The organism is Tenacibaculum dicentrarchi (assembly GCF_964036635.1).
Taxonomy (GTDB): Bacteria; Bacteroidota; Bacteroidia; order Flavobacteriales; family Flavobacteriaceae; genus Polaribacter; species Polaribacter dicentrarchi.
The window spans coordinates 823,529-938,871 of record NZ_OZ038524.1 but is presented as its reverse complement, the minus strand read 5'-3'; the positions used below and the strand labels follow the sequence as shown (position 1 = coordinate 938,871).

The 115,343-nt window shown below is 31.2% G+C and carries 114 protein-coding genes and 1 other RNA gene (2 of these 115 running past the window's edge); 71 read left to right on the top strand and 44 right to left on the bottom strand.

Annotated features, from left to right (window positions below; translation table 11 throughout):
- From ABNT14_RS04275 to ABNT14_RS04265, 3 genes are all read left to right on the top strand, one after another.
- On the top strand, nucleotides 1-548 hold the 3' portion of the coding sequence (locus ABNT14_RS04275; RefSeq protein WP_101903494.1) for a hypothetical protein. Its footprint begins 220 nt before the window's first position; only the last 548 of its 768 coding nucleotides appear in the window; the start codon falls outside the window, past its left edge; it ends in the stop codon at nucleotides 546-548.
- A gap of 64 nt (nucleotides 549-612) precedes the next feature.
- Complete coding sequence (locus tag ABNT14_RS04270) at nucleotides 613-1,419, top strand: TrmH family RNA methyltransferase (protein ID WP_101903495.1); 807 nt, start codon at nucleotides 613-615, stop codon at nucleotides 1,417-1,419.
- 59 nt (nucleotides 1,420-1,478) lie between these two features.
- Nucleotides 1,479-3,776 (top strand): DNA topoisomerase 3, encoded by a 2,298-nt coding sequence (locus ABNT14_RS04265; RefSeq protein ID WP_101903496.1) that lies wholly within the window; start codon nucleotides 1,479-1,481, stop codon nucleotides 3,774-3,776.
- Here ABNT14_RS04265 and ABNT14_RS04260 read toward each other — a convergent pair.
- The 3 genes from ABNT14_RS04260 to ABNT14_RS04250 all read right to left on the bottom strand — a co-directional run bounded on the left by ABNT14_RS04260 (nucleotide 3,773) and on the right by ABNT14_RS04250 (nucleotide 6,562).
- Nucleotides 3,773-4,450, bottom strand: coding sequence for a TrmH family RNA methyltransferase (locus ABNT14_RS04260; RefSeq protein ID WP_101903497.1), 678 nt, complete (start codon nucleotides 4,448-4,450; stop codon nucleotides 3,773-3,775). The genes ABNT14_RS04265 and ABNT14_RS04260 overlap by 4 nt on opposite strands.
- Before the next feature lie 97 nt (nucleotides 4,451-4,547).
- Nucleotides 4,548-5,015 (bottom strand): DUF6495 family protein, encoded by a 468-nt coding sequence (locus ABNT14_RS04255; protein ID WP_101903498.1) that lies wholly within the window; start codon nucleotides 5,013-5,015, stop codon nucleotides 4,548-4,550.
- Nucleotides 5,016-5,386: 371 nt separating this feature from the next.
- Complete coding sequence (locus ABNT14_RS04250; protein ID WP_101903499.1) at nucleotides 5,387-6,562, bottom strand: GlmU family protein; 1,176 nt, start codon at nucleotides 6,560-6,562, stop codon at nucleotides 5,387-5,389.
- A gap of 100 nt (nucleotides 6,563-6,662) precedes the next feature.
- On the opposite strand from ABNT14_RS04250, the gene ABNT14_RS04245 reads away from it, so the two are divergent.
- Nucleotides 6,663-7,049, top strand: a complete 387-nt coding sequence (locus ABNT14_RS04245; protein WP_101903500.1) for a 6-phosphogluconate dehydrogenase — start codon at nucleotides 6,663-6,665, stop codon at nucleotides 7,047-7,049.
- 27 nt (nucleotides 7,050-7,076) lie between these two features.
- Nucleotides 7,077-7,622 (top strand): acyl-CoA thioesterase, encoded by a 546-nt coding sequence (locus ABNT14_RS04240; RefSeq protein WP_101903501.1) that lies wholly within the window; start codon nucleotides 7,077-7,079, stop codon nucleotides 7,620-7,622.
- Between the two features lie 326 nt (nucleotides 7,623-7,948).
- On the opposite strand, the gene carB is transcribed toward ABNT14_RS04240, so the two are convergent.
- Both carB and rpmH read right to left on the bottom strand, forming a co-directional pair.
- Nucleotides 7,949-10,801 (bottom strand): carbamoyl-phosphate synthase large subunit, encoded by a 2,853-nt coding sequence (gene carB / locus ABNT14_RS04235; protein WP_101903503.1) that lies wholly within the window; start codon nucleotides 10,799-10,801, stop codon nucleotides 7,949-7,951.
- A gap of 115 nt (nucleotides 10,802-10,916) precedes the next feature.
- Nucleotides 10,917-11,078, bottom strand: coding sequence for a 50S ribosomal protein L34 (gene rpmH / locus ABNT14_RS04230; protein WP_058884776.1), 162 nt, complete (start codon nucleotides 11,076-11,078; stop codon nucleotides 10,917-10,919).
- Between the two features lie 225 nt (nucleotides 11,079-11,303).
- On the opposite strand from rpmH, the gene ABNT14_RS04225 reads away from it, so the two are divergent.
- From ABNT14_RS04225 to ABNT14_RS04215, 3 genes are all read left to right on the top strand, one after another.
- Nucleotides 11,304-12,917, top strand: a complete 1,614-nt coding sequence (locus tag ABNT14_RS04225) for a CTP synthase (protein ID WP_101903504.1) — start codon at nucleotides 11,304-11,306, stop codon at nucleotides 12,915-12,917.
- A 210-nt stretch (nucleotides 12,918-13,127) separates the two neighbouring features.
- Nucleotides 13,128-14,999: a membrane protein insertase YidC gene (gene yidC / locus ABNT14_RS04220; RefSeq protein WP_101903505.1), complete on the top strand. Its 1,872-nt coding sequence runs from the start codon at nucleotides 13,128-13,130 to the stop codon at nucleotides 14,997-14,999.
- Nucleotides 15,000-15,131: 132 nt separating this feature from the next.
- Nucleotides 15,132-17,585, top strand: coding sequence for an outer membrane beta-barrel family protein (locus tag ABNT14_RS04215; protein ID WP_101903506.1), 2,454 nt, complete (start codon nucleotides 15,132-15,134; stop codon nucleotides 17,583-17,585).
- 677 nt (nucleotides 17,586-18,262) lie between these two features.
- Here ABNT14_RS04215 and ABNT14_RS04210 read toward each other — a convergent pair.
- Nucleotides 18,263-18,436: a hypothetical protein gene (locus ABNT14_RS04210; RefSeq protein WP_180947644.1), complete on the bottom strand. Its 174-nt coding sequence runs from the start codon at nucleotides 18,434-18,436 to the stop codon at nucleotides 18,263-18,265.
- A gap of 146 nt (nucleotides 18,437-18,582) precedes the next feature.
- Between ABNT14_RS04210 and fumC the strand changes: the two genes are divergently transcribed.
- From fumC to pip, 4 genes are all read left to right on the top strand, one after another.
- A complete protein-coding gene (gene fumC, locus ABNT14_RS04205) occupies nucleotides 18,583-19,983 on the top strand; it encodes a class II fumarate hydratase (protein ID WP_101903507.1) in 1,401 nt (466 codons plus the stop codon).
- A gap of 280 nt (nucleotides 19,984-20,263) precedes the next feature.
- A complete protein-coding gene (locus ABNT14_RS04200) occupies nucleotides 20,264-21,130 on the top strand; it encodes a YkgJ family cysteine cluster protein (protein ID WP_101903508.1) in 867 nt (288 codons plus the stop codon).
- Nucleotides 21,131-21,218: 88 nt separating this feature from the next.
- Nucleotides 21,219-21,692, top strand: coding sequence for a nucleoside deaminase (locus ABNT14_RS04195; protein ID WP_058884769.1), 474 nt, complete (start codon nucleotides 21,219-21,221; stop codon nucleotides 21,690-21,692).
- A gap of 330 nt (nucleotides 21,693-22,022) precedes the next feature.
- A complete protein-coding gene (pip, locus tag ABNT14_RS04190) occupies nucleotides 22,023-22,949 on the top strand; it encodes a prolyl aminopeptidase (RefSeq protein WP_101903509.1) in 927 nt (308 codons plus the stop codon).
- A 195-nt stretch (nucleotides 22,950-23,144) separates the two neighbouring features.
- Here pip and lgt read toward each other — a convergent pair whose 3' ends face one another.
- The 3 genes from lgt to cysS are packed head-to-tail and all read right to left on the bottom strand — an operon-like array spanning nucleotide 23,145 to nucleotide 25,779.
- Complete coding sequence (gene lgt, locus ABNT14_RS04185; protein WP_101903510.1) at nucleotides 23,145-23,996, bottom strand: prolipoprotein diacylglyceryl transferase; 852 nt, start codon at nucleotides 23,994-23,996, stop codon at nucleotides 23,145-23,147.
- A 38-nt stretch (nucleotides 23,997-24,034) separates the two neighbouring features.
- On the bottom strand, nucleotides 24,035-24,286 hold the full coding sequence (yidD, locus tag ABNT14_RS04180; protein ID WP_101903511.1) for a membrane protein insertion efficiency factor YidD: 252 nt from the start codon (nucleotides 24,284-24,286) through the stop codon (nucleotides 24,035-24,037).
- An 11-nt stretch (nucleotides 24,287-24,297) separates the two neighbouring features.
- Nucleotides 24,298-25,779, bottom strand: a complete 1,482-nt coding sequence (gene cysS, locus ABNT14_RS04175) for a cysteine--tRNA ligase (RefSeq protein ID WP_101903512.1) — start codon at nucleotides 25,777-25,779, stop codon at nucleotides 24,298-24,300.
- A gap of 284 nt (nucleotides 25,780-26,063) precedes the next feature.
- Between cysS and ABNT14_RS04170 the strand changes: the two genes are divergently transcribed.
- The 5 genes from ABNT14_RS04170 to ABNT14_RS04150 all read left to right on the top strand — a co-directional run bounded on the left by ABNT14_RS04170 (nucleotide 26,064) and on the right by ABNT14_RS04150 (nucleotide 31,033).
- The gene (locus ABNT14_RS04170; protein WP_101903513.1) at nucleotides 26,064-26,711 is read left to right on the top strand and encodes a DUF2459 domain-containing protein; all 648 of its coding nucleotides are present in this window, start codon (nucleotides 26,064-26,066) and stop codon (nucleotides 26,709-26,711) included.
- Nucleotides 26,712-26,872: 161 nt separating this feature from the next.
- A complete protein-coding gene (locus ABNT14_RS04165; RefSeq protein WP_101903514.1) occupies nucleotides 26,873-27,217 on the top strand; it encodes a tRNA-binding protein in 345 nt (114 codons plus the stop codon).
- Nucleotides 27,218-27,302: 85 nt separating this feature from the next.
- Nucleotides 27,303-28,073: a phospholipase D family protein gene (locus tag ABNT14_RS04160; protein ID WP_145993587.1), complete on the top strand. Its 771-nt coding sequence runs from the start codon at nucleotides 27,303-27,305 to the stop codon at nucleotides 28,071-28,073.
- A gap of 13 nt (nucleotides 28,074-28,086) precedes the next feature.
- Complete coding sequence (locus ABNT14_RS04155) at nucleotides 28,087-29,895, top strand: DUF885 domain-containing protein (protein ID WP_101903515.1); 1,809 nt, start codon at nucleotides 28,087-28,089, stop codon at nucleotides 29,893-29,895.
- Nucleotides 29,896-30,139: 244 nt separating this feature from the next.
- Entirely contained in the window at nucleotides 30,140-31,033 is an 894-nt protein-coding gene (locus ABNT14_RS04150; protein WP_101903516.1) for a TIGR01777 family oxidoreductase, read from the top strand.
- A 252-nt stretch (nucleotides 31,034-31,285) separates the two neighbouring features.
- Here the strand turns inward: ABNT14_RS04150 and ABNT14_RS04145 are convergent, their stop codons facing one another.
- The 9 genes from ABNT14_RS04145 to hemA all read right to left on the bottom strand — a co-directional run bounded on the left by ABNT14_RS04145 (nucleotide 31,286) and on the right by hemA (nucleotide 41,668).
- Nucleotides 31,286-32,602 carry a dihydrolipoamide acetyltransferase family protein gene (locus tag ABNT14_RS04145; protein WP_101903517.1) on the bottom strand — a complete coding sequence of 439 codons (1,317 nt, stop codon included), beginning with the start codon at nucleotides 32,600-32,602 and terminating at the stop codon, nucleotides 31,286-31,288.
- A 213-nt stretch (nucleotides 32,603-32,815) separates the two neighbouring features.
- Nucleotides 32,816-33,718 (bottom strand): oxygen-dependent coproporphyrinogen oxidase, encoded by a 903-nt coding sequence (hemF, locus tag ABNT14_RS04140; protein ID WP_101903518.1) that lies wholly within the window; start codon nucleotides 33,716-33,718, stop codon nucleotides 32,816-32,818.
- Between the two features lie 59 nt (nucleotides 33,719-33,777).
- Nucleotides 33,778-34,524: an EI24 domain-containing protein gene (locus ABNT14_RS04135; protein WP_101903519.1), complete on the bottom strand. Its 747-nt coding sequence runs from the start codon at nucleotides 34,522-34,524 to the stop codon at nucleotides 33,778-33,780.
- Between the two features lie 103 nt (nucleotides 34,525-34,627).
- A complete protein-coding gene (locus ABNT14_RS04130; RefSeq protein ID WP_101903520.1) occupies nucleotides 34,628-35,245 on the bottom strand; it encodes a TlpA family protein disulfide reductase in 618 nt (205 codons plus the stop codon).
- A 29-nt stretch (nucleotides 35,246-35,274) separates the two neighbouring features.
- Nucleotides 35,275-36,300, bottom strand: a complete 1,026-nt coding sequence (hemE, locus tag ABNT14_RS04125; protein WP_101903521.1) for a uroporphyrinogen decarboxylase — start codon at nucleotides 36,298-36,300, stop codon at nucleotides 35,275-35,277.
- Nucleotides 36,301-36,372: 72 nt separating this feature from the next.
- The gene (gene hemL / locus ABNT14_RS04120) at nucleotides 36,373-37,662 is read right to left on the bottom strand and encodes a glutamate-1-semialdehyde 2,1-aminomutase (RefSeq protein ID WP_101903522.1); all 1,290 of its coding nucleotides are present in this window, start codon (nucleotides 37,660-37,662) and stop codon (nucleotides 36,373-36,375) included.
- A 140-nt stretch (nucleotides 37,663-37,802) separates the two neighbouring features.
- The gene (gene hemB, locus ABNT14_RS04115; RefSeq protein WP_101903523.1) at nucleotides 37,803-38,768 is read right to left on the bottom strand and encodes a porphobilinogen synthase; all 966 of its coding nucleotides are present in this window, start codon (nucleotides 38,766-38,768) and stop codon (nucleotides 37,803-37,805) included.
- A 61-nt stretch (nucleotides 38,769-38,829) separates the two neighbouring features.
- Entirely contained in the window at nucleotides 38,830-40,416 is a 1,587-nt protein-coding gene (gene hemC / locus ABNT14_RS04110; protein WP_101903524.1) for a hydroxymethylbilane synthase, read from the bottom strand.
- Nucleotides 40,400-41,668, bottom strand: a complete 1,269-nt coding sequence (gene hemA, locus ABNT14_RS04105) for a glutamyl-tRNA reductase (RefSeq protein WP_101903525.1) — start codon at nucleotides 41,666-41,668, stop codon at nucleotides 40,400-40,402. The genes hemC and hemA overlap by 17 nt, the downstream gene beginning before the upstream one ends.
- Before the next feature lie 209 nt (nucleotides 41,669-41,877).
- Between hemA and ABNT14_RS04100 the strand changes: the two genes are divergently transcribed.
- From ABNT14_RS04100 to ABNT14_RS04075, 6 genes are all read left to right on the top strand, one after another.
- On the top strand, nucleotides 41,878-42,771 hold the full coding sequence (locus ABNT14_RS04100; RefSeq protein WP_058884750.1) for a helix-turn-helix domain-containing protein: 894 nt from the start codon (nucleotides 41,878-41,880) through the stop codon (nucleotides 42,769-42,771).
- A gap of 5 nt (nucleotides 42,772-42,776) precedes the next feature.
- On the top strand, nucleotides 42,777-43,286 hold the full coding sequence (locus ABNT14_RS04095) for a TrmH family RNA methyltransferase (RefSeq protein WP_058884749.1): 510 nt from the start codon (nucleotides 42,777-42,779) through the stop codon (nucleotides 43,284-43,286).
- 72 nt (nucleotides 43,287-43,358) lie between these two features.
- Entirely contained in the window at nucleotides 43,359-44,372 is a 1,014-nt protein-coding gene (gene hemH / locus ABNT14_RS04090; RefSeq protein WP_101903526.1) for a ferrochelatase, read from the top strand.
- 64 nt (nucleotides 44,373-44,436) lie between these two features.
- Complete coding sequence (locus tag ABNT14_RS04085) at nucleotides 44,437-45,126, top strand: Lipl32 family lipoprotein (RefSeq protein ID WP_101903527.1); 690 nt, start codon at nucleotides 44,437-44,439, stop codon at nucleotides 45,124-45,126.
- 71 nt (nucleotides 45,127-45,197) lie between these two features.
- Nucleotides 45,198-45,779, top strand: coding sequence for a CopD family protein (locus ABNT14_RS04080; RefSeq protein WP_101903528.1), 582 nt, complete (start codon nucleotides 45,198-45,200; stop codon nucleotides 45,777-45,779).
- A 37-nt stretch (nucleotides 45,780-45,816) separates the two neighbouring features.
- A complete protein-coding gene (locus ABNT14_RS04075; protein ID WP_101903529.1) occupies nucleotides 45,817-46,233 on the top strand; it encodes a hypothetical protein in 417 nt (138 codons plus the stop codon).
- Nucleotides 46,234-46,272: 39 nt separating this feature from the next.
- On the opposite strand, the gene recR is transcribed toward ABNT14_RS04075, so the two are convergent.
- On the bottom strand, nucleotides 46,273-46,893 hold the full coding sequence (gene recR / locus ABNT14_RS04070; RefSeq protein WP_101903530.1) for a recombination mediator RecR: 621 nt from the start codon (nucleotides 46,891-46,893) through the stop codon (nucleotides 46,273-46,275).
- 92 nt (nucleotides 46,894-46,985) lie between these two features.
- On the opposite strand from recR, the gene ABNT14_RS04065 reads away from it, so the two are divergent.
- From ABNT14_RS04065 to ABNT14_RS04040, 6 genes are all read left to right on the top strand, one after another.
- Nucleotides 46,986-48,449, top strand: coding sequence for an aminoacyl-histidine dipeptidase (locus ABNT14_RS04065; protein ID WP_101903531.1), 1,464 nt, complete (start codon nucleotides 46,986-46,988; stop codon nucleotides 48,447-48,449).
- 64 nt (nucleotides 48,450-48,513) lie between these two features.
- A complete protein-coding gene (locus tag ABNT14_RS04060; RefSeq protein WP_101903532.1) occupies nucleotides 48,514-49,098 on the top strand; it encodes an ACP phosphodiesterase in 585 nt (194 codons plus the stop codon).
- Complete coding sequence (locus ABNT14_RS04055; protein ID WP_101903533.1) at nucleotides 49,095-49,955, top strand: RluA family pseudouridine synthase; 861 nt, start codon at nucleotides 49,095-49,097, stop codon at nucleotides 49,953-49,955. Before ABNT14_RS04060 ends, ABNT14_RS04055 begins: the two co-directional genes overlap by 4 nt.
- Nucleotides 49,956-49,985: 30 nt before the next feature.
- Complete coding sequence (gene trmD / locus ABNT14_RS04050; RefSeq protein WP_101903534.1) at nucleotides 49,986-50,663, top strand: tRNA (guanosine(37)-N1)-methyltransferase TrmD; 678 nt, start codon at nucleotides 49,986-49,988, stop codon at nucleotides 50,661-50,663.
- Nucleotides 50,664-50,845: 182 nt separating this feature from the next.
- Entirely contained in the window at nucleotides 50,846-51,193 is a 348-nt protein-coding gene (gene rplS / locus ABNT14_RS04045) for a 50S ribosomal protein L19 (protein WP_058886240.1), read from the top strand.
- 212 nt (nucleotides 51,194-51,405) lie between these two features.
- Complete coding sequence (locus tag ABNT14_RS04040; RefSeq protein ID WP_101903535.1) at nucleotides 51,406-53,631, top strand: NADP-dependent isocitrate dehydrogenase; 2,226 nt, start codon at nucleotides 51,406-51,408, stop codon at nucleotides 53,629-53,631.
- A gap of 85 nt (nucleotides 53,632-53,716) precedes the next feature.
- Here the strand turns inward: ABNT14_RS04040 and ABNT14_RS04035 are convergent, their stop codons facing one another.
- The 12 genes from ABNT14_RS04035 to ABNT14_RS03980 all read right to left on the bottom strand — a co-directional run bounded on the left by ABNT14_RS04035 (nucleotide 53,717) and on the right by ABNT14_RS03980 (nucleotide 66,346).
- Entirely contained in the window at nucleotides 53,717-54,865 is a 1,149-nt protein-coding gene (locus ABNT14_RS04035; RefSeq protein WP_101903536.1) for a gliding motility-associated C-terminal domain-containing protein, read from the bottom strand.
- 20 nt (nucleotides 54,866-54,885) lie between these two features.
- Nucleotides 54,886-57,291 carry a hypothetical protein gene (locus ABNT14_RS04030; protein ID WP_101903537.1) on the bottom strand — a complete coding sequence of 802 codons (2,406 nt, stop codon included), beginning with the start codon at nucleotides 57,289-57,291 and terminating at the stop codon, nucleotides 54,886-54,888.
- Nucleotides 57,292-57,509: 218 nt separating this feature from the next.
- The gene (locus ABNT14_RS04025) at nucleotides 57,510-58,694 is read right to left on the bottom strand and encodes a hypothetical protein (RefSeq protein ID WP_101903538.1); all 1,185 of its coding nucleotides are present in this window, start codon (nucleotides 58,692-58,694) and stop codon (nucleotides 57,510-57,512) included.
- A 268-nt stretch (nucleotides 58,695-58,962) separates the two neighbouring features.
- Nucleotides 58,963-59,664: a hypothetical protein gene (locus ABNT14_RS04020; RefSeq protein ID WP_145993588.1), complete on the bottom strand. Its 702-nt coding sequence runs from the start codon at nucleotides 59,662-59,664 to the stop codon at nucleotides 58,963-58,965.
- Between the two features lie 29 nt (nucleotides 59,665-59,693).
- Nucleotides 59,694-60,671, bottom strand: a complete 978-nt coding sequence (locus ABNT14_RS04015; protein WP_101903540.1) for a hypothetical protein — start codon at nucleotides 60,669-60,671, stop codon at nucleotides 59,694-59,696.
- A gap of 673 nt (nucleotides 60,672-61,344) precedes the next feature.
- Nucleotides 61,345-61,590: a DUF6095 family protein gene (locus ABNT14_RS04010; RefSeq protein WP_101903541.1), complete on the bottom strand. Its 246-nt coding sequence runs from the start codon at nucleotides 61,588-61,590 to the stop codon at nucleotides 61,345-61,347.
- Nucleotides 61,583-62,410 (bottom strand): N-acetylmuramic acid 6-phosphate etherase, encoded by an 828-nt coding sequence (gene murQ, locus ABNT14_RS04005; RefSeq protein WP_101903542.1) that lies wholly within the window; start codon nucleotides 62,408-62,410, stop codon nucleotides 61,583-61,585. Before murQ ends, ABNT14_RS04010 begins: the two co-directional genes overlap by 8 nt.
- A 278-nt stretch (nucleotides 62,411-62,688) precedes the next feature.
- A complete protein-coding gene (gene rny / locus ABNT14_RS04000; protein WP_101903543.1) occupies nucleotides 62,689-64,296 on the bottom strand; it encodes a ribonuclease Y in 1,608 nt (535 codons plus the stop codon).
- A 47-nt stretch (nucleotides 64,297-64,343) separates the two neighbouring features.
- A non-coding RNA gene (gene ssrS / locus ABNT14_RS03995) (6S RNA) lies at nucleotides 64,344-64,452 on the bottom strand.
- A gap of 56 nt (nucleotides 64,453-64,508) precedes the next feature.
- Nucleotides 64,509-64,796 carry a cell division protein ZapA gene (locus ABNT14_RS03990; protein WP_101903544.1) on the bottom strand — a complete coding sequence of 96 codons (288 nt, stop codon included), beginning with the start codon at nucleotides 64,794-64,796 and terminating at the stop codon, nucleotides 64,509-64,511.
- 12 nt (nucleotides 64,797-64,808) lie between these two features.
- On the bottom strand, nucleotides 64,809-65,099 hold the full coding sequence (locus tag ABNT14_RS03985) for a hypothetical protein (RefSeq protein WP_101903545.1): 291 nt from the start codon (nucleotides 65,097-65,099) through the stop codon (nucleotides 64,809-64,811).
- A gap of 869 nt (nucleotides 65,100-65,968) precedes the next feature.
- Nucleotides 65,969-66,346, bottom strand: coding sequence for a hypothetical protein (locus tag ABNT14_RS03980; protein WP_101903546.1), 378 nt, complete (start codon nucleotides 66,344-66,346; stop codon nucleotides 65,969-65,971).
- An 87-nt stretch (nucleotides 66,347-66,433) separates the two neighbouring features.
- Between ABNT14_RS03980 and ABNT14_RS03975 the strand changes: the two genes are divergently transcribed.
- The 16 genes from ABNT14_RS03975 to ABNT14_RS03900 all read left to right on the top strand — a co-directional run bounded on the left by ABNT14_RS03975 (nucleotide 66,434) and on the right by ABNT14_RS03900 (nucleotide 76,462).
- On the top strand, nucleotides 66,434-66,643 hold the full coding sequence (locus tag ABNT14_RS03975; protein ID WP_101903547.1) for a hypothetical protein: 210 nt from the start codon (nucleotides 66,434-66,436) through the stop codon (nucleotides 66,641-66,643).
- Between the two features lie 62 nt (nucleotides 66,644-66,705).
- Nucleotides 66,706-68,802 carry a hypothetical protein gene (locus tag ABNT14_RS03970; protein ID WP_101903548.1) on the top strand — a complete coding sequence of 699 codons (2,097 nt, stop codon included), beginning with the start codon at nucleotides 66,706-66,708 and terminating at the stop codon, nucleotides 68,800-68,802.
- A gap of 5 nt (nucleotides 68,803-68,807) precedes the next feature.
- On the top strand, nucleotides 68,808-69,749 hold the full coding sequence (locus ABNT14_RS03965; protein ID WP_101903549.1) for an ATP-binding protein: 942 nt from the start codon (nucleotides 68,808-68,810) through the stop codon (nucleotides 69,747-69,749).
- A 2-nt stretch (nucleotides 69,750-69,751) separates the two neighbouring features.
- Entirely contained in the window at nucleotides 69,752-70,387 is a 636-nt protein-coding gene (locus tag ABNT14_RS03960; protein WP_101903550.1) for an ATP-binding protein, read from the top strand.
- 12 nt (nucleotides 70,388-70,399) lie between these two features.
- Nucleotides 70,400-70,711: a hypothetical protein gene (locus ABNT14_RS03955; protein ID WP_145993589.1), complete on the top strand. Its 312-nt coding sequence runs from the start codon at nucleotides 70,400-70,402 to the stop codon at nucleotides 70,709-70,711.
- A complete protein-coding gene (locus ABNT14_RS03950) occupies nucleotides 70,708-70,878 on the top strand; it encodes a hypothetical protein (protein WP_159459558.1) in 171 nt (56 codons plus the stop codon). The genes ABNT14_RS03955 and ABNT14_RS03950 overlap by 4 nt, the downstream gene beginning before the upstream one ends.
- 5 nt (nucleotides 70,879-70,883) lie before the next feature.
- Nucleotides 70,884-71,522 carry a hypothetical protein gene (locus ABNT14_RS03945; protein WP_101903552.1) on the top strand — a complete coding sequence of 213 codons (639 nt, stop codon included), beginning with the start codon at nucleotides 70,884-70,886 and terminating at the stop codon, nucleotides 71,520-71,522.
- A gap of 100 nt (nucleotides 71,523-71,622) precedes the next feature.
- The gene (locus tag ABNT14_RS03940) at nucleotides 71,623-72,090 is read left to right on the top strand and encodes a hypothetical protein (protein WP_101903553.1); all 468 of its coding nucleotides are present in this window, start codon (nucleotides 71,623-71,625) and stop codon (nucleotides 72,088-72,090) included.
- A 75-nt stretch (nucleotides 72,091-72,165) separates the two neighbouring features.
- Nucleotides 72,166-72,423 (top strand): hypothetical protein, encoded by a 258-nt coding sequence (locus ABNT14_RS03935; protein ID WP_101903554.1) that lies wholly within the window; start codon nucleotides 72,166-72,168, stop codon nucleotides 72,421-72,423.
- Nucleotides 72,423-73,016, top strand: a complete 594-nt coding sequence (locus ABNT14_RS03930; RefSeq protein ID WP_101903555.1) for an N-acetylmuramidase family protein — start codon at nucleotides 72,423-72,425, stop codon at nucleotides 73,014-73,016. The genes ABNT14_RS03935 and ABNT14_RS03930 overlap by 1 nt, the downstream gene beginning before the upstream one ends.
- Nucleotides 73,017-73,023: 7 nt before the next feature.
- Complete coding sequence (locus ABNT14_RS03925) at nucleotides 73,024-73,524, top strand: hypothetical protein (RefSeq protein ID WP_145993590.1); 501 nt, start codon at nucleotides 73,024-73,026, stop codon at nucleotides 73,522-73,524.
- A complete protein-coding gene (locus ABNT14_RS03920) occupies nucleotides 73,451-74,017 on the top strand; it encodes a hypothetical protein (RefSeq protein WP_145993591.1) in 567 nt (188 codons plus the stop codon). The genes ABNT14_RS03925 and ABNT14_RS03920 overlap by 74 nt, the downstream gene beginning before the upstream one ends.
- 243 nt (nucleotides 74,018-74,260) lie before the next feature.
- Nucleotides 74,261-75,310, top strand: a complete 1,050-nt coding sequence (locus ABNT14_RS03915; RefSeq protein WP_101903558.1) for a nucleoid-associated protein — start codon at nucleotides 74,261-74,263, stop codon at nucleotides 75,308-75,310.
- A gap of 40 nt (nucleotides 75,311-75,350) precedes the next feature.
- Nucleotides 75,351-75,584, top strand: coding sequence for a hypothetical protein (locus tag ABNT14_RS03910; protein ID WP_058884432.1), 234 nt, complete (start codon nucleotides 75,351-75,353; stop codon nucleotides 75,582-75,584).
- Nucleotides 75,585-75,645: 61 nt separating this feature from the next.
- Nucleotides 75,646-76,155, top strand: coding sequence for a hypothetical protein (locus ABNT14_RS03905; RefSeq protein ID WP_058884433.1), 510 nt, complete (start codon nucleotides 75,646-75,648; stop codon nucleotides 76,153-76,155).
- A 1-nt stretch (nucleotide 76,156) separates the two neighbouring features.
- Nucleotides 76,157-76,462, top strand: coding sequence for a hypothetical protein (locus ABNT14_RS03900; protein ID WP_058884434.1), 306 nt, complete (start codon nucleotides 76,157-76,159; stop codon nucleotides 76,460-76,462).
- Here ABNT14_RS03900 and ABNT14_RS03895 read toward each other — a convergent pair.
- The 7 genes from ABNT14_RS03895 to ABNT14_RS03865 form a co-directional block, all read right to left on the bottom strand.
- Nucleotides 76,459-76,983: a hypothetical protein gene (locus tag ABNT14_RS03895; protein ID WP_101903559.1), complete on the bottom strand. Its 525-nt coding sequence runs from the start codon at nucleotides 76,981-76,983 to the stop codon at nucleotides 76,459-76,461. The genes ABNT14_RS03900 and ABNT14_RS03895 overlap by 4 nt on opposite strands.
- The gene (locus ABNT14_RS03890) at nucleotides 76,980-77,486 is read right to left on the bottom strand and encodes a phage virion morphogenesis protein (RefSeq protein ID WP_101903560.1); all 507 of its coding nucleotides are present in this window, start codon (nucleotides 77,484-77,486) and stop codon (nucleotides 76,980-76,982) included. The genes ABNT14_RS03895 and ABNT14_RS03890 overlap by 4 nt, the downstream gene beginning before the upstream one ends.
- A 2-nt stretch (nucleotides 77,487-77,488) precedes the next feature.
- Nucleotides 77,489-79,432, bottom strand: coding sequence for a phage tail tape measure protein (locus ABNT14_RS03885; protein ID WP_101903561.1), 1,944 nt, complete (start codon nucleotides 79,430-79,432; stop codon nucleotides 77,489-77,491).
- Between the two features lie 98 nt (nucleotides 79,433-79,530).
- Nucleotides 79,531-82,068 carry a phage portal protein family protein gene (locus tag ABNT14_RS03880; protein ID WP_101903562.1) on the bottom strand — a complete coding sequence of 846 codons (2,538 nt, stop codon included), beginning with the start codon at nucleotides 82,066-82,068 and terminating at the stop codon, nucleotides 79,531-79,533.
- Nucleotides 82,069-82,114: 46 nt separating this feature from the next.
- The gene (locus ABNT14_RS03875) at nucleotides 82,115-82,540 is read right to left on the bottom strand and encodes a phage protein Gp36 family protein (protein WP_058884439.1); all 426 of its coding nucleotides are present in this window, start codon (nucleotides 82,538-82,540) and stop codon (nucleotides 82,115-82,117) included.
- Nucleotides 82,540-84,123, bottom strand: a complete 1,584-nt coding sequence (locus ABNT14_RS03870; RefSeq protein ID WP_234985006.1) for a hypothetical protein — start codon at nucleotides 84,121-84,123, stop codon at nucleotides 82,540-82,542. Before ABNT14_RS03870 ends, ABNT14_RS03875 begins: the two co-directional genes overlap by 1 nt.
- Nucleotides 84,123-84,569 (bottom strand): helix-turn-helix domain-containing protein, encoded by a 447-nt coding sequence (locus ABNT14_RS03865; protein ID WP_101903563.1) that lies wholly within the window; start codon nucleotides 84,567-84,569, stop codon nucleotides 84,123-84,125. The genes ABNT14_RS03870 and ABNT14_RS03865 overlap by 1 nt, the downstream gene beginning before the upstream one ends.
- Before the next feature lie 139 nt (nucleotides 84,570-84,708).
- Here ABNT14_RS03865 and ABNT14_RS03860 point away from each other — a divergent pair, with 139 nt between their 5' ends.
- The 25 genes from ABNT14_RS03860 (at nucleotide 84,709) to ABNT14_RS03740 (ending at nucleotide 103,942) form a co-directional block, all read left to right on the top strand.
- Entirely contained in the window at nucleotides 84,709-85,797 is a 1,089-nt protein-coding gene (locus tag ABNT14_RS03860) for a Clp protease ClpP (RefSeq protein ID WP_101903564.1), read from the top strand.
- Complete coding sequence (locus ABNT14_RS03855) at nucleotides 85,797-86,714, top strand: hypothetical protein (protein WP_101903565.1); 918 nt, start codon at nucleotides 85,797-85,799, stop codon at nucleotides 86,712-86,714. The genes ABNT14_RS03860 and ABNT14_RS03855 overlap by 1 nt, the downstream gene beginning before the upstream one ends.
- A gap of 14 nt (nucleotides 86,715-86,728) precedes the next feature.
- On the top strand, nucleotides 86,729-87,100 hold the full coding sequence (locus ABNT14_RS03850; protein WP_101903566.1) for a hypothetical protein: 372 nt from the start codon (nucleotides 86,729-86,731) through the stop codon (nucleotides 87,098-87,100).
- A gap of 3 nt (nucleotides 87,101-87,103) precedes the next feature.
- Nucleotides 87,104-88,339, top strand: coding sequence for a DUF2586 family protein (locus ABNT14_RS03845; protein WP_101903567.1), 1,236 nt, complete (start codon nucleotides 87,104-87,106; stop codon nucleotides 88,337-88,339).
- Between the two features lies 1 nt (nucleotide 88,340).
- A complete protein-coding gene (locus tag ABNT14_RS03840; protein ID WP_058884445.1) occupies nucleotides 88,341-88,757 on the top strand; it encodes a hypothetical protein in 417 nt (138 codons plus the stop codon).
- 57 nt (nucleotides 88,758-88,814) lie between these two features.
- Nucleotides 88,815-89,138 carry a hypothetical protein gene (locus ABNT14_RS03835; RefSeq protein WP_101903568.1) on the top strand — a complete coding sequence of 108 codons (324 nt, stop codon included), beginning with the start codon at nucleotides 88,815-88,817 and terminating at the stop codon, nucleotides 89,136-89,138.
- A gap of 59 nt (nucleotides 89,139-89,197) precedes the next feature.
- The gene (locus ABNT14_RS03830; protein ID WP_262509577.1) at nucleotides 89,198-89,323 is read left to right on the top strand and encodes a hypothetical protein; all 126 of its coding nucleotides are present in this window, start codon (nucleotides 89,198-89,200) and stop codon (nucleotides 89,321-89,323) included.
- Nucleotides 89,316-89,915 carry a DUF6046 domain-containing protein gene (locus ABNT14_RS03825; RefSeq protein WP_101903569.1) on the top strand — a complete coding sequence of 200 codons (600 nt, stop codon included), beginning with the start codon at nucleotides 89,316-89,318 and terminating at the stop codon, nucleotides 89,913-89,915. The genes ABNT14_RS03830 and ABNT14_RS03825 overlap by 8 nt, the downstream gene beginning before the upstream one ends.
- 1 nt (nucleotide 89,916) lies before the next feature.
- Nucleotides 89,917-90,918 (top strand): hypothetical protein, encoded by a 1,002-nt coding sequence (locus ABNT14_RS03820; protein WP_058884448.1) that lies wholly within the window; start codon nucleotides 89,917-89,919, stop codon nucleotides 90,916-90,918.
- Nucleotide 90,919: 1 nt separating this feature from the next.
- The gene (locus ABNT14_RS03815; protein ID WP_101903570.1) at nucleotides 90,920-91,486 is read left to right on the top strand and encodes a hypothetical protein; all 567 of its coding nucleotides are present in this window, start codon (nucleotides 90,920-90,922) and stop codon (nucleotides 91,484-91,486) included.
- Nucleotides 91,438-91,902: a hypothetical protein gene (locus ABNT14_RS03810; protein ID WP_101903571.1), complete on the top strand. Its 465-nt coding sequence runs from the start codon at nucleotides 91,438-91,440 to the stop codon at nucleotides 91,900-91,902. The genes ABNT14_RS03815 and ABNT14_RS03810 overlap by 49 nt, the downstream gene beginning before the upstream one ends.
- Nucleotides 91,902-92,114, top strand: a complete 213-nt coding sequence (locus tag ABNT14_RS03805) for a hypothetical protein (protein WP_058884451.1) — start codon at nucleotides 91,902-91,904, stop codon at nucleotides 92,112-92,114. Before ABNT14_RS03810 ends, ABNT14_RS03805 begins: the two co-directional genes overlap by 1 nt.
- 5 nt (nucleotides 92,115-92,119) lie before the next feature.
- The gene (locus ABNT14_RS03800; RefSeq protein WP_058884452.1) at nucleotides 92,120-92,401 is read left to right on the top strand and encodes a hypothetical protein; all 282 of its coding nucleotides are present in this window, start codon (nucleotides 92,120-92,122) and stop codon (nucleotides 92,399-92,401) included.
- Nucleotides 92,401-92,838 carry a hypothetical protein gene (locus tag ABNT14_RS03795; protein WP_101903572.1) on the top strand — a complete coding sequence of 146 codons (438 nt, stop codon included), beginning with the start codon at nucleotides 92,401-92,403 and terminating at the stop codon, nucleotides 92,836-92,838. The genes ABNT14_RS03800 and ABNT14_RS03795 overlap by 1 nt, the downstream gene beginning before the upstream one ends.
- Nucleotides 92,839-92,848: 10 nt before the next feature.
- On the top strand, nucleotides 92,849-93,115 hold the full coding sequence (locus tag ABNT14_RS03790; protein WP_101903573.1) for a hypothetical protein: 267 nt from the start codon (nucleotides 92,849-92,851) through the stop codon (nucleotides 93,113-93,115).
- Nucleotides 93,116-93,152: 37 nt separating this feature from the next.
- Nucleotides 93,153-93,986: a nucleotidyltransferase gene (locus ABNT14_RS03785; RefSeq protein WP_101903574.1), complete on the top strand. Its 834-nt coding sequence runs from the start codon at nucleotides 93,153-93,155 to the stop codon at nucleotides 93,984-93,986.
- Nucleotides 93,976-94,440 (top strand): hypothetical protein, encoded by a 465-nt coding sequence (locus tag ABNT14_RS03780; RefSeq protein ID WP_101903575.1) that lies wholly within the window; start codon nucleotides 93,976-93,978, stop codon nucleotides 94,438-94,440. Before ABNT14_RS03785 ends, ABNT14_RS03780 begins: the two co-directional genes overlap by 11 nt.
- On the top strand, nucleotides 94,437-95,339 hold the full coding sequence (locus ABNT14_RS03775) for a phage baseplate protein (protein ID WP_101903576.1): 903 nt from the start codon (nucleotides 94,437-94,439) through the stop codon (nucleotides 95,337-95,339). Before ABNT14_RS03780 ends, ABNT14_RS03775 begins: the two co-directional genes overlap by 4 nt.
- Complete coding sequence (locus ABNT14_RS03770) at nucleotides 95,339-96,883, top strand: hypothetical protein (protein ID WP_101903577.1); 1,545 nt, start codon at nucleotides 95,339-95,341, stop codon at nucleotides 96,881-96,883. The genes ABNT14_RS03775 and ABNT14_RS03770 overlap by 1 nt, the downstream gene beginning before the upstream one ends.
- Before the next feature lie 8 nt (nucleotides 96,884-96,891).
- On the top strand, nucleotides 96,892-97,476 hold the full coding sequence (locus tag ABNT14_RS03765; protein ID WP_348719398.1) for a hypothetical protein: 585 nt from the start codon (nucleotides 96,892-96,894) through the stop codon (nucleotides 97,474-97,476).
- Between the two features lie 369 nt (nucleotides 97,477-97,845).
- On the top strand, nucleotides 97,846-98,541 hold the full coding sequence (locus ABNT14_RS03760; protein ID WP_200809387.1) for a hypothetical protein: 696 nt from the start codon (nucleotides 97,846-97,848) through the stop codon (nucleotides 98,539-98,541).
- Nucleotides 98,457-98,981, top strand: a complete 525-nt coding sequence (locus ABNT14_RS03755; RefSeq protein ID WP_200809391.1) for a GNAT family N-acetyltransferase — start codon at nucleotides 98,457-98,459, stop codon at nucleotides 98,979-98,981. The genes ABNT14_RS03760 and ABNT14_RS03755 overlap by 85 nt, the downstream gene beginning before the upstream one ends.
- Nucleotides 98,965-99,612, top strand: coding sequence for a formyltransferase family protein (locus ABNT14_RS03750; protein ID WP_101903579.1), 648 nt, complete (start codon nucleotides 98,965-98,967; stop codon nucleotides 99,610-99,612). The genes ABNT14_RS03755 and ABNT14_RS03750 overlap by 17 nt, the downstream gene beginning before the upstream one ends.
- 143 nt (nucleotides 99,613-99,755) lie before the next feature.
- Nucleotides 99,756-101,447, top strand: coding sequence for a M23 family metallopeptidase (locus ABNT14_RS03745; RefSeq protein WP_101903580.1), 1,692 nt, complete (start codon nucleotides 99,756-99,758; stop codon nucleotides 101,445-101,447).
- Between the two features lie 23 nt (nucleotides 101,448-101,470).
- On the top strand, nucleotides 101,471-103,942 hold the full coding sequence (locus tag ABNT14_RS03740; RefSeq protein WP_200809388.1) for a TonB-dependent receptor plug domain-containing protein: 2,472 nt from the start codon (nucleotides 101,471-101,473) through the stop codon (nucleotides 103,940-103,942).
- Between the two features lie 66 nt (nucleotides 103,943-104,008).
- On the opposite strand, the gene ABNT14_RS03735 is transcribed toward ABNT14_RS03740, so the two are convergent.
- The 5 genes from ABNT14_RS03735 to ABNT14_RS03715 all read right to left on the bottom strand — a co-directional run bounded on the left by ABNT14_RS03735 (nucleotide 104,009) and on the right by ABNT14_RS03715 (nucleotide 113,031).
- On the bottom strand, nucleotides 104,009-105,853 hold the full coding sequence (locus tag ABNT14_RS03735; RefSeq protein ID WP_101903581.1) for a DUF349 domain-containing protein: 1,845 nt from the start codon (nucleotides 105,851-105,853) through the stop codon (nucleotides 104,009-104,011).
- An 88-nt stretch (nucleotides 105,854-105,941) separates the two neighbouring features.
- A complete protein-coding gene (locus ABNT14_RS03730) occupies nucleotides 105,942-106,703 on the bottom strand; it encodes a shikimate dehydrogenase family protein (protein WP_101903582.1) in 762 nt (253 codons plus the stop codon).
- On the bottom strand, nucleotides 106,684-107,697 hold the full coding sequence (locus ABNT14_RS03725) for a DUF368 domain-containing protein (protein ID WP_101903583.1): 1,014 nt from the start codon (nucleotides 107,695-107,697) through the stop codon (nucleotides 106,684-106,686). Before ABNT14_RS03725 ends, ABNT14_RS03730 begins: the two co-directional genes overlap by 20 nt.
- A 47-nt stretch (nucleotides 107,698-107,744) precedes the next feature.
- Entirely contained in the window at nucleotides 107,745-108,665 is a 921-nt protein-coding gene (locus ABNT14_RS03720) for a DUF368 domain-containing protein (protein ID WP_101903584.1), read from the bottom strand.
- A 25-nt stretch (nucleotides 108,666-108,690) separates the two neighbouring features.
- Nucleotides 108,691-113,031, bottom strand: a complete 4,341-nt coding sequence (locus tag ABNT14_RS03715; RefSeq protein WP_234985008.1) for a translocation/assembly module TamB domain-containing protein — start codon at nucleotides 113,029-113,031, stop codon at nucleotides 108,691-108,693.
- 224 nt (nucleotides 113,032-113,255) lie between these two features.
- Here ABNT14_RS03715 and tsaD point away from each other — a divergent pair, with 224 nt between their 5' ends.
- Entirely contained in the window at nucleotides 113,256-114,284 is a 1,029-nt protein-coding gene (gene tsaD / locus ABNT14_RS03710; RefSeq protein ID WP_101903586.1) for a tRNA (adenosine(37)-N6)-threonylcarbamoyltransferase complex transferase subunit TsaD, read from the top strand.
- 203 nt (nucleotides 114,285-114,487) lie between these two features.
- Here the strand turns inward: tsaD and ABNT14_RS03705 are convergent, their stop codons facing one another.
- A protein-coding gene (locus tag ABNT14_RS03705) for an ABC-F family ATP-binding cassette domain-containing protein (protein WP_101903587.1) crosses the window boundary here: on the bottom strand, nucleotides 114,488-115,343 show its 3' portion. The gene runs 776 nt beyond the window's last position; 856 of the gene's 1,632 nt are visible here — the last part of the coding sequence; its start codon lies off the right edge, out of view — the gene reads right to left on this strand; the stop codon is at nucleotides 114,488-114,490.

Genomic DNA, 115,343 nt, shown 5'->3' with positions numbered 1-115,343 from the left:
GGAATACAGAGATTCGAGAGATTAAATACTTAGAATATTGTATGGATTTTATAAAATTCTATGAAAGTAAAAATGAAATTACAAGAAAAAAAATTGATTTAACACCAGTAATTAAAAAACCTACAAAAAATAAATATTCAAAAAGAGCGGTAAAAACCCCCTATACAACATTAACTGAAGAAGAATTAAATAAGTTTATTGATACTATTATTTTGTTTATTTCTGATAAAAAAGTAGAATGTATTAAAGAAGGTTTTGATTATTTAGTTTTATTTAATTCAAATATTGATGAATATGAGCTTGACCTTAAGAGTAAAAAATATAAATTATTGTTTAATTGCTATACCAACAATGGTAAAATAGGATTAAGTAGTATGGGGCTGAGTGGTTATATTTGTAATAGAGAAAACATACAAATAAAAGCTTTCTTTAACATAAACCCTTTTTCATTTATCGAAGAGATAGATAATAAACACGGTATAGATTTCTCTTTTTGTAAAGAACCTTACGAAAGATTAAATAGTGCTTTTTTAAATGCTTGTAAATAATTGTATGTAGAAAATATTATTTCGCTATTGAATTTGTAGATTAATATTAAGTATTTTTGCAGTTATGAAACAAATTAGCAGTATCCAAAATCCTTATATTAAAGATTTATTGAAACTTCAAGATAAATCTCGTGAACGAAAAAAGAAAGGATTATTTTTAGTAGAAGGACAACGTGAAATTTCGTTAGTTACAAAAGGTAATTATCAAATAGAAACTATTTTATTTGTGCCTAATATGTTTTCTTCGGATGATTTAAAAACTATTAAAATTGCTGCTGCTTCTTGCATAGAAATTACTAAAGAAATTTATCAAAAAATAGCTTATCGTGATACTACCGAAGGCGTAATTGCGGTTGTAAAAACTAAAAATTTTAGTTTAGATACTATTAAATTTAAAACAGAGAACCCACTAGTTTTGGTGTTAGAAAGTATCGAAAAACCAGGGAATATCGGTGCAATGCTTCGTACTGCCGATGCCGCAAATATTGATGCTGTTTTTATAGCAAATCCAAAAACTGATTTATTCAATCCGAATATTGTACGCTCTAGTGTTGGTTGTGTTTTTACCAATCAAATTGGCGTTGGTACATCCGAAGAAATCATTGCTTTTTTACAAGAAAAAAACATCCATATTTACAGTGCTACTTTGCAAAATTCAAACGAATATCATAAAAACGACTATACAAAATCAACAGCTTTAGTTGTTGGTACAGAATCAACAGGATTAACCCAAATTTGGAGAGATAAAGCAACTCAAAATATAAATATACCTATGCAAGGTGCTATTGATTCTATGAATGTTTCGGTTGCTGCTGCAATTTTAACTTTTGAAGCTAAAAGACAACGAGAGTTTAAAATAAGTTTATTTTAAACTATTTTTTGATAAATTATGTTTATATTTTAGTAATTTCGACTCTCTAAATAAAACAAATGAAAGTCTGTATTGCCGAAAAACCAAGTGTAGCAAGAGAAATTGCTAATATATTAGGAGCCAACACCAAACGAGATGGATATTTTGAAGGTAACGGCTATGCAGTAACCTACACTTTTGGGCATTTGTGCACACTTTTAGAGCCTAAAGATTACAAACCTCATTGGAAAAGTTGGGATTTGAATAATTTACCAATGCTTCCTGAGCGATTTAATACAAAAGTAACTGGTGATGAAGGTATTCAAAAACAGTTTAATATTGTTAAATCATTATTTGAAAAAGCCGATGTTGTTATCAATTGTGGTGATGCAGGAACTGAGGGTGAATTAATACAACGCTGGGTAATAAATCAAGCTAATTATAAAGGTGAAGTACAACGTTTATGGATTTCTTCATTAACAGAAGAAGCTATTAAAGAAGGGTTTCAGAATTTAAAACCTGCATCACAATATGATAATTTATATTATGCAGGGTTTTCACGTGCTATTGGCGACTGGTTATTAGGCTTAAATGCTACTCGATTATATACCGTTAAATTTGGAGGATACAAACAAGTACTATCTATCGGAAGAGTTCAAACTCCTACACTTGCAATGTTGGTGAATCGATTTAAAGAAATTCAAAACTTTAAACCACAACCTTATTGGGAATTACAAACCTTATACAGAGAAACACTTTTTTCTTATGAAGAAGGGCGTTTTTTAAAAAAAGAAGAAGGGCAGATTTTTGCTGATAAAGTAAAAGAAAGTGATTTTGAAATTACTTCAGTAACCAAGAAAAAAGGAAAAGAATACGCTCCTAAATTATTCGATTTAACAGGTTTACAAGTATATTGTAATAATAAATTCGGATTTTCTGCTGATGAAACATTAAAAATGGTTCAAAAGCTTTATGAAATGAAAGTTGTAACGTATCCAAGAGTTGATACCACTTTTTTACCTAATGATGTATATCCAAAAATTGCAGGTATTTTAGGAAAACTAACCAATTTCAATACCTTAACAAAACCATTATTAGGTCAGAAAATAAAGAAATCTAAAAGGGTTTTTGATGATAAAAAAGTAACTGACCACCACGCTATTATTCCAACTGGAATTCAAAATAATTTACCTTATAATCAGCAACAAGTGTACGATATTATTACACGTCGTTTTATTGCTGTTTTCTACCCTGAAAGTGATATTTCAAACACTGCTGTCATTGGAAAAGTTGATGATATTTCTTTTAAAACAACAGGAAAAGAAATTTTATCAAAAGGATGGCGTATTGTTTTTGAACATGAAAATAATACTAAAAAAACAGAAAACAATGTATTACCAACTTTTATAAAAGGAGAAAAAGGAACACACCAACCTAGTTTTTTACAAAAAGAAACCAAACCACCACGAAACTATACAGAAGCAAGTTTATTGCGTTCTATGGAAACAGCAGGAAAACAGGTCGATGATGATGAAATGCGTGAATTAATGAAGGAAAATGGTATTGGTCGTCCGTCAACTCGTGCAAGTATTATTGAAACTTTATTTAGAAGAAAATATATAAAACGACAAAAAAAATTAGTAATCCCTACTGAAACAGGAATTGATTTAATTGATTTAATTGATAACGAATTATTAAAATCTGCCGAACTTACAGGACTTTGGGAAAAACGTTTAAAAGAAATTGAACGTGGTGAATTTAATGCAGGAACATTTATCAATAACATGAAAAAAATGGTGGATGAATTGGTTTATGAAGTACGTTCAAGTAACAAAACAAAACGACTTTCTTCAGATAATGAAACTCAGAAAGTTGTAAAAAAAGTTGCTCCTCAGAAAAAAACAATCGTTGGTAAAGAATGTCCAAAATGTAAAAAAGGACAATTATTAAAAGGAAGTACCGCTTACGGATGTTCTAGCTATAAAACTGGTTGTAATTTTAAATTAGATTTTAGTTTTATGGATAAAAAAATATCTGAAAATCAATTAATTCGATTGATTGATAAAGGTTGTACTACCAATTTAAAAGGCTTCAAAAATGGAGATGAGAAAGTAGAAGGCTTAGTTCGTTTTGATGAAACTTTTAACTTAAAACTAGAGCCAAAACAAGCAGTTAAAAAAAATACACAAAAAGATACTGATAAAATTACATGTCCGAAATGTAAAAAAGGAACTGTTTTAAAAGGAAAATCTGCTTACGGATGCTCTGATTATAAAACTGGTTGTAATTTTGTATTTACTTTTGATAACATCAAAAAAATAGCCAACGGACAAACGTTGACTAAAGATTTGGTTTTAAATATTATTAGTAATAACTAAGATTTTTTTAATTCTTTATGATAATATTCAATTAATTTATCAGGATTTTTTATCGTGTTTTTAATCCATTCAAAATATAAAACACGTTGTTCTTCTTTGCTTAATTGCCAGTTTAAATCTGTTTTACGCAAACGTGCTGTAACATCATTTAAAGTAATTGCAGCTGCTACCGAAATATTTAAACTTTCAGTAAAACCAACCATCGGAATTTTTAAAAAACCGTCTGCTTCTTGTTTTATATAATCAGAAATTCCGTCTTTTTCAGCACCAAATACAAATGCCGATTTTTTAGTAACATCAAAATCAGATAATACACAAGAATCAGTATGTGGGGTTGTACCAATTATTTGATACCCTTTTGCACGTAAATCTTGTAAACACGCTTTTGTATTATCGCCATCTTCTTTATATCTGTTGATATTTAACCATTTTTGGCTTCCTTTTGCAACGTGTCGAGATACTTTGTTTGTAAACCTGTTTTCAATGGCATAGACATCTTGAACACCAAAAATATCACAACTTCTGACAACTGCACTTGCGTTATGAGGTTGATAAATATCTTCTAAAACCACTGCAAAATGACGTGTTCTTTCGTTTAAAACTCTATTAAATGTTTCTTTTCTTTTATCGGTAATAAAACCTTCTAAATATGCTAATAATCCTTCATCAATCATATTGCAAAAATACACTTATTTATTTTTTAAACTATATGTAATAAAAAAACGTCTTTAAATTATTAAAGACGTTTAATAAAATATTTTTAAAAATTACTTATAATGTTAGTTTATTAAAATAAGTATATATTTCTCCTTTTGATATTGAACTTCCTTTTTCTATTAAATCGAAAATCTCATCATTTCGTTCTTTATTGTACTTTTTAGTACCTGTAAAAAGTTCGACTTTTTCATCATTCGGGTTTTGCATTAACCACTCAAAACCTTCTTGTTCTAATAAATTAATATCTTTATCAATCGTAATCATAATACGATGAATTTCATCTTTATCGCATTTGAATAAATTAACCATTTTAGGCGAAAAATGCTCTAAATACTCGGTTTTTGTAAGTACATCATCCCAAACAACATCGCTAAAAACATTCATTTCATCTTCAGCAACTTGTGGTTTTTGTTCTTTTAACTCTTTCCATTCTTTGGCATCGATACTTTGCGATGCTAAAAAACGTGCAAATTCTTCATGCAATCCTTCAAATTGCTCTTTTGTTAATTGTCTGTACTTCATTCGGCAATTTTAATAATAATTTAGGGTTTTGACAATTTTAATATCAGAATTATAAATGATAAAATAAATATTATTTTTTAGCAAAATCGCCTAGCCCCGATTGAAGCTTTGTTTGAGCTCTTTTTTTGATTTTTCTTCAAAAAAAAGCGAGTGCGGAAAGCGGGAAATTGCTTCAAAAAATAATTATAAAAAAAATCCTCACAAATAAATTATGAGGATTTTTATTTTAAATATCTTATCTATTTTCGTCTTGCTTAATTTAGTTCAGCATCGCATCAACAAGAGAATTACGGCAAATCAGAATGCGAATCTGAAATAAATTCAGATTGACGGATTCGATGCTATTTTTTAGATGAAATTTAAACGAAATCTTAGTAATTTCTATACTGCTTAGTTTGTTCAAAAACATGGCTTAAAATTCGTTGTTCTTTTTCATCAAACTCAATATTTCTTCTTTTCATTACCATTTTGGCAACTTCAAAAACTTTGTTGGTTTTATATTCTGTAAATCCAGAAGCACCGCCCCAACTAAAAGATGGTACAAAATTTCGAGGAAATCCGCTACCAAAAATATTAGCAGAAACACCTACTACAGTTCCCGTATTAAACATGGTATTGATGCCGCATTTAGAGTGATCGCCCATCATTAAACCGCAAAATTGTAAGCCTGTTTTTGCAAAACGACCTGTATCGTAACTCCATAATTTTACCTCAGCATAATTATTTTTAAGGTTCGAATTGTTAGTGTCGGCGCCAATATTACACCATTCACCTAATACAGAATTTCCTAAAAACCCATCGTGTCCTTTGCTAGAATAGCCCATTAATACCGAATTATTAACCTCTCCGCCAACCTTACAATGAGGTCCTAAAGTGGTTGCTCCGTATATTTTTGCTCCTAATTTTAATACCGAATTTGCACACATCGCCAAAGCACCTCTTACTACAACGCCTTCCATAATTTCGGCATTTTCACCGATGTAAATTGGTCCTGAACTTGCGTTTAAAGTTGCAAAAGTTAACTTTGCACCTTCTTCTATAAAGATATCTTTTTTATTGATACAATTTACTGTATCAGGAATTGGCTCAGATGTTCTTCCATCGGTAATTAAATCGAAATCGGCACGAATTGCTTTATCATTTAAAGAAAAAATATCCCAAGTATTTTTTATCTGAAGTAACTCTTCTTGGTATTCAATATGCTCATAATTTGCAAAATTCACTTCGTCTTGGCTGTCGTTGGTATAAAAAGCAATCACATCTTCACCTTTAAAAATTGCCTGATTTTTGGTTAATGCTCTTACCATATCAACCAATTTATCTGTTGGTAAAAAAGAGGCATTTAACAGCACATTTTCTTCCAACTCTACCATCGGATATTTTTCTTCTAAATATTCTTCAGTAACTGTTGTGGTGGTTAAGCCTAAATGTTTTTCCCATTTTTCACGAATCGTTAAAATTCCGACCCTAATATCGGCAACGGGTTTTGTATATGTAAATGGTAATAAAGCGGTTCTTACATCACCATCAAATAAAATATAATTCATTTTTATTATTTTTTTGAACTCTCACAAAACTACTACTTTCAATTCATTTTACAAGTTTAAATATTAGCCTTACTTTTGTTATCTAAACTTAAAATGTTCCATGAAAAAAATAGTCGCTTTAATTATTCTTATTATTACGTTAGTTTCTTTTGCCTATTATGCTTTTATTTATTACGTTCCTTATAGTAAAGGTGTGCGCTCTGGCGAACTTATAAAAATAAGCTACAAAGGAGTTGTTGTTAAAAGCTGGGAGGGTGAAATTAGCCAAGGTATTTCTGGTGCTCAAATTTTTGCATTTTCAGTGCAAGATAATGAGAAGAAAGTTATTGCCGATTTACAAAAATTTCAAGGAAGATATGTTAAAATTACGTATAAAGAACTTTATAAAACTTTTTCATGGCTTGGTGATACTAAGTATTTTGTAACAAATGTAGAACAAGAAAATTCACCACACTTTAAAAGTTTAGAAGATACTTCTAAAGAATAAAAAAATCTTAAGTTAAATTGATAAAATATGATAAAAAAATTTAAACACGTAGAAGAAACAGGCATTATAATTTCAGAATTAATGTTGCCTTCACACGCTAATTTTAGCGGTAAAATTCACGGAGGATATATTTTATCGTTATTAGATCAAATTGCCTTTGCTTGTGCTTCAAAGCACTCTGGCGAATACTGCGTAACGGCATCGGTTGATACGGTTGATTTTTTAAATCCCATTGAAGTTGGCGAACTCGTTACCATGAAAGCTTCGGTAAATTATACAGGGCGAACCTCGATGGTTGTTGGTATTCGTGTGGAAGCTGAAAATATTAGAACAGGAGTTACCAAGCATTGTAACTCGTCTTATTTTACCATGGTTGCTAAGGATAAAGATGGTAAAAGTGTTCAAGTTCCTGGTTTAATTGTTAACGACGATATTGAAATTAGGCGTTTTTTAAAGGCGATAAAACGTATTGAAATGAAAAAGAAACGTCAAGAAGAATTTGATAGTGAAGATTTTGTACATCAAAATTACACTAAAGATTTAAAAGGATATAATGTAAAAATTGAGCTTTAATTTAAAATACATAAAGAATTAAAAACCTTGATTTTTTTATAACTTTCGAAGTTTTTTTGGAGCTATTTCCCGCTTTTCGCACTCGCTTTTTTTATTTTTTTGAAAAAAAAAAACAAAAAAGAGCTCAAACAATTGCTTCAATCGGGGCTAGAATCAAGTGCTATATTCCTGTTTATTACAGAAACACCAATAAACGTCATGCTGAATTTATTTTAGCATCGCATCAACAGAAGAACTACGGCAAATCAGGATGCGAACCTGAAATAAAACCCTATAAAAAAAGCCTATCATTTCTGATAGGCTTTTAATTTTTAATCTTAAAAAAATTATTTTGTTAAGTACATTTTACGTCTTGAATATAAGTCGTAAAACTGATCATCTTTTAAATCATCAATAAATAAAATACTTTCACCTGTCGATTTCATTTCAGGTCCTAATTGTTTATTTACGTTCGGAAATTTATTAAATGAAAATACTGGTTGCTTTATCGCATACCCTTTTAACTGAGGATTGAAATCAAAATCAGTAACCTTATTTTCACCTAACATTACTTTTGTTGCGTAATTTACATACGGCTGTTTATAGGCTTTTGCAATAAAAGGCACCGTACGAGATGCTCTTGGGTTTGCTTCAATAATATAAACTACGTCATCTTTAATAGCAAACTGAACATTTATTAAACCTACCGTTTTTAATTCTAAAGCGATAGTTTTTGTATGATCTTTTATCTGCTGTAATACTAAGTCTCCTAAGTTAAAGGCTGGTAATGTTGCGTTTGAATCTCCAGAGTGTACTCCACAAGGTTCAATATGCTCCATAATTCCGATAATTTGCACATTTTCACCATCACAAATTGCATCTGCTTCAGCTTCAATTGCACCATCTAAATAATGATCTAATAATAATTTGTTACCAGGCATTCTTCTTAATAAATCAACAACGTGTTCTATTAATTCTTCTTTGTTGATAACAATTTTCATTCCTTGTCCTCCTAAAACATACGATGGACGAACTAAAATTGGAAAATCTAATTTTTCAGCTAAAACTAAAGCTTCATCAGCAGTTTCAGCGATTCCAAATTCTGGAAATGGAATATTATTTGTTTTTAATAAATCAGAAAAACTACCTCTATCTTCTGCTAAATCTAAGGCTTCAAAACTAGTACCTAAAATTTTAATTCCATATTTAGTTAATTTTTCAGCTAACTTTAAAGCAGTTTGTCCACCTAACTGAACAATTACTCCTTCTGGTTTTTCATGCTTAATTATATCATAAATATGTTCCCAAAAAACAGGCTCAAAATATAATTTATCAGCAGTATCAAAATCTGTAGAAACTGTTTCAGGATTACAGTTAATCATAATGGTTTCATAACCACATTCTGCAGCTGCTAAAATACCATGAACACAACAGTAATCAAATTCAATTCCTTGCCCAATACGGTTTGGTCCTGAACCTAAAACAATAATTTTTTTCTTTGCAGTAACTTCACTTTCGTTAGCCACCACTGTAACACCTTCTTTGGTTACAATATCACTTTCAAAAGTTGAATAATAATACGGAGTTTTTGCTTTAAATTCAGCAGCACAAGTATCAACTAACTTGTAAACTCTGTTGATATTTAATTCTTCTCTCTTTTTATATACCTGACTTTCTAAACATTTTAACATATGAGCAATCTGACGATCTCCATATCCTTTTTGTTTTGCTTCTAGTAATAAATCTCTATCAAGTGTATCAACAGTATATTTAGAAATTTCTTTTTCTATTTCGTGTAATTCTTCATATTGTTTTAAGAACCACATATCAATTTGCGTAATTTCGTGAATTTTACTCAACGGAATTCCCATTTTGATAGCGTCATAAATAATAAAAACTCTGTCCCAAGAAGCGTTTGTTAACTTCTCTATAATTTCGTCATAGTTTTTATTTTCTTTTGCATCGGCACCTAAACCATTACGTTTAATTTCAAGTGATTGTGTTGCTTTGTGCAATGCTTCTTGAAACGAACGTCCAATTCCCATTACCTCACCAACAGATTTCATTTGTAAACCTAACGTTCTGTCAGAACCTTCAAATTTATCAAAGTTCCAACGAGGAATTTTTACAATTACATAATCTAAGGTTGGCTCAAATAAAGCTGATGTCGATTTGGTAATTTGATTATTTAATTCATCTAAATGATACCCTAAGGCTAATTTAGCTGCAATTTTAGCAATAGGATATCCTGTTGCTTTACTTGCCAATGCTGATGAACGTGAAACCCTTGGGTTAATTTCAATAGCAATAATTTCTTCTTTTTCATCTGGTGATACAGCAAACTGTACGTTACATCCTCCTGCAAAATCACCAATATTACGCATCATATGAATTGCCATATCACGCATTTTTTGGAATGTTTTATCAGAAAGTGTCATTGCTGGCGCTACCGTAATTGAATCTCCAGTATGAATTCCGATAGGGTCCATATTTTCGATTGAACAAATAATTACTACATTATCATTAGCATCTCTTAATAACTCTAATTCGTACTCTTTCCAACCGATAAGTGCTTTATCAATCATAACTTCATGAATTGGAGATACCTCTAATCCTCGAGTTAATAAGGCATCAAAATCTTCTTCTTTATATACAAAAGAAGCCCCTTCTCCACCTAAAGTAAACGACGCTCTAATAATTAAAGGAAAACCAAATTCTTGAGCAATTTCTTTCCCTTTTAAGAATGATGTTGCCGTTGCTTGAGGCGCCATTGGAATACCAATATCTAGCATCAAATTTCTAAACTTCTCACGGTCTTCAGTAATATTAATGGCATCAATATTAACACCAATAATTTCTACACCAAAATCATCCCAAATACCTTTTTCATCAGCTTCAATACATAAATTTAAAGCTGTTTGCCCCCCCATTGTTGGTAAAACTGCATCAATTTGTGGATGCTCTTTTAATATTTGTACTAATGATTTAGTATTTAAAGGTAAAAGATACACATGATCAGCCATCGTAGGGTCTGTCATGATTGTTGCAGGGTTCGAATTGATTAAAACAGTTTCAATTCCGTCTTCACGTAAAGAGCGTAAAGCTTGCGTTCCAGAATAATCAAATTCACAGGCTTGTCCAATAACAATTGGGCCTGAACCGATTATTAAAATAGATTTAAAGTTTTGATTTTTAGGCATTTTAAATAGGTGTTGTGTTGTTGTTGTGGTTTTCGGTAAAAGTAAAAAAGGTTATATACAAAAAAGGTGTTACTATAAAAATAGTAACACCTAATATATTAACGATTGTTAATCATTATTTTTTTGGTCTTGGAGCTGAAGATACACTTAAGTTTTTTCTTCCTTTAGCTCTTCTTCTAGCTAATACTTTACGTCCATTAGCAGATGCCATTCTTTCTCTGAAACCGTGTTTGTTTCTTCTTTTTCTCTTCGATGGTTGGTAAGTTCTTTTCGGCATTATTTATATTTTTAAAAATGGTCTTTAATTCAATTTGCTTTTGTGAAATTCCGTCTGCTAAAAGCGTGGGCAAATATACAATAGTTTTTTCGTCTTACAAATACTCCATTTGTTTTTTTTGAAATATTTTTTAACTTTACAAAAATACGCATTTTTTATGTATTTTTTCACTTTTTTATTTGTTCAGATAGTCAGACTTCTTACTTTTGCCCAAACCTAACAACCATGAGCAACACTAAATACGTTTTTGTAACAGGAGGCGTAACTTCATCACTAGGAAAAGGAATTATAGCCGCTTCTTTAGCTAAATTATTACAGCAAAGAGGTTTCTCAGTGACTATCCAAAAATTAGACCCATACATTAATATAGACCCAGGAACATTAAACCCATACGAACATGGAGAATGCTATGTAACTGATGACGGCGCTGAAACAGACTTAGACTTAGGGCATTACGAACGTTTCTTAAACCTTCCTACCTCTCAGGCAAACAATGTTACTACAGGTAAAATTTATCAATCTGTAATTAACAAAGAGCGTAAAGGAGAGTTTTTAGGAAAAACAGTTCAGGTAATACCACATATTACCGATGAAATTAAAGAACGTATTCAAATTTTAGGAAAAACCGGAGATTATGACATCGTTATTACTGAAATTGGTGGTACTGTTGGCGATATTGAATCATTACCTTATGTAGAGGCGGTACGTCAATTAAAATGGGAATTAGGCGATGATAACGTTATTGTTATTCACCTAACTTTAGTTCCTTATTTAGCTGCCGCTGGTGAATTAAAAACCAAACCAACTCAACATTCTGTAAAAATGCTAATGCAAAGCGGTGTAAGCCCTGACATATTAGTATGCCGTTCTGAACACGAAATTAACGACACTATAAAACGTAAACTAGCATTATTCTGTAATGTTAAAAAACAAGACGTTATTCAATCATTAGATGCTGAAACTATTTATGATGTTCCTAATTTAATGTTTAAAGAAGGATTAGATTATGTCGTTTTAGATAAATTAAATTTATCTACTAGAACACAACCTAAATTAGAAGCTTGGAATCAGTTTTTAGAGCGTCATAAAAACCCTACTGCAACTATTGAAATTGGTTTAGTGGGTAAATATGTTGAATTACATGATTCTTATAAATCAATTACCGAAGCTTTTATTCATGCAGGAGCCGCTAATAAAACTAAAGTAAAAGTTCGTTGGATTCACTCCGAAGAACTAACACCTGAAAATGCTGCATCACAATTAGCAGGGTTAAATGGTGTTTTAGTAGCCCCTGGTTTTGGTGGAAGAGGAATTGAAGGTAAAATTGCAGGGGTACAATATGTACGTGAAAACAACGTTCCATTTTTAGGAATTTGTTTAGGAATGCAAATGGCCGTTATTGAATATTCTCGCAACGTTTTAGGTTTAAAGGATGCAAATTCTACTGAAATGGACGAAAAAACAGCCAATCCTGTTATTAATTTAATGGCAGCACAAAAAGAAGTTACCCAAAAAGGTGGAACCATGCGTTTAGGAGCTTGGGATTGTGAAATTTCTGAAAACTCTAAGGTATTTGAAGCTTATAAAACAAGTTCAATTAGCGAACGTCACCGCCACAGATTCGAGTATAATAACGACTATAAAACGCAACTAGAAGATGCAGGAATGAAATCAACAGGTATAAACCCTGAAACGGGCTTAGTAGAAACTGTTGAAATCCCTACACATCCTTGGTTTGTTGGTGTGCAATATCACCCAGAGTATAAAAGTACGGTATTAAACCCCCATCCTTTATTTGTGAGTTTTATAAAAGCAGCTTTACAGCAATCTAAAAAATAAATTTAAAAATCCTGTAATTCAAAAATTACAGGATTTTTTTCTTTTTTAATACATATGGAACATTCTTTGAGCGAATATCCTTATTAAAATTAATAACGGTAAAACCTCATAAAAACGATTCGGTTTTACTAAACTTGTCTTATTTTTCTGCTATTTTTAAATTATCAGAAAAAAATAATGACAAGTTGTCATCATTTATAACACATATCAATGGAACAAAAAAAATTTGATGTAAAGTCATTCATAGGAATGCTTTTATTAGGAGGAATATTACTTTGGTGGACAAGTAACCGCAAAGCGGAAATAACTCCTGAAACTAAAACGCAAACAGCACAAGTTACAGATGCTTTAACAGCTCAAAATAACGCAGTAGGAACAGCAATTTTAAGCGATTCACTACAAAAAATTGCCCTAAAAAATAAATTAGGTGCTTTTGCATATGGTGCTTCAACTACTAAAAATGGAGTTACTTCTATTGAAAACGAACTTATTAAATTAACAATTGACAATAAAGGAGGGCAAATTACTGAAGCTTTACTTAAAAACTTCAAAACCTACGATTCACTTCCTTTATTTTTGATAAAAGATAAAAACGCTTCTTTTAATATTAACTTCGGAACTACTGATAATCGTATTTTAAATACTAAAGATTTATTGTTTGCTCCTACTTTAACTAAAAATGGAGATACGCAAATACTTTCTATGAAATTGAAAGTATCAGAAAATCAATTTTTAGAATATCGTTATGAAATCAAAAAAGATGATTATCGTGTTGGATTTGCAGTTCGTTCACAAGGATTAAGTACTGTAATAAACAGCTCACAAGCAATTAATTTAGATTGGAATTTAAAAGGCTTTAGACATGAAAAAAGTTTAAAAACCGAAAATCAATATTCATCTTATTATTATAAAGCTGATAATGAAGTTGATTATTTACAAATGAATGATGATGAAATTATAAATGATGTAAATTGGGTTGCTTATAAACAACACTTTTTCTCAACTATTTTATCTTCAGATACTCCTTTAAAAGATACTGCATTAAAATCTGTTGATTTTGCTGGTGAAGAAAAAGATAAAGTTTTCACTAAAACATATAGCTTAAAAGCTCCTTTAGCTTTAACAAATGGAGAATTAAATTATAATATGCAATGGTTTTACGGACCTACAAATTATAACTTATTAAAAACTTACGAAGGAACAGGTTTAAGTGAAATTACAGATTTAGGTTGGGGAATTTTTGGTTTTTTAAACCGTACTGTATTCTACCCTGTATTTAACGCTTTAAAAGGTTTTATTGGTAATTTCGGATTGATTATTATTTTTATGACCATCGTTGTTCGTATTATTATGTCGCCAGTACTTTATAAATCGTATTTATCGAGTGCTAAAATGAAAGTGATTCGTCCAGAAATGGAAGAAATCAATAAAAAATTCCCTGGTAAAGAAAACGCAATGAAACGCCAACAAGAAACTATGGCTGTACAGCGAAAAGCTGGTGTAAGTATGATGTCAGGATGTATTCCTGCATTATTACAAATGCCTGTATTCTTTGCGTTATTTAAGTTTTTCCCTACAAATATAGATTTCAGACAAAAAACATTCTTATGGGCAAATGATTTATCATCATATGACATGATTTATCAATTACCTTTTAGTATTCCTTTTTATGGTGACCATATTAGTTTATTCCCAATTTTAGCATCTATTGCTATTTTCTTTTACATGAGAATGAACCAAAATCAGCAAGCAAATATGCAAGCTCCAACGCAAGAAGGAATGCCTGATATGCAAAAAATGATGAAGTATATGATTTACTTCTCTCCTCTTATGATGTTATTTTTCTTTAATAATTATGCAAGTGGATTAAGTTTATATTATTTCATCTCAAACTTATTAACTATCGCAATTATGTTGGTTATTAAAAACTTTGTAATTGATGAAGCTAAAATTCATGCAAAAATTGAAGAAAACAAAAAGAAACCTGAAAAAGCGAAAAGCAAGTTCCGTGAACGTTTAGATGCTGCTATGAAACAAGCTCAAGAGCAACAAGCAGCTCAACAGAGAGCTAAGAATAAATAATATTTTTATTTTTAAATAACTTAAAAGGTCGCTAAATGCGACCTTTTTTACTTTAACATTTATTTAACAATTTGTTTTTAAACCTTTAAATAAATTAGTTGTCTTATCAAAATTTAATCAATTAAATACGCAATGAAAAAACTTATTCTAATTGTTATTTTTATGCTTTCAATTTCAATTCAAGCACAAAGACCAACAAAAAAACAAGGTAATATTCCTAAAATAACTTTAACAGGAAAAATTATAGAATCAAATACAAAACAACCTTTAGAATACGCAACCTTAGTCTTCACACATATGCGAAGCAAACGTATCTCTGGAGGAATAACGGATACAAATGGAAACTTTTCTATTCAAGTTCCTAAAGGATTTTATGCAATTAAAGTTGAATTTATTGGTTTTAAAACTAAAAATTTATCAAACAAAAAACTAATAGAAAACACTAATTTAGGAATTATTACGCTTTCTGAAGATGCAGAAAAATTAAATGAAGTTGAAATTATTGCTGAAAAATCAACAGTAGAAATCCGTTTAGATAAAAAGATTTACAACGTTGGTAAAGATATGACCGTAAAAGGCGGAACAGCTTCGGATGTTTTAGACAATGTACCATCAGTAAATGTTGATGCAGAAGGTGCTATTAGCTTACGTGGTAATGAAAATGTTCGTATTTTAATTGATGGAAAACCCTCTGCTCTAGTCGGATTAACAGGTACAGATGCCTTACGTAATTTACCTGCTGATGCAATAGAAAAAGTAGAAGTAATAACAGCACCATCAGCTCGTTATGATGCCGAAGGAACGGCTGGTATTTTAAATATCATCCTTCGAAAAGGAAAAATTACAGGTTTTAACGGTTCATTAAATATTACGGCAGGTAATCCTGATTTACTACGAATTGCACCAAACTTAAATTATCGTACTAAAAAATTCAATTTATTCTCTAATCTGGGTTATTCTTACAGAAAAGGTCCAGGAAATTCAAAAACCACCTTTTCTTATTTAAAAAATGGTATTTTAGATAGCACACAAATAGAAGACAGAACTTTTGATAGAAAAAATAAAAACTTCAACGCTTCTGTTGGTATGGAATATTATATCAACAAAAATAGTTCTGTAACAGGTAATTTTGTGTATCGAAAATCTGATGGAGATGATGTTGCAACTAATTTAACAGACAGGTTTTTATTTAACGATTCTTCAAAAAATTTATTAAATGAAACTCGTATCGAAAATGAGCAAGAGAATGGTACAGACAAGCAATATTCAATAAATTATACGAATAATTTAAATAAAGACGGGCAAAAACTAACCATCGATTTACAATATGGCGATAGCCAAGAAACAGAAAATATGCCAGTTACTGTTAATGGAGTTTTATCTGAATTAAATTCGCAAATAACAAGCTCAAAAGAAAAATTACTTCAAATAGATTATGTGTTCCCTATCGGAGAAAATAGTCAGTTTGAAATCGGACATAAAGCAAGTTATCAAGATTTGAATTCTGATTTTAAAGTAAATATTTTAAATTCATCGAATGATTTTGACCCTTCAAATGCCATTACTTTTAAGCAAAATATATTTGCTTTTTATTCGCAATATGGAAGTAAAATAAATCAATTCTCATACCTTTTAGGACTGCGTTCAGAAATTACAGATATTGATTTAAACGTATTAACGACCAACCAAGAATCAACTAAAAAATACACTAAATGGTTTCCAACGGTAAATATTGGTTACGAATTAAACGATAATGAAAACCTAACTTTAGGATATAGCAAACGTTTAAGACGACCACGTCATTGGTTTTTAAATCCGTTTGAAACCCGAAGTTCAGCAACTAGTGTATTTAGAGGAAACCCCGATTTAAACCCGACATTTACCAATTCTTTGGATTTAGGATATAACACAAAAATCAGAAAATTCAACTTAGGAGCTTCTGTATATTATCAACATTCAACGGATATTGTTCAACCCATATCGGTTATAGAAAAAAGAGATGAAAACAATATTTTTATTCGTCAGCCAGTAAATTTAAACGACGAAAACCGCTACGGATTCGAATTTACAAGTAATTATAATCCTACAAAAAAAGTACGTTTATCAGCAAGTTTCAATTATTATCAATTTAATACAAATGCTTTTTCACATACTTACACCTCGCAAGATGGCTCAAAAATTGTTACAAATTTAGCCGAAGTAAACGAAAACAGCTGGTTTGCTCGTTTTAATTCTCGCATTACATTGCCCGCAAAAATAGCTTGGCAAACACGATTAATGTATCGTGGTTCTAAAAATAATGCACAAAGTAATATAAAAGGAATGTTTATGGCAAATTTATCTTTTAGCAAAGATATTTTAAAAGAAAAAGCATCATTAGTATTAAATGTAAGCGATTTATTCAATTCTCGCAAGCGTGAAAGCACTACGTATTATGGCGGAATAGAAAATCCATCAACAATAGCAAACGGAACTTTTCAATGGAGAGAGCGACAAATTTCGTTGAGTTTTACGTATCGTTTTAATCAAAAGAAGAAAAGAGAAAATAGGCAAAACAATGAAGGTGATTCAGAATTTAATGGATAATTTTTTTTGGGCGTTCGAGCGGGCTTTCATTACTCGCTTTTTAGTTTGGTGCAAAAAAGCACCAAACTAAAAGAGCTCAAACATGCCATTCAATCCCTAACGCAATTCTTAGTTTTTTAATGATTTTTATCAATTCGAGGACAGACCTCACAAGTTTCTAAAACCTGTGAGGTCTAAATATTCAAATAAATTATCAGCTTAAAAAACTTAGAGCCTGTTTAAATTTCATTTTTAAAAAAAATGTAACAGAAAAACAAAAAACCGCATCCGTCAAACTGATTTGCAGTAGTTCTCCTTTTTTTTGATGATTCTTGTCAATTCGAGTGATTTTAATGACTAAAAGGAATTAAAATTGTATCGAGAATTTGAATTGTTTTATGTTGATGAATTTTATACAAAAAAGTTCTCGATACAATTTTTTTGAAGAAAAAAAATCACTCGAACTGACAGTTTATTTAATTTTTAAACAAGCTCTTAGTGAAAAAACAAATTTTTAGTAAAACTGCCTAGCCCCGATTGAAGCTTTGTTTGAGCTCTTTTTTATTTTTCTTTTCAAAAAAATAAAAAAAGCGAGTGCAGAAAGCGGGAAAATTGCTTCAAATAAAATACTACGTACAACAAAAAGCTCGTTCAAATAAATGAACGAGCTTTTATGTATATATTTCCTAAGGAAAAGCTTAGTTACCTTGAGCGGCTTTTTTAGCTTCTTTTTTCAATTTCAAGTTTTCTAAAATTGTTCCACCAATCCAATAAGGAACAACAAATGTTAATAAGAAAATTAACAACCAAAAACCAGTTGTAAAAATAAACATGAATAATACTAATCCTGAAAATTGTGAAAAATCTAACATTTGTTTTCTGTAATAATTGTTATAGAGCAAAATTAGAACTATTTTTCTTTTTATCCAATAAAATATGACAAAAATCACTACTAAAACCTATAAGAATTTGTAAATTTGGAGGTAAGTTAAATTATATTCTTTTAAATAATTTTAAAATGGCAAAGTACAGAATTGAAAAAGATACCATGGGAAATGTTGAAGTTCCTGCGGATAAATATTGGGGAGCGCAAACAGAGCGTTCTCGTAACAACTTTAAAATAGGTCCTGCTGGCTCAATGCCTTTAGAGATTGTATATGGTTTTGCGTATCTTAAAAAAGCTGCAGCATATACAAATGCAGAATTAGGTGTTTTAGCAATCGAAAAAAGAGATTTAATTGCACAAGTTTGTGATGAAATTTTAGCAAGTAAACATGATGATCAATTTCCGTTAGTAATTTGGCAAACAGGTTCTGGTACGCAAAGTAACATGAACTGTAACGAAGTAATTGCTAACAGAGCTCACGAAATTGCAGGTAAAGTTATTGGTGAAGGTGAAAAAACTATTCAACCAAATGATGATGTAAACAAATCGCAATCATCAAACGATACTTTTCCTACAGGAATGCACATTGCTGCTTACAAGAAAATTGTAGAAGTTACCATTCCTGGAGTTGAACAATTACGTGATACTTTACAAGCAAAATCAGAAGCGTTTAAAGACGTTGTAAAAATTGGACGTACGCATTTAATGGATGCTACTCCCCTAACTTTAGGTCAAGAATTTTCTGGTTATGTAGCACAATTAAACTTCGGATTAAAAGCTTTAAAAAATTCTTTAGAGCATTTATCGCAATTAGCTTTAGGTGGAACTGCTGTTGGTACAGGGTTGAATACTCCAGCTGGTTACGATGTTTTAGTTGCTAAATATATTGCTGAATTTACAGGTTTACCTTTTATTACTGCCGAAAACAAATTTGAAGCTTTAGCGGCTCATGATGCTTTTGTTGAAACTCATGGTTCTTTAAAGCAATTAGCGGTTTCTATCAATAAAATAGCCAACGATATTCGTATGATGGCTTCTGGTCCTCGTTCTGGTATTGGTGAATTAATTATTCCTGCAAACGAACCAGGTTCTTCTATTATGCCTGGAAAAGTAAATCCTACGCAAGCAGAAGCAATTACTATGGTTTGTGCGCAAGTTATGGGTAATGATGTTGCTGTTACTATTGGTGGTACGCAAGGTCATTACGAATTAAACGTTTTTAAACCAATGATGGCGAAAAATGTATTAGAATCTGCTCAATTAATTGGAGATGCTTGTGTATCTTTCGATGTAAATTGTGCGGCTGGTATTGAGCCAAATCATACTAGAATTACTGAATTAGTAAACAATTCTTTAATGTTAGTTACTGCATTAAATACAAAAATCGGATATTATAAAGCTGCTGAAATTGCAAATACTGCACACGAAAACGGAACTACTTTAAAAACTGAAGCTGTTCGTTTAGGTTATGTAACTGAAGCTGAATATGACGAATGGGTAAAACCTGAAGAAATGATTGGTGCTTTAAAATAAGCTTTTTTTTATTAGATATAAATGTCATGCTGAATTTATTTCAGCATCGCATTAACAGAAGAACTACAGCAAATCAGGATGCGAACCTAAAATAAATTAAGGTTGACGGATGTGATGTTTTTTTTCAGATAAAATTTAAACAAGCTCTTATTAAACTTAAAAAAATCCCTACAATTTATAATTGTAGGGATTTTTGTTTTTTAAATCTTATTTTTGCCCCCGCTATAAAAACAGCTAGTACTCATTTTCAACCATTCATTTTTAAAATAAAACATACAAAATGCAAGTAACAAAACTAAATTCAGAAAGTATATTACCGCTTACCTGCTCACGCTCAGGGTCGTGTTGTTTTGGAAAAGATGTAATGCTGAATCCGTGGGAATTATTTAGTTTTAGTCAAGAGAAAAAAATTACAACAAAAAAATTCAGAAATCTTTATACCGAATTTGGCGGTATCCAATTACTTTTTGATGGAAAAACCGATAAAAAAGGACAGAAATCATGTAGCCAATATTTAGACAATGCTGGTTGTAGCGTACATCTTGGGCGTCCGTTAGCGTGTCGTTTATATCCGTTAGGTCGTCAAGTACAATTTGAAAAAGCCGAATATATTTACGAAGGAAATGCTTTTCCGTGCTTAACAGATTGTGCTGAAGTATTAGACTTACCTAAACTTAGTGTAGGCGAATATTTAAAAGGACAAAAAGCAGGAGAATATGAAAAAGCACTAGATGCTTATTTAATGGTGATGCAAAACATTGCTGATATTGGTTTTGAACTACTTTTAGATTCAGGATTATCAGCTTCTGGTGACACAAAAACACTGGCTGCTTGGAGAGAAATCGGTAACGAAAACCCGCAAGTATTAGCAGAAAGAATCGGTAAAAAATGGCTAGATTATTTAATGATTCCAAATATAACAAATCACGAAAATAATCCTGTTACTTTCGCTCAAAAACACAACGATTTTCTACTTTTAAAAGCACAAGAAGAGTTCGGAAGCCTACAAACATTTGAAGAACTTCATCAGGCTTCGGTTTTAATAATTGCCGTAGCTTTGCATTTATCAAGAGGTTTAAGAGCCGATACAAAAGGATTATCCGAACATTGGATTGAAACTGCTAAAAGTCACGGAGCTAAAGAATAATACTTAAATATTTTACTTTTTTTTATTAATTAAATATGCTAAATCACTTAAATTAGGCAGTGATTTTTGCCCCCTAAAACCAAAAATAATGAACGAACACGAAAAACATATGAGTGAAGCTGTTAAAGCCGCTTTAAAAGGAATGAGTAACAATGAAGGTGGTCCTTTTGGCTGTATCGTAGTAAAAGACGGTGTGGTTATTGGTAGCGGAAATAATAAGGTTACTTCGACCAACGACCCAACAGCTCACGCCGAAGTTACAGCAATTAGAGATGCCTGTAAAAACCTTGGTTCTTTTCAATTAGACGGTTGTATTATTTACACTTCTTGCGAGCCTTGCCCGATGTGTTTAGGCGCAATTTACTGGGCAAGACCAGACAAAGTGTACTACGGATGTGACCAGCAAGATGCCGCAAATATTGGTTTTGACGATGCTTTTATTTACAAAGAAATTGCATTACCTTACGAAAAGCGTAGCATTTCTTTTGAGCAAATAGGGCAAAAAATTGCCTTAGAGCCGTTTGAAAAATGGACAGAAAAACAAGATAAAGTTGAATATTAATATCAAAATCCTAAGTTTATAGCTTAGGATTTTTTTTTGAAGCTATTTCCCGCTTTCCGCACTCGCTCTTTTTGTTTGAAAAAAACAAAAAGGAGCTCAAACAAAGCTTCAATCGGGGCTAGGGGTTTTTGCTTATATCATTATTATTAGTAAGTTTTTAATTAAGCATATTATATATTTAGACCTCACAGGTTTTAGAAACCTGTAAGGTCTGGCTAACGTATCAACCCCTTGTTTCTTACAAATTATTCTGATATTTAGACTATCATAAAAACTAGCAAAACCCGTATCTTTATCTTTTTAAACACAAATTTTCAAGCAAAACAACAGATGACATCAGAAAAAAATATTAAATCCTATAAATCGGGATATTTCCCTGTTTCTCACGGACACGAACTTTATTTTGAATTATATGGAAATCCAAAAGGGATTCCTGTAATTTTTTTACACGGTGGTCCAGGAGCTGGTTTTGGCGATAAAGACAAGCAATTTTTTGACCCAGAACGCTATAATGTACTTTTTTTCGACCAACGAGGAACTTCAAAAAGTAAGCCTTTTGGAAGCATCGAAAACAATACAACACAACTTCTTTTACAAGATATTAATGCTTTATTAGATTATGTAAATTTTGATAAAGTCTATGTTTTTGGCGGTTCTTGGGGAAGCACACTTTCGCTTGTCTATGCAATTCATCATCCAGAGCGCGTTTTAGGATTGATTATTCGAGGAATTTGGTTGGCAAATACATATGCTTTTGACCATTATATTGGCGGTGGAATTAAAGAGTTTTTTCCTGATGTTTGGAATCGTTTTAATAAATTAGTTCCTAAAGGCGAAAACCCTGTGGATTATTATTTAAAAATGATGACCTGCGATGATGAAGAAATCAGCAATAAATATGCCTATGAATGGGCATATTACGAAATGTCATTTTACACTATCAATAAAATTACCGATACCGAAGAAGTTTTAAAAACATTTTCGTACAAATCAATGGCGATTTTAGAAGCGCATTATATCAAAAATAATTGTTTTATTTCGGAAGATTTTATCATGAATAATATTGATAAAATAAAAGATATTAAAACGGCAATTGTTCACGGACGCTACGATTTTATTTGTACGCCAGTTCAAGCTTTCAGATTGCACGATGCGTTAAATAATTCGAAATTAAATATTGAAAATGCAGGACATTCTTCTTCGGATGAACAAAATAAAATCGCTTTAATTTCTGAATTAAAAAGAATTACTTCTTAAAGTTAAAAAACTGTCAGTTCGAGTGATTTTTTTCCTTCAAAAAAATTGTATCGAGAACTTTTGAGTATCAAAATAATAAAATAATTATCGATACAATTTTAATTCCTTTTAGTTATTAAAATCACTCGAATTGACAAAAACAAAAAAACCTCCAATTAAATTGAAGGTTTTTTTATAAATTAAGTTTATTTTTGATTATTTCGATTTTCTAAACATCAGCCAAACACCTATTAAAACAAGTGGAATACTTAATACTTGCCCTGTGTTTAAAGAGTTTAAAACCCAATCTTCTCGGCTATCAACTTGTGCTTTTTTCAAAAATTCGATAAAGAAACGTAGCGACCATAAAACAACCATAAACAATCCGAATAAAAATCCTTCTTGCTTCTTTTTATCTGTTTTCCAATAAAAATGCCACAAAGCAAAAAACAAGGCTAAATAACTAAACGCTTCATATAATTGCGTTGGATGACACGCCACAGTTTCACCTGCTCTTTTAAAAATAACGCCGAAAGTGCTTCCTGTTGGTTTTCCGTAAATTTCCGAATTAAAAAAGTTCCCTAATCGAATGAAAAAACCTGCCAAAGCAACAATAATTCCTAATCTATCTAAAATAAATAACCAAGATTTTTGCAAATGTTTTTTAGCATAAAAATACAAAGCTATCGGAATACCAATGGCCGCGCCATGACTTGCAAAACCTGTGAAACCTGTAAATCTCCAGCCTTTTATCAAGCCAAATAATGTAGAAGCGCCTTCTTGCTCTTTCATCGGTAAAAATATCTCTAATAAATGATGTTGATAATAATCCCAGCTATAAAAAAACACATCTCCCAAACGCATTCCGACCAACATCGAAACAAAAACGTACATAAATAATGGGTCTAATTTTTCGACAGCAATATTATCATTTATAAAAATTTTCTTCATTAAATGAAGCCCTAATACAAATACAGCTACAAACATTAAGCTATACCAACGAATACCGAAGCTACCTATTTTTATAATTTCAGGATCTAAATCCCATACGATGGATAAAAAATTCATGTATTATTTTATTTTATGTCATTAAATTAAAACGACTATTATTTATTTTCTTTTTTTGACACAGACTTTTCTGGCACAGGGTCATACCCGCTTCCTCCCCACGGATGACAGCTAAAAATTCTTTTCAAAGCCAAGTAACCGCCATAAAATACGCCGTGTTTTTGCAAGGCTTCAATGGTGTAACCCGAACAGGTTGGCGAATATCGGCAACTAGCCGGTGTAAATGGTGAAATTGCTGTTTGATAAAACCGCACCAAAAGTATAAACGGATATGTTAAAATTTTTTTCAACTATTAATTAATTAATTGATTGAAAAACTTGTTCCGTCTTTTCCATCTTTTAGCTGAACACCTAAGGCTAATAATTCATCACGAATTTGGTCAGATAATGCCCAATCTTTGTTTTCACGTGCTTCTTTTCGTAGCTTAATTAACAATTCGACAACGCCGTTTACTTTATCCGAAGAAGCTCCTTGTGTTACTTGATTCATCAATCCTAAAACATCAAAAACAAAAGCGTTTAGAGTGGTTGTAAATTCTAATAAATCAGCCTGGGTTAAACTAGCATTATTTTCTTTTATTTGATTGATTGTTTTTACCGCTTCGAATAAATGAGAAATTAATACAGGCGTATTAAAATCGTCATTCATGGCGTTATAACAGTCTTTTTTCCATTTCTGAACATCAAAAGTAGAAGAACTTCCTGCTTCAATTTTTTCTAAGAAGTTTACCGCTTCCATTAATTTTGAATGTCCTTTTTCTGATGCTTCTAAGGCTTCACCTGAAAAATCTAGGATACTTCTGTAATTGGCTTGCATATTAAAAAAACGAACCACACTTGCCGAAAATGCCTTTGGTAAAACGTCATTTTCTCCTGTTAAAATTTCGTTAGGTAAAATAAAATTACCTGTTGATTTTGCCATTTTCTGGCTATTTAACAACAACATATTGGTGTGCATCCAATAATTTACAGGCGTAACACCGCTACAAGTTTGCGATTGTGCTATTTCACATTCATGATGTGGGAATTTTAAGTCCATTCCACCACCGTGAATATCAAATTTCTCACCTAAATACTTGGTACTCATCACAGAACACTCTAAATGCCAACCTGGAAAACCATCACTCCAAGGCGAAGGCCAACGCATTATATGGCGCTCATCGGCTTTTTTCCAAAGTGCAAAATCTTGTGGATTTTTTTTATCAGACTGCCCATCTAAAACACGGGTATTATGAATGGCATCTTCAATATTTCGTCCTGAAAGGATTCCGTAATTACCAGTTTCATTATATTTTAACACATCAAAATACACCGAACCATTTATTTCATAAGCAAAACCTTTTTCGATAATTTCCTTAATCATTTCAATTTGCTCTACAATATGCCCAGTTGCCGTTGGCTCAATACTCGGTGGTAAAAAATTGTAGTTTTTTAAAACATCATGAAAATCAACGGTGTACTTTTGAACCACTTCCATCGGTTCAATTTCTTCTAAACGTGCTTTTTTAGAAATTCTATCTTCACCCTCATCGGCATCATTTTCTAAATGCCCTGCATCGGTAATATTACGTACATAACGCACTTTATATCCCAAATGCAATAAATAACGATACACCACATCGAAAAACATAAACGTTCGTACATTTCCTAAATGGGCGTTGCTATAAACCGTAGGTCCACACACATACATACCTACATATCCGTCGTTTACAGTTTTAAAAAGCTCTTTACTTTTTGATAAAGAGTTATATACTTTTAATTGGTTTTCTTGATATAATTTCATACAAAAATGACTATTAATAAACGCTAAAGATAAGTAAAAGATAGCTATCATTATTAAAAATAATGAATTGGAATTTTAGTGAAATTTACGTTAAAAAATAAAACCTATTTTAATGAAGTTATTCATTGAATGAATCTGATAAATTTTCTAACATCGTTTTTTATTACCTTAAATATGATACTTTTTTAACTTCCGTGTATTTTGCTTTGTATTTATATGTAATTTTACGCTCTTATTTCGTTTTTACTTTATATAATTGTTAGCTAACAGATGAATCAAACTATATGAAACTAGGGAAGAAAATAATTAAATGGATTTTATCTTTTTTATTAATTCCAATAACATATATAATTATTTCTTTAATTCTATCTTCAATAACAGTTAACAGAATTCTGAATAATGAAAGTGCTGAAAAACTGATTTATTTAAATACAAATGGAGTTCATTTAGATATTGTAATTCCAATAGAAAATATTGATAGCTTAGTATTATCAGGAATAAAACACGAAAAAAGTGAAAAATATTTATCTTTTGGCTGGGGAGATGGAAATTTTTATATCAACACACCAACTTTGAGCGATTTAACTTTTAGCAATGCTTTTAGAGCATTATTTTTGAAAAGTTCAACATTAATGCACGTAACTCGCTATAAACAGAAACGTTCAGATTGGATTGAAATAAAAGTAAATCACTCTGAATTACAAAAATTAAACAGTTATTTACTCAATACATTTGAAATTAATGAAAACGGTATGAAAATGATTCTTGAAAACAAAGGGTATTCATCAAGAGATAATTTTTATAGATCAAAAGGAAGTTATTCCTGTTTTAAAACCTGTAACAGTTGGGTAAATATTGGATTTAAAGAAACTGGATTAAAATCTTGTTTATGGACACCTTTTGATTTTGGGCTACTAAACAAGTATCAATAAAATACGATTTACTAACACGCTATAAAATTAATTGTTAGTTTTAATTTATTTAGGAAATTAAGCCCTAAACTTACAACGATAAAAAACAAACTACGCTTTACACAAAAATAATTCTTTTTATCCAAAAAAAATATCTATAGAAAACCACTAAAAAAATATAAATGCAAAAAAACACATCATTAACTTGGGATGATTTTACCAAAGTAGAAATGCGTATTGGTACTATTATTTCTGCTGATATATTTAAAGAAGTAAAAAAACCCGCATATAAAATGCACATTGATTTTGGTGAATTTGGTATCAAAAAAACATCGGCACAAATAACCAAATTATATACGCCAGAAGAATTAATAGGAAATCAAATTGTAGCGGTTACCAACTTTCCTGAAAAACAAATAGCCAATATTATGAGCCAATGTTTAGTGCTAGGTGCTATTGGCGACAACAAAGAAGTAACGCTTATTTCTGCTGATAAAAACATTAAAAACGGCACACGAATCGGATAAATTATACATTCTCGATTACCCCCTAAATTTTAAATAATACTGTTACTTATTTAAAATAAGTACTAATTACAACAACGAATTCAAAATGTTTATTAACAATGCCAAATGTGATATTTATATAGGTAAAGCCGCAGGAAAACACTTAATTAGTGATATTCAAAACGCCAAAAAATCTATAAAAATTGTTTCCCCTTATTTATCTGCTTCTTTAGTAAAAGAGCTCATCAAATTAAAAGCTAAAAAACTAAATATTGAATTAATTACCTCCGATAATATTGAAGACTTTAAAAATGATTCCGATAAAAATATCCGTAAATTAATTGTTCAAAACAAAAAGAAAAAAGGGCTTTCAGCCAAAAGATGGCAGGCAATTTCTCAAATAATAATATTCAGTATTATTGGGGTACTAATGACCATGCTCTTTGCCTTTTATGAAACCGAAAATCCCCTAATTTCAATTGGTTTTATTCCCGTAATAATACTCTGTTTTGTTTACAGATCTTTTAGCAAAAAAATTACGCTAAAAAACACGTATCGCTACTCACAACTGTTCCCTTTTAAAGTGTATATATCACCTTATAAATCAAAATTAAGCGATTCTTTCATCCATAGTAAAATTTATATAATTGATGATAAAATAGCCTATGTAGGTTCGTTAAATTTTACTGTTAGTGGTTTAAAAAACAACTACGAAACAAGTGTTCGAACCAAAGATTCTAGCGCTATCAAAGAAATTAAAAAAGAGTTTAATCAGTTATTTCATCATGCTAATTTGCACGAAAAAGACATTCAACTTTGGGGTGCCGAATTATATGAAAATAAAACGACTAAAAACAATCCTAAAAAAACAGCTTAAATAACCAATACTTATGAAAAAAATATTTTTATCCGTAGTAGCCGCCGCTACATTTCTAACTTCTTGTAAAGAAGAAAAACAAACAAATACTCAAGCAGTAAATCAGCAAAAAATAACAAATGTAAAAAACACCGCGTTTAACACATTATTAAACCAATATAACGAAGGGAAGTTAAAATTAAACCCAATTAACGCTACAAATGCAGGCGATAATCGTTTTAATGACCAATTTCCAAATACTTTGTCGGAAGCATATCAACAAAAAAACACGGCTTTTTATACCGATTTTAAAACAAAATTAACCAAGTTTAAAGATACTGATTTATCGGAAAGTGAGCAAATGAGTAAGGCTGTTTTAGCCTGGGATTGTGATATGGCACTAGCACAAAACAGCTTTAAAAACGATGCCTTAATGCCCATAAACCAAATGTGGACTATTAACTTAACCATGGGAACTTTTGGTAGTGGTAGCGGTGCACAGCCTTTTAAAACCGTTAAAGATTATCAAAATTGGTTAGGCAGATTAGACGGTTATTACAACTGGCTAGAAACGGCTATTAAAAACATGCAGCAAGGAATTAAAGAGGGTTATGTATTGCCAGCATCTTTAATTAAAAAAGTAATTCCGCAGTTTAAAACATTAGCTCAAGCAACAACAACCGAGCATTTATTTTATACGCCTATAAGCAATTTTCCTTCGGATTTTTCAGATGATGATAAAAAAAAACTAACCAAATCGTACACAAATATGTTGGAGGCAAAATTAATTCCTTCCTTCAAATTAATGCACACATTTTTACAAACCGATTATTTAAAAGCAGGTAGAAAAACAAGCGGAATTGATGCTATTCCTAACGGAAAAGCCTATTATGCCCACGCCATAAAAAATTATACGACCACACAAATGACCGCCGATCAAATTCATCAATTAGGTTTAAGTGAAGTTGCCCGTATTTTATCTGAAATGGAAAAAATAAAAGAGCAAGTAGGTTTTAAAGGAAGTTTAAAAGAATTTTTTGACGACGTTCGTAGCAATAAAAAATTAATGCCCTACACAACGCCAAAACAAATTATCGATAATTTTAATGCCATTCATGCCAAAATGAAACCGCAATTAAAAAAATTATTTGGTAACAAACCTAAAACACCATTTGTTGTAAAACAAACCGAAAAATTCAGAGAAGCATCAGCAAGTGCCGAATATAACGCAGGCTCTTTAGACGGAACACGTCCTGGCGTTTTTTACACACCAATTCCTGACGCTACAAAATACAACGTATTTTCAGACGAAGCTTTATTTTTACACGAAGCAATTCCTGGGCATCATTATCAAATTTCATTGACCCAAGAAAACCAAGATTTGCCCGAGTTCAGAAAAACCTTATGGTACAGCGCCTACGGTGAAGGCTGGGCTTTATACACCGAAAACCTAGGAAAAGAGCTTGGTTTATATACCGATCCTTATCAATATTTTGGGATGTTAGGCATGGAAATGCACCGAGCAATTCGCTTGGTTGTCGATACCGGAATGCACACCAAAGGCTGGAGTCGTGAAAAAGCAATTCAATATTCATTAGATAACGAAGCCGAAGGCGAAGCGAGTATTATTTCAGAAATTGAGCGCTATATGGCAAACCCAGGGCAAGCGTTATCGTATAAAATTGGGCAGTTAAAAATCAGAGAATTAAGAGCCAAAGCAAAGCAAGAATTAGGCGCTAAATTTGATATTCGTGAGTTTCATAATCAAGTTTTAGAAACGGGTTGTATTCCGTTGGCGCTACTTGAAAATAAAATTAACAAATGGATTATTGTGACTAAATAAAAGCATAATTACCTCCTTTTTTATTCAAAATCTAAACCTCTTCATCTATATTATGAAGAGGTTTTTTTTGGAGCTATTTCCCGCTTTCCGCACTCGCTCTTTTTATTTTTTTAAAAGAAAAAATAAAAAGGAGCTCAAACAATTGCTACAATCGGGGCTAGAAATTTCTGCTAGTATTTAAAATAAAAAAAAGTTGATTATATTCGTTATTTAAGTTTCATAAAACTAAAAAACAAAGAACAGTATGACAAAAGTATTAATTACAGGAGGCACAGGTTTGGTGGGCAAACAACTGCAACAGGTTTTTAAAGAACTTAATATTGATGTGGCAATACTTAGCCGAAACCCTAAAAAAGAAAATGAATTTAAATGGGATATTTCAAAAAAATATATCGATAAAAAAGCTTTTGAAAACGTTACACATATTATTCATTTGGCAGGTGCAGGAATTGCCGATAAACGCTGGACAATCCAACGAAAAGAAATAATAATAAACAGCCGAGTAGCGTCTGCTAATTTACTTTTTAATAGCGTTAAAGAATTAAATATTCCGCTAAAAGGTTTTATTTCAGCTTCAGGAATTGGCTATTATGGCGCTGTTACTTCAGGGCAAGTTTTTACAGAAACTGATGCTCCTCAAAACGATTTTATATCAAAAGTTTGTGTTGAATGGGAAAAATCGGCAAATCAATTTAATACATTAAATATTCCTGTAACTATTTTAAGAACTGGCGTAGTACTTAGTAAATTTGGTGGCGCTTTATCAAAAATAAATACCCCTTTATTTTTAGCATCTTTAGGAAATGGCACGCAATATATGCCATGGATTCATATAGATGACTTATGTAATTTATATGTAAAAGCGACACAAAAAAATGAGTTTACAGGTATTTATAATGCCGTAGCTCCCGAACATCAAACCAATAAAAGTTTTACAAAAACACTTGGTAAAACTATAAAAAAACCGATGTTATTTTTAAATGCTCCTGCTTTTGTATTGAAATTTATTTTAGGCGAAATGGCGTGTATTTTATTAAAAGGAAGCCGAGTTTCTGCTAAAAAAACAGCTAAAAAATATGCGTTTAAATACCCTGATTTAAAATCGGCTCTATTTGCTATTTATCAAAAAAATAAATAGATTATCCTGTTTAAATTTCATCTAAAAAAAATTATAACAGAAAAATAAGAAACTGCATCCGTCAACCTGAATTTATTTCAGGTTCGCATCCTGATTTACCGTAGCTTTCCTGTTGATGTGATGCTACAATAAATTCAGCATGACATTTATCTATTTTAAAGAACACTTTCTTTAAAATTTAAACAGGCTCTTAAAAAAATAAAGACGCGATAAATCGCGTCTCTACATTATATTTAGGTTGATAAGTTATTTCTAAAAATCTTGATTTACATCCCAAGATTCTAAAATTTCTTTTAGTGTTTTAATAAACATTCCTCCTAAAGCACCATTTACAACTCGGTGATCGTACGAATGACATACAATCATTTTTTGACGAATCCCGATAAAATCGCCTTCTGGAGTTTCAATAACTGCAGGTTTTTTAACAATCGCTCCTAAGGCTAAAATTGCTACTTGTGGCTGATTAATAATTGGTGTTCCGGTAATGCTTCCAAAACTTCCTACGTTTGTAACCGTGTAAGTTCCGCCCTGAATATCGTCTGGTTTTAACTTATTTCCACGAGCTCTAACCGCCAAATCGTTTACCTGTTTGGTAACACCTACTAAACTTAATTGGTCGGCGTTTTTAATAACTGGCACAATTAAATTTCCGTCAGGCAAGGCTGCTGCCATTCCTAAGTTAATATTTCCTCTTTTGATAATTTTATCGCCATCGACAGCAATATTTATCATCGGATGTTTCTTAATTGTTTGCGCTACCGCTTGCATAAAAATTGGCGTAAATGTTAATTTTTCACCCTCTCTTTTTTGATATGCGTTTTTAACTTTATTTCTCCAAGTAACAATATTTGTTACATCTATTTCAATAAACGACTGTACATGTGCCGATGTTTTTACCGAATCAACCATGTGTTTTGCTACTAATTTACCCATACGAGTCATATCAATAATTTCATCTTGACCCGACAAAGTAACTGGTGCCGATTTTACTGCAGCTTTTGGTTTTTCAACCTTAATAGCAGGAGCAGCAACAGGTTCAGTAGTAATTTCTGGTTTATTTTTACGGTTTTTTATATGTGATAAGATATCCGCTTTTGTAACACGTCCTTCTTTTCCTGTTCCTTTAACAGTTTCTAATTCTTCAAAAGAAATTCCTTCTTCTTTTGCGATATTTTTAACTAATGGCGAGTAAAAACGATCGCTTGACGATGTATCAATTACACCCGATACTTCATTTTTAATTACCGAAGCCTCTTCAATTGTTTTTTCAACAGCTACAACAGCCGCTTTTACAGCATCCGTTTTAGGTGTTTGCTCACTATCATCTCCTACTGTTTCAATAATCGCAATTGTTTGCCCTACTTGAATAACAGTATCTTTGTCAAATAAAATTTCAACCAAAGTTCCTTCAACCTCACTAGGCACTTCGCTATCTACTTTATCTGTAGCTACTTCAACAACCGTATCATCAATATCAATAGTATCTCCAATTTCTTTAACCCAAGATGTAATAGTTGCTTCTGCAACACTTTCGCCCATTTTAGGTAATTTCAATTCGTATCTAGCCATAGTATAAGTTTTTTTTAAGGTGTGCAAAGTTACTAAAAATCGATCATTTTTTTATGATTTTCGTCATTTAAAAAACAGCAAATCCCCTAAGTCATTAAATAATTCACAATTATAACGCTATAAAACAATTTAGATTGAGTAAAACTAACCAAAAATAACGTTTAACTGAGCTTTTCACAAAATAATGTATTTCTATTTAAAATAATAGTTACCTTATACCCAATTTTTAGGAGTCGCTAAAACTGCTAATAATTTAGCTTCTTCGCTTCCTTGTTCTGGGTGATGGTTATATTTCCACTGAACAACCGGCGGTAAACTCATTAAAATACTTTCAATACGTCCGTTTGTTTTTAGCCCAAATAAAGTTCCTCTATCGTGTACTAAATTAAATTCTACATAGCGTCCTCTTCGTACTTCTTGCCAGTCTTTCTGCTGCTTATTATAGGCGATATCTTTTCTTTTTTCAACAATTGGCACATATGATTCTAAGAAACTATTTCCTATTTGGGTTACAAAATTATACCTATCAGTAATTGAAAACTCAGGAGTTTCTTTTAAATAATCAAAAAATAAACCACCAATTCCACGAGCTTCTTCTCGGTGAGTGTTCCAAAAATAAGTATCGCAGGTTTGCTTAAACTTCGGATAAAAATCAGGGTGATGTTTATCGCAGGCTGTTTTACAAACGCTATGAAAATGCGTTGCATCTTGTTCAAATAAATAATAAGGTGTTAAATCTTGACCGCCGCCAAACCATTGCGTAACGATATTTCCTTTTTCATCATACATTTCAAAATAACGCCAATTTGCGTGTACCGTTGGCACTAATGGGTTCTTCGGATGTAAAACTAAGCTTAATCCGCAGGCAAAAAAATCACCATTTTCAACGCCAAATTGTTTGCGTAATGCTTCTGGTAACTCGCCAAAAACTTTTGAAATATTAACACCTCCTTTTTCAAAAATAGCGCCATTTTCAATAACACGAGTTCTTCCACCACCACCTTCGGCACGTTTCCAGTTGTCTTCTTGAAACTTTGCACTTCCATCAACCTGTTCTAGTTTTGAGGTTATCGTGTCTTGTAATTCTTGTATATATGCGTAAAACTGATCTTTCATGTTTTAATTCTTTCTTCTCTTAATTCTTATCTATTTGGTAAATCCTCCTGCAAAAATACCTATTCTGATGCTTTTTTTAATTGAATTTTTTTAATAGTTTCTGTTGTTGCAGCAGTTACCGATAGCGGTAAAACTAATAATACGCCTATAAACGGCACTAATAAAAATAAGATAAATACCAACCCATTTCCTACCGCTGTTCCTTTATTTTCTTTTACAAACTCAACACTTTCTTTGTATTTAAAATGACGTTCTAAGGTGTAATCCATATTACCAAAACCTGCATAATAGGCTTGTATCAAAAATAATAATGCGGTTGAAAACAATCCTATTACAGGTATTAAACTTAGCAATAAAACAGGAATCGTTACAAGTAATTCACGCAGTAAATTTCGAGTATTTATTCGAATTCCTCTTATTAACTGCTCTTGAAAAGATGTTTTTCGGTGGCTGTGATTTCCGCCAGTTAAATACGCTTCAATTTTTTCTGATACAGGGCTCATAAACGGTGCCGATAATGCCATAACAATATGTTTGTAAAGTATTAAGCCGATAAGTAAAATTGATAATCCGCTTAAGAAAGTACTGATTACCTCAAAGGTTTGTTTGCCAAAATCCCATTTCCAAAAATTAGCGATATAATGCCCTAGATCATCTGAAAAAGTATAAGCTGAACTTGCAATTATAATAGCGGTAAAAACACTTATTAATATCGGAATTATAAAATAATTCCATAATTTTAATTTTGATATTAATTGAAAAGCCCCGAAATAAGCTTTTATTGCTTGTAGTATATTTTTAATCATTTTTATTATTTTAACTAAAATAAAAACCTCTTTCCAATAAAAGAAAGAGGTTTTTAAATATTTTTACTATATTTTCAATGTATTCTTAAAGTAAAATCAGAATTTATTTGATTACCGCTTTAATAAAATTATCTAATTCTTGTTCGTTAATTTTATTAACTTCATCCCATCCCATCTTTTTGGTTGGCGATAAAGCACCTCTTTTAAAGTCTAGAATTCGTTTTTTATCGGTAATTAAATATGCCGACGGATAATCTAACTTATGAATAAAACCTGCTACTTTTAAAGAAGATCTATTTTCTAGTTTTTCGGTAGAAGGAACTAAAAAGATTCTTTTATCAAGTTTTTCTGCCATTCTAGCAACACCTTTTTCTAAATCTGAAAAAAGCATGATAAATTTTACTTTACCGTCATACTTTTCTACCATTTTATTCAGTGCAGGAATTTCTCCCCAACAAGGTGCACACCATGTGGCAGCAGCTAATAAAACAATAGGAATATCAATAGCTTCAGTACTTATTGTTTCTCCTTTAATTGATGTAAAATTATAATTAGAAATATATTTATCTTTAATACAATTATACACCACATCGTCTAACATTGCAACATCATTACTTCCCGTAGAAATACACTGATCAACAATATCTTTGTAATAAATTCTCTTTTGAGAAAAACCTTGCGTTGCTAGTAATAAAGTTAATATAAGTACTATTTTATTCATTTTTAATAATTTAAAAGGGGGTTACATTTTTAAACCTTATACTCTTTTACCGCATCGATAAATGCCTTTGCATTTTCAAGCGGAATATTAGGTAAAATTCCGTGCCCTAAGTTAACAATATATTTGTCTTTACCAAACTCATTTATCATTTGGTGTACCATTTTTTTAATTTCAGCTGGTGGTGATAATAGTCTAGAAGGATCAAAATTACCTTGTAACGTAATATTTCCTCCTGTTAAATAACGTGCGTTTCTAGGTGAACATGTCCAGTCAACACCTAAGGCTGAAGCATTTGAATTTGCCATTTTATCTAAAGCAAACCAACATCCTTTTCCAAAAGCAATAACTGGAGCATCGTCTTTTAATGCTTCAATTATTTGATTAATGTATTGCCATGAAAATTCATGATAATCAGTTGGTGATAACATTCCACCCCATGAGTCAAAAACTTGAACAGCATCTACCCCTGCTTTTACTTTTGCTTTTAAATAAGCAATTGTAGTCTCTGTTATTTTACTAAGCAATTGGTGTGCCAAAACTGGTTTTGTAAAACAAAATTCTTTTGCTTTATCAAAATTCTTTGATCCTTGCCCTTGTACAACGTAACATAAAATAGTCCATGGTGAACCTGCAAAACCAATTAAAGGAACTTCATCATTTAATTTTTCTTTAGTTGCTTTTATCGCCTGCATTACATAGTCTAATTCTATGTTTACATCAGGAACAACAACGGTATCTAACCCTTTTTGATCTCTAATCGGGTTTGGTAAATAAGGACCAAAATCAGGTTTCATTTGCACCTCAATATTCATCGCCTGTGGAATCACTAAAATATCAGAAAATAAAATAGCTGCATCCATTCCGTATCTGCGAATAGGTTGCACAGTAATTTCTGATGCTAATTCAGGAGTTCTACAACGCGTAAAAAAATCGTATTTCTTTTTTATTTCTTGAAATTCTGGTAAATAACGCCCAGCTTGACGCATCATCCAAACTGGCGGGCGATCTACAGTTTCTCCTTTTAATGCTCTTAAAAATAAATCGTTTTTTATCATTTTATGCTTTTTTGCTAGCTGTTCATTTTTAATTCGTTTAATGTAAAAATTAACCGATAGCTATTTTATTATTTATATTTTAGAAACCGCTTCCATTGCTTTATCAATAGCTTTTGAAACCTTTTTTATGTCTTTTTTTGTTAAAGCCGATGTTAAAAACCAAGCCTCAAACTGTGATGGCGGTAAAAATACGCCGTTTTTTATCATTGCCCAAAAGAAGGTTGCAAATTTATTGGTATCTGATGTTTGTGCTTGTTCAAAATTAGTTACCCTAACATTTGTAAAAAATGGATTAACCATAGAACCAAATCTATTTACAGTAATATCTACCCCATATTTTTTAGCTGATGCCAATAAAAGCTCTTCAATAGTTTGTGCTATTTTATCAAATTTATCATACGGATTTTGTTTCTTTAATTCAGTTAAAGTAGCAATACCTCCTGCCATAGCAATTGGATTTCCACTTAATGTTCCTGCCTGATACATTCCTCCTAAGGGTGCAACTTCTTGCATAATTTCGTTACGAGCTCCGTAAGCTCCTACTGGGAAACCACCACCGATTACCTTTCCTAAACACGTAATATCCGCTTCTACTCCTAATAATTCTTGTGCACCACCAAATTTAGAACGGAAACCTGTCATAACCTCATCAACAATTAATAAAGCTCCTTTAGATTCTAAATATGATTTTAATTCCTTTAAAAAATCATTTTGAGGAATAACAACTCCCATATTACCTGCAATAGGTTCTAAAATAACCCCAGCAATATCATCATGTTCTTCAAAATGTGCTTTTACACTATCTAAATCGTTATAATTAGCAATTAAAGTATTTTTTACAGCACCATCTGGTACTCCTTTACTTCCTGGTAAACTTAAAGTAGCCAAACCAGAACCAGCAGCAACTAATAACGCATCTTGATGCCCGTGGTAGCAACCTGCAAATTTTATAATTTTATCTTTTCCTGTAAAAGCTCTAGCCAAACGGATTCCGCTTAAAACAGCTTCTGTTCCTGAATTTACAAAACGAACTTTATCCATCCCTGGAAAAGCATCACATACTATTTTTGCTAATTTAATTTCATTTTCTGTAGATGCACCAAAAGAATACCCATTTTTCAAGGCTTTTTTAATAGCTTTTTCAACTTTTTTATGACGATGTCCTAAAATCATCGGTCCGTAAGAAAGTACTAAATCTACATAGGTATTATTATCAACATCTGTAATTTTAGATCCTTTTGCTTTTTTGATAAACAACGGATTACCTCCTACTGATGAAAATGCTCTTACAGGAGAATTTACAGCCCCTACAAGATTTACCAATCCTTTTTTATATAGATTTTGTGATTTTTTAAATTCCATTTTTATAGTTTTTTTAAAATCATATTTTATAGAATTTTATATAAAATAAAAATGTATCAAAAAAGGTATAAAACTAACTTCTTTGATACAAATCTATTCTTTTTTAAAAATTCACTAAATATGACAATTCGTATTTTGTTTTATTTTCTATTCAATACTCTTGCTGCTTCTTTAGCAAAATAAGTAATAATAATATCGGCTCCTGCTCTTTTCATCGATAGTAAGCTTTCCATCATTACTTTTTCGCCATCAATCCAACCTTTTTCGGCTGCTGCTTTTACCATTGAATATTCTCCACTTACATTATAACATGCAATTGGTCGGTCAAAATTATTTTTTAAATCTCTAATGATATCTAAATAAGATAAAGCTGGCTTTACCATTAAAATATCTGCTCCTTCTTGGTCATCAAAAGTTGCTTCACGCATTCCTTCATCTCTATTAGAAGCATCCATTTGATACGTTCTTCTATCACCAAAAGAAGGTGCTGAATCTACCGCTTCTCTAAAAGGGCCATAAAATGCTGATGCGTACTTCACAGAATATCCCATAATTGGTAAGTTTGCAAAGCCAGTATTATCAAGAGATTCTCTCATCATGGCAATTGTTCCATCCATCATTCCTGACGGCGCAACCATATCTGCTCCTGCTCTTGCATGCGAAACAGTTTGTTTTGCTAGATTTACTAGAGTGGCATCGTTATCAACATCGTTATTATGAATAACACCACAATGACCGTGCGATGTATATTCACAAAAACAAACATCAGTAATTACATATAATTCAGGGTAATTCTTTTTGATAAAACGGATTGCTTGTTGCATAACTCCGTTATCATTCCACGTTTCAGTTCCTTCATTATCTTTTTCAGATGGTATTCCGAATAATAAAACAGCAGGAATATTTAATTCGACAACCTCATCCAATTCTTTAGAAATTCTATCCAAAGAAAAACGTTTGATACCAGGCATAGAGCCTATTTCGGTTTCGATATTTTCACCTTCTTCAATAAATAAAGGATACACAAAATCATCAACAGATACTTTTGTTTCTCTAACTAATCTTCTAATTCCTTCGGTTTTTCTAAGTCTTCTTGTACGAAACATAACAATATATTTTAATAAAATTAAGCGTATTTAATTTATAAATACGCTTAATTTTATTTTTTTATTCTTTTATAAAATGTGTATTTACTAATTTAACAACACTTTCTACGGTTGGTAATTTAGCAACTTGTACATTTTCGAAATATTTACGAGCTTCTTTTGCAGTACTTTCACCAATACAAAAGGCTATTTTATTTGCCTTATTTTCTTGCATATAACTTTCAACTGTTGATGGGCTATAGAATAACACACCATTTACAGTATCATCAACTTTAGATGAACTAAGAGTTGTTTTGTACGCTTCTACTTCGTTTACCGTAATTCCGCTTTCTTTTAACGTATTTGGTAAGGTATCTAAACGTAAATCACTACAAAAATAGGTTACAGATTGTCCTTTTATTTCAGTTGATAAATAAGCTGCTAATTTTGTAGCATTTCTTTCTGATTTTACGACACTTCCTATTTTTTGCTCAATTAATTTTTTGGTTCTACGCCCAACGCAATAAATATTTTTGAATTTTAATTCTTCCGAAGAAAATGAATTTGCAATTGCTTCTACCCCATTTTGACTGGTGATAATTACATTTTCAATTTCATTTTTAACTACTTTAGGAGCAATTCTGTTAAAACGAATTTTAATAAAATCACTATCTTGAACATCAATTGATGAATCAACTAATCCTTTTTGAATTTCAGATAATTTTTTAGTAGAATAAATAGCGAAGTCTTTTTCTTCTTCTACATTTTTTATCATTAATTCTTTACCTCCTTTATTGATAATATAATCGGCACAATCTTTTGCTAAAAAACGATGACGCCCAACTTTAGCATTTTTTGTTACAGATATTTTCTTTTTACCATCTTCACTTAATAATAAACCTTTAAAGTTTATTTCTTCAGTTTTAGGGTCAACGTATGCAATTGCACCAATTGGCGCAGTACAACCGCCTTCTAATAAGTTTAAAAATTCACGTTCAATACCTACACAAATTTGTGTTTCGTAATGATTTAATTGTTCACAAGCATCTCTAGAAAAATCATCATTACTCGAAACAGTAATCATAATTGCTCCTTGCGCTGGTGCAGGAATCATCCACGATAAGTTAATTGCTCCTTCTGGTCGCTTTCCTAATCTTTCTAATCCTGCGGCAGCAAAAATAGCGCCGTTCCATTGGTTATCTTCTAATTTTTGTAAACGTGTGTTTACATTTCCTCTTAAACCAACTACTTCGTGCGTAGGGTAACGGTTTAACCATTGTGCTTTTCTACGTAAACTACCTGTTGCAATAACAGCGTTTGGTTGCCCAAAAAACTCTTCATTATCTTTTAATAGTAAAATATCGTTGTAATTTGCACGTTTTAAAACAGCTCCTTGAATAATTCCTTCAGGTAAAACCGTTGGAACATCTTTTAATGAATGTACGGCAATATCAATATCACCACCTAACATAGCAAGGTCTAAATTTTTAGTAAAAACACCTGTAATTCCTAATTCGTGTAACGGCGTATCTAAATCAAGATCTCCTGTTGATTTTATTGGAACTATTTCACATTCGTACCCTAATTCCTCTAATTCTTTACGAACTTTGTTTGCTTGCCACATAGCCAATTGGCTATCTCGTGTACCTATTTTAATTGTCTTCTGCATGGATAGTTTCTAAATTTGCCCCAAACACTTTTGCCATTACCTCTATACTATTAGTGACAGAAGTTTCTTCGGTTTTTAAGTGTTTCACAAATTGTGTGGTTATTTTTTGAATAAATCTTGATGTAATTACTTCAGCTTGCGATTCGTCAAAATCTTTTATTTTTTTCTTATGAAAAGCGATTTCATCTTGTTGAATAGTTTTTAACGATTCTTTTAACGCCGTAATTGCGGGTGTAAATTTACGATGATTTAACCACTCTTTGAACTCATTTTTATAGATTTCTATAATTTTTTCTGCTACAGGTACTTCTTGCTGACGAATAGCCAATGTTTCATCTGTTATTTTTGATAATTCATCAACATTTATTAGCGTAACATTTGGTAAATCGGCAACTTCTTTCGATACGTTTGCAGGCATTGATAAATCTAAAATTAAAAGCGGTTTTTTTGTTAAAACATGTTCTCTTTTAATGGTTGCCTGAGCCGCACCTGTTGATACGATTAGCACATCGGTATTTGCGATTTCTTTAGTTAAGTTTTCGAATTTCGCATTTTGAATAGCTGGATGCTCTTTTACAAATTCAATAGCTTTTTCTTCGGTTCTATTAACTAAACGTACTGATTTATTTTGGGTATATTCCGCTAAATTTTTACAGGTATGTTTTCCCATTTTACCTAAGCCAAAAACCAACATATTTTTAGCATTATAACTTGGTAAGTTTTTAATAAGATACTGAACTGCTGCGTAAGAAACCGATGTTGTTCCCGAACTTAACTTAGTTTCATTTTTCACACGCTTACTTGCTTGCATTACGTGGTTTAATAAACGCTCAAAATACGCATTTACCGTTCCTATTTCTTTTGCTAATTTAAAAGCCTGACGTAACTGCCCAACAATTTCATAATCGCCTAGTATTTGGCTATCTAAACCTGTTCCCATTCTAAAGAGGTGGCGAATTGCTTCGTTATTCTTATAAACGTTTGATACTTCTGCAAATTCTTCAATTGCTCCGTTAGAATATTTACACAATAGACTTATTAACTGAAAAGGATGCGCTGCAAAACCTGTAATTTCGGTTCTGTTACAGGTTGACAACACAAAAATGCCATCAATTCCAATTTGTTTTGCATCTTCTAAAAGTGCTATTTGGTTTTCTTTCGAAATACTAAATTTACCTCGAATACTTGCATCAGCTTTTTTATAGCTAACACCTATATTGTATAAATTCTTGTTATGTTTATCTGTTGCCATTCAGTCTTCTTCAGTAAGGAGTCACAAAAATATAAAGATTAAATAAAAAAAAATGTCGCTCAAAGAACTTTTAATGTCGCTTGCTGTTTTTTAGTATAAAAACATCTCTAAAACACTTATAAAGTGTATTTTTGCAGTGAAATCAACTATGGAAGCCAATTCAATTTAGAGTCATTCTAAATAGATTATTTTTAATTATATTTTAGACTATGTCAAAAAACATCGCAGAAAGTACGTTTAGAGAAATCATCCTAGAAAAAGGTTTTTTTGTTTTAAAATTTCAAAATAACACTAACGAAACTGAATTTTACAAAAGAGATATTGACAACTCCTACATACAGTTACATTACTGTGTTAAAGGGAATTGCAAGTTTCATTTTAATAATACTAGCTATACATTTAACGTATTAGATAAACATGTTATCTTTTTGTATAATCCACAGCAAAACCTCCCTATAAACTTAGAAATATTACCGAAAACATCTTTGGTATCTCTTTTAATTTCTATTGAAAAATTTCATGCTTTATTTTCAAAAGAAGCCAGTTATATTCCTTTTTTAAGTGATGATAATAAGCATAAAAAATATTATGATGATACTCAAATTAGCCCAAATACCTTAATGGTTTTACAGCAAATTTTAACGGCAAAAAACCATAGCTCAATGAAAGATCTTTACATAAAAGGGAAAACATACGAATTATTAAGCCTTCATTTTGATACTGGTAAAAACACCGAAAATGAATACTGTCCTTTTTTAGTAGATGATCGAGAAATTCAAAAAATTAGACATGCAAAAGATATTATTATTGCTAAAATGAGTGAGCCCCCTACCCTACAAGAACTTGCTACCGAAGTAGGTTTAAATTTAAAAAAATTAAAAGAAGGCTTTAAACAAATATATGGCGATACCGTTTACAGTTTTCTTTTTGATTACAAAATGGAACACGCACGCAAACTTTTAGAAAGCAATAAATTTAACGTAAACGAAGTTGGTTTACAACTTGGTTATAGCACTTCTAGCCATTTTATAGCCGCTTTTAAAAAGAAATTTGGCACTACTCCAAAACAATATGTAATTTCTTTACAAGCCAATCAAAAGTAAAAAAGATGAAACAACTTACGCATTACGACATAGACAACAAGCAACAAAAATTTCCAATAACCATTGTTTGCGATGCCATACGAACCCCTGAAAACATCGGTATGTGTTTTCGTATTGCCGAGAGTTTTGGTGTTCAAAAAATATTTTTACACCAAAGTTCGCCTTCTATTCAAAATAGAAATGTAAAACGTACGGCTAGAAATACTATTTCGCAAATTGAACATGAAATTTATGATGATTTCAACCAAGTAATTAAACAATTAAAAACCGAAGGGAATACAATTATAGGTATTGAAATTGCCGATAAAAGCGTACCGCTTCAAAATTTCGATTTTACATCCGAAGAAAAAATAGTACTACTTTTAGGAAGTGAAAGAAATGGCATTGAAAATATTAATAATGTTGATGCAACTGTTGCAATCCCTATGTTTGGTAGAAACTCATCAATGAACGTAATACACAGTTTAAGCATTGCTTTATATGAAACAACAAATCAATTAAATAAAATAAAATAACATTAAATACACGGTAAATCAGATTCTTTTAAACAAACCTGCTTTACGTTAGATTGATAAAAAAATAAAAAAATGAAAGGAGCTTTATTAGTAAATTTAGGATCACCTGAAAGTACAGATCCAAAAGATGTTAAAAAATATTTAGGTGAATTTTTAATGGACGAACGCGTAATTGATGTTCCGTATTGGTTTCGTTCATTTTTAGTAAAAGGAATTATTTTAAACACTCGCCCGAAAAAATCAGCAGCAGCTTATAACAAAATTTGGTGGAAAGACGGTTCTCCTTTAATTGTTTTATCAGAAAGGTTACAAAAAAAGGTGCAAGAAAAAACTGAATATCCTGTTGCTTTAGCAATGCGATACGGTACAATGACCATTAAAAAAGGACTACAAGAATTACACGATAAAGGCGTTACCGAAGTATTATTAATTCCTCTATACCCACAATTTGCGATGGCAACAACTGAAACTATTGTTGTTTTAGCTGAAAAAATTAGAAAGGAATTTTTCCCAGAGATGAAAATTACAGATGTTCCTGCTTTTTATAAAAAACCAGAATACATAAGCGCTTTATCGAACAGTATTAAAGAGTATTTAGCCGATAAAGAATACGACCATATCTTATTTTCTTACCATGGAGTTCCTGAGCGTCATATTCGCAAATCCGACATTACAAAAAGTCATTGTAAAATAGATGGGAGTTGTTGTAACACGCCATCAAAAGCACATGAATTTTGTTATCGTCATCAATGTTTTGAAACTACAAAAAATGTAATATCAACATTAAATTTAGATGAGAATATAGTTTCAACCTCGTTTCAATCTCGTTTAGGAGTTGATCCTTGGTTACAACCTTATACTGATAGAACTATTGTAAAAAAAGCCGAAAAAGACGGTATTAAAAAACTCGCTATTGTAACACCTGCTTTTGTTTCTGATTGTTTAGAAACTTTAGAAGAAATTGCCATGGAAGGAAAAGAAGAGTTTTTAGAAGCCGGTGGTGAAGAATTCCATACAGTGCCTTGTATTAACGACAATAAACAATGGGTCAATGCTTTAGCTGATTGGATTAATAACTGGAAATGATAAAAATAAGTACGTTATTTTAAAAATATTATCTATATTCGTTATAAATTATATATAAAAAACAATGAAAAATTTTAAAAAAATTGCTGCAGGAATTGCTATTGCTGTGGTATCTGTAGGAAGTATTAGTGCTCAAAAGAAAATTGGTACTTTCGGAGGTTTAACTCAAAAAAATCTTGGGTTTAAAAAAATAAGAGTACCTTATACTGATGTTATTTCTTACAAAGGTTTTGTAAAATCAGGTAATGAAGATGAAATTAAAGATGGAAAAAAATTCTATTATTTATATGTTTGGGTTCCTGCTGTTGCTCCTGAATTAGGTGTAAGAATGGTTTCTCCTATAGGAAAAAATAAACCGAAAAATGCCATTGTATCTGCTGATTTTGAAGCAAACAAAAAATCTAAAGATTATTTTGACACCTATATTACTTTAGAGCGTTCAGATATTTTTACAAAAGGTTCTATTACCGAAAGTAAAGTTAAAAACGCAAATTGGCATACACTTGCTAAAAATGATGATAGTAGCGAAATGCCTAAATTACCTAGTGGATCTAGATATAATTCATTATTAAGATATAAAAGTGAAACAGGAAATCCTTTAAAAGCCATTACTACTGGTTTGTACAGAATTGGATTTACGACCTATAAAAAAGGAGAGGTAAAAGGTACATTTTTAGCTCAAATTGCAGCACCTATAAAATTACCAGGAGTTGTTGTTGCTAAATCTATTGCTGAATTAAAAAAGCAAATGTAATTAATTACATTAAAATCATTAAATTTGAGGTCTTAAAACAATGTTGTTTTAAGACCTCATTTTTTTTTATTATGGATTTTTTATATATAAAAGCACTACATATTATTTTTGTAGTCACTTGGTTTGCAGGATTATTTTATGTTGGACGCTTATTTATTTATCATGTAGAAGCCGAAAAAAAAGACGAAACAGCTAAGGGAATTTTACAAACGCAATACAAATTAATGACTAAGCGTTTGTGGTATATTATTACCTGGCCATCGTTATTTTTAGCTAGTTTTTTTGCTATTTGGATGCTTATAGAAAATCCTATTTATTTAGAATTACCTTGGATGCATGTTAAATTAGCATTTGTTTTAGCCTTATATTTTTATCACGGATTTTGTCATAAAATATATAAAGAACTACAGCGAGATGAAATAAACTATAGCCCTACAAAACTAAGAATACTTAACGAAGCGCCAACTGTAATTTTATTTGCTGTAGTTTTTTTAGTAGTTTTAAAAAACACGATTAGTTGGGTTTGGGGAGTTGTAGGAATTATTCTTTTTGGTGTATTATTAATGTTTGGAATTCAATTTTATAAAAAGCTAAGAGCTAAAAAATCTTGGGACAAACAAGATAAAGAATTACTTAAAAAACAGAATAAATAATTTTTTTTTGACATCAAAAAGAATTAAAAACAATATTATGAAAAAAATATTTTTAGTATTTATTAGCATTATTTTAATTAGTTCATGCGCTTCTAAAAGTGATGAAATACCAATTCCTGAAGAACTAATAAAAACCAAAGATCCTCTTATAGGCATTTGGAAATTAACCCACAAAAACACCACAGTTATAACTGATACTTGCCAAAAAAAGGACAGTTATACCTTCATTAATAATGGTCATTACATTTTTAATGATTACAATAACACCAATAATTTATGTACTAAGGATGAAAAATCATCTTACAAAGGCTATTGGAAAAATAATGAAAATAATACCTATAATTTTAAGAAAGATAAACATACAGGTAATGGTAACGATTTAAATATTAATTTTTCTGAAGATAAACAAGAATTTACTTTTCCTAGTAATGGATTAACCTACAAGAGACAGTAATTCATAAAAAAATCCGAAATTTAAAAATTTCGGATTTTTTTATCCTAATTTTATTGAATCTTCAAAAGGAATACGATTCACAATAGACCTACCTAAAGTAATCTCATCAGCATATTCTAATTCGTCGCCCACCGAAATTCCTCTAGCAATGGTAGAGATTGCTATATTACAGCCTTCTATTTGCTTATAAATATAAAAGTTTGTAGTATCGCCTTCCATAGTTGCACTCAAAGCAAAAATCAATTCTTTTACTTCGCCTTTTTTAACTTTATTTATCAAAGATGCTATTTCTAAATTTTGAGGTCCAATACCTTCAATGGGCGAAATTTTACCGCCCAAAACATGATACACCCCTCTAAATTGTGCTGTACTTTCAATAGCCATTACATCTCGAAGATCTTCAACAACACATACAACACTAGCATTTCTATTCGGGTTATTACATATTTCACACAATAGTGTATCTGAAATATTATGACATTTTTTACACGTTTTTACATCGTTTCGTAAATGCGTTAAAGCACTTGTTAAATAACTCGTATTTTCAGCGGGTTGTTTTAATAAATGTAAGACTAAACGAAGTGCCGTTCGCTTACCTATTCCTGGCAATCTACTAACCTCTTCGACTGCTTTTTCTAGTAATTTTGAAGAAAAATCCATACTGCAAATTTACAATTTTTCAAATAGCATCACTAAAATATATCAGTTTAAAAAAGTATCTTTGTTATTTACATTTAAACAAACAATTTACAATGAATTCAGAAATAAGAAACTTAGAGCCTAAAGCTGTTTGGAAGAATTTTGCCGACTTAAATGCCGTACCCCGTCCCTCTAAAAAAGAAGAAAAAATTATCCAATTTATGGTTGATTTTGGTGAAAAATTGCAATTAGAAACAATGGTCGATAAGGTTGGAAACGTAATTATTCGCAAGCCAGCTTCTTTAGGCATGGAAAACCGTAAAATGATTGTATTACAAAGTCATTTAGATATGGTACATCAAAAAAATGCTGACACTATTTTCGATTTTGATACAGAAGGAATTAAAATGTTTGTTGATGGTGATTGGGTAAGAGCTAAGGGAACTACTTTAGGTGCCGATAACGGCTTAGGAGTTGCCTCAATTATGGCTATTTTAGAATCTTCAGAAATTGCACATCCTGCTATTGAAGCTTTATTTACTATTGATGAAGAAACTGGTATGACTGGTGCAATGGGCTTAGAAGGAGGTATTTTAAAAAGTGAAATCTTATTAAATTTAGATACCGAAGATGATGATGAAATTAGTATGGGTTGTGCAGGTGGTGTAGATGTTACCGCTACAAGAACATATACTAAAGAAGCTACTCCTGAAAATACAACTGCTTTTGAAATTGCTATTACAGGCTTAAAAGGAGGACATTCAGGAATGGATATTATTAAAGGTTTAGGAAATGCCAACAAAATAATGAATCGTTTATTATTTGATGGTTTCACAAACTTTGGTTTACGTGTTGCTGATATAAACGGAGGTAGTTTACGTAACGCTATTCCTCGTGAAAGTTTTTCAACTGTAGTTGTTGATACTATCTCAAAAGAACCTTTCTTATTTGAAATTGAAAAATTAATAAATACGATTAAAGCTGAATTTTCAAAAATAGAACCTAATTTATCAATTGAATTAGAAGAAACTGAAACTCCTAAACATGTTATAGATTTAGGCGTTCAAGAAGGATTTATTAAAGCAATGTACACAGCTTTAAACGGTGTATATCGTATGAGTCCTGATATTGAAGGATTAGTAGAAACCTCTAACAATATTGCTCGTGTTACTGCTAAAGAAGGAAAAATAAGAATTGCTTGTTTAACTCGTTCTTCATCAGAAAGTAATAAATGGGATTTAGCAAACTCAATACGTTCAGCTTATGAATTAGCTGGTTTTGATGTTGAATTTTCTGGTTCGTATCCTGGTTGGTTACCTAACTTAGATTCTGAAATTTTAAAGATAGTTGAAAAATTATATATAGAATTACATAACGAACAACCTAATGTAGCGGCTTGTCATGCAGGTTTAGAATGTGGACTTTTAGGACAGAATTATCCTGAAATGGATATGATTTCTTTCGGTCCAAACATTAGAGGACCACACTCTCCTGATGAATGTGCACAGATTTCATCAACACAAAAATATTGGAAATTTTTATTAGAAATTTTAAAGAATATTCCTAGTAAAAATTAATTATCAATAAAAAACTTAAAAACCACAACAGATAACGTTGTGGTTTTTTGTTTACATTTACGCTATGAATCTTTTATCACATTTATATTTATCTGGAAATAACACCGAATTAATGATTGGTAATTTTATTGCTGACCATATTAATGGTAATAAATTTTCTCATTTTAAAGAAAATATTCAAAAAGGTATTATTTTACATCGTAAAATAGATACTTATACCGATGCGCACAAAATTGTTAGAAAAAGTAAACGAAGATTACACGAGCGTTACGGACATTACGATGGCGTAATTATTGACATTTTTTTCGACCATTTTTTAGCCAAAAACTGGACTACATATTCGGCTATTCCTTTAGATATTTATGTAAATTCTGTCTACAAATTGTTAGAAAAAAATAATTCAAGGCTTCCCGAAAAAACACAAAATTTACTCCCTAGTATGGTAAAATATAATTGGTTGTATAATTATCAATTTATCAATGGAATTCAAGAAGTTTTAAACGGAATAAACAGACGTACAAAAGGAAAATCTCAAATGAATTTAGCTTCTGAAGATTTAGCAATTCATTATCATTTATTTGAACAAGATTTTACTTTATTTTTTCAAGAATTACGTGATTTTTGTAATATACAAATTGCTGAAATATGATTTTATCAGAAACACATCAAACTCCCGTATTAGAAAAACCTATTCGATTACAAGAATACGGAACTGGAATTTTTAAAACTATTCCAACAAAATCGGGATTCAAAAAAGCAATTAAAAAAAAGTTAGTTTTTGTCGATGGTAAAATTGCAACTACGGCTCTATTTATCCATGGAAATGAAAAAATAGAATTGTATAAAATTAGCGAAGAAACCACTTTTAAACAATTTAAATTTCCTTTAGAAGTTCTTTTTGAAGATGATTATTTAGCTGTTATTTATAAACCTGCAGGTATTTTAGTTAGTGGAAATTCGTTTGCAACTATTGATAATGCACTACTGCAAAACATCAAAAAAAGCCCTTTGGAAGATGCAACACGTCCACGACCTGTGCATCGATTAGATTATCCAACAAGCGGACTTTTACTTATCGGAAAAACAAGTTCGAGCATCATCGCTTTAAATAAATTATTTGAGGATAAAAAAATTCAAAAAAAATACCATGCAATAAGTATCGGAAAAATAGAAAATAACGGAATTATTGATTTTCCTATTGATGATAAAAAAGCTCAAACATCTTATAAATTAATAAAATCAGTTATTTCTGAACGATTTAAAATATTAAACCTTGTTGAATTATCGCCCAAAACAGGAAGAAAACATCAATTAAGAAAACATTTATTAGCTATAAAAAGTCCAATTTTAGGCGATAAAGAACATTTTTTAGATGGATTTATACTAAATGGAAAAGGATTGTATTTACACGCTTCTACCCTACAATTTGAACATCCATTTACAAAAAAACAACTCATAATTACAAAAGAACTTCCGAAGAAATTCAAAAAAATATTTGGTTGTTAATTTTACTTTAAAAAATATATCTTTGCCAACATGCGAATAGATATTATTACCCTAGCACCCGATTTATTAAAAAGCCCGTTTGAACATTCAATGATGAAACGTGCCATTGACAAAGGTTTAGCCGAAATTCATTTTCATAATTTACGTGATTACGGAATTGGCTCTTACAAAAAACTAGATGACACCCAATTTGGTGGTGGCGCTGGTATGGTTTTAATGATTGAACCGATTGATGCTTGTATTTCTAAATTACAAGCTGAAAGAACATATGACGAAGTCATTTATATGACTCCAGATGCTAAAACATTAAATCAATCAATAGCAAATACGCTTTCGTTAAAAGAAAATATTATTATTTTAACAGGACATTATAAAGGTGTTGACCAACGTGTTCGTGACCGATTTATTACCAAAGAAATTTCTATTGGCGATTATGTTTTAACAGGTGGAGAATTAGCAGCTGCCATTTTATGTGATGCTGTTGTGCGTTTAATCCCTGGGGTTTTAGGTGATGAACAATCTGCTTTAACAGATTCTTTTCAAGATAATTTATTATCGCCACCAGTTTATACAAGACCCGCAGAATATGACGGAATGAAAGTTCCTGAAATATTATTATCGGGTAATTTTCCTAAAATAGAAGAATGGAGAAGCGAAAAAGCCTATAAACACACCAAAAATATACGTCCTGATTTATTAGATGAATAATTTAAAAATTATTTACACGATATAAATTTTGTTAATTACTAATTAACAAATAATTAGGTGCCAAAATATTATTAAACAAAAGTTAGTATTTTATAATTTTTTGATTAATTTTGCACGCATAAATTAACCTCTGACGATAATCGTGTACGTTGTTTTATAAAACAAAAATAAATATTATTACGATGGATTTAGTAAAGTTTGTTCAAGACGAATTTGTAACAAGAAACGAATTACCTCAATTTGCAGCTGGAGACACTATTACTGTGTACTACGAAATTAAGGAAGGAAGTAAAACTCGTACGCAGTTTTTTAGAGGTGTAGTTATTCAAAAAAGAGGTGTTGGTGCTTCTGAAACTTTTACTATCAGAAAAATGTCTGGTACTGTAGGAGTAGAACGTATCTTCCCTATTAACTTACCTGCTATTCAAAAAATTGAAGTAAATAAACAAGGTAAAGTACGTAGAGCTCGTATCTTTTACTTTAGAGACCTTACTGGTAAGAAAGCAAGAATTAAAGAAAGAAGAAGTTAGAAATAACTTTTTTATTCAACTTATAAAAAAGCGTTGTGATTTTTCACAACGCTTTTTTTGTTTTAAATATTTTATCATATCGATAATAAAGCACCCTAACTATTAACATTTTTGCATCAAAAAAATCATTTCTAATTCTTAAATTTGCAATACTTCAATAAATTAATAATAACTGTGCTTGTTTTAATAACAGCGCGTTAAAAAACTGATATATGAGCAAAATAGCAAAAATTATGTACACCAAAACGGATGAAGCTCCTGCGTTAGCTACTCGTTCGTTTTTACCGATTGTAAAAGCTTTTACAAAATCATCTGATATAGCAATAGAAACCAAAGATATTTCTTTAGCTGGGCGTATTCTTGCTAATTTTTCTGATTTCTTAACCGAAGAACAACAAGTAGAAGATGCTTTAGCTTTTTTAGGTGAATTAGCTAAAAAGCCAGAAGCAAATATTATTAAATTACCTAATATTTCGGCTTCTGTACCTCAGTTAAAAGCTGCTATTAAAGAATTACAATCATTAGGATATGCTTTACCTGATTTTCCTGAAGAAGCAAATACAGATGATGAAAAAGCTATTTTAGCTCGTTATAATAAAATTAAAGGGTCGGCGGTAAACCCTGTTTTACGTGAAGGAAACTCTGACCGTAGAGCGCCAAAAGCTGTAAAAAATTACGCTCGTAAAAACCCGCATTCAATGGGTGCATGGTCTTCATCTTCTAAAACTCATGTATCAACAATGAGTACTGGAGATTTTGCTCATACCGAAAAATCTGTAACAGTTAACAATGCTACTGATGTAAAAATTGTACATACAGATGCTACTGGAAATAAAACAACTTTAAAAGAAAAAGTTTCTTTATTAGATGGTGAAGTTATTGATGCTTCTGTCATGAATAAAAAAGCCTTATTAGCTTTTTTAGATGAACAAATTACAGATACTAAAGCACAAGGTTTATTACTTTCTTTACACATGAAAGCAACTATGATGAAGGTTTCTGACCCTATTATATTTGGTCATGCTGTACGTGTTTTCTTTAAAGATTTATTTACTAAACACAGTGCTACTTTTGAACAAATTGGTGTGGATGTAAACAACGGATTCGGAAATTTACTTAGTAATTTAGAAGAATTATCTGAAGATAAAAAAGCTGAAATTTTAGCTGATATTGAAGCTATTTATGCTAAAAATGCTGATGTAGCAATGGTAAATTCTGATAAAGGAATTACTAATTTACATGTACCTTCGGATATAATTATTGATGCTTCTATGCCTGCAATGATTCGTACTTCTGGGCAAATGTGGAATAAAGAAGGAAAACAACAAGATACAAAAGCTGTAATTCCTGATAGTTCATACGCTGGTTTATATCAAGAAACTATTGATTTCTGTAAAAAGAACGGCGCTTTTGACCCTACAACAATGGGGACTGTTCCTAATGTTGGTTTAATGGCTCAAAAAGCTGAAGAATATGGCTCGCATGACAAAACTTTTGAAATTCCTACTAACGGAACTGTTGATGTAATTAATGCTAACGGAACTGTTTTAATTTCTCATGAAGTTGAACAAGGTGATATCTGGAGAATGTGTCAAACAAAAGATGCACCTGTTAAAGACTGGGTAAAATTAGCTGTTACACGTGCTAGAGCTTCTCAAACTCCTGCTATTTTCTGGTTAGGTAAAGAAAGAGCGCATGATGCTGAAATCATCAAAAAGGTAGAGAAATATTTACAAGACCATAATACTGATGGTTTAGATATTCAAATTCTATCGCAAGTAGATGCAACTAAATACACTTTAGAAAGAGTTAAAGACGGAAAAGATACTATTTCGGTAACAGGAAATGTTTTACGTGATTATTTAACCGATTTATTCCCTATTTTAGAATTAGGAACTTCGGCAAAAATGCTTTCTATTGTTCCGTTAATGAATGGTGGTGGTTTATTTGAAACTGGTGCTGGTGGTTCTGCCCCTAAACACGTTGAACAATTAGTTAATGAAAACCATTTACGTTGGGACTCATTAGGTGAATTTTTAGCTTTAGCAGTTTCTTTAGAACATTTAGGAGAAACTAATAATAATAGTAAAGCTAAAGTTTTAGCTGAAACCTTAGATGATGCTACTGATAAATTATTAGATAACAAAAAAGGACCTTCAAGAAAAACAGGTGAATTAGATAATAGAGGTTCTCATTTTTATATAGCAATGTACTGGGCACAAGCATTAGCTGCTCAAAATAAAGATGCTGATTTAAAAGCTCAATTTACACCTATTGCTGAAAAGCTAGTAGAAAATGAAGCAGTAATTGTAAATGAATTGAATAAAGTTCAAGGAAATACAATTAATATTGGTGGGTATTACCAACCAAATGAGGATTTAACTAATGTTATTATGAAACCTAGTGAAGCTTTAAATAGTATTTTAAACGCTATTTAAGAATCATTTTTATATTTAACATAAAAAAAGCAGATGAATATTCATCTGCTTTTTAAATTTATTTAGTACAAAAATTAAAATATATTTACCTATTAATATAAACCCACCCTTTTTGTGTTTTAGAAACTCCGTGAACTACATATTTTAAGATGTAAAAATACGTACCCGCAGGTAATTTATCTTTGGAATTTACTACAAAACTACCCGTAGATTCTCCTGTCCAATCATTTTTATAATTCTCTGTATTATAAACAAGATTACCCCAACGGTTAAAAATTTCTAAACTATTGCTATCGTATTTTGTTAAGTTTCTAAAAACTAATGTTTCATTTTTTGTATCGCCATTTGGTGATATCAAAAGGTTTATATTATTTGAATCAGCAAAGCCCGATGCTAAGGTTATAATTTGATAATTATCAGGAACAAAACTATTTGATGTTACCGATCCTTCTGTTAAATTTCCTGTTATTTCGGCTGCACCGAGGTCTTCCCATTGGCTATTTATATTACTCCAACCTACAACTCTTAATTTTTCAAGACTATTTTTTGATAGCATAGCTACATCACTACGATCATTCCAGGTCAGAGTAACACTTGTATTTGATGCACCGTTTAAATCCCAAAATTCTGTTTTACTAACATTATCAATAAAGACTTGCTTACTATCTGTTAAAAAAGTTTCAGAAAAAGTTGTTGGCATATTTGGGTCTTCATAAAAATAAGCACCTAAAAAAGTGTTTTGCTTGTTTTGAATAGGTAATATCATTGGGCGCAGATTGTCGCTATCTCCAATTGGAAATATAAATTCATCAGTTCCTTTACTTCTTAGCATTGCATAACCGTTAATATGATTATTATCGTTTTCACCTGCATAAAAACGATGTTTATTAAATTCTAAAGAAATAGCTAGATTATTTTTATCTGTAACAACTTTTCCATTAATAAAACTTAATTCATTAGTAAGGGCTAGTGAACTTTCTAACTCCAAATTATTTACAACATCAATTTCTACATTATAAAAAGTCGCTTTTTTAACTCCTGAAACTATCAACTTTTCGGTATCACTATAAAAACCTACTGTTCCTTTGTTATTTTCAAAACTTCCATCATTAATTAAATTGGTATGAAAAGCAATATTTGCATCATCATGTAACTGAATAGTACCCATATTTTTAAATGCCGTTTGAGCAAAGGTTACTGTAGTGGATAAAATGATAAAAAGTAAGTTTTTCATACTATTAATATATGTGAAAATTAATTTATTTGCTGCCAATCAGTTCCATCAGATTGTAATTGAACTGTAGTTTGCCTTGGTATAGAATTAGTTGTATTAGTTGTTCTTGTTATATAAGTGATATTTAAGTTCACTCCTCGATACCAATTTGTTTTTATAATATAAATACGCCCTGTAACACTACTAGCAGCAGGTAAGGTTATAGTTCTAGTGTTTGACTCATTTTTAGCAATCAAGGTATAGTGGTCTTCTGTCAGAGTAAAATCTGTATTAGTACTTATTATTGATTTTGAAATAGAACCAACTACTTGAAAAGTAGAATTAGCTTTATTAAAAGAAGCATCATTATAGTTCGTATTTAAATTACTCGAAATAGGTACCTCTTGCTGATTTAAATTAATACCAAATCTCGTCTTAGCATTTTGTGTGGCGTTGCTACCTTGAACACGGAATAACTCTCTATGAAATTTAGCACCTCTGTAATCATATCTTTTAAAAACTATTGGTTCATCGCCATCATCACCAATTACAAACTCTAAACGCCCCTGATTATTAGGACCTGCAGAACCAATTTCGAAAAAATCTGTTTCACCAGAACTTCCTTTCAACCTAAAGCTTCCATTTGGTGTGGTAAAAAACATTGGCTTATAAAAATTCGTACCACTTGCCTGAAATTGTAAAGCAGAAACTCCGTTAATACCTCTAACATGTACTACAGATTGATTATTATCAGTATAATCTGGATATGGTTGCGTTAAGCCTAATGTTTGCCTACGACCAAATTCTAATATCGAAATATTATTTGAACGTATTTGCATTTTTTTATCATCGGTCGTTCCTAAAAAATTAGCTGTTGTTGTTCCTGAATTCCCTGTGGTTAACCAGTTATTTAATGCAGGATTATCAATCCAATTAGTACCTGAAGTTGTTGATGTTAAAATTTGTCCATTTGTACCAACATCACCACTTGTATCAGCAAAAGTACCTGTTACTGATAAATTTTTAGGTATATTAATATTCTGTGTATCATCTATTAATAAGGCATTTACTCCAGCAGTTGAAAAACCTAATTGATCGGCAGCAATACGGTACATTCCTGTATTTGAATCACTAGAAAACCTATAAGAAGGTTGCCCAACTGTTCCATTAGAATTATTATATCCTTGTGACCTTATTGCGCCTTGTACTGTAACTTTGTTTGTTCCAGATAAAGTACTACCTATTTGTAAACGATTATTGGTATTATCCCAAAATAATTGATTATTATTTTCTGTTGGTTTTCCATCTGCTCCTGCAAAAAATATAGAACCTAGTGTTCCTATATGTTCAGCACTATTGTCTACCCATTTTGTAGCTGTACTTGTTGATGATAAAATTTGCCCAGCTCCCCCAAGACTTCCTGTACTATCTTTATAACCTTTATCTACAGTAATATATTCTAAAAAACGTGTATGGTTAACTACGTTAATACCAGTAGTAGCCCTTAAATCTAAATAACCTTTTGAATTTAAAGAAATATAATTAGTGTTATCTATATCAAAATTAGTTAAATCTGTAAAACGAAATGAATTTGTTTTACCTGTTACTAGTCTATCTGAAGTTAACATTCCATTGGTGGTATATACATTCTCAGTAAGATTGTTAGTATCTGTTATTTTTTTCCAACGATTTGTATTTATTGGTTCATCAGCATCATAGATTTTAATTTCGCTTGCTGTAGTATCAAACCAAATATCACCTTCGATAGGGTTTAAAGGTTCTGTTGCAATTGTAGTTACCTTATTTTTGGTATTATCAATCCAATTAGTTCCTGTTGCTGTTGACGATAAAATTTGCCCTGCCACACCTGCATTATTCCCAGCATCTATAAATTGTTTTTTTACTTGAAAATTTTCATCTACAGTAAGATTTTTACCTATACCGAGACTTTTAGTAATACTTGTATTATTATCTAATAATATATTTCCAAAGGCTGTAATTGTTACATCATCTCCACTAGAACCTATTGTTGTTTTGGCTGAACTAAGTATCTCATTTACATCTGTGTATACTTTAAAATTTCCTATGTCGTTAAAAGAAAGGTCATATTTTCCACCAGACCCTGTACTTCCTGTTATTACTCTATGATAAGTTAAGCTACCATTTGCATTGTAAAAATTTGTAGTAAGGTTATTTGTATCAGATATTTTTTTCCAATTAGTTCCGTCCCATACTTTTATTTTGCTATCAACATTATTAAACCAAACATCACCCACTATTGGGTTTGAAGGAGCTGTTAATGTTGTGGTTGTGGTTACGTGGTTTTTAAACACGGTGTTTATAGTTCCTTTATTATCAATAACTTTAAATTCTTGAGCATTTATATTTAAAGATGTTAAAATAAAAGTAATAATTAAGGTAAATAAATAGTTTTTATAATTTATCATCTGTTTAATAATTAGTAATAAAAGTAATACTATTTTTATCAAATAGCCTTATATCAATTTTTTGGCGTAAATATAATTGAAATATATTTTAGAGTAAAATATTCTAAAATATAATATTTTTTTTGTTACAAAGCAATTTTAATTAGAATATAACTACTATATTTTAAATTTATCAATATATTTATTACGATTACTCTACTTATTACTAAATATTAATATTATTTTCGCCAAGCAATTTCTATTAAAGTTTCAGGAAAATCAACACTAGTACCATTACAATACGCTTGTATAAAATCACCTTCGTTAACATCAATATTAAGAATATTATTGTGGTTTCCTTGCTGATTAGTCATTATTAATGATGCTATTGCTGTTGTACCATCATTTTTACGGATTTCTAACGTCCAGGTTTGGTCTATATCTGTTTGTGCTGTTATTGCTGTTATAGTAGCATTTCTAATCATTCGCCAACCATTTTTATTTGATGGAGCACCGTTAAATTGCCTTAAATATTGGTCTGTAGTATTATCGTTATCTCTACCCCAACCAATCATGGTACGGTCAACACTAAGCCATTTCATTCTTGTGCCGTCATAAATATATAAAATACCATTTGTGCTGTCAACAAACATCTGTCCGCCACTTGTTCCTGTAGGCGTAGTAGTGTTTGGTTCAATTTTAAAAGGGACATCAGTACTTTTTACGTGTAATTGCGCATCAATAGTAGTTGCTGAAAAATCGCCAATACCAACATTATCGTTTTTATATATTTTGGTATCGTTTTTATCGGCAGTTAAATTATCATCTAAAGCAAGCCAAGTGCTTACTGCTGTATTATCAACCCAATTAGTAGCTATTCCTGTTGATGATAAAACTTGCCCTGTTGTACCGGTATTATTAGTGGCATCTTTAAAAGCTCCCTTTAAATAAAAGTCATTATCAGCTGTGATATTACCTCTTAATGAAATATTAGCGCTTGTAAGTGCAAGAGATATTGGGCTATTTATCTGGAAATAAGCAGTAGAATTCAATTGCACATCAAAAACGTCATAAATATGAAATGAACCTAAACCATAAAACCGTAAACTTTTTCCATTTCCGTTTACATCCCTATCGGTAGTAATAGTTCCATTTTCTGTATAAATATTTTGATTAGAAAATTGTTTCCAAACAGGTATAGGTAAAGCATCATAAATATTAATAACATCATTTGGCGAATTTGTATCAATCCAAATATCTCCTTCTAAAGGATTTAAAGGAGCAGTTGTAGCCGAAGTAACTGTGTTATTATTTACCGTATTAATAGTTCCTTTATTATCAACAACTTTAAATTGTTGTGCATTTATTTTGAATGAAACAAATGTAAATACAAGAAGTAACAGTTTTTTTTTGCAAGTTATCATATTCTTAATTTTTTTTAATACCGATTTTATAATCGTTACTAAATTTATAAGTTAAGCAATATGTGTAATTAAAGCTGTTATTTATAAGATGAGTAACTATATATTAAAATCTAAAACCTTGTAATATAAGGTGGTCTTTTTGGGGGGAAAAGGGAGCAATGTCAATTTTTAAAAATGTAATAAGTTAATAATAACCGCTAAGCATTGGTTTTAATTATAAAACCAATGCCTAAGGTTAAAAATATATTGTTGCTTTTAAGCAGTAATATTAGTTTGTGTATTGAATTTCAATAACATCTTCATCAAATAAAGTTACTTTATTTTTATCAATAGTAACCTCTCCATCTGTTGTTAAAATTAAATCACTTTGACGTAATTTAACACCATTTCTATATACAAATAATCTAGCTGGCTTTAATAAAGCAGCTATAGGTAAATCTGCAGGAGTAAAAGTATAATCAGCATCAGCAGGAGCAGTTAATACTTTTTCCTCATAAACATTTTTAGCTAACGTTTCTAAATAAGCAGCAACATCAGCAGCTAATAACTTCTTGATTTCACCTGTAAGTTCATCTCTAACCATTAAAGTTAAACCAGCAGTACCAAAGTTAGCAGCAGGCTTAAGGTTTATATCTGGACCAACCATATCAGCAGCAGATACTCCAGCAATACCTTCAATATTAAGGACTTTACCATTAGCAGCATCAGAAGTAATAGTTGTAGGAGCTACTAAAGTACCACCTAATTGAATAGTAGTTACATTAGTGGCAGCATCAGTAACCTGAGTAAGACCATTAGCAGATTGTACATATTTAATTGTACCTTTATTATCTACAGATTTTACAACTTTAGCGTCTGCTTGTTTTACTAAATCAGCATTAGTAGCATCAGTTTGCTGTGCGCTAACAGTTCCGATAGTTAACATTCCTACAGCAACCATTGCTAATTTGAACGAGTTTGTTTTTTTCATCATTTTTGGTTTTAATTGGGGTTCTTTATTTAATAAATTTGTACTATTCTTATTTGATCGCCTGTATAACATTTTGCACCAGGCTCTAATGTAATACCAGTTTTAGCAGTGTTTACCGTAAAACCTACACGCACACCGTTTCTATAAACGTTTATTTTATCTTCGGTTTTTAAAGTTACTAAAAACTCTACTTGATTTAGTGTCGCAGCTGTTAATAGTGTTTCCTCTTGCCTAACAGCAATATTTGCTAGCGTTACTTTTCTTAAAACACCATTTGCATCAACAGTAACAACCTTATCAGTTGTAGCGTTTCCATCTTGTAAACCTTCAATAGTTAAGGTATTTGTAGCGTCTGTTGTTATTGTTGTTGGTTTTGTTAAAGCTCCACCTAATTCTACAGCATTAGTTGTTGTATTAATATTCAAACCATTGTTTGCTGTTACGGTTGTGCTTGTTTGTGTAACCCAAGCTGTTCCGTTATGGGCATAAATTGTTCCTGTTGCAGTATCTACATAAATATCACCAGCAACTGAATTTGGAGCTGTTGTATTAGTAGGTACTCCTGTTCCTTTCTTCGGATTTTCATTTAGTAAAACCCAAGCTGTACCATTATAAATACTTGTTTGATTGGTTGTTGTGTTAATCCAAAAATCTCCTAAATTATTATTTGTTGTAGGAGGATTATCTGCCAGTGGTGTTACTTTTATAGAATTAGTCGCTAAATTACATAAACTAACCCATGCAGTACCGTTATACATAAAAACACAGTTATCAGTCGTATTATAAACCAACGCACCTTGTAAAGGACGTTTATTAGGATCGGAACTTAAAAGCAGGCTTTGCATTACCGTATTATCCATACGAGTTAAAACGAAAACCTTATCAGTGCTTTCTAGCTCTAAAATAGAAGTCGGATTGATATCACTAGGATTATCGCCAATTTTTACCTGCGCAAAAAGAGTGATATTCGTTAGTAAAACAAGTATTAAAGAAATTTTTAATCTCATACTTTTGTGTAAATTTTTTACAATATTAATCTTTATTTAAATAAAATGAAACAAATTCCTTGTATATTTTTTATCGAAAAATATACGTTAAGTGTTTATATATAAAAGAAATAACAATAATCATGCCTATTTTTTAAAACAAAAAGAGGCATAAAAAATCATATACAATCAGGGATACCTTTGTTAATTTAACGTTAAAACACTCTAAAGTAAAAAGATAAAAAAATTTATGACTCATAGCGCCTGTTTAAATTTTATCTAAAAAAAAATAAAGTATAAAAACAGAAAATATAAATTCGTCAAATAAAATTAGTTCAGCTTTGTATCTTTATTTGCTAAAATAGTATCGATAATTTGAACTGTTTTCTGTTGATTTATTTTGATGATAAAAAAGTTCTCGATACATTTTTTTGAAAGACTCTAACTGAGAGTTATTTTGATTTTGAAGAGATTTATTCAATTTTAGTTAAAAAATAAAGTTTGATATACTAAATTCCTAGCCCCGATTGAAGCTTTGTTTGAGCTCTTTTTTTGATTTTTCTTCAAAAAAAAGCGAGTGCTGAAAGCGGGAAATTGCTTCAAATAATTATTCTTTTTTTACAAGTTAAATTTCATCTAAAAAAACGTTCAAACTGATAGCCTTACTTTTTAAACAAGTTTATTGTAATAAGAACTAAACTTTCGAATTAAAAAGAACATCTAGAAAAGTTTTTATCGTTTTAAAACCATAATATACGGTAAATAAAATTAAAAAGCAACCAATTAATAATAATATATAAGCAATATATATTTTAGGAGTCTGAGTAAAAATACGTTGTGCTTTAAAAGCTAAACTCAACATGATTGGCGATACAATTAATAATCCTAATAAAGTTAGGAACTTTTTTACAACCGTATCATTTGTTATTTTTTTAGTCATTTTGAGCCTCTTTTTTAAAATTTACAATAGCATTTCTAACATTTCCATATTTTTCTAGTAATACGGTTGCAAGGTCATTATTAATGTGTAGTTCAGCAATTAGCATTTTTTTAGCTCTTTCTACTAATTTTTTATTAGAAAGCTGCATATCAACCATTTTATTACCTTTTACCTTTCCTAACTGAATCATTGTAGCAGTAGAAAGCATATTTAGTACTAATTTTTGTGCTGTACCTGCTTTCATTCGAGAGCTACCCGTTAAAAACTCCGCTCCAACGACTACCTCAACAGGAAATTGAGCCGTTAATGCTAAAGGACTATTTTTATTACAGGTAATACAGCCCGTAATTATTTGGTTTTCGTTGCATTTTTTAAGCGCCGAAATTACATAAGGCGTAGTCCCAGAAGCAGCAATACCAATAACAATATCATTTTCGGTAATTTGTTTATTTTGCAAGTCTTCCCAACCTTTTTTGGTAGCATCTTCGGCATTTTCTACGGCTTTTCTAATAGCAATATCGCCACCAGCAATAAGCCCCACAACTAGGTTATGCCCAACGCCAAAAGTAGGTGGGCATTCGCTTGCGTCTAAAATACCTAAACGCCCACTTGTGCCTGCTCCAATATAAAATAACCTCCCTCCTTGTTGTAATTTTAATACAATTTGTTCTGTTAATTTTTCAATTTGAGGCAAGGCTTTTTCAACAGCCAAAGGCACTGTTTTATCTTCGTTATTTATGTTTGATAATACCTCAGAAATACTCATTTTTTCTAAATTATCATACTTCGAGTTTTGTTCGGTTGTTTTGGTAAAATTCATGTTTCAAATTTAGTAATTATAAAGTTTTTATGCTGATAAATATAATAAATTTAATTTGTTAATTATTGATAACAACACAATGTAGAAACACCAATTTATAGCGTCTTTTTTTGGTGATGTTTTGGTGTTTTGTGTTTGTTTTTTTTGAATTTATTTTTGCGGAATCGTATTGTGAGACGCGATAAATCGCGTCTGTACGTATTTTTATTGTGGAATTTTCACAAAGAAAAAGCCTCATCAATATTTGACAAGGCTTTTTTACTCACATTATATATCTGTTACTTTGCTACGTTTACGGCTCTAGTTTCACGGATTACAGTCACTTTTACCTGCCCTGGGTAGGTCATATCATTTTGTATTTTTTGTGAAATATTAAATGATAATTCGGCAGCTTTGGTGTCGTTTACTTTTGAACTTTCGACCATAACTCTTAATTCACGTCCTGCTTGAATGGCGTAGGCTTTTTGTACACCTGTAAAACCAAAAGCAATATCTTCTAAATCTTTTAAACGCTGAATATAAGAATCTAAAACTTGACGACGCGCTCCTGGTCTTGCTCCTGAAATAGCATCACAAACCTGTACAATTGGTGATAATAAACTCTTCATTTCTATTTCATCATGATGCGCACCAATGGCATTACAAACATCTGGTTTTTCGCCATATTTTTCAGCCCATTGCATTCCTAATAAAGCATGTGGTAATTCACTTTCTGTTTCAGGTACTTTACCAATATCATGTAATAAACCAGCACGTTTAGCCGCTTTTGCATTTAAGCCCATTTCAGCAGCCATAACCCCACAAAGATTTGCAACCTCACGAGAGTGTTGTAGTAAGTTTTGCCCATAAGAAGAACGATATTTCATACGTCCAACAGTTTTTATTAATTCAGGATGTAATCCATGAATACCTAAATCGATAACAGTGCGTTTACCTACTTCTATAATTTCTTGACCAATCTGTTTTTCAGTTTTCTTAACAACCTCTTCAATTCTTGCTGGGTGAATACGCCCATCGGTTACTAATTTATGCATTGATAAACGAGCAATTTCTCTACGGATAGGATCAAAACACGATAAAATAATTGCCTCTGGCGTATCGTCAACAATAATTTCGACACCCGTTGCAGCTTCTAAAGCACGAATATTACGACCCTCACGCCCAATAATACGTCCTTTAACATCGTCAGACTCTAAATTAAATACCGACACACAATTTTCAACAGCCTGCTCTACTCCTACTCTTTGAATGGTTTTTAAAACAACTTTACGAGCTTCTTGCTGTGCTGTCATTTTAGATTCTTCAATGGTTGTTTGTACAAAAGACATCGCTTCTGATTTCGCTTCGTCTTTTAATGATGATACTAGCTCAGTTTTAGCATCTTCTGCCGATAATCCTGAAATTTGCTCTAGCATATCAACATGACGTTTATGTGCTTTTTCGACCTCAGCTTCTTTCTTTTCTAAAATTTCTATTTTATGTTCAAAATCGGCTTCTTTCTTTTCTAAAACCTTAATTTTAGAAGTAAAATCAGTAGCTTTACTTTCTACTGCTTTATTTAATTTTCTATTTTTATCTAATTCTGACGAAATTTGACTTTCTTTATCTCTAGTTCTTTTTTCTACATCAGAAATTTTCTTTTCTCTTGATAAAATTACTTTTTCATGCTCAGATTTTAACTCAATAAATTTTTCTTTAGCTTGTAATATTTTATCTTTTTTTATTGAATCTGCTTCTATTTTAGCCGATTTAACAATATTTTTGACTTCTTTTTTGGTTTCTATTATTAATTTATTTGCTTTAGATTTCTCTAATATTTTAGCAATAATAAAACCGATTGCTACTCCTATAATTCCTGCTAATACAGGAAATAAATTTCCATCCATAATTTTAATTTAATTGTATAAAAAAACCTACATTAATAAGGTTTTATAAACTCCGTAAAACAGGTTTAGGACTAACTGGCTTGTCAAGGATCTGAAAATAAATTCGGCATGCTTTAAAAACCAAGACTCATCCTTTCTAAATAAATAGTGTTGAGTTTAACAAACAATGTACTAATGTAGGCAGTAATATTAATATATATTTTAAAAGAACGTTATAAATGTTTTTCTAACAAGTTAGTTAAATCATTTATTTTATTTATTACTTCAGTATTTTCTTTATCACTTGCTAAAGATACAATTTCTAATTTAGATGCAAATTGCAATGCACACATTGCCAATACATCTTGCTTATCAGCTACTGCATATTTTTGTTCAAACTTAACAAGTAAATCATTAATGTTTTTTGCAGCAGTACGCATTCCTTGTTCTTCATCAGTGTTTTCGACACTTAAAGGATACGTTCGTCCTGCAATTACTACATTAACTTTGATTTTTGTCATGTTAAAGAACCTTTATGAATTTAAAAGACTAATACATTTATCAATTTCTCGAACTAAAGTATTTATTTTTTGCTTTGTTTCTTTTCTATTTTCGCTACTGCCTTGTATAGTTTTAACAACTTTAAGCAATTGATATTCTTCTTGCTTTATTTTTAATTCTTGTGTTTTCTCTTCTAATAAAACGTGTAATTTTGCATGATTTTCACGCAAAACTTGGTTTTCTTCTTTTAAAAACTGATACTTATGTAATAAGATTTTTAACTTATCTTCTAGTAAATAAATTGCTTCTAAAGGGGTACTCATTTATTTTTTTGAGAATAAAACTATACATACAAAGTTATCATTATAGATTTTAAATAGCAACTCTTTTAGTACTTTTTAATAAAACATTGATTACAAGCAAACTACATATTTATCTTATTTTTAGTATTTTTGTATAACCCATAAAACAAAAGATACAAACGAACTTATCATCATTTAGCATTAATTAGACCTTAATTAATTTGCCTATTAATTAATATTTAAAATAAGAAGATCTTTATTATTAAGCTAAAAACGTAATTGTTTTTTAACTTCACATACATTAAAACCCTACTATTTACCTTATATGTGGGGTTTTTGTTGTTTTTATAACGACTAACACCTCTGGACTAAATTAAGCGCTTACAGCTAATATTTAATATGTTAATTTTTATTTAAAACCTTAGCTATTTACAAAAACCTTAAAAATAGTTGAAAAGTACAAAATTAACCAAAATAGCTGTTTTTAAGACTTTCTCTATTTTTAAGAAAAACTTAAAACATTCTTATATTTCTTTACACGACAAAAACCACTTAAAACCAATATTAACAAGCTATACAGGCGTTTTATAATTAACAAAACAACTAAATTAATAAGCCTAAAAACTACTAAATTAAAAATAAAACGAAATGTACATTTTTATATTAGGGTGTAACGTAGGGTGCAATGTAGGGTGCAACATTGTATGTATAAAAAACAACCGAAGACACCCCTATAATGCACTTTTTTACATTTGCTTTTGCTGATTATCAGTAAGTTACAAAACGTAGTACCCCCCATATAACATGGGTTTTTGAGTTTTTACATTGATTATCAGGTAGTTATGTTTTTTAACACCCCTTATTTACGCCAAACAACCTTCATACTACTATTAGCCGACACTCCTATTCATGTTATCCTCCATATTTGAAGTGTTGTTTAGCAATTTTTGTTGTAAAGCATCTATTCTTTCGTGTAATTCTGTGTTTTTTTCTAAAGATTTATAGTATCTCTCTTTATAATCAATATTAGCAATCTCTTGTTTTGGTTGTTCTTGCTTTAACATTTCACCTCTTCCAGTTAAAAGCCATTCAGCTGATAAATCAGGATATTTGTCCAAAATTTTGGATAAATATATGTCTGATGCACTAGATTTTATATGAGATTTATCCACAAAGCCCTTTTTTAATCCAGTTTTACGTAAAAAGTCTTGAGAGTTTATCCCTTGATTATCAATAAAGTATAATATTCTTGCTCTTGATGTTTCCAAAATTTTAGATTTTTATTTGTTTTATTCCAATATTTTGGAATACATTTGTAAGGTCAATTAGTAGTAACAATTAAACAAAACAAAGTAATGAAAAAAATACGACTGCACCCTGATTTGAAAAAACAAATCGCTAAAGAACTAGAGTGTTCTGGTCAAACAGTAGATATGAGCCTTGTGTTTGTATTTAATTCTGATAAATCTAAGAATATAAGAAAACGAGCAATTGAATTACTTCAACAAGATGTTAAACGAGCGGTTGAATTGACTCAAGAAGAAGTTGATAATCTAAATCAATAGAAAATCCCGCCACGGCTTTGCGTGGTTTCGACACCACGGCGGGAACTAATAATAGTAATATTATGAACACACAACAAAATCCTTTTGAATATCATAACAATAAGCTTGGCGTAAAAATTAAGTTTTTAGTTTCGGATGAAAATAAACGTGATGATAAAAGTTTGCGGTTGATACCTTATAGAACTTTATCATATAGAATGAATAGTGAAACTTGCTTAGAGCAACAATTACGTGAAGGTTCATGGTCTTATAGTGCCTTAGCCGAATTTAACACACTTCATCAAGACTGGCGTGATTTACTTACTGTAACCTTTGGTAAGCCTATTGAAAAAGTAAAACAAAGTTATTTTGCATCGCATTATGTAGCGGATAGAGAGGCATTCGATTTTTTCTGCCAACACCGTTTTGGTAAAAACAACGAACGAAAACTAGACCCCGAAGTTATAGAACTTTATACTTATAATGCTTCCGTATTAAATGCCGTAATAGCTGTAAAAACAAACCGAAAAGCATACGTAAAAGCATTAGGAGGTGTTAAAATAAATATATGGGATAGTTTAAGTAAAGATGTAAATGCTTTTAGAGATGTAGCTCATAATTTACCAACTACGCCAACCTCTTTACGCCATAAAGTAACTAAGTATAATAAGCTAGGTTATACGGCAATTATTTCACGAAAATACGGCAATATAAGTGCCTCTAAAGTAGTGTTATCAGAGCAAAAAGCATTGTTAGATGAACTAATTGCAAAGCACACTAATTTAGATAATGAAATTATAGCAACCTTATATAATGCCGTTGCTAACCGTTTAACAGATTGGAAAACCATAACATCAGGTACTGTTGCAAATCGAAAAAAAGAAATAAGCTTAACCGCAAGTGCTGGACGAAATAGTGTAAAATATTTAGGTAATAATATGCTGATGCAAAATAAACGTAAAGCCCCATCTGCACCAATGCTATATTGGACATTAGACGGTTGGGATGCAGAGTTATTATATCAAAAAACAAGTATTAACAAAGAAGGAAGAAGTGTAACTACTTTTCATAACAGATTAACAGTTGTGGTGGTTTTAGATGCACATCAAAAATACCCAATAGGATACGCAATCGGTACGCATGAAACTCCAAAATTAATATTTGAAGCCTTACAAAATGCTATAAACCATACAAAAGAACTGTTTGGCGAATATCACAGACCTTATCAAATTCAATCAGATAATTACAGTATTAAAAAATTACGCCCATTATACGAGGCTTTAACAAAGCATTTTACACCCGCCGCAGTAGGTAATGCTAAAGCTAAAATTATTGAGCCTTATTTTGGATATATCAATAAAAAATATGCAAAACTTCACGATAACTGGAGCGGTCATAATGTAAATAGCGGTTCTAAGAATCAGCCTAATTCAGAAATGCTAAACAAAATACGTAATTATTTTCCTGATGAATTAGGATGTAGAAATCAAATTACCGCCATTATTGAAACGGAGCGTCAAACCAAACGAGATAGTTATGTTGCTAATTGGGTGCATACGAAAATGGAACATCGTTTACCTATGGATTTTCAACAATATATGTTAGTGTTTGGTAGTAGCACAGGAAATACAAATAAATTACGAGGTGATGGAATATCATTAGTAATTGACGGCGTAAAAAAATGGTACGATTGTTTTAATCCTGTTTTTCGCCACCACGCCCACGAAGATTGGAAAGTACTCTACAATCCAAATGATTTAAGTAAGGCTCTTGCTATTTCTAAAGATGAAAAATTAGTTTTTGAATTAGAAGAAAAATACATCCAAGCAATGTGTATTGCAGACCAAGCTCCAGAAGACCACGAACAATTAAAACGAGTTAACGGGCTTAATAAGTTCTTAACAAATGAAATTATTGAAACTCGTGCTAATAATTACGATTTAATAGAAGATTTAATTAACGAAAACCCACAGCTTAACGATACCATGGCAAAACACTTAATAGTTGATAGCCTCGGACAGCACAAAAACATTAAAAGTAGCGAACGTATTTCTTTAGCAAAAGCACAAGCAATTGAAACAAAACATTTGAAAAAAGAAGCAAAAGCAAAAAGCAAGAATTTTCAAGAATCGCAACAAGATTATTACTCAAGTAAAATTAACGTAAACGAATACCTATAAATCAAATGGAAAATTCAGAAAAATTAAAAATCGCAGATGCAGTACGTAATTATATAGATACTTATGAAATTAAACCTGCCGACATGGCAAAGTTATCAGGAGTTAGTGATGTTTATGTAGGGTATATTTTAAAAAATGATTTTACCTATAAAACCGATAAAAAGCAGGGTTTAATACCCGCAACTCATTTTAATAAGTTAGCTCGTGCAATTGGTTATACTTCAAAAAAAGTGTACTGGGTAAACAGAGCAACGCCACAATTAACAGCCACTTTAGCTATTTTAAAGGAAGCTAAAGAATTTGGATACACTCGTTTAATAATCGGTGAAACTGGCTGGGGTAAAACGCACACGATTACATTATTTGCAAGAAAAAACCCATCAGATGTTTATGTAGTTACCGTTGGAAGTTCTGATAATTTAGGCGATTTAATTGATAAGGTTATTGATAAACTGAAAATAACTACGGGTAAAACCAAGTCTAAAAAAATTAGAGACATCGCTAATTTTCTAAAGAAACAAAAAGATGAAGGTTTTAATCCTCAAATAATATTTGATGAATCTGAATATATGAAGCAACCTGCTTTATGTGCCATGAAAGAATTGTACGACGCTCTGGATAAATACTGCTCTATCATTTTAATAGGAACAAATCAGTTATTAGAAAATTTAGACAAACTAAGAAAAAGAAACAAAAACGGTATTCCGCAATTTTACAGACGAGTAAAATTTGGTATTAGAGTTTTGCCAACAATTGATAGGAAGTTTAAACTGTTTTTAAACGAGATTGAAGATAAATTATTAGTAAAATTCTTGAGTGAAATTTGTGATAATTACGGGGAGCTTCACGACGTTTTAGTGCCTTGTTTACGAGAAGCTGAAAGATTGCAAACAGAAATAAGTCTTGAATTAGTACAGCAGGTTTTAAATATTTCAAAAGCATCTTAAAAATGAGAAAACAACATCGCAGACCTTTAACCGTGGCAAATATTCAAAATCAAACAATTGAAAGAATACCTTTTGGGGGTAACTGGTACCAAGCATTTAAGCAACCTCAAAATAGAGGCGTTTGGTTTGCTTACGGAGGTTCAGGAAGTGGTAAAAGTACTTTTATGATGCAATTAGCAAAAGAGTTATCAACACCCTATAAAACTCTTTACAATTTACTAGAAGAGGAAACCGACGATAGTGATTTTATAGAAAGAACTTCACTTTGTCAAATGCAAGATGTAGAAGGGAGTTTTCATGCCCAACGTTACGAGTTAGAAGAGTTAAATGAGTATTTGGAAAAAAGGAATAGCCCTGAAGTTATAATTATTGATTCGGCACCGTATTTTTTTAAAACATGGGATGAATATTGGGAATTTAAACAACGTTGGGCAACCAAAAAGATAATCGTTATCGTTGGACACGCCGAGGGAAAAAACCCAAGTACAGATTTACAAAAACGTATTATGTATGACGCTAAAATGAAAATTTTCATCAGTGGATACTTAGCAACCTGTAAAGGTAGAACCATCGGACCTAATGGAGGTCGCTATATAATATGGCAAGAAGGATATGATAAAATTCACGGAGATAACTAAAAAAAGGATAGCATGAAAAAGCAAGTACAACGATTATTGAACCTAACACCAAGCCAGTATAACCGAATGATATTTAATGTATGGTTTGAATGGTGTAACCAAAAAACAACAACATCAAAAGAGTTACAAAAGGCTTTGATATGTAAACCGCTTTTTAATTGGTGGCAAAAGGAATTATTGAATTTAGAAGCTCTTTTTTTAAAAGAAATAGCTCCTTTTTATAAGATAGTTTCCAAAGATGTGGCTCAAGATATATACGATAGTTATACAAGCGAAATATTTAAAAAGCTTTCAAAATCAACTATAAAAAAAGCAAATCTATGAATATTATAAAATCAGCTTTAGAAGTAAAAGTAGCCACGCAAAATAAATGGTTAGAAAATCACCCAGACACGCATTTTGCATATCGACAAAATAAGCAAAAACGAGATTATTATATCAGTAAACTTTGCACAATGGACGACTTAGGATTAACAACAATTAAAATATAAAAACAATGGCATTATCACCAGAAGAACAGGAACAACTTAAAAAATTACAACAAAAGCAAAAATCAGAAAAGCAGAAGTATAAAGAAGATATTAAAACTTTTAAAGAGCTATCTGCCGAGTTTGTTACCAATAATATTGATGGGCTTGTAGATCATCAAAAAAATACGGAAGCAATAATAACAATGCTTTTTCAAGATTACAAACCGCTAAAAGAGTTGAAGCAATTAGTATATGGTAAAAAATCACAAGACAGCCACACATCTACTTTAAAGGATGGTTCTGCAAGTATCACAATTGGACATAATGTATCTATAAAATTTGACGGAACTGAAACTTCAGGTGTTGAAATGATAAAAGATTACTTAGCAAGTTTGGCAGATGACAACGCAAAAGCATTGAAACTAACAAAAATAGTGAACATCGCTTTAAAAAGAAATGCGAAAACAGGTTTTTTAAATCCAGCAAAAATAGTTGAGTTAAACAGTTTACGTGATGATTTTGATTCGCCAGAGTTCGACAAAGGTTTAGATATAATTATCGCCGCTCAAATTAGAACTCAAAATAGTATGTACGTAAGTGGCTGGAAATACATTAAACAAGAAGACGGCAGAACCTCTAAGTTAGAATTTAGATTTACCGTATAAAATTAATCTTTTCCCTTGCACTACTGGAGTGAATTATTTAAAAAATAATAGCAAGTTCGAATCTTGCCAAGGGAACAAATAAAACTTGAAAATAATAATTATGAAACCTGAAAAAATGATTGAAGAATTACACTCAAAATTCAGCATATCGAGTTTAGAGTATCCTGTTTTTGAGCAAAGCAATAGGAGAACTTCCGATATTGAAGAACTTACAGAAAGTGAATTAAAAGCCCTGTATTATCTGTTTTTTCCAAGTGAAAAACCAATAACAATAGAAGAAGAATTACAGCGACTGCAAACGCAACAGGAATTAAAAAGATTGCGCTCTATTGTTTTAAATGATGCACAAAATATCGGTTTGTATAAACCTGATGATTGGCAAAAGTTCAATGTGTTTATGAAAAATAAAAGTGTTTTAAAAAAGCCTTTAAATAGCTATGAAATTTGTGAATTTCCTGCTTTAATTCTTCAATTTAAAAGTATGCGACACAAATTCAAAAATAACAAAACAAAAGTAGGCTCTAGTGCTTGGTACACTTTTATCGGAATAAAACCTTCCGTAAATTAAAAAAAGTTCCAAAGCCATACCAGACTAAAGAACTTATTTGCAATGTGAGAAATGCAAATATAATAAAACTTTGGTATGGCTTATAATAATAAAAACCTTTATACGAGAATAATTGAAATTCAAACGCTTGTACTTTATTTAAGAGAACAAGACGAAGATATTTCTTACAAAGAAATGTACTGGCAACATATTTATCCACGGTGGAAAATATGTTACCGTACCTACCACACGTATTTAGGAACGCCTGCCAAAAGAGAGCTTAAAAAATTGCTTTCTGCAGAAAAAGAAAAAATTGAATTAGAAAATAAATCACAATATAAATTATTCAACTAATGAGAAAAATAAACGAAAAAGATTTTAAAGAAGCTGCTAAAACTTTAGGCGTTGAAGTCGCTATCATTAAAGCAGTATGTGAAGTTGAGGCGCCTATGGGTGGCTTCTTACAAACTGGCGAACCAGTTATTTTATTTGAACGTCATAAATTTCATCAATTTACCGATGGCATTTTTTCGGAAAAACACCCTACTATTTCAAACCCCAGAGCTGGCGGTTATATAAGCGGCAGACGAGAGCATTTTAGGCTTCAAGAAGCGGAGAAATTAAACAGAGAAGCCGCATTAAAATCGGCATCATGGGGGAAGTTTCAAATTATGGGCTTCAATTATAAATTATGTGGGTTTTCAAATATCCAAACCTTTATAAATGCCATGTATAACAGCGAAAAGGCACAATTAAAAGCATTTGTAAATTTTATTAAATCGGTTGGTTTAAGCGATGAACTTCGCCGTAAAGATTGGAAGGGTTTTGCAAGAGGTTATAACGGCAGAGCCTACTACAAAAATGCCTACGATAAAAAGCTAAAACGAGCTTATATAAATCAAATACAGAAAAGTTATGACAAAAAACTATCTAATCAATGTGGTTAAATCAAAAATGACATTGAAGGTAACCTATCGTAATGGGCGGTTTTTAAGAATCGCCTATTTATCAGGAAAATTTGATGCGTTTGTAATACTTCATTTAGGAGCAATTTTACCCGCTTATGAAAAGGAAATTCCAAATAAACAAGCCGAATACACAGGCAAAGTTACTTACTGTTTAGAGGTAAAAGAAAAATCATTATATACTTTATTTCTAGATGAATGGTATCGTTTTTATGAAAAAACAACAGGAATACCTCCAAAGTTTACAGGAGCAGATGGAAAAGCTTTAAAGCAAATTATTACCTATTTAAAAAAGATAAACGGAACAAATGAAGCTTCTGCCCTACAAAATTGGCAACTCATTTTAACAAATTGGGAAATTTTAAAAGAGTTTCATCAAGATAATACCGATTTAAAATACATAAACTCCAGATTAAATGTCATTATCAGAGAAATCATCAAAACAAACGGTGCCAGCACTTCAGGAGCTAGTGGAAGCGTCAGCATTTAATAATAGGCTGGTTATTAAACATTATAATAATTTAACAATGCGCCAAGCATTAACGGCAGGTACGCCAAGTTTAGGGGCTTTATCAAAAATAAATGAAGACAAAGCAATTACAGGTATCAAAAACTTATTTAAAGCGGTGTCTATGTATTTTGATAATATTTTGCCCGATGGTAAAGCCGAAGTAATCGCCGTAGAATTACTATCGAAATACGAATACAGAAGTTTACGTTTAGAAGATTTGGCAGTAATCTGTAAAAATTTAAAAGAAAGTGATGTTTTTAAAATAACACCTGCACGGATACTACGTGAAATTAAAAAGTATTCTGATAATCGTGAAAAATTAGCCATACAGTTAAGTAAACAATCATCAGATATAGCTAAACAAAGTGTTAATTATCAGCTAGAAGCGAGACTACAAAAACACTTTAAATCAGCACCTAATGCTAATAGGTTAGCAAGTAAACGAAATAGTGTTTCAAACAAATTTAAATAGTATTTAAAAGCAATTTAAACCGCTTTTAATTTTTGATTAAGTAAAGTGTAATAATTAAAAAAAAGAATAAAATTATGTTAGAAATACTACAATACGTTTTAGGAGACTTTTGGAGGTTTATTGGTTTTGTAATAATCTTAGAAATAGTTTTTTATTACTTACTAAATGGACTTGTTAAATTAGTGATAGCCTTTGTTAAAGGCTAGTATTTTAATGCCAACTAAATTATAAAAAAACAACAAAATGATAAAAAGAACCCGTGCCGAAATTAGTAAATGTATTATTCATAAAGTAGCAAATAAATTTAACAGTGGTCAAAATTCATTTTCTGAAGAATTAGTTCGTTTTGATGAAGAAAGCTATGAGTTATTAATGCCTTTTTTATTAAAGCCTTTTCAAACGCTTACACAAAGTTACCGATTTAGTCATCAAGCCGATGTTCGTTTAAATGAAGTTAATAAATACACCGATGCTATTTTTGATGATGAAGATGTATTTATTGAAAACTCAATAAATATTGTAAATCATTTATTTGAACAATCAAATTCAGCTCAAATAAAAACAGGCGATGTATTGGTTGTATATTTTGAAAATATCGAATATAAAAATATTTTAACCAATGCGGTTGGTGTTTTTAAAATAGAAAGTAAAGTTGATTTTTTTCAAACCTATAAAGAAGAAGAAAGTTTTGATGTGGTTGTTCAAAAAGGAATATCAACAAAAAAACTAGACAAAGGTTGTTTAATTTTAAATACAACCGATACTGAAGGAACGGTGGTGTTATCCGTAGATAATAATAATTACGATGCACAGTACTGGATTAAAAACTTCTTAAACGTGCAGTTTGCAAATGATGGTAATTTACACACCCAAAATTATTTAGAAATGTGTAAAGATTTTTCTGAAGAAATTATAAAACCTGAATTTGGTAAACAAGAACAAAGTAAGTTTTTAGCCAACACAGTTGATTATTTTAAAGAGCAAGAAAATGTAAATTATCATAATTTTAAAGAAGAAGTTTTTGAAGATGAAAAACACCAAGAAATGTTTGAAGATTACAAAAAACATTTTGAAAAGCTAAACGATGTTTTAATTCGTAACAATTTTGAAGTATCAGAAGCCGTACTAAAAAAGGAAAAAAGCAAGTTTAAATCTGAAATTAAACTAGATACTAATATTCAGATAAAAATTGATATTGATGCTCCAGATGCTGCTTCTGAATATTTAGAGTTAGGATATGATGAGGCTAAAAAGATGAAGTATTATAAAGTGTTTTTTAACGCTGAAAAATAGTTAATACCAAGTAAAATAATAATTGTTTAAAACAAAAAAGATGAGTAAAGAAATTGGTTTTATTAGAGAATTTCCAAACGGAAGAAAGTATGAATTAACCTATCAAGGTGTTATTACCGAGTTAGGTGAAAAGGTAAAAGAAAGTCGATGGATGTCGTTAGATAAAAATCCAGATGGTACGTTTGATATAAAAGATTATATCTGTGCTATTCCTTCAGGAGAAGAAGATATTAGCCTGACTACTTTAAGTATGCAATGCTTTACAGAAAAATAATTTTTAAAACCGCTTCAATTTTGGAGCGGTTTTTTTTGTTTATATTTGAAAAAAAGATAATATGAAAGATTCGACAGAAGAAGAAAGAAAAAAGAAAGAAAAAAGTGCTAAAATTTTAAAATATGGATGCTTGCCTTTAATAGGTGCGTTTTTTCTTATTATATTGTTAACAACAATAGGAGGAGGAATTACTATTGATAGTACGGGCGATAGTTTAGATGTTAAAACGGAAGTAAATAATTTCTGCAAATTATCAGTAGAAAAATTAACAAAAAAATATGGAAAACCGATTATAAATGAATATAATCAAAAAAATAAAAATTATACGTGGGTACTGAATAAAGAGAAAAATATTAAAGTCCTTCTTTTTACTGATATTAATGGTAATTCAGAAGTTGTTCGTTTTTTCAATTTTGAATTAGGTACTTTTTTTTGGGACACTTTAGGATGGCAAAAAAACAATTTAGAGTTTGATAAATTTAGTGGGATAGCTGAAATAAGTGATTATAAAAACATCAAAAAAGCTATTCATAAAACAAAACTAAATATTTTAGACGTTCAAATTAAATAGAATGAAAAATCTACTATTAATAGTACTGCTACTTCCTTTTTTAAGCATTGCACAAATACGCCAGAGCGAAGTTTTTAAAAAGCATCCAACCACGCCAACAGAAAACACGAAACTAACTGGAGTTATTGAAGTATCAAAAACAATGTATGGCATTACTTTTAAGGATACTACTATTTCAGAAGAATATAAAAACGCTGCTAAAACATTCTTTAAAAAGCGTTTAAATAGTTATACCGATTTAAAAAAATACCGCCTGCAGGTAGAAAAACGTACAGACGGTTTGTATATAGAAAATACTAAAATTTAATCAATTAAAAGTTTAGTATGTAAATTACCCGATAAATTAACATCATCAATAACACCCTGTTTAAACGCTGTTTTCAGGGTGTTTTTTTTGCCTGAATACGTACAGTTATATACCAGCGTATATACATCTACAATAGTATCTTCAATATTAAAATCTTCAGATAACAACGTAATTTTACCTGTATTTGGTGTTTCTATGGATTTAATAACTTCATCTACTACCGTAATAAAGTCGAGAAATTGCAGGCTCTTTTCCGAAGCTCGGCTGATGCTACTGGTATCCCGAAGCTGTTCGTAAGCCAATCGAAAAGTAATAGTAGCAATGGGCATTTTTGACTTATAATCAATACTCCACTTTACAAAAACAGCAGGAAATAAATGAGCCTCAAAACCTTTTTCATTATAATCTTGCCCTGCATATAAATCTACAAATTTAACGTGTGGTAAATTGTTACCTGTAAACTTATTTTTAATATCAGAATCTTTAAATTTTCGGATTAATTCGGTATAAAATGCTTTCATTTCTTATAAATTTCGTCTGTTACTTTATCATACATATGATTTTCCAACCGCAATGCCAAAACTGCTGATTCTCCTAAAAATTGACGCTTCGGAATTTTAGTATTCATTTGTCTTGTATGCGCTTTTACCTTAATAGGCTGGTTCCGTCCTTTTCTAGTTCTACTATGCGCTCTTACTCTTGCGGTTGCTTTTATTGTACCACCTTCATTGTGTATTTGAGCATACGGAACATCCGTACCAATAAGTACATAATATTTACCCTCACTAATTTTACGAATAGAACGTTTTAAACGACTCGATTTTACTAAAATAGAACCTGCTCTTTTTCGTTTTCGAGGAGTCCATTTTTCTTGTGATGTATCCACCCAGTTTTTTTGGCGAAACCTATCTTTAGAAAAATTAACCGCAATTACTCCAGCTTCCGAAGTCATTTTACTTAAAAAGAATTTGTTATCTATTCTTTGAAGTTTCTCAAAAAAATCACCTTTAAATTTTACAGACATAATTAGCTAGTTTCGGCATTTCGTACAACTCGCATCATGGCTTCGTTAAACCAATTTTCTACATCTTGCAAAGTCATTCCTTGAGTTGCACCTCCTTTTAAATTGATACCACCTTTATTTAAAGCATCAATAGTAATTGAAATATTACGTGTTTGTTTGGCATCGCCGACAACTTTATTAACTTGTTTTGTTAGTGTTTTTTTAGGGTCGGTATTTCCTTTTGGTGTAATTGGATTTCCGTATAAATCTTTTTTTACTGTTTCTTTTCCGCTTTCCGTTTCCTTATCTTCTTCTGGAGGAGTTAAGTTTAAATCTTTACGGAGGTCTTGTATTTGAGATAATCCACTTTTTGCATATTTACCAATAATCGGTAATTTTGCGGCTACTTTTAAAATACCTTCTAACGGACGCAATAAAACATCCAACAATACAATTCCAATACGTTTTAAACCTCCAATAATACCATCAGATTTAAAAGCATTTACAATACTATCCCAATGTTTATACACTAATACAAAGGCACTAATCAACCTTCCGATAGGTCCTAAAAAATAAAGTACTGTAGCTCCCCATGAATCAAAATGTGTTATTGCTGTTACCACCAAAGCTACCAAGGCAGAAATAGCAATTATTATTAAAGAAATTGGATTTGCTGATACGGCGGTATTAAATAACCACATTGCAGCCGTGGCAGCTCCTAATATGGTAACAAATGACCCAAAAGCAGGTAATATCCAATCAATGTTTTGATACAACCATTCTAATACAGGAGCAAGTGTATCAAATAAATTGGCAAGCAATGGTATTATTTTTTCACCTATTTTAGAAAATACGGCTTCAAGCCTACTGCTAAACATTTCTTTCATTTTGCCAAAATCGCCTTCTGCATTTTTTAGGGCGTCTTTTAGGCTAAATTTAGAGCTATCAAAAGCATTAAATGTTTTAATCATATCATCGGCTCCTGTTTTTACTTTTGCTAATGCGGTTCGTAATCCTTCAGGACCTCCAATTTTATTAATGGTATCAGTTATTTCTTTATCCGTCATGTTTTTAAACTTCTGACTAATATCAATCAATAACTTATCGGCATCTTTCATTTTGCCATCTACACCAAATATATCAATATCTAGTTCTTTTTTTATTTTTGAACCTTGAGCTCCTAAACCATCAAAAAAGTTTTTTGTTTGACCTGCTGCAATATCAGCATTTTTACTAATAGAAGTAAACATGGCAAAAACCTTATTACCAACATCAACACTTTGCCCTGCCGCACTTGTTGCACCCGCATATTCCGTTTGTACTTTAGCGAGTTCATCAAAAGTAACAATACCTGTTTGCACGGTTTTAGCGTTCGAGGCTAATAAAGCATCAATACCATCAACGCCAATACCAAAGGCTTTCATTGCTTTTGTGGTGGAGTTCATCGAATCGCCTAAATCAGCTCCTGTTGCTTGAGAGTAACGCCCTACTTTTTTAAAAACAGCAATAGCATCTTTACCGTATAAGCCAGTAGCAGATTGTAAATCGTACATTGCATTAGTAGAATCGCCAAGATTTGTACCAATATCAAAAGCGGCATCTCTAATTTTGGAGCGGTAACTATCAAGTTCTACTTTTGATTTATCGAGGTTCAATTGTTTGATGGGCAAAAAAGCGGTGTCAAACTTTTCGGCGGCTTGCACGCCTTTTGTGGCGAGTGCTCCAAAAGCAATACCAACGCCTAGTATTCCTACGGTAGCCAATGCCATTGGATTTTTTAATAAATCCATTGCACGCCCTAATCCTGGTATTTCATCAATAAAACCTTTATATTTTAATCTTAGTTTGTCTATTTTTCCACCAACTTTAGTTACAAATTTATCAAATTTGCTTTGTAATTTTTGAAGTTTACCGCCAAAAAGCTTAGTGCTTAAATCTAATAACATCGTCATTTTTGAGGTTGCCATAGTCTTTGTTTTATATTTTGTATATTTGTATTAAGTTTTATACGACCCTCTAACGATAAGGGCTCACTTCATCGGGATAGAATAGCACACGGGTATCATTAAATTGAAGGCGTTTTATTTAACTTATCCCAAACCAAAAGACCTTTTCTATATAAAGGGTCTTCTTTTTTTATTGGATACCAAGTCTTTATTTCTAAACCTTGCTCTTTATCCAATTTACAGTCAACAGCTATTATTTTATCTTTGTAAAACTTAACATATCTTGATTGAAATTGATTTTCTAACCTATCAGGATTATTATACCAAACTTCATCTGGGTTTTTAATAATATCTTTTATATGCGGAAATAACTGATGCCTATTTTCATTAGATTTTAAGTATTTACCTTTTGTATGTGCTTTAAATACTTTTTCTTTTAGAATCATTTTTCTACCTAAATAATCCTCTAATCCCATTAAATCAGTACCCTTTATTTTATCAAACAATTCTTTTACATTATCTCCAGTAATAGTGGTATCTATTTTAATGTTATTTAAAGAGTTTTTAAAAGTGCCATAAGATTTTGCTCCATATTTATCAAAAGTCATTTTATTCAATTTTTCAGGAAGTCCTTTTATATCTGTATAAAATTGCTTTTTTGTAAATACTTGTTTTAAATCTGCACGGTTTACTTCAAATTGTGAATTTCTATATTTAGGGTCTTGTTCTACTAATAATTCTTTTGCGTATTTTCCTGTTGTTACTTTTCCTTGAGTATCTCCTATATATTGCACAAGTTCACATCGGCAACCATAGCCGTTTGGAGCAACCAAATCCATAGCTTCTTTATCAGATAAATTAAAAATACGTCCATCTAATACTTTGTGCGAATTACGTACACTTCCATCGCCAATAGTTTGATATTGTACATAAGAAGTTACCGTATCTTTTTCAGCCATCATACGGATATAACTTGCTGAATTTTGCCCAACAGCTACCGATAAATTATATTCTGTTTGAAGCCAATTACTGTTAAATTCTTTGGTTTCTTTTTCGCACAATGCTTTAAAATCACTGTATTCACGAAGCTTTTTATTTTCTTTATCAATTAATAAATTAGTCATTGCTGATAGTCGAGCTTCAGTTTTACTTGCCGTAAATTCAAACAGATTATATTCCATCATTTGAAGCATTAGTAAATCAGGTCCTGTGTATTGTGTAGTGCTTGAAAATTTAGATTTTAAACCTTTAAATAACTCCAAAGCTTCCAAAACAATCATTTTTCCAGCAATACCCGAAGTATCTGATTTATTGTATATTTCTTTTATTAATTGGCTGTTTAATTTGGTTAATAACCTACCCATAGCACCACTAACGGCAACAATTGTACTTGGGCAACAACTCGTAGGATAACGCTGTTCCGATAGTGCAATTATTGGTTTATTTGGAGTTATCGTTATGCTTTTTTTTTTACTATCAATAGGAATATTGAATGATTTAGAAAGCCAATCTAAAGGTATTTCATACCCACTTTTAAGCAAACCATCAGTAATACTCCAAAGGTCTTTTAAATTTAAAACCTCTTCTGCAGGTTTAAATTCAAACATATCTTCAGGACTTATTTTATAACCTTGTGCTTCGAGTAATGGAAATAATTGGTCATTAATTATAAATGAAATTAAACGCTTATCGGCTTGTGCTATTTTTTTATCTAAAGTACGTTCGTGTACTTCTGTTTGACTTCGATTAGAACCTTGGTCGGATAGCATTGTAGAACCAACTAACTGCTTACTTACCATATCCATATTGGTTTTTATAAACTGTAAATAGGTGTTGTAAGCGTCCGTTCTGTTTGCCTCTTGAAATTTTATTTCTGTTCCAGTCGGAAAAGTACCAACGGAAGCTTCGCCTAACTGTAATAGCATGGCGTGAACCTTATTAATGGTGTTTGTGTCCGTTGTATTGGTCGTTGCTGTTATTAATGGCAGTCCAAATTTCTCACAAAATTCAGCCCATGCTTGCATTACATTACGTAGCCAAATAAGGTTCGGAATAATGTTGTTTAGAATACCTAGCTCACCGTTTTTACCTATTTGAATTAACCAATTTTCAAACATTGGATTTGCATAATCTATAAATTGAGGTTTTTGCAAGTCTGGAAATATTTTCTTTTGCGTAGTAACAACATTTCTGCGAGGTATAATCGTGTGTTTTATTTTTTCATTTTGAAATTCAGAAAACTCAATTAATGTAGTTCCAAAAATAATATGGTCTATTGCGTGTTCTAAAAATTCATAAAACCATTGTTGCTGTAAAGTAAAACTAAGGTCCTCATTAATATCTTTCGTTTTACGATTAATAACTTGAAAATTGGAATTTAATGTGGACATTTTACGCATTTGTATTTGCGACTGTAAATGCCCATCGGTTAATAAATCGGAAATTAAATCATAATACGCATTAAATTTTGGTTCTTCTGGATGCTGCATTAATTGTAAAGCTTGTCTCCATTTCTGAATATCTTTACGGCTAGTATCTTTAAAACCTTGTGCTATTTTGATAATACCAGGGTTTCGTTTTTCTGAATTATTTGGAGTTTCAGCTTTCGCTAAAATGCTTGCTTTTTTTATGTTTACATCGTATCCTAATACTTTCATTTTCTTTCTTTTTAAATAGCTTTTAAAGCCGTTTTAAATATTGTTTTTACCAACGATGGTTTTCGGGTTTGTGTTTTGATGTAAATTTTATGCCCTGTAAAACTTCTCCTTCTTCATTTGTTTTTTTTGGCAAATCTGCGGTGGTATCTCCAGAGGCTACAAGTTTGAGCCAATCAATAGCATCTTGATAACGAGCCGAACGAATATCGGGCATGCTTCGAGGCACAGTACTTGTGTATAAATGATACAAGGCACAATCTAATACGAGCATTAAAATATGACTATTTCGGGCTTCAGCTACTTGACTAAATATTTCGTTTACGTCGTATTTACCTGCTAAATAGTTTCTAATTTGTGCCAATGCCATTTGTTCGGCACCTCTTAATTTTGTTTCAGAATAATTTTCAAGTAAAATTTCTTTTACCTCGTTACGTACCAAAACGGTATAATCGTCATCAGTTATAAATGCCATTAAAATCTGTTTTTTTGTTTTTTGATTAATTCTTTTCGGCTGGTAGTTCTTGGAGGTGTTGAATTAATAAAAGCGGACGTGTTTAATTTTGCAATTGCCGATTGTAAGCTATCTGGTGCATCATCATGCACACCACTTCCTTTTTGAAAGGCTAATAATTGGTCTAGTAATTCAAGGCAATCAATAGTATCTTTTATTTTAGTATTAAAAAACACATTTTTACGTTCAAAATATCCTGCCATACTTTCCACACGGTCAAACTTTCCGCTTTTACTTTTGTTATCAGCAACAACAGGAACATACCAGCCCATTTCATCGCCAACGGCATCAAAATCGCTTACAAATTCATCTTGAGCAAAAAGTCCTTCAATCATATATTGAATATTGTATTGAAGTAAATTTTCATCTTCTACCTTTTCATATAACCATTTTGCGACATTGTATCGAGATGTTTGCCTAACAAAGCAATCTAATAAATGAAATTCACGTCCTTTTTTCCCAACGAAAACCATCGCTTTAAAATCTCCAGCATCTTTGTACGATAAATCGCCATAAAAACATAAAGCATCATATTGGCTGTATTTTAATCTATTTTTATAACTGATATATTCATTTTTAAAAATAGCACCTTCCACAATATGCTTGTGCATATATTCACGCATAAAAGAACGATGCGGCGTAGAATGGTATTTTTCACGCCAATATTCTGCACTTGTTTTTGCGGGCCAATTAGGCTCAAAAGTGGTTAAGTTTTTAACGGCATTTACGGTTACTACAAAGTGTTTTTTCTTGAAACCAAACTCCTTTGCCTTTTTATTATTTAGCGTAAAATCTGCTTTTAGCTGATTGATTACAGTATTTTTATGAAAGTTATTATTAGCAACTACAAAGCGTTGAAATTTACCACCTTCATCAAAAGTTCCCTTTAAGTCTTCCCAAACCCATTCGGCTGCTTTTTGACTTCGAACATCATTATAACAGCGTTCTTTTGTATCTACATCATCAACAACAATATAATCAGGTCGTTCATTTCCTTCCCGTAAACCACGAGGCGATTGACCAATACCCATGGCGATAAATTTAACGTCATCGGTTGTGGTAAAATCACCAGAAGCCCAATCGCCAAACTTAAATTTTTTACCGTAATAATGTAAAAATCTGCGATTGTGTGTTAATTGACTTTGAATGTCTGAAATTAGTTTTTTTGCCTTTGGTTCGGTTTGCCCAACTAAAAGCATAAATTTCATTCGTTTAGTAACGTACAAATACAACGGAATCCCCATACATAAATGCACTGATTTTGCTCCAGACCGATATATTTCAGCTAGTAAATTACAAACATCATTATCTATTAAAAGCTTTGCTATTTTTTTGTGAAACCAAGCACTTTCAACTTTTGCGTATTGCGGAAACATCTCTTGAAACCAAGTAATATAGTTTTTTTCTAATACTTTTATTTTCTTTCTACGTTCGGCAGGTGTTTCGTTAAGGTCTATAAAAGTAGATTGCTCTACTGATTTACAGTGAGCATCATAACTTTTTAGCAACTTTTCCATTGCTGTATTTAATCCGATAGCGCTCATTATGATGTTTGTTGTGCTTTGTGTAATAAATAATTTTTATGCCATTCTAAAAAACTAATTGCAATTTCAGGTTCTTGCTCTGCCATCCAATTATCAAATTCTTTGAATACTGTATATACAACTTCTACGGAAGTTTCATCTGCCATATCTTGCAAAGCCTTAATAGCCGCCTGAATTGCTTTCATATCTAGCTCGGCTTTTTTTCCTTCTACAAGTTGAGAAAGCTCTTTGGCTATTAATTTGCGAATATTATGAGGCGTTGCTAAAAATTGCTTTCGTTCTTCGTCCCAATTAATAGGATTATCACCAAAACCTTTACGCCATCGCCCGATAGTTTGTTCTGTTTTATCCAACGCAATGGCAATGGCTTTTGCGTTGAGTCCTTCCTCCACGAACATTCGTTGTGCGATTGCTCTTATAGGTTCATTATTTGTTCTTTTAGCCATTGATTACTATGTGTTTTACAACAAAAATCAAAAAAACAAACTACTTATTTTCAATGTATTGCAACGATTACTTAAGTAGTTTTTATATCCATATTACAGCTTTATGTTTGCTGAAAATTAGGTAAAAACATCCGTTAAAATGATTATAAGAACCCTTGGAAATAAACTACAAGCATACGGCAGAATTTGGAACGGTGATGGCGAATATTTTGTTTCATGCCTAAACAGAATAGAAGCTGAATATGACGATGTAGAAGTACATCTGCATACTGTTGGTGGCGATGTTTTTGCGGGGAATTTCATTTTTAACGGTCTAAATAAATCAACAAAAGTTAGCAAACTTGTAGTTGATGGAATTGCTGCTAGTATGGGAGCTATAGCCACAACAGCTATTGAAAATGTTGAAATAGTAGATAATGGATATTTAATGATTCATGCGCCATCGGCAAACCCTCGTGGTACTGCCGATGAAATTCAAAAAGAAGTTGACTTATTGCGTTCGATGGAAAAAGATTTTGTAAGAAAGTTAGTTGCAAAAACAGGTTTACCAGAAGCAAAAGTAAAATTATGGTTAGTTGGTGATAACTGGTTTGATGCCGAAAAATGTTTGGCTTTAGGCTTGGTATCTAAAATAATTCCTGCGGTTGTAAAACTTCCAGTAGTTATTGAAGACCCTACCGCCTTACAAATTTCAGAAGTGTCCAGTAGATACGCTGCCTTGTTAACCACACCAATTAATAAAACAAATACGATAAAAAAAACGAATATGAAACAACCACTGATTACGGCTTTGGGCTTATCGGAAGTTACTGCACAAAGTTCAGATACTGCTATTATAACGGCGGTACAAGCTCAATTACAAACAGAAATACAAGCTCGTAAAGTTGCTGAAACTGCCTTGGCGGATTATAAAAAAGGTGAAATAAAAGCCCTTTTAGATACTGCCGAAAAGGATAAACTATTCGATGCTACGCAAAGAGAAGTTTACGCTAAAATAGGAGAATCAGCAGGTGTTGAAGCTTTAAGAATTGTGCTAAAATCTCCAAAAAACAATGCCGCTCCAAATATTGCAGATGCAATTCAAAACGGTAGTTCTGGGCAACCTGAAACTCGTGCTACTTGGGATTTTGACAAATGGCAAAAAGAAGATCCAAAAGGATTGGAAAAACTAGCAGAAAAAAGCCCTGCGGAGTATGATAAAATGTTTAACGCTAAATACAATAAATAATGCCAGCATTAGTAGATGGAATATGGTTAGAACAGTATGTGGAGCCACAATTATTAGAGGAGTTTAAAAATTTCAACGATGATTTTATCGGAACTCTTAAACGCCCAAATCCTGCCGCAATTGACAAGGATGGTATCAAGTTTAATAAGTTAATCAATAATGTTGGTTTTCATATAAATAAAGGAGATGCTTTTACGCCACAATCAATGACTGGTAAAAAAGGATTGGTAAACTGGGACAAATTAGACACGGATTTAACTCAAGTTACAGACGCAGAATTAAGAGCAATGGCTTTTGATAAAGATGCAGCTATTAGAGTGAAACATTCCGAATCTTTTAAAATTGGTGTTCGTGATTATGCAATGCATAAATTAGCACCGCAACAAAATGTTGATGGTAAAATGCCAATTTTAAGAACTACGGGCGCTGTAATTAACGGAAGAAAACGTTTAACTTATACAGATTTAGTTGATTATTTAGTGCGATTAGAAGGTTTGAATCTTACAGATAAATCAGCTTGGCACATGATTTTATGCGACCACCACAAGTCAGATTTATTACACGATAGAGGCGCAACAAACAATTATCGTGATTTAATTATCAACCCAAAAACAGGTGCTATCGAACGCTTCTTTAATTTGAAGTTTTTTGAGAATAATAGTTCTGTTTATTACGGCGCATCAGGAGCGTTAAAATATCAAGGAGCAGTAGTTGGTGCTACCGACCAAAAAGGGTCTGTTTTTTATTATGCGCCAAATACGGTGTATCATATTGAAAGTGTACAAACTTTATTCAAACCAATGAATACAGATACACGAAATGCGAATCCGACAAGTGAGTTTAGATTGCATTCTTACGGTTTATGTGACAAAAAGCAAGAGCACGGTTTTGGTGCAATTGTAAGTGCTAACGAGTAAATTCTTTTAAAGTTATGACAAGAGAACAAAGAAAACAAGCCTACGAAATATTAGGTAAGTTCCAAGATGCCGAAGCTGTTTACATCAACCCAAAAGGCGAATTTTTTACAGAAAAATACTTGGGCGATAATAGTCTTAAAGCAGGTGAAAAGTTAGAAGTTGTAAAGAGAAAAGTAGTTTCTCCTACGCAAAAACAGGCTGAAAAGGAAGCTGAAGAAAAAGCCCAAAAAGAAGCAGAACAGCAAGCCTTAGAAGATGCCGAAACGGAAGCTGAAGAAAAAGCTCAAAAAGAAGCAGAACAGCAAGCTTTAGAAGATACCGAAAAGGAAGCTGAAGAAAAAGCTCAAAAAGAAGCAGATAATAAAGATAGTACTAAAGCCAATTAAATTATGTCGAATATAAATGGTGTAAGTATAAAAAAAGGACAACAGGGTGCAAATGTACTGGGGGGTGCAGATTCTGTAAGTGGAATAATTGTAGGGGCGGTTACTGCTCCTACACCACTTGGTTTCGATGGCCCTAAAGTAGTTTACAACATGAAAGGTGTCGAATCTTTAGGAATTACGGAAACTTTCGATACTACGGAAAACACAATTTTACATAGGCATCTAAAAGAATTTTACCGAAACGCTGGAGATGGTACTGAATTGTACCTAATGGTTGTGGAAAGTGGATTAAGAACAATGAGCTCTATTTGTGAAGAACAGGCTAAAAGAATGTTAGCTTTTGCGAAAGGAAAAATTAAACAAATAGCTATTGCCTATAATGAACCTGGTCAATATACCATGTTAAATGGAATGCCAGAAAATGTGTATAGCGCAATTCCAAAAGCTCAAGGATTAGCTTTATGGGCTTACAATAACCACATGCCTTGTCAAGTGTTTTTAGAGGGATATAACTGTGGAAATAATGCCGCTAGTATGGCTAATTTAAGAGAAATAGCAAATCTTAACGCAACAAAAGTTTCTGTATTTATTGGTCAAGATTATAATTATGCAAAGAAACAGGCAAGTAAACATTTTGCAGATGTCGGTAGTTTATTAGGTATTTGTGCCAAGGCGAAAGTAAATGAAAATGTTGGTAATAATGAAAAATTCAATATTACCGATGCCACAAAAGATGCTTGGCTAGAACCTGGTTTATCATCACATACACAAAATGATGAAATTTTTGAGGACCTGCAAACCCTTGAAACCAAAGGCTATCTTTTTGGTTTAGAATATACAGGTATGGCGGGTGTTCGTATAAATAACGATCACACTTGTACGCCTATTATTGTAGATGCAAACAACAAAGTTAACGAGCATACTATTGCTTATGGGCGTGTTTTAGATAAAGCTGTAAGAGGTTTGCGAACGGCATATTTACCTAAGGTAAAAACAGATTGGGTAGTCAATAAAGATACAGGTAAAATTCCTCCAGGAGTAGTTGTTGCCCTAGAAGATATTGGCGACAAAGTTTTTGAAGATATGGAGCAACGTAGCGAAATTACATTCGGTAAAACCTTTGTTGATAAAGACAGTGATTTAATTGTTTCTAAAGAGTTGAAAGTTTCCTTTGTTTTAGTTCCTAAAGGAGCAATTGGTGAAATAAAAGGAACTATTAATTTAAAAACACAAGCGTAAAATGTCAAAAGTTACAAGAAACGGAAAAGCATACGATTCTGCAGATGTAAAAGTTCAACTAAATGGAGTTCCTTTAGAAGTAACTAAAATTACCTACGGAAACGAACAGGAAAATCAATTGAATTATTCATTAGGGGCAAATCCGACTTCATGGTCACACGGTAAAATAAAACCAAACGCATCAATAGCTATAATGATGCACGATATAACTCCTTTTGAAACTGCATCAAAAGGAAGTATTATGAATATCAAGCCTTTTTTGATTACCGTAGAGTTTGTCAATGAGTTCAATATTATAGTTGTGGATACTATTTTGGCGAAATTTCAAAATGAAGGTCGTGAAGTATCTGGCGACATGGGGCTGGTAAAAGATTACGATTTATTTGCTTTAAAAGTGAAATTAAACGTAGCACCTTAATTTTTTAAAATAAGGTTTTAAACAAAAAAATTAAACAAGATTTAAATACCCTTTAAAATGGCATTAAAAGAAGTTAGTAAAGAAGTAAAAGAAACGCTAAAAAAACAACACGGCGACAAATTAAAGTCGTTGATTTTACCATTAGACGATTTTAATATAGACGAGCTGGAAGTATTGGCAATTATTCCAAAGCGTAGCGTTGTGGGGCAAACGATGAAATTCATGCAATCTGATCCAAAAAAAGGACAAGAAATTTTAGTAAAAAATTGTTTACTAACAAGTAAAGAGGAAGTAGTAAGCGATGACGGATTATTTTATGCCGTTGCAGGTTTATTAATGGATTTAATTCCAATACGCCAGGGAAAGTTTGGGAAAGTTTAGAGCGATGTTCTAGGCTTAACGAAGAGGAAGCATTCGATTTATATTTTAAGGCAGATGCTTTGATTAGTCATTTTTTACATATCCCTTTTCCTGAAAGATTAACGGATGATGTTTGGGCTATAAAATGGGCACAAATAAACTGGTTATCAACTCAAGGTATTTTAACAATTAAAACAAATGAATAACGGAGAAGCCATTGTTATAAATTTAGCAGCTCGTTATGCAGCCGCTTTTGGGGCGGTTGCAATTAGCAAATTACTAAACAAAGCAATACTTATTAAAGAAGATAATAAGTATGATGTTGAATTTTATGGCGATGCTTGTTCAGATGCCGAAAATATCACTTTTAAGTATGCGGGCGAAGAATTGTTATTTGGCGAAATGATTACTGGTAAAAATGCTACTACATACGCACCGCCGTTAATGGTAAGTTTTTCTCGAGAGAAAAATTTAATTGAAACGGAAGCATCAGGAAGTGATAGCGTTGTTGTGGAACGTTGGGGTACAAAACCGTGGTCTATTGATATTCGAGGTATTTTAATAGATGTTGATAACCGTGAATATCCTTCATATAAAATAGATTTATTAGCTCGTTTTTTTGAGCATAACGATATTATTGAAGTTTACGGTGAACAGTTTTATGACAAAGATATTGATAGTATTTATTTAACCGCCGTTTCAATAACGCCAGTAGAAGGTTTTGCTGATACCGTGCAAATTAGTTTATCAGCTAAAAGCATAAAAGGAGTTAATTATACGCTATTAAATCCGATGTAAAATGAATTATCAGTATTATAATATTGCCGTAAAAATCACTATTAATGAAGCAATACAATTTGGCGTTGTAGAATCTATTTATATAGAAAATACCATTGAAAAGTTTTCAGATACCGCTAAAATTACACTTCCTAGAGCGTTTAAAAATGCACAGGAAAATGGCGAAAATGTATCATTGGCACAAAAGAACTTGCTCGAAATCATAAAATCAGGCGATACTATTAAAATAGAAGCTGGATATAACGACGAGTTAAAAGTAGAATTTGAAGGTTATATTGATGAAATTGGTGCAGAAATTCCGTTGCTTTTAATCTGTGAAGATGAAATGTATCAACTGAAAAAGAAAGAAAAAATAAATAAAACTTTCGCTTCAGTAACCTTAGAAGATTTGTTAAAGTTTATCGCTCCAGCCTATGAAATTGAAGCTTTAAATATGCCTCTTGGTAAATTTATGATTGAAAATGCAACGCCTTATAAAGTTATTGAAGAACTCAAGCAACAGTATGGGATTCGATGCTATTTTAAGAATAAAGTTTTAACAGCAGGGCTTACCGTTGATTTTAAACCCGCAGTATCGCATGATTTTGTTTTTGGTAAAAATATCCGCAATTCTAACAGTTTAAAATATGAAACGAAAGAGCAACGGAAACGATTTTATAAAGGGATTAGTCATCAAACAGGAACTTCTAAAAAGATAACCTATGAATATGGCGATACAAGTGGCGATCATAGAACATTGCATTTGCCTTTAAATTTATCAGAAAATGAAGTAAAAGAATGGGTGCATAAAATACACGACACTCATGTTTATACAGGTTACGGTGGTGCATTAGATAGTTGGGCAATTCCTTTTACAAATGCTGGAGATAGCATGAAATTAACAGACCCAAACTATCCAGACAAACATCGAGATATGACTCTTTTTGTGGAGAGTGTTATTGTAAATATTAATAAATCTGACGGATACAAACGAACAAATAAGGTATCCTTTAAAATCAAATAAAATGATGTTTAAATATTGTTTAAGTGTGTTTTTAATAGTTAGTTTAATAAGTTGTAAAACGATTAATCCACCTATTGAAAACACAAGTATTGAGTCTAAAAAAAATATAAAAGAAATATTGAGAGATACTATTTTTTCAACCAAAAAAGATAGCTCTTTTTATTTCTCTTACATTAAATGTATTAATAATAATCCGATACTTGTTTCTCAAGAAGAAAATAAAAAAAGCAATTTTTATTATAATTCAGCAATTCCAAAGGAAATATCAGGAGAAATTTTAAAGCCTCCAAGGGTACATTTAGAAAATAATATTTTAAGTGTGAGTTGCAAAGCTAAAGCCCAAAAGCTATTTGTAAAATGGAAAGAACAACATATTCAAGAGCAAATAAGTAAAATTAAAACAATAACACTACCCGCTAAAATTATTGAAAAGCAATTGAGCTGGTGGCAAAAGCTTTGGATTTCTGCGGGTAAAATTTCAATAGTAATTATAAGCGTTTGGGTTTTAACAAAAATATCATGGAAGAGTTTGTTCGGGCTATTAATTCGGTTTCTAAAAAAGCTTTAAAAACAAGTATCGGTAAAGTAACTGAAATTACAGAAACTACTTGCACCGTTGAAAGAGAACATTTATCTGAATTATTAGACGTGCGTTTAAATGCCGTTGTTGGCGATTTTGAAAGTTCTTTTATTGTATATCCAAAAATAAACTCGGAGGTTTTAGTTGTTGAAATTGAAAACAACCCGCAAGAAACAGCCATTATAAAATACACCGAAATTGACCGTGTTACTATTCAAATTGATGAATTTGAAGTTGATTGTAATAAACAAGGTTTATCCGTTGGTAATAAAGGAGAATCCTTTAAAACAATTGTCAATGATTTAATTGATGAGCTAAATAAAATTTTAGTAATCCAAGGAAATACAATTAATGTTCCTGCGATGAATGCCATAAAAGAACGTTTTAATAAAGTACTTAAATAATGCCTAGCACTCAAAAGCAATTAGCCGATAAATTATTTGAAATCCGTGAAGAATATTCGAATAATCCAACGATAAAACCCGAAGTAGCACGCAAAGAAATGGCGCTTAAAGAAGCAAAAGCAATTAACGATTTTGTTATTGGTAGAACTACCACCGTTACTGGAGCTAGTGCCACAGGCGGACCAGTAACAGGAACAGGTATAATTAAATAATAATTATGGATTTATTACTTGATGAAAATGGTGACTTAGCGATTGAAAATGGTGATTTTGTGATTGGAAAATCGGATCAACAAAACGTTGAAATTGTTTTACTTTCTAATAAAGGCGAGTTTAAAGAATTTCCTTTAGTTGGTTTTGGTGCGATTAATTATATAAAAACCAATGTTTCTGAAATTGAATTTAAACGAAATTTAAAGATGCAACTAGAATATGTTGGTTATAAAAATCCAACGATTGATTTAACTGGAGGTTTTGAAAACCTGAAAATTAAAATTTAATGGTAAGTTTTATACAAGAAAATATAGGCGAAATATTGGGTTACACTTTAGGAGCAGGAGGAGTTGGAATGGCAATTTTGGAGCGAAGAAAAAATAATGCTATTACAAAAGGTGTTGAGGCAGATGTTGAAAGCAAAGAAATTGATAACGGCTCTAAAGTTATTGATATGTATAAATCAGCATTGGATGATTTACCGATTCGGTACGAAAAAAAATATCAAGAAACTTCTCAGCTATGGGAACGAAAGTTTCAAATGATGACCGAAGAAATGAGCCAGCTAGAGTCTTCTTATAAACGAAAAAATAACTTGTTAGAAGATGAGATAAAGCTAAAAAACAAATTTATACTTTCTTTAAAAAGAGAGCTACGAGAAAAAGACACCGAAAACAAATTGTTAAAAAAGCAACTTAAAGATGCGAATAATAGCACTCAATAAACAATCCTTTTTGGATATCGCAATCTTAACAACAGGATTGGCGGTTAATGCCTCTTTAATTGCAAAAGCGAATCATAAAGCACCAAGTGAGGTTATTGAAACTGGAGATAAAATTATTATTCCTGAAAATGTTATTTATAATAAAGATCATTTAAACTATTATCAAGCAAAAAAAATACTCCCCGCTACCGCATTAACACAAACTAATATTGACGCAATTATAGGTTGTGAAGGAATTGGATGTTGGGCAATTGGAATTGATTTTAAAGTAAGCTAAAGCTCAGAAATAATTCAAAAAAAGACCTAAAAAAACCATGAAAGTACAAGAAATTAAAAATAAAATGATAGCTGTTAAGGAAAATGAAAGTTCCTTAAAAGACTTGAATAGTACGAGCAAAGTATCTATTTGGAATTTGTTTTTGTTTATCGTGGCTTTTTGTTTTCAAGATTTACGCATTTATTTTGATGCCCACCGAAAGTACATCGATTATAGATTGGCACACGAAAAAGCGGGAACATTGCCGTGGTACAGAATTATGGCATTGGCTTTTCAAAATGGTTTTGATTTAATTACAGATACCGATAAATTTCAAAATGAAACAGCAACATCCGAAGAAATAGACGCTTCAAAAATTATAAAATATGCCACCGCAAATGACGGCGAAGTAGCAGGAACAATTGTTATCAAAGTTGCCACCGAAACAAACGGAAAACTTTCAAGAATTACGCCACAACAAGAAGAATCTTTAAAGCAATATTTTGAAGAAATTAAATTTGCTGGAGATGATATTACGGTTATCAATCATTTAGCGGATAAACTATTTTTAACCTTAAAAATTTATAGAGATGCCTTAGTTTTAGACGAAACTGGTATGTCAATTTTACACGGAAATAAACCAGTTGAAGAAGCTTTACAGCAGTTTATGAAAGAATTGCCTTTTGATGGCGAGTTAATATTGCAAAGTTTAGTTGATAAATTACAAGCAATTAAAGGTGTTAAAATCGCACATATTGTGGAGGTAAAAAGTAGCTCTTTAGACGCTTCAAAAGATACACACGGAACACCTGAATTAATAGAAGTTAGCAAAATACCCGCAAGTGGTTATTTCGAAATTGAAACTTTTGAAAATATTCGTTATGTGGTATAATATTGATTTTTATAAATGGGCAATACTTTTATTACCCACCGATTTACGCAAACCAAAAATGATTGGTTTTATAAAAACGCTCGTATCTCCAGTAGCTAATTTACACGCCGAATTTTTAAAAATGCGGGTGGCTGATGAATTTATTTTAAATCATAATGGGCAAAGATGTTATTTGCGAAAGGCTTTAAATGATGTTTTTGATGCCGATTTAAGACGTATCAGAATTGGTGATGGCAATCAATTTGAGCGACATTATATTTATACAAGAGCAGAACAAAAACCAGTATTTCTTGGTAAACTTTTTATAAATGATAAAACTGATTATGCCGATACAGGAATTGATTTTATTGCTTACGTCCCAAATAATATTGTAAAATCAAGAAAAATAGCCCTTGAAAAGTGGATTGAAATATTCAAAAAAGGAACAAAAAAATATAAAATTATTGCGATATGAATATTATTGATTTTCAACAAAATGGCGGTTTTCCTTTGGAAACAAATACGCTTACAGAAATGCAAAAAGCATGGCAGATTTTTAATGCTTTTGGTTTTTTGGCGGGCGATAAAACAATTATCAGCGGATGCAAAATTAGCGGAAACCAAATAACAAACGGTTTTATTTATTTAGATGGCGAGTTGTTAGAATTCCGTGGCGGTATAAAGCAAAATAGCGTTGTCATTATTCAAGAAGAAGCAAAAGCAATTTTTGAAGATAAAAGCGAAAAACCTGTTTATTTTACTCGTTATGCAACTTTTGGAGTTTCAGGAAATTCGATTCCTTGGAGTAGTTTTAAACATATTGATAACTTAATAGTTTTATCAAATCAAGTAAAAAAACTAGAAAAAGAATTAGCAGAAATTAAACCAATTTTCAAAGAAATAAAATACGTTGGTACAAGTGTAACTCAAGCAGAATTACAAAGAGGTTGGTTTATCGCAAACGGACAAAACGGAACGGATAATATTTTAGGGCGTATGCTTGTTGGGTACGATGCTAATCAAAAAGAATTTAATAGCATTGGTAAAAAAGGCGGTGAAAAAACACATCAACTAACAACTTCTGAACTGCCAAGTCATCAACATGAAGGGCGAACACGTTCTGCTGGTAGTCATAATCATGATGTAATGGACGGTTCTGGAGGAGGTAAAACGGGCTCAATTTTAGGTAACTCTAATGGGCAATCGAATTTTTCAGGACAAGATTGGAAACGTGAATTTGTTAGCGGTAATGGTTTAATAAAAGATTCAGAAAATCATACTCATTATTTTACAACAGATAATGAAGGAAATGATAAACCACACAATAATTTACCGCCATACATTGTGGCATTACCAATTCAATTTATAGGATAATGAAACATCAAGAGAACGTAAAAAAATGGTTTGAAACACACGACAAGCCTTCCCAACAACAATTTTATAACTTCTTTAAATGGATTCGTTGGATTGATGAAAATATTAGTATCCAAGATATTGAGGGTTTAAATAATTTGTTAATCGCCAAGGCGGATAAACAAGCGTTTAATACGCATTTACAAGATGAAATATTGCATCCTTCGGAAAATGACCGTGAAAATTGGAACGGTAAATTGGATAAAACAGGAACTTCCGTAAACGCATATAAACTTGGCGATAAACCACCAAGTTATTACGTAGCTAAACAAGATGTTTACGATAAACAGGAATCTGACAACGCTCTTTTACTAGCAATGAATGAAGTTGTTCAAATGTTATTGAATAATCCAGATGCTGAAATTAATTCTATTCAGGAATTATTAGCTGAAATGAATACTGCCGATAATGCTTTAATTACTTCAATAGCAAATAAAGTGAGCTATGTTGTTTTTCAAAATTTATCCGAAGAACAACAAAAAATTGCCCAAAAGAATATTGGTCTGCTTAATCATAATCACGATGATAAATATCAATTAAAAGACGAGGTAAATGGTGCGTTTATTAGTAGTCAGAGATTGATAAATAGAGAAACAGGAGACGGGATATTTCCTAGAGGAAAAGGTGTTGGAATTTCATTAATTTCAAACACAAAAGGTTCAACTGGTTTTCCTGAGGAATACGGAGCATCTGTTCATTTTTTCTTCGGAAATACATCAGACATTACTACATCCGAAAGGCGTGCGTTTACTTTTTGGAAAAACCACTTTAATAATGAATTGTATTATCAGTCGTATGCTCCAAATGGTACTTCAAACGGTTTTGAAAAGATATTCACAAAAGAGAGCTTAAAAAAAACTGATGTAGATGTTTTAGAAATAAACGCAAAGACTTTAGAAGGTAAAAATGCTTCTGACTTCATAAGTAGACTAACTACTTTTAATAAAAATAATGCAACAGCCTCGTTTACGTATGGAAAGACAGGGATACAAATGATTTCAAACACTGGCGGAAGTAGTGGGTTTCCTTATCAGTGGGGATCGTCCGTTCATTTTGGGTTTGGTAGTTCAAAAGAAAGGGCATTTACTTTTTGGAAAAAATCACACGGAGAAGGTTTGTATATTCAATCGTATTCAAAAGAAGGTGTCTCTTTAGGCTTCAAAAAGATTGCTTTACTTGAAAACGTACAACCAAAACAAACCGTAAAACCACTATCATCAGTAACAACGTACACGGCAAGAACTTCGGACATTGGCAATATAGTACCATTAAATAACGCAAATACTCAGATTATTTTAAACACCGCATCATTTCCACGAATTGGTGACAAAGCTCAGTACTTCTACAAAGGAACAGGAACTTGTAAAGTAGCTACATCAGGAAGTGCAAATGAATTAAAAAATATAAATGATACGTTGGAGTTTGATGGGCAAAATTCAATGATAGAAATAACCAAAACAGGAGCAAATGAGTATTTCGTTTGCGGTCAATTAATACGTGCGTAATTATGGGAATGGCAAGTTCAAGAAGATATGGAATGCAGGAAATTACTATGGTTACTACGAGTACGGATAGTGAGTGGAAGGTTTCTCGAGCAGAAAGTTCGAGTATAATTAAATGGTATGCCTTGGGTAATACTTACCGAGGAGATACGCCAACAATTGATTTTAGCGGAAATACGGGAAGTGAAACTATTATAATTAAATCTAGTAGGGGCTTAACTTATTTAGAATGTAGCGCCGAACTAACAGAATTGGATGCAAGTAAAAACTCCTGTTTAACTCACCTCAAATGTAATGGTACTAGATTAAAGATATTAGAAGTAAGTAAAAACACCCTTTTAACTCATTTAGAATGTGTTAGCACCGAACTAGCAGAATTAGACGTAAGTAAAAACTTGAGCTTAACTTACCTAAACTGTAACGACTGCGGGGATTTAGCAGAATTAGACGTAAGTAAAAATACCCTTTTAACTTTTCTGTCATGCTATCATAAAATGAATAATCTTACAACAATTTACGTAAACCAAACGCAATTAAATAATATACCCAGCGGTTGGCAAAAAGAAGCAAGCGCTACTTACGTCCTAAAACAATAATAAAATCATCAAAAGAAAATAAAAATGAAGGAAGAATTAAGCTGAAATAAACTATAAAAAGAAACAAAATGGGGATATAAAAAGTCCCCCAACAAAATAAATACTTCTCACAGTAATTTAATTTAGCATCAAAGCCCAGTTGGAGGACGTAAGTCTTCTAATTGGGCTTTGCTTGTTTAAAATATTACTGTGAGAGGCACAAAAGTAAGGATATTAATTAAAGTAAATGTTATATATGATTAAAAATAAATTTAACTACAAGCCACAATTTGGAGTTATTCTACTTGTAGAATCAGAAATGGAACAAAAAGAACTATTTAGCAAGATGAAAAAACTAGGATTAAAAATAAGATTAGTAAACGTATAATTATGAAAATAGAAGTAAATCACAAAACAAAAGATTTTGAAAGCTACAGAGCTTTAAGAGTAAAAAGTTTATTTAACGTTGATAAGGCGGACACATGGAAACACACCGCAGAAATACCAATTGATAATGATGATTGGCAAATTGGTCTTATTATTGGCGCAAGTGGAACAGGGAAAACCTCACTTGGGAAATCATTTTTTAAGGAAAATAAGATTTACAATCCTTATGCCGATTGGGATAATAGTAAACCAATTATAGATTGTATTGCTCCAGACGGAAGTTTTGAAGAAGTAACCGCAGCATTAGCTAGTGTTGGTCTTGGAGATGTTCCGAGTTGGCTAAAACCATTTAACGTACTTTCTAATGGTCAACAATTTAGGGCAGGAATGGCTAGGTTAATTATTGATGCTCCAGATGAAGTTGTTGTAGATGAATTTACAAGCGTTGTAGATAGGCAAATAGCTAAGATTGGCGCATTAGCTTTTGCTAAAGGTTGGAGGCGTAATAAAGGGAAAAAAATAGTTTTATTAAGCCCACATTATGATATAATTGAATGGCTACAACCTGACTGGGTTTATAACACAACAACGCAAGAGCTTAAAAAAAAAAATCTATTTCCGAACGACAAAAAATCAAACTTGATATTTTCAAGACAAACGGAACTTACTGGAAGTATTTTAAAGAGCATTATTATTTAGACTTAAAACACCCACCATGTGCGGAGTATTTTGTTGGAACAGTAAACGGCGAGCTTGTTTGTCATGTGGCTGTGATGCCTTTATTTACGGCAAATGCTTATAGGGCATCAAGGCTTGTTGTAATGCCCGAGTGGCAAGGTGCGGGAGTTGGAACTGCCTTTTTAAACCAAATAATGCAATACCATTTAGATGGCTATGGGCGTAGAAATAAAAATTTTCATACATTTTTTCATACGAGCCATCCGCAACTTGCAAATTATTTGCGTTCCTCAGCTAAATGGCAACAAACTAGTGCCAAACTTTATGGTGCTAATAAAAAACGCTCTATTGAAAGCATAGCAAAAACTGCTAAAAAAGGAACATTTAAAGGTGGCGGATATGGTGGTCATTTTAGAGCAATTCAAGGATTTAAATTTTTAGGAAATGGAGAAACGTTTTAACGTATTTATAAGCGGTCAAAAGTATTTTGCCGAAATGATTTTAAGCATATGCTTAAAAAAAGGATTTAATGTTGTGGGTGTTTGTTGCCCTTTAGACGATAAGTATATAAAGCCCTTAGCGGCTAAAAATGAAATCCCGATAATTCCTGCGGGAATGCTAAATGGAGATACTTTTCCTAACGGTGTAGACTTAGGGATTACCGCTCATTCATTTGACTACGTGGGTAAAAGAACTCGTTACAAGGCTAAATTAGGGTGGATAGGTTATCATCCAAGTTTATTGCCATTACATAGAGGTAAAAGTGCCGTACAATGGGCAATTAAGATGCGGGAGTCTGTTACTGGAGGAACAGTATTTTGGTTAAATTCTGGAATTGATAGAGGCGATATTGCCTACCAAGATTTTACAATATTACACCCTAAATATTTTAGTTTAAAATTAAAAGTAGCTTCCAGTAGATTATGGAGAGATAAACTGCAACCAATGGGCTTAAATCTTATGAGTAAAGCTTTGGATGATATATCTAGTGGGATTATAATAAAAAATGCTCAGGATGAAAGTTTATCGACTTTTGAGCCATCTATGGTAGTAACTGATATTTATAAACCTGATTTATTAATGATTGAGTAGCGTAATTAACATTTTTAAATAGTGATTAAAAGGTATTTAATCACTATTTAAAGGTGTATTAAATTGGTGAAAAAATGTACTTTTTGTTTTCTTTTTTGGTACTTTTCGTTTTGCCGATTATATTTGTTTAAAAACCTACTACTTTGAAATTTTATTTTTCTATTATTATTTTATTGTTTTTTTACTCTGGAAATGCGCAACAGCAATACCCTAGAAACTATTTTTCAGCCCCTTTAAAAATTCCTGTTATTTTATCAGGTACTTTTGGTGAACTCCGTAGTAATCACTTTCATTCTGGAATAGATATAAAAACACAAGGAAAACAAGGTATTCCTATTTATGCAACTGCAAATGGCTATGTTTCTCGTATTAAAGTATCACAATATGGTTTTGGAAAAGCCATTTATTTAGATCATCCTAACGGATATACCACCGTATATGCGCATCTTCAAAAATTTGAACCTACTATTGAAAAATACGTTAAAAGCGTTCAGTATGAAAAAAAAAATTATCAAACAGGTAACTTATTTACCCCACACGAACAATTTCCTATAAAAAAAGGGCAAATTATTGGTTATAGTGGCGATACTGGAGGTTCTGGAGGTCCTCATTTACATTATGAAATTAGAGACACTAAAACCGAACATATTATAAATCCGTTGTTATTTGGTATTACCCCAAAAGATGACACCGCTCCTACGGTTCAAAAAATAATGGCGTATCCGTTAAATGCGCAATCTAGAGTTAATAATTCTAGTTCAAAATTGGTACTGTCCTTTAAAAAAACTGCGCCTAACAATTATATTAGTCAACGAATTACAGCTAGTGGCGTTATTGGTTTTGGTGTGAGTGTTTTTGATAGATTAAATGACGCTAGTAATAAAAACGGAATTTACAGCCTTGAAATGAAAGTAAACGGCAGTAGGGTTTATTATCATGACCTTGAAACCTTTTCATTTGCTGAAAGTAAATACATTAATTTATTGATTGATTACAAACACTATAAAACCTACAAAAATAGAATTCAGAAAACACACAAAGTAAAAGCCAACAGATTAAATTTATATGAAGATTTGGTTAATAATGGTAAAATACGCATCGAAAATGGCGCTAGTTATCAAGTAGAAATTATTGCTAAAGATATTAAACACAATACTACAAGTATTAAAATACCCGTTAAAGGCGTAAAAAGTAATTTAGTTTTTAAAGAAAAAGACAGCACAGCTTATAAAATAATTGCAAGTGATTTTCATAAATACACCCTTAAAAATGTAACTATTGCCTTTCCTAAAAACACCTTTTACACCGATTGTTTTATTGATTTTTCTATTGATAATGATATCGTAAAAGTTCATAATAAAACCGTGCCGATAGACAAAAGATATACCTTAACTTTTAACACCTCTCTTTTAACTGACGCTCAAAAAAAACAAGTTTATATTGCCAATGTTAACAATATAAAATACCCCCGATACGCCAACACAAAAAAGAAAGCTAATAAAATATATACCTCAACCAAAGTTTTAGGAAGTTATAAATTACTTTTTGATAGCATAAAGCCAACTATTAAATTATACAATTTTAAAAACAAACAATGGTTATCAAAAAACAAGACACTAAAAGTAAAAATTAAAGATAATCAATCTGGTATTAAAAATTTCAATGCAACCATTGATGGCGAATGGATTTTAATGCAATACAATCATAAAAAAGGATTACTTACGTATAATTTTAATGATAAAAAACTAATTGGAAGCAAGCATATTTTTAAACTTGTTGTTTCTGATAATGTTGGTAATTTAAAAAAACTTTCGGCACTTTTCTATAAAAAGTAGTCTTCATAAAAAATAAAAAAACCTTGAAAAAAACACTCTTATTAATATTATTTTGCGTCTTGATTTTTCAGGTTTCTGCACAAAAAACAGCCATTATAAAAGGAACTTTAACAAATAAATTTAACATTCCTATTCAAGGAATTGCTATTTCTTATTTATCAAAAGGAACAACAACCAATGCTAACGGGCAGTATAAAATTATCATTCCAATGCATAAAACAGTCCGCGTTACCTTTAGCCATGTTACTTATAAAACCATTACTAAAAAATTCACCTCTCGAGGAAAAGAAATTTTTAACTACGCCCCTACTTTTTATTTTAAAAACCAAGACTTAGAAGAGGTTATTGTTAAAAACTATCGAAAACAAGCAAAAGGAATTAATACAATTTCTACCAAAAAAGTTAAAAATATACTCGGTGCAAATGCAGGTGTTGAAAATATTTTGATGACACTTCCAGGGGTTAGTAATAACAACGAATTAAGTACGCAATATAATGTTAGAGGCGGAAATTTCGATGAAAACCTTGTTTATGTAAACGGAATTCAAGTATATCGCCCATTTTTAATTCGTTCGGGGCAACAGGAAGGTTTGAGTTTTATCAATCCGCAAATGATTCAAAATATTAATTTTTCGGCAGGTGGTTTTCAAGCTAAATATGGCGATAAACTTTCTTCTGTTTTAGATATTAGCTACCGAAAACCGACTACATTTGGCGCAAAAATAGCTTTGAGTTTACTAGGAGCAAGTTTTACAATAGAAGATACTTTTCTAAACAATAAATTAAGTACTCTTGTTGGAGTTCGCTATCGCGACAATAGTTTATTTGTAAATAGCAAACAGGTTGAAGTAAATTTTAAACCTACTTTTGCTGATGTTCAAACTTTTTTATCATATAAAGCAACTAAAAAACTAACCTTAAATTTTTTAAGTAATTTTTCGATAAATAAATACAAATACCAACCGCTGACCAGAAAAACACGTTTTGGAACACTTGCCAATCCGCTGGAATTAATCGTCTATTATCAAGGGCAAGAAAAAGACGAGTTTAAAACCCTTTTTGGTGCTTTTTCTTCGAATTATCAAATAAATGACGCCTTAAAAATAACAGGAACTATTTCAACTTTCAATACCCAAGAAGAAGAATATTTCGATATTGCTGCGGCCTACAAGCTAAACGAAATTACAAAAACCTCTGAAAACAATCAAAATTTTGAAGAAGTAACCTTTGCACAAGGAATTGGCTCGCAAATAAACCATGCTCGAAATGATTTAGACGCTTTAATCCGTACTATTCAATTTAAAGCTACTTTAAAAGATGGAAAAAACGAATGGAAAACTGGTGTGAAATTTCAAACAGAAAACATAAAAGACCGTATTAATGAATGGGAAGTTATTGATTCTTTAGGCTTTAGTATTCGTCCACCACATCATAGTACTAATATGCAACCATATGAGCCTTTTACGGCAGCTATTGAACCTTTTAATAAGGTAAAGTCAAAAAATAATATTGATATTAATCGTATTAGTAGTTTTTTACAATTTAGTCGAAAAACTACTTGGAAAAATCATCTAGTTTGGCTAAACATTGGCGTTAGGTCACATAATTGGAGTGTAAAAAATACGGCTAAAAACATCATTAAAAATACTAGAAATCAAGTTACATTTAGCCCAAGAGCACAATTTGCAATTAAACCCGATGATTGGGGCAAAGACATACTTTTTAGAATTTCAGGAGGATGGTATTTTCAGCCACCATCTTACAAAGAATTACGTGCTTATAATGGAGAAATTCATCCGAAGGTAAAAGCACAAAAAGCTATTCATTTTGTGGCAGCAAACGACTATAGTTTTAAGCTTTGGAAGCGCCCTTTTAAATTAACAACCGAATTATATTACAAAAAATTAACCGATGTAAATGCCTATTCAGTCGATAATGTTCGAATTCGATACCGTGCCGATAACGCAACAAAAGCCTACGCTTACGGATTAGATATTCGTTTAAATGGCGAGTTTGTACCAGGAAATGATAGCTGGGTGAGTTTCGGATATTTAAAAACACAAGAAAACACCAATGACCAAGGTTATATTGCCCGACCAACCGATCAGCGTTTAAAATTTGGCGTGTTATTTCAAGATTACGTACCTAATATTCCGAGCTTAAAAGCCTACTTAAATATTGTGTATAACACCGGATTACCTGGTGGTTCACCTGCTTATACCGATGTATATAAATATCAGCATAGATTAAACGATTACAAACGTGCCGATGTTGGTATTTCTTATATTTTTAATGATATTTTAAAGAAAAAAAGTACTGGTTTTTTAGCCAATTTTAAAGAATTAACCGCAGGTTTAGAGCTTTTCAATTTATTTGACATCCGTAACTCAATAACAAATACTTGGGTTCGTGATGCGTATAGTAAACGACAATACGGTATTCCAAATCACATGACAGGAAGGGTTTTAAACCTTAAAATTGGCATGCAGTTTTAATGCATTATAAAAAACAAAAAACTCGAATCGTATACGATTCGAGTTTTTTTTATATTTAATTAAAATTTAGTAATCTAATTTTTTAATATAATTTAATTTTGCTTTCCAAATATCTAATTGGTCTTTAAATTCTTGAATTCCTTTACGAACATTTAAAACTAAAGGATTATCAGGTTTTGCATTTGAAAAGAACCCTAAGTTATTTTCTAATTGTTGCATTTCACGAACATTTTCATCTATTTTTTTACGGATAAAATATTGTTCGTTGTCTAATTTTTTAAAGTCTTTTTGAGATAAATACGTATCAATAGAATTTTTAAACTTCATCAGCTCGATGTCACCTTTACTCATATTTAAGTTTCCTAAATGCGCATCAACAGCTTTATTGAATTTTTCGTCTAAATGGCGTGCATTTCTTGGTAAAGAACCTAAAGTTCTCCACTGTAAAATACGCTCCTGAAGGTTTTCTAAGGTTAAATCTTCAGATGTTTTTAACTGCTCTATAAACTCTTTTTTAGCAACAACAAGTTCTAGTTGCTCTTTATTTTGTTCATTTTTTTGAGTATTTAATCTATCAAAATAATAGTTACAAGCATCTTTAAATCGTTTCCAAATATCATCAGAAAACTTTCTTGGCACATGTCCTATTTTTTTCCAATCAGACTGAATACGCTTCATTGTGTTGGTTGTATTCTCCCAATCATCGCTATCTTTTATGCTCTCAGCAAGTTCAATTAAAGCTATTTTATTTTTTAAATTATCGTTTTGAGTACTTTTTTCTGCCTTATAAAAAACATTTTTTGCACTGTTAAATTTTTTGGTAGCACTTTTAAATTGTTGCCAAACAGCTTCACTTTTATTGTATGGTAATTTACCTATATCAAAGTACTTTTTACGTAGTTTTTCAAGTTCTATAATACTTTTTTGCCAATCGTTATGAGAATTATTATTAGAAGTATCAAATGCATTAATTTGTGCAACAACTTCTAATTTTGCATCAATCATTTCTTGATATTTAGATTTTAATTCTCTAAAATATTGATGACGTTTATCGTGTATTTTTTTAGTAGCTTCACTAAATTTACCCCAAACATCTTCTCTATGTTCTTTACCTACAGGTCCTATTTCCTCTTTCCAAATACGGTGTAAATCTTGTAAATCTTTAAAGGCTACGTTTACATCTGCAACTTCATTTAAAGCCTTTGCACGAGTAATTATTTTTAATTTTTCTTCTAAATTATGTTTAAAATCTAGTTCTCTAAAGTCTTTATTTAAGTCTAATAAATCATAAAAACGCTCTACATGATGATGGTAAATTTTCCACGTATCATTATATTTTGTTTTTGGTACAGCTCCAATGGTTCTCCATTTTTTTTGAATTTCTTGAAACTCATTGTACATTGTTTTAGCATCTGCTTTACCAATTAATGTTTTCAATTCATCAATTAAACTGTTTCTTTTTTCTAAGTTTTCTTTTAATTGATTTTCTAACTTAGTATAATGAGCATCACGCTTTATTTTATACTCTGTTAATAATTTGTTATAGTCTGCTTTAACAGGACTTGAAAACTGAAAATCTATTATATTTCCTCCTTCGGCTAAAAATGCTTCTTTTTTTTCTGCTACTAAATTACTAAATTTAGTATTAAAAGCATTTTTAAGAGCATCAACATTCGATTTTAACTGTTGTATTTCATAGCCACGTAATAACTTATTTAATTCATCTACCAAAGTACTTAACTCCATAGTAGCGTAATCTAACATTGGTATTTCGTGCTTTTCATCCACTTTTTCAGCTTCATTAGCTACTTCAATCTCTACTTCATTTACTGCTTTTTCTGTTTCTGCTTTTTCTGCAATAACTTGTTCAGTAATTGGTTCTTGTAATTCTTTTTCGTTATTTTCTAACATATCTACAATGTTTAAGTTCCTTGATTATTAATTTTATAAATATACGGATTCTTATAGAATACCAAATTTTATTTTGAATAACTTATTGTTAACTATTATTCCATATTCTCCAAGCTTTCTCAGCCTGTTGTTCTAGCATTTCTAAACCATTTTTTATGGCGGCATTATTTTGTTGTCCTTTACTTAAAAAAGTAGTTGTTTCAGGATTGTAAATCAAATCAAATAACAGGTGTTTTTTACCGATAAATTGATACGGAATACTCGGGCAATCTTTAATATTTGGATGCGTTCCTAAAGGCGTACAATTAATAATTAAACAATGTGTTTCTATGATTTCTTTAGATAAACTATTGTAAGAAACCTCTTTTTTACCCTTCGGATTTCTAGAAACGAAACGATATGTAATACCTAATTTTTTAAGCACATACGCTACCGCTTTCGATGCGCCTCCTGTTCCTAAAATCAAGGCTTTTTTATGATGATTTTTTAATAATGGTTTCAATGATTTTTTAAAGCCATAAACATCCGTATTAAAACCTGTTAATTTTCCTTTTTCACCTATTTTAATAGTGTTTACTGCACCTATTTTTCGGGCTTTTTTATCTATTTCATCTAAAAAATTAAAAACGTCCAATTTATAAGGAATTGTTACATTCATTCCTTTTAAAGTCGTTTCATTTTCTTTTATTTTTGCTGATAATTCTTCGATTGACTGAATATCAAAATTTACATAGTCGCTTGTTTCAAGCCCTAGTTCTTTAAATTTATTAGTAAAGTATCCTTTTGAAAAGGAATACGAAATATTTTTCCCTACTAAAGCATACATTTTTTTAACGTCTTTTTCTTCCATAATAATCTATTATTAAAATTAAGGCGATACCAAAAAGGATAAAACCTATTGAAATCCATGTTTCTTGGGTTGATAAATCAGGAATAAATCGCTGGTAATTTTCCACAATTTTATGTCCTTTTTTATCCAATAAAAAACCATGTTCATTTACTTTAAAGAGTGTTTTTTTCCAAGGCCAAACAATACCTAACGAACCTGTTATAAAACCAATAATAACAGCCGTTACTACTTGATGCCATCGTTTTAAAACATAGCCTAAAATATGTGAAATTGACACCAAACCAAAAACTGAACCCAAGGTGAAAACACTTATAATTTTTAAATATCTTATTTTTATAGGGTTTTTTAACACCTCAAAATCACCCGACAATAAACTCGTTACAATGCTCGCAAAAACATTCACACTATCGACTAATAAAAGTACGTAATTGCCTAATAATATTAAAATAAAAGAACCTGATAACCCAGGAAGTGTCATGCCTGAAACACCTATAATTCCGCAAACAAAAACAAACCAAAGATTGTCATTTTCTTTTGCAGGAGTTAAAAAACTGATAAAAACACCAATAGAAACACCAATAATTAAGGCGATAATATTTTTAAATTTCCAATCGTTAAAATCTTTTGAAATATAATATATTGAGCCTATAATCATCCCAAAAAACCACGACCAAACATAGCCCTCATTATTTTTTAAAAAATAATCTAACACTAACGAAATGGTAAAATAACTACACATACTCCCTAGCATTACCAATGCTAAAAACTGTAAATTTGTGTAGTTCGCAAAACTTTTAAAGCGCCCCTTAAAAAGTAATTTAAAAGCTTTGCCGTTTATCCGCTGAAAAGAAAAAATAAGCTCTTCATAAAAACCCATTACAAAAGCTACCATTCCGCCCGAAACACCAGGAACTTTATTGGCAGCTCCCATGGTCATTCCTTTAAAAAAAAGTAGTGTTTTTTGTAATAATTTGCGCTGTTCTTGCTTATACATTTTTAAAATTAAAAAGACTAAAATAATTATTTTTTAAATGATTTTTATTATTTTTTTACAGCTAATTTCTCTAGTAATAAAATTAATGAAAATCCGACAATAATTAATATTGAAGCATACATTAATTCAGGATTTCCATCATACGAAAAAGGCAGTACACTTTTTTCTAAAAGTGGTTTTACAACACCATGCCTATCAGTATACGTAGTTAAAACTGTTTTCCAAGGCCAAACTTTGTTTAGAGACCCCAACATTAACCCTGTTAAGGCAATTAACATTTCATTTTTATAATTATAAAACAACCATTTTAATAGTTTTGAAAAAGTAGTTAATCCTATCATAACTCCTATTACAATTGCCGAAATTGTTTTTAGCTCACCATTTGTTAAAGCACTCATAACCAATGGATAAACACCGATTAACAGCAAAATATAAGACCCTGAAATTCCTGGTAAAATCATAGCACAAGAAGCAATTGCCCCTGAAAAAACTAAGAATAAATAACTAACTTCCTGCCCATTAACTGCGGGTAAAACTGTAATTAAATATCCAAAAAACACTGCTAAAACCCCTATGAATATCCCTTTAAAACTCCAGTGTTTTACCTGTTTTGCTATATAAATAATACTTGCCAGTACCAGCCCAAAAAAGAATGCCCATAATAAAATTGGTTGGTTTATTAACAACCATTTAATTGCTTTTGCTAAAGATATAATACTGATAAAAATCCCTGTAAAAAGAGCTGCTAAAAAATTTCCATTTAATTGTGCCCAAGCACTTTTAACCCCCTCTTTTTTTAAGATTTTAAACAAATCTAAATTAACAGCACTTATAGCGTTTAATAATTCTTCATAAATCCCTGAAATAAATGCAATTGTTCCTCCTGAAACTCCTGGAACAACGTCTGCAGCGCCCATTGCAATTCCTTTTAATATGATTACTAAATAATCTTTTTTGGTTCTATTCATCTAATTTTTATACTTGTTTTTTTACTTATTTTTTAAACTTAATTAGCCTCCTTTTTATAGGTTTTATACTGTCTTTTTTAAGTGATTTTTTTAAGCCTATTTTTTGAGAAAGATCCGATAAATTATTAAAATTTACTTGATACGAAAGACCTATTCCTTGTGTATATCCTTCTTCTTCTTTTGAATATTGCACTTCATTTTGTCGGTTAAAAACAGTTCCCCTTAAACTTCCTTCTTTATTTAATAAAACCTCAACTTTAACCTCTCCTATAATACTTGTTTGTGTATTAGCCCCTACAGGAACGCCTACTTTTCCATTAACAAGTATACGGTCACTTAATTGAGTAGAAATAGATACATCTACTTGATCATCTGATTTTAAATTATTAATTTCTTGACCATTTCCACTATCACCCTGTGTATATCCTAATCCTAATTTAAATTTACTCCCTTCACTATTTAGCATTTCTGTTAAAATACTAGAAGCTATTTCAGATGCTGTACCCGTTAAACCACTTGCCGCACTATTACCTATTGTTTCTTCATTATAAAAAGTACCAAAAGCTAATAAAAATGAAAAATGCTGCATCTTAGTATTCAAATCATTTCCATTCAAAACAAATTCTAATTCAGAAGCTACTGTTGAATTTGCATTAGGAATTTTAATATCAAATTCTTGTTTTGAACTAAACAACCCGCCTGTTATTTTGGTGTATAAATTAATAGGAATTTTACGATTCGAATTAATATTATCTAATAATTGTGCTGGGTTTGCTTTCGTTTTATAAACCGCAACTAAGTCTAATTCGGCTTCGTATGGGTTTCCGTTCCACGAAATTCGCCCACCTTTTTGAACCGCAAAGGGTTTTGATATCCCTGCGTACTTAAAATTATACATTCCTTTATGAATTTCAAAATCACCATACATCTTAAACTTACCAAGCGTATTGATGTCTATTCTTAAATTACCTATACCACTTCCTTTTAAATCACTCCCCGAAACCTTATCAATTACTACCTGAGCTACGGCATCTTTAGTTACCTCTAAATTTATTTTTAAATCGAGCCCTTTTATATCTTTTATTGTTTGATGTACATTTTCAACCGTTGGTGTTTCCGTTTTAAAACGGATTAATTTGTAATTATCAATTGTTTTTACGTCGCTTAACGGAATTACAAACAGCGTTCCTTTATTTGTTTTTCCTTCGATAACAATATCTAAATTATTGGTAAGCCCTCTAATTTCGGCATTTCCATCTAAAAAACCTGTTCCGTAATAAGATGATGTTACTGTTTCTTTGGTGTCTAAAATTAATAAATTTTTAGTGTTAATATCTAATTTCAAATACCAATCTTTAAAGTTTTGATGTGCAATATACCCCGATAACGTTCCTTGTGTTTTATGTTTTGTATCGGTTAATAAAACATTATTAAGCTTAAATTGCTGCTTATCTAAAATAACCTTGGTGTTTCCTTTTAAATCAAAATCAACATTTAAATACGGAAAAGAAAGCCCTGCTTTTTCAACATTTAATATACCTTGAAAATTCGGGTTATCTAAAAAACCTGTTGCCGTAAAACCTCCTGAAACATTCCCTCTAAGCCTATTTAAAATATCTTTCCCTAAAGGGCTAAATGCCTTTAAATCATAATTCTCTAAAGATGTTTTTAAAGAAATAGTTGGTTTATTTTTTGAAAAATCAAGAGCTCCAACAGCTGAAATATTTTTTACCGAATCATTAATTAATGATAGGTTTACCTTATATTTTTCAAAAGAATTATCTCCTGAAAATTCCATTGCTAAATTTCCTTGAGCCAGGTTATTTATTTTAAAGTCTGTTATTGATAAATTTCCCTTTGGCGCTATATTACCTTCTTTTTGTTGTAAATCAACGATTCCTGTAAAATCTCCTTCTAAACTTAAATTATCTATATTCGGTAAAAAACTTGCTAATTTTACTTTGGTAAAACGGGCATTCAAATTTTTATAAGTACTATCTTTAACAATTCCTTTAAATTCAATCTTTTGCTGATCAGACTCTACTAAAAATGGACTTATTTCGTAGGTCTTCTTTTTTAAATCAAAAGCTACTTTATGTTTTTTATCTGATATTTTATTAATAACCCAATCAAATCCTTTATAATTAAATGTTGATTTTTGAATACCAACAACTGATTTTTGTAATTCGTTAATCGTATAATAAAAATCAAGATTAAAGCCTTCTGAATAATTTTTCCCGCCTTTAAATACCGATTTAAAATACAAGGTATCATTTTGAGTTCTGTTCAGTAAGTTTAATTTTTTAATATTATAATACGGTGTATTTATTTTCCCAGCCGTTAAATGTGTGTTATACAGCGGGTTTTTAGTATCCATTCTTAACACAATATTTTGAATAGCACTTTTGTAAACATCAATTTCAGGTGATGAAAACTTTAATTTTAAAGCATTTTTATCGGCATTAATTCGCCCTTTTAACTTGGTGTTTTCAGCAATAGCTATGTTTGGTAAAAACACATCGATAATTTGATTATAAATCGTAAAATCAAACTCTAAAAACTGATTTTGTGCTACTTTATTAGGCACATAATTCGTATAAACACTTCCTAGAGCATTTTGGGTAATCGGAATTAATTCTTCAAAAGAAAACTTTCCTCTTAAAACACCTGTAACAATTTCTTTTGAATTTACTTCAATCGTTTTTATACTATCTTTTACCGATGAATTTATTTCAAAATTTTCAAACAGGTATTCTTTTTTTTGATTTTTGTACGCCACCTTTTTAAATGTTGCTTTACCTACAATGTCATCAAAAGTATTCCCTGAAATATTCAAATTAACAATTCCTTTTAATTCAGCAATACTATCACGCGTAAAAAGACTTGTTTTCTTCAAATCAATTTGATTAATATTGGCAACAAAATCAAATTTATTGATTGCTGATGAAAAATCGGCCAAACCTTCAAAATTTAGCTTGAAATTTTCATCTTTTGCATTTAAAACACCGTCAAATTTTTTGTTTTGAAATTGACCATTAATATATAAATCTTTATAATTATAGTTATTAAACTCTAAGCTACTAATTTTACCGATAGCAACCGTGTTTATGTTTTCTAAATTAAAACCACTACCATCTACATCTGCTTTTAAGGATATTTTACCAAGGTTAGAATTGTTTGAAAAAACGCCTAAATCAAAATCTATAAGTGCCAATTCTCCTATATAACTAGCCTTGTCAATATCATCAATATTGGTTAATTGCAAATCAGAAATAGTCGTTCCTATCTCCGATTTTACAGAAATAGTCGCCTCCATTTGCTCGGGTGTAATTTTCACCAATCCCTGAAGTGTAAAATCTCCTAATCGCTGAAATTCAGAAGGCAACGACTTGCCTAATAAATTTGGAAGCACGCTTTTTAATTGTCCATAATTTGCTGTAACATTTTTAAAATCGGCATCAAAAATAAAACCTCTTTCTTTTTTTATCGCATTTACAAAGCCCATGTTTCCTACAATCTTCATTCCTTTTCGAGAATGAAGACGCACATTATTTACACTAAAATTATTTAAAACACCCTTCATATTCCCTGTAAAATAGAGCATATCATTACCACTTAATTCGTTGTATAATTTGCTAATATCTTTAATTGAAACGGCACTTTTTAATATTTTAGCCCTAAACCTTACTTTATCATTAAAATTAACAAAATCTTGTCTTTTATACTTTAATTTAATAGCACCTTTTATTTTTGATTTATTATCGGTTTCCAACACTGTTTTATCAAAATTCATAAATGATTTTGTGTAGGTGAAATCCGTAGACATATTGGTTATATTAATGCCCCTGTTTTCAGAAAAACACATGTTTCTCATTTTTAAAGAAACATCGGGTCCTTTTATAGAAAAATCTAATAAATTACCACTTGCATGATACGCCGCAAACTCCAACGGATCTTTTTTATTGGCATCTAAAAACTTAAAAGTTAAATTTTCAACCGCTATTTTATCACTTTTTAAAACAAAAACACTTGACAGGCTATCTTTTGGCGCATCGCTATCAAAACGATCTATAAATATCGCAATATTATCATCTTTTTCGCCTTTGTATTTTTTCATATTAAAATAAACCCCACGCAAAGAAGCATCGCCTAAATTAACTTTATTGTCTAGTATTCGTTTGGCATTTAATAGCGAAGTGCTTAAATTTTCAACAAAAATAAGCGTATCTTTATGATGGTCTCTAATTTCAATACCTTTTAGTTGAACACTTCCTAACCAAGAGAAATCAATCTTTTTTACAAGAATATCGGTGTTGTATTCTTTATTTAACCAATTGGTGGCCTGTGCGCCTATTTTACTTTGCACAAAAGGTAATGACAGCAAAAAAACAAGCAATAACAGCCCAAGTAACACGTACTTTGATACCCTATATAGTATGTTTTTTATCTTTTTAATAATCTATATTATAATAAAATTACAAACAAATGTAATCAGCTAATGGCAAAAGTATTGCCTTATTTTAAAGAAATATCAATTTTAACGAAAATGTAACACAATAACGATATTTTTGCATTTTAATACATGAAACATTGAGTACAGAAAACAGCTACATTTTAGGTATAGAAAGCTCTTGTGATGACACAAGCGCTTCGGTAATTTACAACGGAAAAGTAATCAGCAACGTGGTTGCAAACCAAGAAATACACGCTAAATATGGCGGTGTTGTTCCTGAATTAGCTTCAAGAGCACATCAGCAAAATATAGTTCCTGTAGTACAACAAGCAATTGAACAAGCTAATATTACTAAAAACGATTTAAGTGCTATCGCTTTTACACGTGGTCCTGGATTAATGGGATCTTTATTGGTAGGAACTTCTTTTGCAAAATCTTTTGCTTTAGGATTAAATATTCCGCTAATTGCCGTAAATCATATGCAAGGACATATTTTAGCACATTTTATTAAAGAAGAAAATGCTAAAATTCCGCCGTTTCCATTTGTTTGTTTAACTATTAGTGGCGGACACACGCAAATTGTTAAAGTTACCAATCATTTTGAAATGGAAATTTTAGGCGAAACTATTGATGATGCCGTTGGTGAAGCTTTTGATAAATCTGCTAAAATATTAGGATTGCCTTATCCTGGAGGTCCTTTAGTTGATAAATATGCACAATTAGGAAATCCGAAAGCTTTTCAGTTTACGAAACCGAAAGTTGGAGATTTACAATTTAGTTTTAGCGGATTAAAAACAGGAATCTTACGTTTTATCCAAAAAAATGTAAAAGAAAATCCTGATTTTATTAAAGAAAACTTACATGATATTTGTGCCTCTATTCAATATACTATTATTGAAATATTGATGGATAAATTAAAAAACACCGTTAAACAAACCGATATAAAACACATTGCTATTGCGGGTGGAGTTTCTGCAAATTCTGAAATTAGAAAACGTTTAGCCTTAGCAGAAAAACATTGGGGATGGACAACCTACATTCCGAAGTTTGAATACACAACCGATAACGCTGCAATGATTGCCATTGCTGGATATTTAAAATATAAAAATAACGATTTTTCTGATATTTCAATTACATCAAAAGCTCGTTTAAAAGTTACCGAATAACTATTTTAAATCATATTTATTTACAAAAAACACCGTTAAAATTATTTAACGGTGTTTTTTGTTTATTTTTTTATGATAAATAAAATTATAAAAATTAGTACAAATTTCTAGCCCCGATTGAAGCATTTGTTTGAGCTCTTTTTTTGATTTTTCTTCAAAAAAAAGCGAGTGCGGAAAGCGGGAAATTGCTTCTAAAAATAATTTTATAAATCGATTTCTTTTAATGCTTTTATATTATTTCGCTCTAAGAAAACATCAATAGTTTCGAAATGTTCAATAACACGTTGTTCTTTAAATTCGAATACTTTTTCTGATAACCCTTGTAAGAAATCACGGTCGTGAGATACCAAAATTAACGTTCCATCGAAATGCATTAACGCTTCTTTAATAACGTCTTTCGAGCGTAAATCTAAATGGTTTGTTGGCTCATCTAAAATTAACACATTTACAGGTTCTAATAGTAATTTAACCATTGCCAAACGTGTTTTTTCTCCTCCTGAAAGCACTTTTACTTTCTTTTCGATATCATCACCAGCAAACATAAAACGACCTAAAATATTTTTTATTTGTGTTCGTACATCTCCTTCTGCAACCTCATCTACTGTTTGAAAAACGGTTAATTCTGGATCTAATAACGAGGCTTGATTTTGTGCAAAATATCCAACTTTAGCATTGTGACCTAAACCACATTCTCCTTCAAAATCGATTTCGCCCATAATGGCTTTTATCATGGTTGATTTTCCTTCTCCGTTACGCCCTACAAACGATACTTTTTCTCCACGAGCTATTGAAAAACTTGCGTCTTTAAATACGGTTAAATCGCCATATTTTTTGGTTAAATTTTCTACTTTTACAGGATAATCTCCAGAACGTGGCGATGGTGGAAAACGTAATTTTAATGATGTTGTATCAACTTCATCAATTTCAATAGGTACAATTTTTTCTAACATTCGCACACGTGATGCTACTTGATTTGTTTTTGAATATGTTCCTTTAAAACGTTCGATAAATCCTTTAATATCATCAATCGTTTTTTGTTGTTCTTGATAGGCTTTTATT

Excerpts from the sequence above, each read along its gene's own strand:
- ABNT14_RS04270 (WP_101903495.1), top strand. The coding sequence starts at position 613 with ATGAAACAAATTAGCAGTATCCAAAATCCTTATATTAAAGATTTATTG.
- ABNT14_RS04265 (WP_101903496.1), top strand. The coding sequence starts at position 1,479 with ATGAAAGTCTGTATTGCCGAAAAACCAAGTGTAGCAAGAGAAATTGCT.
- ABNT14_RS04260 (WP_101903497.1), bottom strand. The coding sequence starts at position 4,450 with ATGATTGATGAAGGATTATTAGCATATTTAGAAGGTTTTATTACCGAT.
- ABNT14_RS04255 (WP_101903498.1), bottom strand. The coding sequence starts at position 5,015 with ATGAAGTACAGACAATTAACAAAAGAGCAATTTGAAGGATTGCATGAA.
- ABNT14_RS04250 (WP_101903499.1), bottom strand. The coding sequence starts at position 6,562 with ATGAATTATATTTTATTTGATGGTGATGTAAGAACCGCTTTATTACCA.
- ABNT14_RS04245 (WP_101903500.1), top strand. The coding sequence starts at position 6,663 with ATGAAAAAAATAGTCGCTTTAATTATTCTTATTATTACGTTAGTTTCT.
- ABNT14_RS04240 (WP_101903501.1), top strand. The coding sequence starts at position 7,077 with ATGATAAAAAAATTTAAACACGTAGAAGAAACAGGCATTATAATTTCA.
- carB (WP_101903503.1), bottom strand. The coding sequence starts at position 10,801 with ATGCCTAAAAATCAAAACTTTAAATCTATTTTAATAATCGGTTCAGGC.
- rpmH (WP_058884776.1), bottom strand. The coding sequence starts at position 11,078 with ATGCCGAAAAGAACTTACCAACCATCGAAGAGAAAAAGAAGAAACAAA.
- ABNT14_RS04225 (WP_101903504.1), top strand. The coding sequence starts at position 11,304 with ATGAGCAACACTAAATACGTTTTTGTAACAGGAGGCGTAACTTCATCA.
- yidC (WP_101903505.1), top strand. The coding sequence starts at position 13,128 with ATGGAACAAAAAAAATTTGATGTAAAGTCATTCATAGGAATGCTTTTA.
- ABNT14_RS04215 (WP_101903506.1), top strand. The coding sequence starts at position 15,132 with ATGAAAAAACTTATTCTAATTGTTATTTTTATGCTTTCAATTTCAATT.
- ABNT14_RS04210 (WP_180947644.1), bottom strand. The coding sequence starts at position 18,436 with ATGTTAGATTTTTCACAATTTTCAGGATTAGTATTATTCATGTTTATT.
- fumC (WP_101903507.1), top strand. The coding sequence starts at position 18,583 with ATGGCAAAGTACAGAATTGAAAAAGATACCATGGGAAATGTTGAAGTT.
- ABNT14_RS04200 (WP_101903508.1), top strand. The coding sequence starts at position 20,264 with ATGCAAGTAACAAAACTAAATTCAGAAAGTATATTACCGCTTACCTGC.
- ABNT14_RS04195 (WP_058884769.1), top strand. The coding sequence starts at position 21,219 with ATGAACGAACACGAAAAACATATGAGTGAAGCTGTTAAAGCCGCTTTA.
- pip (WP_101903509.1), top strand. The coding sequence starts at position 22,023 with ATGACATCAGAAAAAAATATTAAATCCTATAAATCGGGATATTTCCCT.
- lgt (WP_101903510.1), bottom strand. The coding sequence starts at position 23,996 with ATGAATTTTTTATCCATCGTATGGGATTTAGATCCTGAAATTATAAAA.
- cysS (WP_101903512.1), bottom strand. The coding sequence starts at position 25,779 with ATGAAATTATATCAAGAAAACCAATTAAAAGTATATAACTCTTTATCA.
- ABNT14_RS04170 (WP_101903513.1), top strand. The coding sequence starts at position 26,064 with ATGAAACTAGGGAAGAAAATAATTAAATGGATTTTATCTTTTTTATTA.
- ABNT14_RS04165 (WP_101903514.1), top strand. The coding sequence starts at position 26,873 with ATGCAAAAAAACACATCATTAACTTGGGATGATTTTACCAAAGTAGAA.
- ABNT14_RS04160 (WP_145993587.1), top strand. The coding sequence starts at position 27,303 with ATGTTTATTAACAATGCCAAATGTGATATTTATATAGGTAAAGCCGCA.
- ABNT14_RS04155 (WP_101903515.1), top strand. The coding sequence starts at position 28,087 with ATGAAAAAAATATTTTTATCCGTAGTAGCCGCCGCTACATTTCTAACT.
- ABNT14_RS04150 (WP_101903516.1), top strand. The coding sequence starts at position 30,140 with ATGACAAAAGTATTAATTACAGGAGGCACAGGTTTGGTGGGCAAACAA.
- ABNT14_RS04145 (WP_101903517.1), bottom strand. The coding sequence starts at position 32,602 with ATGGCTAGATACGAATTGAAATTACCTAAAATGGGCGAAAGTGTTGCA.
- hemF (WP_101903518.1), bottom strand. The coding sequence starts at position 33,718 with ATGAAAGATCAGTTTTACGCATATATACAAGAATTACAAGACACGATA.
- ABNT14_RS04135 (WP_101903519.1), bottom strand. The coding sequence starts at position 34,524 with ATGATTAAAAATATACTACAAGCAATAAAAGCTTATTTCGGGGCTTTT.
- ABNT14_RS04130 (WP_101903520.1), bottom strand. The coding sequence starts at position 35,245 with ATGAATAAAATAGTACTTATATTAACTTTATTACTAGCAACGCAAGGT.
- hemE (WP_101903521.1), bottom strand. The coding sequence starts at position 36,300 with ATGATAAAAAACGATTTATTTTTAAGAGCATTAAAAGGAGAAACTGTA.
- hemL (WP_101903522.1), bottom strand. The coding sequence starts at position 37,662 with ATGGAATTTAAAAAATCACAAAATCTATATAAAAAAGGATTGGTAAAT.
- hemB (WP_101903523.1), bottom strand. The coding sequence starts at position 38,768 with ATGTTTCGTACAAGAAGACTTAGAAAAACCGAAGGAATTAGAAGATTA.
- hemC (WP_101903524.1), bottom strand. The coding sequence starts at position 40,416 with ATGCAGAAGACAATTAAAATAGGTACACGAGATAGCCAATTGGCTATG.
- hemA (WP_101903525.1), bottom strand. The coding sequence starts at position 41,668 with ATGGCAACAGATAAACATAACAAGAATTTATACAATATAGGTGTTAGC.
- ABNT14_RS04100 (WP_058884750.1), top strand. The coding sequence starts at position 41,878 with ATGTCAAAAAACATCGCAGAAAGTACGTTTAGAGAAATCATCCTAGAA.
- ABNT14_RS04095 (WP_058884749.1), top strand. The coding sequence starts at position 42,777 with ATGAAACAACTTACGCATTACGACATAGACAACAAGCAACAAAAATTT.
- hemH (WP_101903526.1), top strand. The coding sequence starts at position 43,359 with ATGAAAGGAGCTTTATTAGTAAATTTAGGATCACCTGAAAGTACAGAT.
- ABNT14_RS04085 (WP_101903527.1), top strand. The coding sequence starts at position 44,437 with ATGAAAAATTTTAAAAAAATTGCTGCAGGAATTGCTATTGCTGTGGTA.
- ABNT14_RS04080 (WP_101903528.1), top strand. The coding sequence starts at position 45,198 with ATGGATTTTTTATATATAAAAGCACTACATATTATTTTTGTAGTCACT.
- ABNT14_RS04075 (WP_101903529.1), top strand. The coding sequence starts at position 45,817 with ATGAAAAAAATATTTTTAGTATTTATTAGCATTATTTTAATTAGTTCA.
- recR (WP_101903530.1), bottom strand. The coding sequence starts at position 46,893 with ATGGATTTTTCTTCAAAATTACTAGAAAAAGCAGTCGAAGAGGTTAGT.
- ABNT14_RS04065 (WP_101903531.1), top strand. The coding sequence starts at position 46,986 with ATGAATTCAGAAATAAGAAACTTAGAGCCTAAAGCTGTTTGGAAGAAT.
- ABNT14_RS04060 (WP_101903532.1), top strand. The coding sequence starts at position 48,514 with ATGAATCTTTTATCACATTTATATTTATCTGGAAATAACACCGAATTA.
- ABNT14_RS04055 (WP_101903533.1), top strand. The coding sequence starts at position 49,095 with ATGATTTTATCAGAAACACATCAAACTCCCGTATTAGAAAAACCTATT.
- trmD (WP_101903534.1), top strand. The coding sequence starts at position 49,986 with ATGCGAATAGATATTATTACCCTAGCACCCGATTTATTAAAAAGCCCG.
- rplS (WP_058886240.1), top strand. The coding sequence starts at position 50,846 with ATGGATTTAGTAAAGTTTGTTCAAGACGAATTTGTAACAAGAAACGAA.
- ABNT14_RS04040 (WP_101903535.1), top strand. The coding sequence starts at position 51,406 with ATGAGCAAAATAGCAAAAATTATGTACACCAAAACGGATGAAGCTCCT.
- ABNT14_RS04035 (WP_101903536.1), bottom strand. The coding sequence starts at position 54,865 with ATGAAAAACTTACTTTTTATCATTTTATCCACTACAGTAACCTTTGCT.
- ABNT14_RS04030 (WP_101903537.1), bottom strand. The coding sequence starts at position 57,291 with ATGATAAATTATAAAAACTATTTATTTACCTTAATTATTACTTTTATT.
- ABNT14_RS04025 (WP_101903538.1), bottom strand. The coding sequence starts at position 58,694 with ATGATAACTTGCAAAAAAAAACTGTTACTTCTTGTATTTACATTTGTT.
- ABNT14_RS04020 (WP_145993588.1), bottom strand. The coding sequence starts at position 59,664 with ATGAAAAAAACAAACTCGTTCAAATTAGCAATGGTTGCTGTAGGAATG.
- ABNT14_RS04015 (WP_101903540.1), bottom strand. The coding sequence starts at position 60,671 with ATGAGATTAAAAATTTCTTTAATACTTGTTTTACTAACGAATATCACT.
- ABNT14_RS04010 (WP_101903541.1), bottom strand. The coding sequence starts at position 61,590 with ATGACTAAAAAAATAACAAATGATACGGTTGTAAAAAAGTTCCTAACT.
- murQ (WP_101903542.1), bottom strand. The coding sequence starts at position 62,410 with ATGAATTTTACCAAAACAACCGAACAAAACTCGAAGTATGATAATTTA.
- rny (WP_101903543.1), bottom strand. The coding sequence starts at position 64,296 with ATGGATGGAAATTTATTTCCTGTATTAGCAGGAATTATAGGAGTAGCA.
- ABNT14_RS03990 (WP_101903544.1), bottom strand. The coding sequence starts at position 64,796 with ATGACAAAAATCAAAGTTAATGTAGTAATTGCAGGACGAACGTATCCT.
- ABNT14_RS03985 (WP_101903545.1), bottom strand. The coding sequence starts at position 65,099 with ATGAGTACCCCTTTAGAAGCAATTTATTTACTAGAAGATAAGTTAAAA.
- ABNT14_RS03975 (WP_101903547.1), top strand. The coding sequence starts at position 66,434 with ATGAAAAAAATACGACTGCACCCTGATTTGAAAAAACAAATCGCTAAA.
- ABNT14_RS03970 (WP_101903548.1), top strand. The coding sequence starts at position 66,706 with ATGAACACACAACAAAATCCTTTTGAATATCATAACAATAAGCTTGGC.
- ABNT14_RS03965 (WP_101903549.1), top strand. The coding sequence starts at position 68,808 with ATGGAAAATTCAGAAAAATTAAAAATCGCAGATGCAGTACGTAATTAT.
- ABNT14_RS03960 (WP_101903550.1), top strand. The coding sequence starts at position 69,752 with ATGAGAAAACAACATCGCAGACCTTTAACCGTGGCAAATATTCAAAAT.
- ABNT14_RS03955 (WP_145993589.1), top strand. The coding sequence starts at position 70,400 with ATGAAAAAGCAAGTACAACGATTATTGAACCTAACACCAAGCCAGTAT.
- ABNT14_RS03950 (WP_159459558.1), top strand. The coding sequence starts at position 70,708 with ATGAATATTATAAAATCAGCTTTAGAAGTAAAAGTAGCCACGCAAAAT.
- ABNT14_RS03945 (WP_101903552.1), top strand. The coding sequence starts at position 70,884 with ATGGCATTATCACCAGAAGAACAGGAACAACTTAAAAAATTACAACAA.
- ABNT14_RS03940 (WP_101903553.1), top strand. The coding sequence starts at position 71,623 with ATGAAACCTGAAAAAATGATTGAAGAATTACACTCAAAATTCAGCATA.
- ABNT14_RS03935 (WP_101903554.1), top strand. The coding sequence starts at position 72,166 with ATGGCTTATAATAATAAAAACCTTTATACGAGAATAATTGAAATTCAA.
- ABNT14_RS03930 (WP_101903555.1), top strand. The coding sequence starts at position 72,423 with ATGAGAAAAATAAACGAAAAAGATTTTAAAGAAGCTGCTAAAACTTTA.
- ABNT14_RS03925 (WP_145993590.1), top strand. The coding sequence starts at position 73,024 with ATGACATTGAAGGTAACCTATCGTAATGGGCGGTTTTTAAGAATCGCC.
- ABNT14_RS03920 (WP_145993591.1), top strand. The coding sequence starts at position 73,451 with ATGTCATTATCAGAGAAATCATCAAAACAAACGGTGCCAGCACTTCAG.
- ABNT14_RS03915 (WP_101903558.1), top strand. The coding sequence starts at position 74,261 with ATGATAAAAAGAACCCGTGCCGAAATTAGTAAATGTATTATTCATAAA.
- ABNT14_RS03910 (WP_058884432.1), top strand. The coding sequence starts at position 75,351 with ATGAGTAAAGAAATTGGTTTTATTAGAGAATTTCCAAACGGAAGAAAG.
- ABNT14_RS03905 (WP_058884433.1), top strand. The coding sequence starts at position 75,646 with ATGAAAGATTCGACAGAAGAAGAAAGAAAAAAGAAAGAAAAAAGTGCT.
- ABNT14_RS03900 (WP_058884434.1), top strand. The coding sequence starts at position 76,157 with ATGAAAAATCTACTATTAATAGTACTGCTACTTCCTTTTTTAAGCATT.
- ABNT14_RS03895 (WP_101903559.1), bottom strand. The coding sequence starts at position 76,983 with ATGAAAGCATTTTATACCGAATTAATCCGAAAATTTAAAGATTCTGAT.
- ABNT14_RS03890 (WP_101903560.1), bottom strand. The coding sequence starts at position 77,486 with ATGTCTGTAAAATTTAAAGGTGATTTTTTTGAGAAACTTCAAAGAATA.
- ABNT14_RS03885 (WP_101903561.1), bottom strand. The coding sequence starts at position 79,432 with ATGGCAACCTCAAAAATGACGATGTTATTAGATTTAAGCACTAAGCTT.
- ABNT14_RS03880 (WP_101903562.1), bottom strand. The coding sequence starts at position 82,068 with ATGAAAGTATTAGGATACGATGTAAACATAAAAAAAGCAAGCATTTTA.
- ABNT14_RS03875 (WP_058884439.1), bottom strand. The coding sequence starts at position 82,540 with ATGGCATTTATAACTGATGACGATTATACCGTTTTGGTACGTAACGAG.
- ABNT14_RS03870 (WP_234985006.1), bottom strand. The coding sequence starts at position 84,123 with ATGAGCGCTATCGGATTAAATACAGCAATGGAAAAGTTGCTAAAAAGT.
- ABNT14_RS03865 (WP_101903563.1), bottom strand. The coding sequence starts at position 84,569 with ATGGCTAAAAGAACAAATAATGAACCTATAAGAGCAATCGCACAACGA.
- ABNT14_RS03860 (WP_101903564.1), top strand. The coding sequence starts at position 84,709 with ATGATTATAAGAACCCTTGGAAATAAACTACAAGCATACGGCAGAATT.
- ABNT14_RS03855 (WP_101903565.1), top strand. The coding sequence starts at position 85,797 with ATGCCAGCATTAGTAGATGGAATATGGTTAGAACAGTATGTGGAGCCA.
- ABNT14_RS03850 (WP_101903566.1), top strand. The coding sequence starts at position 86,729 with ATGACAAGAGAACAAAGAAAACAAGCCTACGAAATATTAGGTAAGTTC.
- ABNT14_RS03845 (WP_101903567.1), top strand. The coding sequence starts at position 87,104 with ATGTCGAATATAAATGGTGTAAGTATAAAAAAAGGACAACAGGGTGCA.
- ABNT14_RS03840 (WP_058884445.1), top strand. The coding sequence starts at position 88,341 with ATGTCAAAAGTTACAAGAAACGGAAAAGCATACGATTCTGCAGATGTA.
- ABNT14_RS03835 (WP_101903568.1), top strand. The coding sequence starts at position 88,815 with ATGGCATTAAAAGAAGTTAGTAAAGAAGTAAAAGAAACGCTAAAAAAA.
- ABNT14_RS03825 (WP_101903569.1), top strand. The coding sequence starts at position 89,316 with ATGAATAACGGAGAAGCCATTGTTATAAATTTAGCAGCTCGTTATGCA.
- ABNT14_RS03820 (WP_058884448.1), top strand. The coding sequence starts at position 89,917 with ATGAATTATCAGTATTATAATATTGCCGTAAAAATCACTATTAATGAA.
- ABNT14_RS03815 (WP_101903570.1), top strand. The coding sequence starts at position 90,920 with ATGATGTTTAAATATTGTTTAAGTGTGTTTTTAATAGTTAGTTTAATA.
- ABNT14_RS03810 (WP_101903571.1), top strand. The coding sequence starts at position 91,438 with ATGGAAGAGTTTGTTCGGGCTATTAATTCGGTTTCTAAAAAAGCTTTA.
- ABNT14_RS03805 (WP_058884451.1), top strand. The coding sequence starts at position 91,902 with ATGCCTAGCACTCAAAAGCAATTAGCCGATAAATTATTTGAAATCCGT.
- ABNT14_RS03800 (WP_058884452.1), top strand. The coding sequence starts at position 92,120 with ATGGATTTATTACTTGATGAAAATGGTGACTTAGCGATTGAAAATGGT.
- ABNT14_RS03795 (WP_101903572.1), top strand. The coding sequence starts at position 92,401 with ATGGTAAGTTTTATACAAGAAAATATAGGCGAAATATTGGGTTACACT.
- ABNT14_RS03785 (WP_101903574.1), top strand. The coding sequence starts at position 93,153 with ATGAAAGTACAAGAAATTAAAAATAAAATGATAGCTGTTAAGGAAAAT.
- ABNT14_RS03780 (WP_101903575.1), top strand. The coding sequence starts at position 93,976 with ATGTGGTATAATATTGATTTTTATAAATGGGCAATACTTTTATTACCC.
- ABNT14_RS03775 (WP_101903576.1), top strand. The coding sequence starts at position 94,437 with ATGAATATTATTGATTTTCAACAAAATGGCGGTTTTCCTTTGGAAACA.
- ABNT14_RS03770 (WP_101903577.1), top strand. The coding sequence starts at position 95,339 with ATGAAACATCAAGAGAACGTAAAAAAATGGTTTGAAACACACGACAAG.
- ABNT14_RS03765 (WP_348719398.1), top strand. The coding sequence starts at position 96,892 with ATGGCAAGTTCAAGAAGATATGGAATGCAGGAAATTACTATGGTTACT.
- ABNT14_RS03760 (WP_200809387.1), top strand. The coding sequence starts at position 97,846 with ATGAAAATAGAAGTAAATCACAAAACAAAAGATTTTGAAAGCTACAGA.
- ABNT14_RS03750 (WP_101903579.1), top strand. The coding sequence starts at position 98,965 with ATGGAGAAACGTTTTAACGTATTTATAAGCGGTCAAAAGTATTTTGCC.
- ABNT14_RS03735 (WP_101903581.1), bottom strand. The coding sequence starts at position 105,853 with ATGTTAGAAAATAACGAAAAAGAATTACAAGAACCAATTACTGAACAA.
- ABNT14_RS03730 (WP_101903582.1), bottom strand. The coding sequence starts at position 106,703 with ATGGAAGAAAAAGACGTTAAAAAAATGTATGCTTTAGTAGGGAAAAAT.
- ABNT14_RS03725 (WP_101903583.1), bottom strand. The coding sequence starts at position 107,697 with ATGTATAAGCAAGAACAGCGCAAATTATTACAAAAAACACTACTTTTT.
- ABNT14_RS03720 (WP_101903584.1), bottom strand. The coding sequence starts at position 108,665 with ATGAATAGAACCAAAAAAGATTATTTAGTAATCATATTAAAAGGAATT.